This window comes from Nocardioides pyridinolyticus, from assembly GCF_054653575.1.
This window is the reverse complement of record NZ_BAAIFY010000008.1, coordinates 1-107,441: the sequence shown is the minus strand read 5'-3', so window position 1 is coordinate 107,441 and position 107,441 is coordinate 1. Positions and strand designations below refer to the sequence as shown.

The following is a 107,441-nucleotide window of genomic DNA, read 5'->3' as shown; positions in this document are numbered from 1 at the left end:
GCCGGTGACCGTCAGCGACGCCATGTCGAGGCGGTCGCTGGCCTCGGTCGCCGGGTCCGGGTCACCCGCGAAGATCACCGTGAAGCCGGTGTCGTCGGGCTCGGTCAACGGGGCCGGGAACGTCTCGAAGCTGTCGTTGGCGTCGTAGCCCCAGCCCGCGACCGTGACGTCCACGGCGGTCAGCTGCTCGACCGCGGCCTCGATGCCGGCCGCGTCGTAGTCCTCGCCGCGCGTGAGCGTCACAGGCGCCGCGTCGCCGTACCCCAGCGAGATCGACTCGCCGTCGGTGTCGAAGCCGGTCAGCGAGACCGTCTGCACCTCGACCACACCGCCCAGGTCGGCCGTGGCCTGCCGGGCGACCTCCGAGATGGTGCGCTGCGAGAAGTACGGGTCGGTGTGCGGCTGGAGGTCGTCCGCACCGCAGATGCCGGCGTAGGCCATCACCGACGAGCCCGAGCCGGGCTCGACCGACGCGATCTTCGCCCGGTTGCCGCCGGCGCAGGCGCCGCGCCGGCCGTTGAAGGTGTGGTTGCCGCCGAACTGGTGGCCCAGCTCGTGCGCGACGTAGTCGATGGCGAAGAAGTCACCCTGCGGCTCCGGGAGCCCGGTGCAGCCCATCGCCTTCGCCTCGCCGCCGACGACGCCGAGGCCGGCGATGCCGCCGCCGTTGTCGCCGAGCACGACGTGGCCGACGTCGTACGCCGACGCGCCGACCAGCTGGCCGAGCACGGTCGGCATCCGCACGAGCGTGCCGGGCCAGCAGACGTCCAGGTCGCCCGGGAAGCCGACCGCCCTGTCCTCGACGTCGAAGCACGGGTGGGCGCCGCAGGGGCCGTTGGCCCCGGTCGCCTCGGCCTCGGAGTCCAGGCTCAGCTCGTCGGTGCCGTCGATCAGCTGGAGGTTGATCGCCAGGTCGTCGTTGTAGACCTGGTTGACCCGGTTGATCAGCGTGACCTTCTCGGCGACCACGTTGGCGGCGCCGAAGTACGTGGAGTACTGCGGGTCCGAGAGCAGCGCGAGCCGATAGACGCGCTGCTCGACCGTCGCCTCGTCCCGGGCCGCGCCGGTGCGGGCGCGGCGGTCGATGGCCCGCTGGACGCCCTTGAGCTGCTGCTCGGCGAACTCCTCCTCGGGACGCGGCACGCTGGCGCCGCGGTAGCTCAGGTGCGTGGCGGTGCCGCGGGCGTCGTACGCCGGGTCGACGTACCAGGCGCCCTGGCCGCCCGCTCCGCGCACGGAGGCGTGGAAGCCCATCGGGGTCAGATCGAGGGCGATCGTGGTGCCCGGGTGGTCCAGCGAGCGGCCGGCCCACGTGCGGATCTCGGGGTGCCGCTTCGCCAGGCCCGGCGCCATCACCGCGGTCGGCTCGACCTCGAACCGCTCGAGCCCGCCATCCGGTGTCGGCACCGACACGACGTCGGAGCCGGCCAGCTGCGTGCGCAGCCGGTCCGTGTCGACCCGGACGGCGGTGTACTGCTCGGGGTCGACGCGGACCCGCGAGCCGTCCGGCGCGAAGCCCGGGACCGACCGGAAGACCGCGTCGTCGGCCTCCGCGGACTGCCCGGCGAGCGCCAGGGCGGTGGCGGCGAGCGCTGCGGCAGTGGCGACGGTCAGTGACCGGAACGGGCGCGGCATGGCGAGAGCCTAGGGGCTCAGGTGAGCCACCGGGCCAGAATCGTGCCGTCCTGCTCGAGCAGGGTGTGCAGGCGCAGCGGTACGTCGACGGGCGGGCCGTCCGTGATGCGCGGGTGGGTGCCGGCGATCAGCCGCGGCACCGTCGTCGTGCAGAGCTCGTCGACGACGCCGGCGGCGAGCAGGTCGCGCAGCAGGTGCGGTCCCCCCTCGGCCAGCAGCCGGGTCCAGCCGCGGTCCACCAGGGCCCGACGCAGGGCCTCGAGGTCGACGCGGTGGGCGCCCAGCACGAGCACGTGGTCGGGGCCGAGCGCCGCCCGCGCCTCCTCGAGCCGCTCGGCGTGCCCGCAGGTCGCCAGGAGCACCGAGCCGGCGGGCGCGCCCCGCAGCTGCTCCGGCACGTCGCCGCGACGGCTCACCACGACGAGCGGCACCGCCGCGACGCCGTACCCCTCGGCACGCGCGGTCCCGGCGCCCACGATGATCGCGTCGGCGGTCGCGCGCAGGTGCTCGAAGACGACGTGGTCGGGCTCGTTGTTGATCGAGCCGCTGCGACCGGACTCACCGGTCGCCGAGCCGTCGACCGTCGCGACCATGTTGACCCGCAGCCACGGGTCCGCGAGTGGTGCGTAGAGCGTGGCCAGGTCGGCGTCCGGCGTCCCGACGAGGACCCTCACCACTCCCACCTCGCGACCCAGTACCGCACGCCGAACGGGTCGGCCTCGAGGTCCACGGTCGCGGGCAGGCCCGGAGGCAGCACCTGCGCAAGCGACGCAATTGCGTCGGTGTCGGCCCACAGGTCCGGGGCCAGCGTGAGGTCGAGGCCGGCGAGCGTGCCGGACCGCAGCGCCGCACCGAGCGCGTCGTCGAACGCGACGGCGCGGTCGTCGACGTGGCCCGGCGCCTTCTCGGTGCGCTTGGCCGAGCCGTTGCCGACGGCGAGGTACGTCGGTGCGTCGCCCGACCGCGCCACCCGGTCCAGGAGGTGGGCGGCGACCCGTCGGCCCTGCGCCGAGGCCAGCACCGTCACGTCCCCGGAGAGCCGCCCGACGGCGCGCTCACAGGCGGCCCGCAGGTCCGCGACGGGGTCCTCGATGCCGGCGTACTCTGGGAGCAGCGCGAGCGCCCCCGGGACCAGCACCGCCCTCGACCCCCACGACATGGACTGGAGATTAGCGATCGTCCCCACATGACCGGCATTTCTGAGGTTCAATCAGCCATGTCCACGACACAGGACGAGACCCCGCGCAGGGGCCGCGGCCGTCCACGGACCCCGGGGGCGGAGAAGCGGATCATCGACGCCGCCCTCGAGGAGTACGGCGAGCACGGCTGGTCGGGATTCACGATGGATGGCGTCGCGCGCCGCGCGGGCGTCGGCAAGTCGACGGTCTACCTGCGGTGGCAGGACCGGGACAGCCTGCTGACCGACGCGGTCAGCGGCACGACCGATCCGCTGGGGACGGTCGACACGGGCTCCCTGCATGGCGATCTGCGCCAGCTGGCGATCAACGTGTTCGAGTCCTTCCTGCGGCCGGACGGCTGGGCGTCGTTGCGGATCCTCATCGACACCGCCGGGGCGCCGGCGCGACTGGGGCGATTCAGCGAGGCGGTCGCGCAGGTCCAGATCGGGAACGTCGGGCTGGTCCTCGAGCGCGCGGTGGGGCGCGAGGAGGTGCCCTCCGGCGTCTCCTCGGACCTGATCGCCCACAGCATCTGGGGCTCGGTAATCCTGCAGACCCTCACCCTGCGCCTCGAGGGCCGCAATCTCAGCGAAGAGGCGATCGCAGAGCGGGCCGATGCGCTGGCCAGCCTCCTGCTCGGCGGGATGCGGCGGTAGTCAGCCCAGGAACCGCCGGACCGCTCCGAGCAGCGCGTCGGCGTACCGCTGCCGCCCCTGCGGCGTGGTCATCCGGTGCGCGTCCCGCGCGTTGCGCATGTTGCCGAGCTCGACCATCACCGTCGGTACGTCGGACAGGTTGAGCGTGCCGAGGTCGGAGCGGAAGCCGAGCCCGTCGCCGCCGGCGGTGTTGCACGGCTTCTCGAAGCCACCGGCCGGCACCGGACGGCTGGTGCGGCGCGGGTGGTGCTGGTTGCCGAGCTGGTGGCCCGGGTCGAGCACCACGACCTTGCCCGCCAGCGGCTCCGCCTCGCCCCCGGTCGTCGAGGAAGGCGCGCCGGCGCCTGTCTCGAAACCACCGATCGGGTTCGCCGGCGCGAGCGCGAGGAGGAGCGCCGCGAGGCTCACTCGTACCCCAGGATCTCCTGGCGCTTCTCACCCCACGCCAGCGCGGACGCGATCGCGTCCTCCAGCGACAGCTCGGTGCGCCAGTCGAGCAGCTCGGCCGAGCGGTCGACGTTGGCGAACGCACCGACCGCGTCGCCCGGACGCGGCGGCGCCTCGCGCAGCGGCACCTCCTGGCCGAAGACGTTCTGGAACGCGGCGACGAGCTCCCGCACCGTCACGCCCTCGCCCGTGCCGACGTTGATGACGACGCTCGGCGCGCCGGCCGCCGCGATCACCGCGTCGAACTCCTCGATCGCGCGGACGTGGGCGCGCGCGAGGTCCCAGACGTGGATGTAGTCCCGGATGCCCGTGCCGTCGCGCGTCGGGTGGTCGACGCCGGTGATCGTGAACGCGTCCTTCTGGCCGCGCGCGGCCATCACCAGCTGGCCGAGCACGTGCGACGGCTCCTTGGCGTAGATGCCGGACTCGAGGTCGGGGTCGGAGCCGATCGGGTTGAAGTAGCGCAGGATGATCGCGCGCAGGTCGGTCGCGACCGCCATGTCCTGGAGGATCTGCTCCATCATCCGCTTGGTGCGCGCGTAGGGCGACGGCGGCTCGAGGGCGTCCTCCTCGGTGACCTCGAAGTCGTCCTTCATGGCGTAGAGCGACGCCGACGAGGAGAACAGCACCCGCGGCTTGCCGAGGCGGTTGAGCTCGTCGAAGAGCTCGAGGGACTTCGCGACGTTGTCGCGGTAGTACTCGTAGGGCTTCTCCACCGACTCCGGTACGACGATGCGCGCGGCCATGTGGATGGTCGCCTCGATGTCGGGGTGCTCGTCGATCACGCGGCGGACGAGCGCCCGGTCGGCGATGTCGCCCTCGTAGAAGATCCGGTCCTTGACGAAGGCCAGGGGACCCGTGAGCAGCGAGTCGAGGATGACGGGCGTGTGGCCGGCCTGCTCCAGCGCCTTGGCGGTGACCGACCCGATGTAGCCGGCGCCGCCGGTGACGAGAATCTTCATGCCGGCCACCCTACGGGGCGCGCCACCCCGGATCGCGGCCGATGAACCCGAGCAGCCGGGTCTGCACATCGGCGTCCGCCGGGACGTCCACCCGGGCGCCGTACTGACCGCTGGAGCGCATCACGTCCTCGATCGGCTCCATGCCCGCGAGCATGGCCGCGCAGGTCTCGGGGTCGAGGGTGTCGTCCTGGCCGGTGGCCCGTGCGAGGTCCCAGGTGTGCAGGAAGACGTCGCCGGTGTAGATGCGGTCGACCAGCTCGCCGAGCCGCTGCGGACCCATGAACGGGTCCTCGAACGCCCGGCCGGCGTCGGGGCCCTCGAGCAGCGCCTGGACGGCGTCGGCCTGGGCGCGCCAGGCCCCGACCGGGTCGGCCTCGACCGACGGCCCGCCCGGCAGCGGCGGCAGGCCGCGGGAGTGGAGGTAGCCGGGCAGCCAGGTGACGAGGTGGCGCACGACGTCGCGCGCCACCCAGCCGTCGACCGGTGCGGGCACGTCCCAGTCGGTGGCGCCCTCGACCTTCTCGGTGAAGAGCGCTGCCACCTCCCGGTGGTGGGCGGCGGGGGTCACGAGGTGCTCGCCAGGATCGCGTCGAGCTTCTCGTAGCCCTCGTTGACGCCGACCTCCATGCCGCTGGACAGGATCAGGTCGCGGAGCTCGAGGCTCTCGACGACGGAGGTGCCGACGATCCGGCAGCGACCATCGGGCAGGTCCTCGAACGTCATGGTCTCCAGGCTCACGCCGTCCGGCGCGCCCTCCCAGGTGAAGGTCTGCACGATCCGCTCGTTCGGGCGGACCTCGTGGAAGGACCCGAAGAAGCCGGTGTCCAGACCGTCCTCGGCGCGGGTGTTGCGGTAGGCCCAGCGGCCGCCGGTGGTGGCGTCCCACTCGGTGATCCGCGTGTGGATGCGGCGCGGACCGATCCACTGCGCGAACAGGTCGCGGTCGGTGTGCGCCCGGAAGACCCGCTCGGCCGGCGCATCGAACTCGCGGGTGATCCGGATGACCGGGAGGTCCTTCACGGCCTCGATCGTGGTCTCGCTCATGATGCTCCTCCTTCGCTCGTCTGCCTGGGGTCCTCGTCCATCGCGGCGAGGACACCGTCGAGGCGGCGGTAGCGCTCCTCGGCCTGGCGCCGGTAGCGCTCGATCCACTTCGTCATCAGGTCGAACACCTCGGCCTCGAGGTGGACCGGGCGCCGCTGGGCGTCCCGGCTGCGGCTCACCAGACCGGCGTCCTCGAGCACCTTGAGGTGCTTGGAGACGGCCTGCACGCTCACGTCGTACGGCGCCGCGAGCTCCCCGACCGTCGCGTCGCCGTCGGCCGCGAGCCGCGCGACCAGGTCGCGCCGGGTGGGGTCGGCCAGGGCCTGGAAGGCCCGGGAGAGCTGGTCCGCCATCGAATACTCCTCAACCAGGTGGTTGAAAACACGCTGCCGGCATCCCGACGGGTTGTCAACCATGTGGTTGCGAACGATCCGCTGGCACAATCCGTGCATGCCGACCGCGCTCATCACCGGGATCACCGGCCAGGACGGGCTCTACCTGGCCGAACTCCTGCTCGCCAAGGGGTACGACGTCCACGGCGTCATCCGGGGGCAGAACAACCCCAAGCTCGACCTGGTGCAGCGCCTGCTCCCCGACGTGCGGCTTCACCACGGCGACCTCACCGACATGTCCAGCCTGATCCGGGCGCTGCGGGACTCCGACCCGGACGAGGTCTACAACCTCGGCGCGGTCTCGTTCGTCGCCTACTCCTGGGAGAACGCCCAGCTCACCACCGACGTGACCGCCAAGGGCGTGCTCAACATGCTCGAGGCCGTGCGCCTGCACACCGGTGACAAGCCCGAAGGGATCCGGTTCTACCAGGCCTCCAGCTCGGAGATGTTCGGCAAGGTGCAGGAGGTCCCGCAGCACGAGCGCACCCTGCTCTGGCCCCGGTCGCCCTATGGCGTCAGCAAGGTCTTCGGCCACTACATGACGATCAACTACCGCGAGTCGTACGGCATGCACGCCTCCTCGGGGATCCTCTTCAACCACGAGTCGCCCCGGCGTGGACCGGAGTTCGTGACGCGCAAGATCAGCGAGGCGGTCGCGCGGATCAAGCTCGGCCTCCAGGACGAGCTGGTGCTGGGCAACCTCGACGCCGAGCGCGACTGGGGCTTCGCCGGCGACTACGTCGAGGCGATGTGGCTCATGCTCCAGCAGCCGCACGGCGACGACTACGTGGTCGCCACCGGCGAGGCGCACTCGATCCGGGACTTCCTCGACGAGGCGTTCCGCCACGTCGGCATCGAGGACTGGACGCCGTACGTCCGCCAGGACCCGCGCTTCATGCGCCCGGCCGAGGTCGACCACCTGATCGGCGATGCCAGTAAGGCGCACCAGGTGCTGGGCTGGAAGCCGAAGGTGTCGTTCCGCGAGCTGGTCGCGCTGATGGTCGACGCCGATCTCGCCGCGACCCGCGGCGGCTGGTGACATGACGCTCGCCTTCGTCACCGGCATCGGCGGACAGGACGGCAGCTACCTGGCCGAGCGGCTGCTCGCCGACGGCGTCGAGGTACACGCGCTCGCGCACGACGCCGAGCCGCCGCCGGATGTCCCGGGCGTCGAGCTGCACAGCGGCGACCTGACCGCGGTCCAGGACGTCCGTCGCCTGCTCGCCGACCTCGCTCCGGACGAGGTCTACAACCTCGCCGCGCTCAGCTCGGTGGCGCGCTCCTGGGACGAGCCCGACCTGACGGCGCGGGTCAACGCTCTGGCGGCGGCGTCCCTCATGGAGTCGGCGCTGCGGGTCCAGGACAAGCACGGCCGACCGGTGCGCTTCGTGCAGGCATCGAGCGCGGAGATCTTCGGCGAGCCCGACCGCTCGCCCCAGAACGAGGCGACTCCGGTGCGCCCGGTCAACCCCTACGGTGCCGCCAAGGCGTACGCCCACCTGATGGTCGACGTCTACCGCCGCCGCGAGCTCCACGCCGTGAGTGCGATCCTCTACAACCACGAGTCCCCGCGCCGGCCCGACCACTTCGTGACCCGCAAGATCACCTCGACCGTCGCCGCGATCGCCCAAGGCCGGGCGAGCCGCCTCGCGCTCGGCAACCTCGATGCCCGTCGCGACTGGGGCTGGGCCCCCGACTACGTGGACGCGATGGTCCGCGCAGCCCGGGCCGACGTGCCTCGCGACTACGTCGTCGCCACCGGGGTCGCCCACTCCGTGCGCGAGTTCGTCGCGGTGGCGTTCGCCCGGGCCGGGGTCGAGGACTGGGAGCGGTACGTCGTCATCGACCCGGAGTTCGTCCGCCCGGCCGACCCGACCGAGCTCGTGGGAGACGCGACGCGGGCACGTGAGGCGCTCGACTGGTCACCGACGGTCGAGTTCGGCGAGGTCGTCGGCCGCATGGTCGACGCCGACCTGGCCTCCTGACGCCGCCAGCGCCCGCCGTACCTCCTCCGTCGTGCCCGAGGTCGGCAGCGCCCGGACCTCCTCGTCACTGAGCGGCGGCACCGGCACGTGCGAGACGAGAGGGTGCCGGGGCCGGACGTCACGCGGCTCGTCGTCGCCGAAGAGCTCCTCGTGCAGCTTCTCGCCGTCGCGCAGGCCCGTGAACTCGATGTCGACCGGGGTCCCCGCCTGCTCCATGAGCTGACGGGCGACATCGACGATGCGCACCGGCTCACCCATGTCGAGCACGAGGGCTTCGCCGGGGTCGCCGATGGCGGCCGCCTGGATCACGAGCTGGCACGCCTCCTCGATCGTTATGAAGAAGCGGGTGACCTCGGGATGGGTCACCGTGAGTGGGCCCCCTCGGCGATCTGGCGGGCGAAGGACTCCAGCACCGAGCCGCGACTGCCCAGGACGTTGCCGAACCGGACGGAGAGGTAGACCCCGTCCGCGCCGTGGGCCTGCTCCGCGGTCATCCGTTCGGCACCCGCTTGGACCAGCCGAGGACGCTGCTGGGGTTCGCGGCCTTGTCGGTCGAGATGTTCACGAACCGGTCGACGCCGACGAGGTCCGCGGCGCGCAGGACGTTGCGGGTGCCCAGCAGTTGGTCTTCACGGCCTCGGCGGGGAACTGCTCGAGCATGGGGAGATGCTTCAGCGCGGCCGCGTGGAAGACCACATCCGGCTTGCGGGCGGCGAAGATCGTCCGGACCGCCGCCTCGTCGCGGATGTCGCACAGGAGGACGTCGTCGGAGTCGAGCAGGGCGCGCCCGTGGATCGACAGCTGGACGGCGTGCAACGCGGACTCGTCGCGGTCCAGCATCATCAGCTCCGCCGGTCCGTAGCGGTGGATCTGGCGACACAGTTCGGACCCGATCGACCCACCGGATCCGGTCACCAGGACCTTGCGACCGGCGAGGTAGCCGGCGATCGCCGCCACGTCGGTGTCGAGCTGGTTGCGGCCGAGTACGTCGGTGATGTTGACATCGCGCAGGTCGCGGATGCCGACGGTCTCGGTGAGCAGCTGGGTCGTCGCCGGCAGCACCTTCACCGGCACGTCGGCGGCGAGGTGCCGCGTCGATCAGAGGACGGGCACGTGCCGGATCCGGAGGTGGCGCTTGCGCGGGTCGTCGTCGAGCAGGCCGACGGGGATGTACCGGTTCAGCCGGTCGCGCTGCATCGAGGCGATCAGCTCGCGACCGGCCTCTCCCGCCCCCACCACCAGGGTCAGCGCCGTGCCGTCGTCGCGCCCTCCGCCCGACCTCCCGTCCCATTCGTGCAGCGACCGCCAGGCGGCCCGGGCCCAGGCGGCGAGCACGAGCGCGCCGAGAGTGGCCCCCGCCGGGATGCTGCGCGGGACCCACTGGGTGACGAGGTTGAGCAGGAAGACCGCCGCACCGGTGCCACCCATGAGCAGCCCGAGCAGCACCATCTCCTCGAGGCTCGCGGCTCGGGCGCGCTCCTGGTGCAGCCGGCAGGACGCAGCGACGACGACGTAGGCCAGGGCGGTGCCGCACGCGACCACCATCACCTCGCCCCAGGGCACGCTGGCCGACGCACCGTCCAGCCGCAGCCAGGCGAAGACGACGTAGCTCGTCAGCCAGGCGCCCACGTCCAACAGCACGGCCAGCGGCGCGCGGTGCCGCCTCATCAGCGCGACCAGATCGCTCACAGGTTCGTCCCCCCGGCCAAACGGGTGGTCCGGTGTCAGACCTGCAGCGCTTCGCAGCGACCGTAGTCGTCCTCGAGCCGAAGGATGTCGTCCTCGCCAGTGTAGGCACCTCGCTGGATCTCGATGATGACGAGGTCCTCGCCGTGCAGGTTGGCGATCCGGTGGGCGACGCCGATCGGCACCTCCACCGACTCGCCGGTTCGGGCGAGGAGAGTCTGACCCTCGACCACGCACGTGGCCGTCCCGGACACCACGGCCCAGAGCTCCGAGCGGTGCTCGTGCGTCTGGTACGACAGCCGCTGGCCGGCCCGCACCTCGATCCGCTTCACCTTGTAGCCGTCGCTCTCGTCGAGCACGTGCCAGCTGCCCCACGGGCGCACTTCGAAGTCGCCGATCATGCCGATCTCCCCCCAGAGAACCGGGATGGCCACCCGGTCGTAGGTCACGGTAGCGGGGCGGCTCGGCATATGAGGGCGAAACGGCGGATACTGTTCGCGGACGCCGCCACATGGGGACGCGGACAGGAATGAGGACCAGGTGGAGCTCAAGGACTACTGGCTGACCGTGCGCCGCCGATGGCGCGTCATCGTCGCCACTGTCGCGATTGCCCTGGCCGCCGCCGCTCTCACCTGGCAGGCGACCCCACAGTACGCCTCGACGGCGAGCATTTTCGTCTCGACCAGCCCGTCCGACGCCAGCGACGCCTAGACCGGCAACCTGTTCGCGACCCAGCGGGTCGCCTCCTACGCCGAGCTGGTGACGAAGACCAAGCTCGCCGAGCGGGTGTCCGCCGACCTCGGCGGTGATCTGACTCCCACCGAGCTCCGGGCGAGCGTCTCGACCAGCGTCAGCCCGGACACCGTGCTGCTCGACATCACCGCGACCCACCCGGACCCGGTGGTGGCCCGCGACATCGCCCAGGGTACGCCGAGGGTCTCAGCACGATGGTCGCCCAGCTGGAGTCGCAGGGCTCGAACAACCAGGCGCTGGTGCAGGCCTCGATCGTCGACAACGCCCAAGTCTCCGACACCCCGGTCAGTCCCCAGCCGGCCCGCAACCTCGGCCTCGCCCTGGTCCCGGGCCTCTTGCTCGGCGTCGGCCTGGCCGTCGTCCGCGAGTTGCTGGACACCTCCCTGAAGTCCACCGAGGATGTCGCCGCGGTGACCTCTGCCCCGATCCTGGGCGCATCAACTCCGACGGCTCGGCCGTCAAGCGGCCGCCTGCCGAGGTGCTCTCGTCCGCCACCCCGTGGTCGGAGTCGTTCCGCGTCCTGCGCACGAACATGCAGTACGTCGAGGTGGACCACGACCAGAAGGTCTTCGTGGTCAGCAGCTCGCTGCCGAGCGAGGGCAAGACGACCACGGCGGCGAACCTCGCCATCACGCTCGCCCTGGCCAACCAGCGCGTCGCCCTCGTGGAGTGCGACCTGCGCCGTCCGCTCATCGCCAACCGGCTCGGCCTCGACGACGGCGTCGGGACCACCAGCGTGCTCATCGGCAAGGTGCACCTGCGCGACGCGCTCCAGAAGTACACCGACACCGATCTCTGGGTGCTCTCCAGCGGCCCGATCCCGCCGAACCCGTCCGAGCTGTTGCAGTCGAACGCCATGGAGAAGCTGCTCGGCCAGCTGCGCGACGAGTTCGACATCGTCATCCTCGACGCGCCACCGCTCCTGCCGGTCACCGACGCCGCCCTGCTCGCCGCCCAGGCGGACGGCGCGCTCATCGTGATCCGGCACGGGAAGACGACCCGGGACCAGCTCGAGCACGCCATCGAGCGGGTCGAGTCGGTCGACGCCAAGGCCGTCGGCGTGGTGGTCAACCTCGCGCCGACTCGCAAGAAGGGCGGCGGGTACGGCTACGGGTACGGCTATGGCTACGGGTACGGCTATCTGCCGGCTAGCGACGGGTCAGCGAAGCCAGCGCGGGACGGACGTCGGCGAGGTAGACGAAAGCCGCGATCGTGAACGCCAGGTTCACGATCCCCAGCGGGCCGCCGAGCACCAGCTGAACCACGACGCCCAGCCCGAGGATGATCGTCCAGGCCGGCTTGGTGAGCTTGTTGGCTGCGTTGTAGGCCTCCGCGGAGTAGAGGAGGCTGTTGATGAACGCGAACAGCTTCACCACGAGGAGCACCAGCTCCACGATCAGCATCAGCTTCAGCTCGGCGTCGAACACATGCAGCACGCGCCTAGCCTACGGGCACCGGAGGCACGTTGGCCCCGGACACCGTCCGGGGCCAACGCCTTCAGAACAGCGTCAGCTGCTCCTGATCTCTTCAGTCGCCGACCTTCTGGACGGCGTCGGTGGCGGCCTGCGCGGTGCTGGACGCGGTCGTCTTGGCAGCGGTCGCGGTCGCCTTCGCGCTGCTCCTCGGCGCGGTCGACGACTTCTTGGCGGTGGTCGACGCCCTCTTGGCGGCCTTCTTGGCCGTGGTCGAACCGGCTTTCTTCGCCTGCGTCGTGGTGGTCTTCGCCTTCGCGGTCGTGGTCGCGGCGGAGGCCTTGGCGTCCTTGGTCGACTGCTGCTTGCGGATCCGCTCGACCAGGGTCTCGCCACGCTTGGCGAGCTCGGCGTAGGTGCCGGTCACGGTCGTCGGGAGCGTCTTCGCGTCGGCCTGGAGCTCGGCGACCCGCGCCTCGATCGCGGCACGACGGGCCTTGGCGTCCTTGGACAGCGCGTCCACGCGGGCGCTGACGACCGTCAGGGCCTGGTCGCGCAGCGTCTTGGGCTCGAACTCGAAGCCGGTGATCCGGGCCTGGACGTCCTTCTGGACACCACCGAACTTCTTCTGCACGTCGGCGACGTAGTCGCGGACGGCGGCCACGGCGAGGTCGGTGACCCCGACGCCGGCGTAGAGCGGGCGAGCCGCCTCGGTCTTGATGTCGAACTTGGCCTTGGCCATGTTCACTCCTTCGTGGGGGTTGGGTCACTGCCCTTGTTGAGGGCGAGGAAGGACGCATACACGTCCAGCAGGGACTGCTTCTGCCGCTCCGTGAGGGCGTTGTCCCCGAGAATCGCGAGCTCCACCGACCCGGCGGCCCCGTCCCCGGGGCTGACGATCCCGGCGCGGACGTAGAGCTGCTCCGCCGAGATCCGCAGCGCCTTGGCGATCTGCTGGAGAACCTCGGCGGAAGGACGTCGCAGCCCGCGTTCGATCTGGCTCAGGTACGGGTTCGACACGCCCGCGAGGTCGGCGAGCTGCCGAAGCGACAGGTGGGCAGCCACCCGCTGCTCCTTCAGGTACTCACCGAGTCCCTCGACGGTCCTGCCGACGCGCGTCCTGGCCATGCCCCCATCGTGCTAGCAAGAGCAAGCACTTTGCAAGCACCAGGTGAGTGAGACCCTGCACACCGCCCTAGGATTGGGGCCTCCGGGAAAGGTGGGACGACGATGCAGCGGCTCGACGGCGCCGTACGGCGCTACGCCTGGGGCTCGCGCACGCTCCTGCCGCGGTTCCTGGGCGGCGAGCCGGACGGCGAGCCCCACGCCGAGCTGTGGCTGGGGGCCCACCCCGGCGACCCCGCCCTCCTCCACGACGGGAGGACGCTCGCCGACCTGATCGCCCTCCGTCCCGAGGAGCTGCTCGGTCCGGAGGTCACCCGCCGCTTCGGCGGCCGTCTCCCGTTCCTCGTGAAGGCGCTCGCGGCGGCCGAACCCCTGTCGCTCCAGGTCCATCCCACCGCGGAGCGCGCCCGCGCGGGCTTCGCCCGCGAGGACACCGCGGGCATCCCGGTGGGCGCGCCCGACCGCAGCTACCAGGACGAGTCGCACAAGCCCGAGCTGATCGTCGCCCTCACCAGGTTCGAGGGGATGGCCGGCTTCCGTGACGTCGAGAAGTCCGCCGCGATCCTGCGGATGCTCGACCTGCCGTGGGCCGACGCGGTCGCCGACGAGCTCGCGGTCGGGGAGCCGGAGAAGGCCCTGCATGCGGTCGTCGCCCGGATGCTCGCCCTCCCCGCCGACGAGATCGCCCCGCTGTTGGCCGCGGTCAGCGCGGCTGCCCGGCGGGCCGAGGACGAGGGGCACCGCCGGCGCCCGCCGTCGCCTCGCATGCACCGCGACCGGGACGACGTCGACCGCGAGGCGACCCGGGTCTTCGCCCAGACGCCGCCCCTCGCCGCCAGGTACCCCCGGGATCCGGGCGTCCTGGTGACCCTGCTGCTCAACCACGTGATCCTCCGGCCCGGCGAGGCGATGTTCCTCGACGCCGGCATCGTGCACGCCTACACCTCGGGCTTCGGCGTGGAGATCATGGCGGCGTCCGACAACGTCGTCCGCGCCGGCCTCACCCCGAAGCACGTCGACGTGCCCGAGCTCCTCGACATCGCCGACTTCCGGCCGACGCCTCCCCCGCAGTGGGAACCGGACGAGGCGGGGCCCGGCATCCTGGCGTACACCCCGCCGGCCGCGGAGTTCAGCCTCCACGTCGCCGCGGCACCGGCGAGCGACCTCCCGGTCGCCGGCCCGTGCATCGTGCTCGTGCTGGAGGGCGAGGTGACGGTCGCCACCGACGCCGACAGCCAGACCCTGGCGCGGGGGGCCGCGGCCTTCGTCGGCCACGACGAGGGCGCCCTCGAGATCAGTGGCGCCGGTCGCGTCGCGATCGGCGGCGTCCCCGTGGGCTCAGGCTGACGGCCAGGGCCGGTCGATCCAGGGCCCGGAGTGCTCCAGCGCCGCGACGTCGGCGTCGACCATGATCCGCACCAGCTCGCCCGCCGTGACCGTCGGTCGCCAGCCCAGCCTGTCCTCGGCCTTCGACGGGTCGCCCATGAGCACCGCCGTCTCCGTGGGCCGCACGTAGCGCTCGTCGGTGCGCACGTGCTTCTCCCAGTCCAAGCCGGCCCGGTCGAACGCGGCTGCGACGAAGTCGCGGACGCTGTAGCTCGTCCCGGTGGCCAGGACGTAGTCGTCGGGCTCGTCGGCCTGCAGCATCCGCCACATGCCCTCGACGTACTCCGGCGCGTAGCCCCAGTCCCGGCACGGGTCGAGGTTGCCGAGGTAGAGGTAGTCGTCGAGCCCCGCACGGATCCGCGCGACCGCGCGGCTGACCTTCCTCGTCACGAAGGTCTCGCCGCGTCGTGGTGACTCGTGGTTGAAGAGGATCCCGCTGACCGCGAACATCCCGTAGCCCTCGCGGTAGGTCACCGTCGTCCAGTGCGCGTGCAGCTTCGCCGCGCCGTAGGGCGAGTTCGGCCGGAACACCGAGGTCTCGTCCTGACGGCCGGTCGCGGCGCCGAACATCGCCGAGCTCGACGCCTGGTAGAAGCGGCAGTCGATCCCGGCGGTGCGGATCGCCTCCAGCAGCGTCACCGGCCCGATGCCGGTGGTCATCGCGGTGTGCTCGGGCTCCTCGAAGCTGGCACCGACGTGGGACTGCCCGGCGAGGTTGTAGACCTCGTCCGGCTGGATGCGGTGGAGCAGCCGGATCAGCCGGGCGCCGTCGGAGAGGTCGGCGTAGTGCAGGAACAGCCGGGCGTCCGGGTCGTGCGGGTCCTGGTAGAGGTGCTCGATCCGGGAGCGGTTGAACGTGGACGAGCGACGGCGCAGCCCGTGGACCTCGTAGCCCTTCGCGAGCAGCAGCTCGGCGAGGTAGGACCCGTCCTGGCCGGTGATGCCGGTGATCAGTGCCCGTCGCGTCACGCGGGAGAGCCTGTCACAGGACCGCCCGGATCTCGCCCACCCGCTCGCCCCCACCGGTCAGCGGCGCCTCCCCGGTACGCCGGACGGCAGCGCCGTCCACACCCGGCTCGTCGACCACGCCCGACCGCCGCAGCGCCGCCGCCAGCACCACCGGCCTGGCCCGGTCAGCACCGTCGTCGACCTTGAGCGCGAACGCGCGACCGTCCGCGAGCGCCAGGACGTGACTGCCCTCCGCGCCCATCTTGCCGATCGCGCCGGGGATCGCGGTCAGCAGCGTGAGCTCGTCGCGTCGGGTGCCCGACACGTGAGCGGGGTGGGCCCGGATCGCCTCGGCGACCCGGTGCTCGGCACCGTCCGTCGCGAGCGCGAGCCGGCGGAACGCCCGAGCCAGCCCCACGAGCGACGTGGAGAGCAACGGCGCACCGCAACCGTCGACCGCGACCGCGGCGACCGGCTCGCCGGTCAGCTCCTCGAAGGTCGCGCGGATCCCGCGCTGGAGCGGGTGCTGCGGGTCGAGGTAGGAGTCGGTGTCCCAGCCGTTGGCCACACAGGTCGCGAGCATCGCGGCGTGCTTGCCCGAGCAGTTCATCAGCAGCGGCGTGGCCTCGCCGCCCGCCCGGAGGACCGCGTCCCGCTCGACGTCGTCGAGCGGCCAGCCGGCAGGGGTGCGCAACGCCGACTCGGGCAGCCCGGCCGAGGAGAGCACGCGGCGTACCCCCTCGACGTGGAAGGGCTCCCCGGAGTGCGAGGCGCAGGCGAGCGCGAGCAGGTCCGGCGACAGGTCGAGGCCGAGCCGCACCATCCCGACCGCCTGGAGCGGCTTGTTGCACGAGCGCGGCAGGACCGGCACGGTGACCGCTCCGACGCCCCACTCGACCTCCCCGTCGGCACCCAGCGCGACCACCGATCCGTAGTGGTGGCCCTCCACGAACCCCGAGCGGACCAGCTCTGCGACGACCACGGGTTCAGACATGGCGGCAGGCTAGCTCCCGGGGAATGGCACCATGGGGGCCGTGTCGATGCCCCCCGTGCCGCAGCACTGCCCGACCCCGCGCGAGCTCGACGACCTGGAGCTGCTGGTCACCGGGGCCTACGCGCCGACCGTCGCCTTCAACGAGCCCGGCAGCGCGGTCACGCTCGACCTGCCCGCCGAGGTGAGCGAGCGCGCCCGGGCCGCCGGCGCCGTCGAGCTCGTCGACCCCGAGGGCCTGCCGCTCGCGCAGGTCGACCTCCCCGGCGGCACCATCGAGCCGCTCACGCACGCGCAGTACGGGCCGTTCCGCCGCTACTACCTGACCCCGACCGAGACCCGGAGCCGGTACGCCGGGCGCACGTTCGTCCCGCTCGTCGACGCGCTCACCACGCCGCAGCTGACGGCGATCGCGACCGTCGGGCCCGCCGTCCTGCTCCCGCTGGTCGGCCACGGCACCCCCGAACTCTCACCCGTGGCGCTCATCCGCGCGACGCTCGCCGCCGCCGCGCAGCTGCCGGACGCCGAGGTCGTCGCGATCCCACTCGCCGCGCACGGCGACCCCGATGTCGATCACGACCTCGGCGTCCAGGTCGTCGCCAACTACGCGGGCGACGACCCGGTCGTCGGGGTCACCGACGACCCGACCGGCGCGTACCCGGCGGAGATCGCCGACATCGTGGCCCGTGACCGGCCCGCCCCGGCGGAGCAGGGGCTCGTGCTGTTCTTCTCCGGGCTCTCCGGCAGCGGCAAGTCCACCCTCGCCCGCGCGCTCATGGACCGGCTGCTCGAGCGCGGCACCCGGTCCCTCACGAGCCTCGACGGCGACGTCGTGCGCCGCAACCTCTCGGCCGGCCTCACCTTCTCCAAGGAGGACCGGGAGACCAACATCCGCCGGATCGGCTGGGTCGCGGCGGAGATCGCCCGTCACGGCGGGGTCGCGGTGTGCAGCCCGATCGCGCCGTTCGACGAGACCCGCCAGCAGGTCCGCGCGATGGTCGACGAGGCCGGCGGGGCGTTCTTCCTCGTCCATGTCGCCACCCCGCTGGAGGAGTGCGAGCGCCGGGACCGCAAGGGCCTCTACGCGAAGGCTCGCCGCGGCGAGATCCCCGAGTTCACCGGCATCTCCTCCCCCTACGAGGAGCCCCAGGACGCCGACGTCCGGGTCGACACCACCGGCCGCAGCATCGAGGACGCGCTCGACGACGTCCTCGTCGCGCTCCGGGACGCCGGCCACCTCGACCTGACCGACCCGGCGGTCGAGGCGGCTGCGCCCCCGACGGCCGAACCGGTGGTCGAGGTGCGAGGAGCGTCGGCCACGAGCCTCGACCCCATCACCGACCCCGCGGAGCCCCTGCGCGTGCTCTACGTCTGCACCGCCAACATCTGCCGCTCCCCGTTCATGGAGCTGCTCTCGCGCCACCTCGTCGGGCCCGACTCGCCGGTGACGTTCGCGAGCGTCGGCACGCACGGCTTCGACACCGCGCCGATGGACCCGACGATGGCGGCGACCCTCGCCGCCCGCGATGTCGATGAGGCCGGCTCGTTCCGCAGCCGGCCGTTGCGCACCGAGCACCTGCTGCACGCCGACCTGGTGCTCACCGCCGAGACCGCGCACCGGCAGTTCATCCTCGACGACCACGCCGGCGCCTTCCGCAAGGTCTTCACGCTCGGCCAGTTCGCCGAGTCGGCCAGGAACGTCGACACCGGGCTGAGCGGGCGCGCCCTCCTCGAGGCGGTGGGTCAGCAGCGAACGAGCACCAACAGGGCGCTCGATGTCCCGGACCCGTATCGTCGGGGCCCCGAAGCCGCTGAGGCGGCCGCCAGCGCCATCGAGGAGCTGCTGCGCGTCGTCCTGCCCGCCCTGACCGGATCGAGGAAGATCACCTCATGAACGACCTGATCACCACCACGTTCTTCGCGGTGCTCGCCGCCGGCTTCCTCGTCGGCATCGTGGTCGGGCTCACCGGCATGGGTGGTGGTGCGCTCATGACTCCGGCACTGATCTTCCTCGGGGTCGGCGAGGCCGCGACCGTGGTCACGGCGGACCTGACCGCGGCCGCGATCTACAAGACCGGCGGCGCGATCGTACACTCGCGGGAGGGATCGCCCGACTTCAAGCTCGCGAAGTGGTTGATCATCGGGTCGGTGCCCATGGCGCTGGTCGGTCCATGGCTGATCTTCCAGATGGCCGGTGGCGAGCCCGAGTCACTCGACCACCTGCTGCTGATCTGCATCGGCTTCGCGCTGCTGTTCGCCGCCTCCACCTATGCCCTGCGGCTCTACATCAACCTGCGCCGACGTACGTCGGGCGGCCGGGTCGCGAACGAGAACCCGCCGATCCGCCCCATCCCGACGCTTCTCGTCGGCGCGCTGGGCGGCCTGCTGGTCGGCATCACCAGCGTCGGCTCCGGCTCGGTCATCATGGTCTCCCTGTTGATGCTCTACCCCGGCCTCGCCGCTGTGAAGCTGGTCGGGACGGACCTGGTCCAGGCGGTACCGTTGGTACTGGCCGCGGCGATCTCGAACATCGCGCTGCACGGGATCGACTGGGAGATCTTGATCCCCCTGGTCCTGGGCTCCGTCCCGGGCACCATCTGGGGCAGCAAGCTCGCGCCGCGCGTGCCGCAGTCCATCATCAAGCGCGGCATCATCATCGTGTTGACGATGTCCGGTCTCGCCCTGCTCGACAAGGCGCAGTGGGCCCCGCTCGGCGCCGGCGAGGACGAGACCTACCCGCTGCTGATCGCCGGGGTCGGCATCGCGATGATCTTCCTGGTCCCCTTCGTGTGGGGCCTCCTACGCAAGGAGCGCGGCCTCCCGATGTTCGGCGCGCCGACCGTCGCCGAACTCGACGGGGAACCGCCACGGCGCCGCCGACGTACCCGAGTTGAGTGATCCGAACCACTAGGATTTGTCCGGTTTGAGGTGACCGACCCTTCGGCGGCTACGATGACGGCTGCTGTCCCGACGAGAGGTCCCCCGTCAGTCATGACCGAAACGCACGCCGACTACCGGCTGAGCCAGCTCGACCAGCTGGAGGCCGAGTCGATCCACATCTTCCGTGAGGTCGCCGCCGAGTTCGAGAAGCCCGTCCTGATGTTCTCGGGCGGCAAGGACTCCATCGTGATGATGCGCCTCGCCGAGAAGGCGTTCTACCCGGCGAAGATCCCCTTCCCCGTGCTTCAGGTCGACACCGGCTACGACTTCCCCGAGGTCCTCGCGTGCCGCGACAACTGGGTCAACCGGCTCGGTGCCCGCCTGATCGTGGCGAGCGTCGAGGAGGCGATCGCGAACGGCGTCGTCGTCGACGACGGCAAGACCAGCCGGAACCGCCTGCAGATCGGCACCCTGCTGAACGCCCTCGAGGAGGGCGGCTTCACCGCCGCGTTCGGTGGCGGCCGCCGCGACGAGGAGAAGGCCCGCGCCAAGGAGCGCGTCTACTCCCACCGCGACGAGTTCGGCCAGTGGGACCCGAAGAACCAGCGCCCCGAGCTCTGGAGCCTCTACAACGGCCGCCTCCACGAGGGCGAGCACATGCGGATCTTCCCGATCTCCAACTGGACCGAGCTGGACATCTGGCACTACATCGGCCGCGAGGGCATCGAGATCCCGTCCATCTACTTCTCGCACCAGCGCCGCGTGTTCGAGCGCGACGGCATGCTGCTGTCGGAGTCGGAGTACAACCCGACCCGTGGCAACGAGACCGTCTCCGAGCGCACCGTCCGCTTCCGCACCGTCGGCGACCTGACGCTGACCGGCTGCGTGGAGTCCGAGGCGGACACGATCGACAAGATCATCGACGAGATCGCCGTCGCCCGCGTCACCGAGCGCGGCGCGACCCGCGGCGACGACCGGTTCTCCGAGGCCGCCATGGAGGACCGGAAGAAGGAAGGCTACTTCTGATGAGCACCCCCACCAACGAGTCCGGCCTCACCCAGGCGCAGGTCGCCCAGGAGACCCGCGACATGGACCTGCTCCGGTTCGCGACCGCCGGCTCCGTGGACGACGGCAAGTCGACCCTGATCGGCCGCCTCCTCCTCGACTCCAAGTCGATCTTCGAGGACCAGCTCGAGGCGGTGGAGGCGACCAGCCAGTCCAAGGGCTACGACTACACCGACCTCGCGCTGCTGACCGACGGCCTCCGCTCCGAGCGCGAGCAGGGCATCACGATCGACGTGGCGTACCGCTACTTCGCGACGCCCAACCGCAAGTTCATCATCGCCGACACCCCGGGCCACGTGCAGTACACCCGGAACATGGTCACCGGCGCCTCCACCGCCGACCTCGGCCTCGTGCTCGTCGACGCCCGCCAGGGCCTGACCGAGCAGTCCCGCCGGCACGCGGTGATCCTGTCGCTGCTCCGCGTCCCCCACCTGGTGCTCGCGGTGAACAAGATGGACCTCGTCGACTTCTCCGAGGAGATCTACGAGAAGATCCACGCCGAGTTCACGCAGTTCGCGACCAAGCTGAACATCCCGGACCTCGAGGTCATCCCGATCTCGGCGCTCCAGGGCGACAACGTCGTGACGCGCTCCGAGAACATGCCGTGGTACTCCGGTCCCACGCTGATGCACCACCTCGAGCACGTCCACGTCGCCTCGGACCGCGACCTCGTCGACGTCCGCTTCCCGGTCCAGTACGTCGTGCGCCCGAAGTCCGACGAGCACCACGACTACCGGGGCTACGGCGGCCAGGTCGCCGGCGGCGTGCTGAAGCCGGGCGACGAGGTCGTCGTCCTGCCCTCGGGCATGACGTCGCGGATCGCCGGCATCGACCTGTTCGACCAGGAGGTCGGCGAGGCGTTCCCGCCGATGTCGGTGACGGTCCGCCTCGAGGACGACGTCGACGTCTCCCGCGGCGACATGATCGCCCGGCCCTCGAACGCCCCGACGCCGTCGCAGGACATCGACGCGATGATCTGCTGGATGACCAACGAGCCGCTGCGCCCGCGGCAGAAGCTCGCCATCAAGCACACGACCCGCACGGCGCGGGCGCTCGTCAAGGACATCCAGTACCGCCTGGACGTCAACACCCTTCACCGCGACCAGGAGACCAAGGAGCTCGGGCTCAACGAGATCGGCCGCGTCCAGCTGCGCACCACGGTGCCGCTGCTCTGCGACCCCTACTCCAAGAACCGCACCACGGGCTCGTTCATCCTGATCGACGAGGCGACCGGCGTCACCGTCGGCGCCGGCATGATCAACAGCGGTAGCTGAGATCTTCAGTTCTGAGGGCGCGTCCTGTTGGGCGCGCCTCAGCGCTTTCCAGGCCAATGCTCTGCGATTTCGCGCATTGCATAAGGTGCATCCTGCGAGGATCTGCCGGCGCGAGGAACGGGGGCACCCATGGCCACGAGAGTCGTGGACACCGCTGACGTCCACGAGAGCGCCGTCATCGGTGACCGGACATCGATCTGGCACCTCGCCCAGGTCCGGGAGAACGCCGTGCTCGGCGAGGGTTGCGTCATCGGCCGGGGGCCTACATCGGCTCCGGCGTACGCGTGGGTGAGAACTGCAAGAGCCAGAACTACGCTCTCGTCTACGAGCCGGCTGAGCTGGCCGACGGTGTCTTCGTCGGTCCCGCCGCGGTCCTCACCAACGACACGTACCCGAGGGCTGTGACCCCGGAGGGTGACTTGAAGTCGGCTGCTGACTGGCAGCCTGTAGGGGTGACCGTCGAGCGAGGGGCCTCGATCGGTGCGCGCGCCGTGTGCGTGGCGCCGGTGCGGATCGGCGCGTGGGCCACCGTCGCCGCCGGGGCCGTCGTCACCACGGACGTCGCACCGTATGCCCTGGTCGCCGGTGTACCCCGCTCGTCGCATCGGCTGGGTCGGACCCAGCGGTCACCGGCTTCTCCCCGATGGCGAAGGTCGCTGGTCGTGCCCCGCGACCGGCAGCCGGTTCGTCGAGAACAATGACCTCCTGACCCCCGACGAGAGTTGAGGCATGGACCCGTTCATCCCACCCGCCAAGCCGATCATCGGCGACGAGGAGCGCGAAGCGGTCGATCGCGTCCTCCGCAGCGGCATGATCGCCCAAGGCCCTGAGGTCGCGGCGTTCGAGGAGGAGTTCGCCGCCCACTTCGGCCTGGGGCGCGCCTGCGTCGCGGTGAACTCCGGCACCTCGGGGCTCCACCTCGGACTCTTGGCGACCGGGATCGGTCCCGGCGACGAGGTCATCGTCCCGTCCTTCACCTTCGCCGCCACGGTCAACTCCGTGGCACTCACCGGTGCTACGCCCGTCTTCGCCGACATCGAGCCCAGCAGCTTCTGTCTGGACCCCGCCAGCGTCGAAGCCGCGGTCACCGGCCGCACGGCAGCGATCATGCCGGTGCACCTGTACGGGCATCCGGCCGACATGACGGCGCTGCAGGCAGTCGCCGACCGGCACGACCTCCAGATCTTCAAGGACGCGGCTCAGGCCCACGGCGCGAGCCTGGCCGGTGCTCCCGTCGGCGCCTTCGGCAGCTTTGCGATGTTCTCGCTCTACCCCACCAAGAACATGACCTCGGGCGAGGGCGGAATGGTGTCCGTCGCCAACGACGACGTCGAACGTCTGGTGCGGTTGTACCGCAACCAAGGAATGCAGCGTCAGTAGGAGAACGAGGTGGTCGGCTTCAACAATCGGATGACCGACATCCACGCGGCCATCGGCCGGGTTCAGCACCCCGCCGATCGGCGACGGAGCTGTGCACGTCTACCACCAGTACACCGGCAGGGTTCCCCATGACCGCGACGGCTGGCGGCGGCGCTCCGTGAGGAGTACGCAGTGGGGTCGGGGATGTTCTACCCGACCCCCAGCCACCGCCTCGCGCCGTTCCGGTCCGATGTCGACCTCCCGGCGACCGAACAAGCCGGACTCGAGTGCCTCTCGCTTCCGGTGCATCCTTCCTTGTCCACGGATGACCTCGAGCGAATCGTCACGGCAGTCAACAAGCTCGCGGCGGCAGGGGCCTGACATGACTCAACTTCGCGCCGGCCTCGTCGGCATCGGGATGATAGGACGCAACCACGCCCGGCTCCTCAACTCCCTCGACGGAGTCACGCTCGTCGCCGTAGCCGATCCCGCCGGGGACAAGCACGGCACGGCTGGTGCAGCCAAGGTCGTTCCTACAGTCGCCGAGATGATCGACCACGGTCTCGACTTCGCCGTAGTGGCCACACCGACGATCTATCACCTCGAAGCCGGCTTGCAGCTCGCGGCGGCCGGTGTCCCGACCCTGATCGAGAAGCCGCTCGCCACGGACGTCGAGGAGTCGCGGCAACTGGTCGACGCGTTCGAGGGTGCCGGCCTCGTCAATGCCGTGGGACACATCGAGCGGTTCAACCCCGCCCTGCGCGCGCTGCGGGCCCGCCTGGAGGCCGGCGAGATCGGCGATCTCTATCAGGTCGCGACCCGGCGGCAAGGTCCGCCCGATGGGGCCGAAGCATGAGGATTCCGCCATTCCTCACTACCCACCCTAGGGGCTTCGCATGCCCCTTCACCGCCCGGACGGGCTGGGGGGGACTGTCCGTTCAGCCAAGCCGAGCAGGATGCGCGCCTCGTCCGGGGTCATCGGGGTGCGCTGCGCCAGCGCCCCCAGCGCCGCCGCCCGCTCGACGAGCTGGGCGTTGGACTCGACCGGCACGCCCTTGCTGATGGTCAGCACGTCCTCCATCCCGACCCGGAGGTGGCCGCCCTTGGACAGGCTGGCGAGCGCCACGGCCAGGGTCGACCTGCCGATCCCGGTGGCCGACCAGCTCGTGGTCTCGGCGGGAAGGGCGGCGACGGAGGCCACCAAGGCGTCGGCGGTGCCGTTCATGCCGCCCGGCACACCCATGACGAGGTCACAGTGGACCTTGCCGCCGTACGGCAGGCCGTACCTGTCGAGCAGCCGCTGGAGCGCGTGCACCTGGCCGAGGTCGAACAGCTCGAACTCGGGCACGATCTCGCGCTCCTGGCTGAGCTGGTAGAGCTCGCACACGAACGGCCAGGGGTTGGAGAAGACGTCGTCCCCGAAGTTGGTCGTGCCCATGGTCAGGCTGCACGAGTCCGGCTCGGCGTCGAGGACCCGGAGCCGCTGGTCGAGCGGGTCGTGGACCGAGCCACCGGTCGACAGTTGGACGACGAGGTCGCTCGCGTCGCGCACCGCCGCCACCCACTCCCGGAGCAGGCCGAGGTCGAGCGTCGGCTGGTGGTCGTGATCGCGCACGTGGAGATGGATCATGCCGGCCCCCGCCGCCTCGCACTCGCGGGCGGTCGCGGCGATCTCCTCCGGCGTCGTCGGCAGGTTCGGGACGTCGGACTTCGCCGACTCGGCCCCGGTCGGTGCGACGGTGATCAGCAGGCGGTCGGCGGGCAGGTCGGGCATGGCGTCATGCTGTCAGACGTGCGAGCGGTGGTGCAGCGGGTCCTGTCGGCGTCGGTGACGGTGGGCGACGAGGTCGTGGGCGCCCTCGACGCGCCCGGGCTGCTCGTCTACCTGGGCGTCACCCACGGCGACGGTCCGGACGAGATCGAGTGGATGGCGCGCAAGGTCTGGGACCTCCGGATCCTGCGCGAGGAGAGGTCGGCCTCCGACACAGGCGCCCCCGTGCTGGTGGTCAGCCAGTTCACGCTCTACGGCGACAGCCGGAAGGGGCGGCGCCCCACGTGGCAGGCCGCCGCACCTGGGCCGGTCAGCGAGCCGGCGTACGACGCCGTCTGCGCGGCGCTCGAAGGACTCGGCGCTCGCGTGGAGCGCGGCGTGTTCGGCGCGGACATGCGCGTGGCGTCGGTCAACGACGGACCGATCACGCTGATCCTGGAGCGGTAGCGCGAACTGCCCCGGACCGGTGTGGTCCGGGGCAGCCGTCACGCCACGTCAGGTCATGCCAGGTCAGATGGAGACGACGACCTCGGCGATGGTGCCGACCGACGCGTGCACCTTCTTGTCCACCGGGTCGGCCTTCGGGGCCAGGGTCCTGAGGGTCCATTCGCCGTCGCCGGCGAAGAACCGGAAGTGGCCGGTCGCCGAGGTGGGCACCTCGGCGGTGAACTCACCGGTCCGGTCGAGCAGCCGCACGTAGGCGTTGCCCACCGGCTCACCCGCGCGGACCACCTGGCCCTGGACGATGGCCTCCTTCTTGACGTCGATGCCGTCGAGGGAGAGACCGCCCTCGGTCGCGCCGCACATCAGGCCTCACCCGGCTCGTCGCCGAGGGCCACGGGGACGCCGACCAGGGAGCCGTACTCGGTCCAGGACCCGTCGTAGTTCTTCACGCTCTGGTGGCCGAGGAGCTCCTTGAGCACGAACCAGGTGAGCGACGAACGCTCGCCGATGCGGCACAGGGCGATCGTCTCCTTGGACTCGTCGAAGCCGACCTCGGCGTAGAGCGCCTTGAGCTCCTCGTCGGACTTGAAGGTGCCGTCGTCGTTGGCGTTCTTGCTCCACGGCACGTTGACCGAGGTCGGGACGTGGCCGGCGCGCTGGGCCTGCTCCTGCGGCAGGTGGGCCGGGGCGAGGAGGCGGCCGGCGAACTCGTCGGGGCTGCGCACGTCGACCAGGTTCTTCACGCCGATCGCCTCGACGACCTCGTCGCGGAAGGCCCGGATCGACGTGTCCTGGTCCTGTGCGGTGTACGACGTCTTCTCGCGGCTCGGCAGCTCGTCGGTCAGCTCGCGGGAGTCGAGCTCCCACTTCTTGCGGCCGCCGTCCATCAGCTTCACGTCCTGGTGGCCGTAGAGCTTGAAGTACCAGTAGGCGTACGCGGCGAACCAGTTGTTGTTGCCGCCGTAGAGCACCACGGTGTCGTCGTTCGCGACGCCGCGCTCGGACAGGAGGGCCTCGAACTGCGCCTTGTTGACGAAGTCGCGGCGGACCTGGTCCTGGAGGTCGGTCGTCCAGTCGAGCTTGATGGCGCCCTTGATGTGGCCCTTGTCGTAGGCCGTGGTGTCCTCGTCGACCTCGATCAGCACCACCTTCGGGTCGTCCAGGTGCTCCTCCACCCACTGGGCGGTGACGAGGGAGTTCTCGCGGCTCATGTTTCTACCTTTCTTGTGCGCCGAGGAAGGGGCGCGGGGCTGTGTGGGATTTCGTGGGGGTCAGTGCGCGAAGCGCTGGATGAGGAGGTACGTCTCGCAGCCGAGGCAGAACCGGAACACGGCGTTGAGCAGGGCCGCGACCAGCGCGAAGCCGGTCGCGACGAGGCCGAGCAGGTCCGCGCCGAGCACGAAGCCGGCGAGGCCCACGAGGGCGAAGCCGAGGCCGACGGCCTGGGCGAAGCGCGGCGGCGCGGGGTCCTCGAGCTCCGCGGGCGCCGACAGCCGGGGGCGCACGAGCGTGCGGAACAGCCAGGAGTACGGCGTGTGCTGCACGCCCCGGGCGGCACCGACTGCAAAGACGACCGCCTGGGCGGCGAGGAGGACGACGGCGGCCGGTCCGGGCGCCAGGAGCAGAACGGCGACGAGCACGGCCGAGGTCAGCGCGGCGGCGACCTGCGGACCTCGGGGGTCGATGCCGGCGCTGGTGCGCGCGGCGGCGATGGTGGCGGACATGTCTCTCCTGCGGGCCCTGGAACGACGGACGGACTGCAGGTCACGCGGACGCGTGGGAGCGGTGGGGCGTGACCAGCCTCAGCGCATTCGACACAGCGACGAGCGCACGCGGCAGTGGTCCACTGCGCGGCGCTTGGTCAGCATGGTCGAGGACATGACGTCCACAGTAGGGAACGCGTCCCGGTCGCCCACAATCGGCGTCTCACCATACGGATGGTGCGTCCACGATATGGACATTTCGGTGGTCATCAGGCCCACCCCAGGGCGGCGAGGACCTGCTCCTTGCGGGGCGCACCGCTCGCGCGGGTGACCTCCCGGCCGGCACTGTCGAGCACCAGCGTGGTCGGCGTGCGGAGGATGCCGAGCGTCCGCACCAGGTCGAGGTGGTGCTCGGCGTCGACCTCGACATGGGTGACGCCGGGCACCAGGCCCGCGACGTCGCCGAGCGTGCGGCGGGTGGCCCGGCAGGGCGCGCAGAACGCCGAGGAGAACTGGAGCAGCGTCGCTCGCTCCCCCAACGCAGCGTCCGGCAACGCGGCGGTGACCTGGGCCCAGGGCGTGGCGTCACGCCTCGGGGCCGGCTCTTCTCGACCCTCGCCCACCGACTTCGTGCCGCGGAAGCGACCGTCGGTGAGCAGCCGATAGCCCCCGAACGCCAGCGCTGCGAGCACGGCCACGACGACGATCCAGGCCCCGGTGCTCATGTCGGGCACAACGGTCGGCGATCGATGTTCATTCCGGTGGCACGGGTTCCGAGGCCTCAACCGCCGGCGAACGGCGGGAGGAACTCCACCGACGAGCCCGGCTCCACCATCACCGCCCCGGGGTCCTCGGTGTTGACCGGCCGGTCCCCGACGAGCGTCGAGCAGACCCGGAGGACGTCGGGGAGCCGGGTGCCCGGGTGCAGTGCCACAGCGCGGCGGACGACCTCGGCGAGCGTGATCGGGCCGTCCACCTCGAGCGCGTCCGAGGCGACCCCGGCCGCGGAGCGGGCGGAGGCCCAGTAGTGGACTTCGATCGGCGCAGCGGTCATGTTTCGGTATTCTTCCCGACCAGAGAGGCCGGCCGAAGCCCAGCGTTGCGTTTCGGTCCCCGCCCCGGTCCACGGGAGGAGACCATTTCATGAGCACGCTCCTGCTCCTCACCAGCGCGCTGCAGCCGTCCGCCGAGGTGCTTCCCGGGCTGGCCCTGCTGGGCCACCAGGTGAAGATCCTGCCCGCGGAGGGCAGCGCGCTCCTCGAGGCACCCGACTCCGACCTCCTCCTGGTGGACGGTCGCCAGGACCTCGCCCACGCCCGCGACCTGTGCCGCCTGATCCGCACGACCGGCACCGGGGTGCCGGTGCTCCTCGTGTGCACCGAGGGCGGCCTGGCCGTGGTCCAGCACGACTGGGGCATGGACGACGTCGTCCTGCACACCTGTGGTCCGGCCGAGCTCGAGGCGCGGATCAAGCTGGCCATCGGCCGGCTCACCGCCCAGCGCGAGGCGGACGACCCCGAGGCGCACGTCATCTCGTCCGGCGGGGTGCTCGTCGACGACGCGACGTACACCGCGAAGGTCAGCGGGCGTCCTCTGGACCTGACGTTCAAGGAGTTCGAGCTCCTCAAGTTCCTCGCCCAGCACCCCGGTCGGGTCTTCTCCCGCCAGCAGCTGCTCCAGGAGGTCTGGGGCTACGACTACTTCGGCGGCACGCGCACCGTCGACGTCCACGTGCGCCGGCTGCGCGCCAAGCTCGGCCCGGAGAACGAGACCCTGATCGGGACGGTCCGCAACGTGGGCTACCGGTTCGTGCTGCCGGCCAAGGAGCAGCTGAACGTCGCCGACGAGGTGACCACCTAGGGTCGTCTCCGTGGAGGAGATCAGCCGGATCGCGTCGGCCGCCGAGGCGACCGACGGCGCAGCCCCCCTGGACGAGGCCACGCTGCTGGCCCTGCGGCACCACCCGGAGCGGGTGCGCACCTGGGTCCGCGACGAGGGCTTCGCCCTGCTCGTCGGGGACGAGCTCACGCTGGTCGTGCACCCCGATGCCCGAGGTCGCGGTCTCGGGCGCTCGCTGCTGGAGGAGGCCCTCCCGCCCACGGGCGGTCTGCGTGCCTGGTCGCACGGCGATCATCCGGCGGCCGCGGCCTTGGCGCGCAGCCACGGCTTCGAGCGGTTCCGCGAGCTCTGGGTGATGCGGCGCGACATGAGCGAGCCGCTGGCGGCGTACGACGCGAGCCGGGTGCGCGACTACCGCGCCTCCGACGCCGACGAGGTGCTCCGGGTCAACGCGGCGGCCTTCGCGCACCACCCGGAGCAGGGCGCGATGGACGCCGCCAACCTGGCCGAGCGGATGGCCGAGCCGTGGTTCGACCCCGCCGGCTTGCTCGTCGCGCCCGACGGTGACCGGCTGCTCGGCTTCCACTGGACCAAGCAGCACTCGCCGTCGCTCGGCGAGGTGTACGTGGTCGGCATCGACCCGGCCGCGCAGGGGCAGGGCCTGGGCAAGCTCCTCACGCTGGCCGGGCTGCACCACCTGCGGGACCGCGGTGTCAGCGAGGTGCTGCTCTACGTCGAGTCCGACAACGCGCCGGCGGTCGCCGTCTACTCGGGGCTGGGTTTCCGCCACGAGCAGGCGGACACCCACGTGATGTACCGCCGGGAGGAGCGCAGCGGCCAGCCCGTCCGTCCGGTCTGAAGCTGGTGTCCCGGCCGAGTCCCCACCCGCTCCCGTGTACCTCCAGATAGCGGTCGGAGGGTGCTACGGCTCTGATGAGCCCGATCTCCCGTCACCTGCGGCCGGCCGGCCCGAGAACGACGACTCCATGTTCCACCATTCGGGACGCTCAGCTGCGCTTTCGGTGGAATGTCTAGCGCAGTGGACGCACGTGCAGCCCGACCTCGGGGTCGACGACGACCTCCTGGGCGGCGGGCATCCCCTCGACGGTCAGCGGCGCGTCGACCGGAACGTTGCGCTTGACCATCGCGAGGGCGATCGGGCCGAGCTCGTGGTGCCGGGCGGAGGTGCCGACGAAGCCGACGACCTTGTCGCCGGAGAGGAGCTCGGCGCCGACGGTGGGCAGCCGGTTCTCCGAGCCGTCGAGGTGCAGCAGCGTCAGCCGGCGCGGGGGGCGGCCGAGGGTGTGCACGCGCGCGACCGTCTCCTGGCCGCGGTAGCAGCCCTTGTCGAGGTGGACGGCCGGACCGACCCAGCCGGCCTCGTTCGGGATCGTGCGGTGGTCGGTGTCGAGGCCGAGCCGCGGCTCGCCGCGGGCGATGCGCAGCGCCTCGAACGCCCAGAGGCCGCAGGCCGGGGCGGCGGCCTCGGCGTACGCCGCCAGGCGGTCGCGCGGGACGAACTCGTAGCCCGCGTAGGGGCCCTCACCCGAGCTCGACGGACGCCAGGTCGTGGCGAGCTCGCCGGTCACGTCGGCGACCTCGACGCGCATCATGAACCGCATCCGGTCGAGGAACTCGACGAGCGCGGCGGCCGCCCCTGGCTCGGTGTGGGCGGTGAACGCCTCGCCGTCGTCGTACCCGAAGAACGCGTGCTCGACGTGACCCTGCGGGCTCAGGATGAGCACGCCGGTCCACACGTCCGGGGCGAGCGACTCGAGGTGCTGGGTGGTCAGCGAGTGCAGCCAGGTGAGCCGGTCGGGACCGGTGACGCGGACGACGTCACGGTGCGACAGGTCGACGAACCCGTCGCCGGCCTCGAGCGTCCGCTGCTCGGTGTTGAATGACCCGTAGTGCGCCGCGACGTCGCGGTCCACGCCGTCGGCGGCGACCGCCCCGGGCAGGGCCAGCAAGGGGCTGGGCTGGGGGCTAGGCATCCGTCTCACACTCCACGCAGGTTCCGAAGATGGCCAGGTGGCCGACGTCGATCACGAAGTCCTGCTCCGCGCGCAGCCGTTCGGCGAACGGCGCGACCACCTCTGGGTCAACCGACCGGACGCGGTGGCAATTCCGGCAGACCAGGTGGAAGTGCTCGTGGTCGGTGATCGAGTGGTACGTCGGAGCGCGGTCCGAGAGGTGCGTGTGGCGGACCAGCCCGAGCTCCTCGAGCACCTCCAGGGTGCGGTAGACCGTCGAGATGTTCACCGCGCTCGATCGCGCCTGCACCTCGGCCAGGATCTCGTCCGGCGTCGCGTGGCCGAGCTTCTCGACGGCCTGGAGCACGAACTGGCGCTGCGGGGTCAGCCGGTAGCCCAGGCTGTGCAGCTTGGCGGCGAGGTCCTCGTTCATGGCCCGACCGACGCTCCCTACTGGCGCTCGAGGGTGGCCCACAGGTGCGGCTGGAGCTCCTGACCGACCGCCGCCATGTCGAAGGCGTAGAGCAGCCGGCCCTCGACGTTGCCGTAGAGGCGCTTGCCGCCGGTGACCTCCTTGGCCGACTCCGTGAAGCTCACGCCGGCCGTGTGCAGCTCGATCTTCCCGTCGGCGGCCTTGCCGTACCAGATCTCCGAGACCCCGAAGGAGTGCGACAGCAGCAGCTCGACGTCGCCGCCGGGCCGGCAGCGGAGGAAGCCCGCCTCCTGGGCGGCGTCGCGCACCTTCTCGCCGTTCTCGTCGACGATCCAGGAGCGGGCGAAGTAGTGGAAGAACGGCCGGCCGTCATGGGTGAAGACGAGCTCCTGGCCGTACTCGAACTTGTCGATCGTCGGGTAGTCGCCGTGGCCGCGACCGCCCCAGCGGCCGAGGAGCCAGGCGACGGGTCCGCAGTCGGGATGGAGGTTCTGGGGGAGCTCGAACGGCATGGAACAACTCTAGGGTGGTGCCCATGCCACGCCCACTCGTCGTCAAGGTCACCTGCGGCGCGGACGACCCCGAGCGCTCGAACCAGGGCCTGACCGTCGCCGCGACCGCGCTCACCGCCGGTGCCGAGGTGAGCCTGTGGCTCACCGGGGAGGGCGCGTGGCTGGGGGTGACCGGCCGCGAGACGTTCGCGCTCGAGCACGCGGCCGCGCCGGCCGACCTCGTGGCGGCCGTGCTCGGGGCCGGGCAGGTGACCGTGTGCACCCAGTGCGCCGCGCGGCGCGGGATCACCGAGGCCGACGTGCTGCCCGGCGTACGCATCGCGGGCGCGGCGGCGTTCGCGGAAGAGGTGCTCGCGCCGGACGTGCAGGCGCTGGTGTACTGAGTTCGACCACACGCCCGCACCGCCAAGCCCTAGGCTGACCTGCTGATGGACTCGAACGACGCCAGCTCCACCCGATGGTGGCAGCGCAAGCAGGACCAGCCCGCGGAGACGCCCAAGCCGGCCGCGACCACGCCGCCGCCGGCCCCCCGCACGCCCGCCGACCTCCAGGCGGCGATCGAGCGCGCGGCCGAGCTGCGCCGCCGCGCCGAGCAGGCCGCGGCGGAGCAGGCCGCGGAGCGGCTGGTCGCCGAGGAGGCCGCCCAGGTCGCCGCGCGGGCCCGCATCGAGGCCGACCAGAAGGCCGCCGAGCAGGCGGCCGCGGCCGAGGAGGCGTACGCCGCCCGCCGGGCCGCCGAGGAGGAGGGCGCTGCGCACGCGGCCGAGCGGGCCCGGCTGGAGGAGGCCGCGACGGCCGCCGTCCGGGCGCGCGCCGAGGCCGAGGAGAGCGCCCAGAAGCTGGTCGACGCGGCCAAGGTCGCGACCGCGCTGCGCCTGGCCGCCGAGCAGGCCGCTGCCCAGCAGACCATCGACCGCGCCACGGCCGAGGACACCGCCCGCGCGGCCGAGGAGCGCGCCGAGGCGGCTGCCGCCGCCCGCGCCGAGGCCGAGGAGGCCGCCCGGGCCCAGGCCGAGCGCGCCACCGCCGACACCCGGGCCCGCGAGGAGGCCGACCGGGCCGCCCGCGCGGCGGCGGAGTCCGCCCGCCAGGCGCACGCCGAGCGCGAGGCCGCCGAGGCCCGCGCGCGGGAACTGACCGAGGAGCTCGCGGCCACCGCGCAGCGCCACGACGAGGCGATGGCGGCCGCGGTCCGGCAGCGCGAGGAGGCCGAGCAGGCGGCCGCCCAGCGCGCCGGCACCCAGGAGGCGGCGTACTCCGAACGGATCAGCGCGCTGGTCGCCCAGCACGAGGAGGCCCTCGCGGCGAGCGCCGCCGCACGCCAGGCCGCCGACGAGCGCGCCGCGCAGCAGGCCGAGGCCCGCGCCGCGGCCGAGAGCGCGGCGTCGGAGCAGGCCGGTGCGCGGACCGCCGCGGACGAGGCGGCCGCCGAGCAGGCGCGGCTGGCCCAGGAGGCCCAGGCCGCGCGCACCGCCGCCGAGGAGCGGGCGCGCGAGCAGGCCGAGCGCGCCACCGAGGCCGCGGCGGCCCGCGAGGCCGCCGACCGGGCCGCGCAGAGCGCCGCCGAGGTGGCGCACCAGGCGCACGCGGACCGCGAGGCCGCCGAGGCCCGGGCCGCGGACCTGGCCGAGCAGTTGAGCGCGGCCCGCCGCGACCACGAGGACTTCGTGCTGGTCTCCCGGGACGCCCGCGCTGCCGCCGAACAGGCGGCCGCCGACCAGGCCACCGCGCGCGAGCAGGCCGAGGCGAAGGCGGCCGAGCAGGCCGAGGCCCGCGCGGCCGCCGACGCGACCGCCGCCGAGCACGCCCGGCTGGCCGACGAAGCCCATTCCGCGCGGCTGGCCGCCGAGCGGTCCGCCCGGGAGCGGGCCCGCGAGGCCGAGGAGGCGCACGCCGCGCGGACCGTCGCCGAGGACGCCGCGCGCCATCAGGCGGCAGCCGCCGGCCAGGCCGCCGCGGCCGAGGAGGCCGCCCACCGCACGGCCGCCGAGCTCGCCGAGGCCCTGCGCACCGCGCACGAGGCGCGGATGGCCGCCGACGACAACGCGCGCACCCACGCCGCCCGCGCCCAGGAGGCCCACGAGGCCCGCACGGCGGCCGAGACCGCGGCCGCCGAGTCCGCGGCGGCCCGCGAGGCCGCCGACGCCCGGGCCCGGGAGCAGGCGGACGCCGCGACCGCCGCCCACACGGCACGCACCGAGGCCGAGGAGGCCGCCCGCGCCGCAGCCACCCGGGCCGACGAGGCGCAGACCGCGCGCGAGGTCGCCGAGATGCGCGCCCGCGACCAGGCCGAGGCCGCCGCGCAGGCCGCCACCGACCAGACCTCCGCCCACCAGCGCGCCGAGCAGCAGGCCGCGCTCGCCGCGGCGGCGCACGAGGCCCGGGCCGCGGCCGACGCCACGGCACGGGAGCACGCGGCCGCCCACGAGGCCGCGGAGCGCGCCGCCGAGCAGGCCGCCGTCGAGCGCCGCGCCGCCGAGGAGGACGCCCACCGCCACGCGCAGCTCGCGGACGAGGCCGCCCGCAAGCGGGAGGCGGCCGAGTCCCGGCTCGAGGAGGTGCTGGCCGAGCTGCGCACCGCCGTGGAGGCCCGCGCCGCCGCCGAGCAGGCGGCCGCCGAGCAGGCCCGCCTCCGCGCCGAGGCCGAGGAGGCCGCCGGCCAGCGGGCCGCCGACCGCAGCGCGGTCGAGGCCGCCGTACGCCGTCAGGCCGAGATCGCCGAGGACGCCATGCGCGAGCGCGCGGAGGCCGAGGAGAAGGCGCGCGAGCTGGCGGTGGAGCTGGAGCAGGCACGCGCCGAGCTGCTCGAGCAGACGCAGAGGAAGGGCTTCTTCAGGCGCTGAGCGCGACCTTGAGCTTGGCCGCGATCAGCGCGTTCGCGGCCCGGCTGGTGCGCCCCGCACCGACGACGTTGAAGAACCCGTGGATCTGCCCGGAGAAGCGCCGCAGCTCCACCGGCACCCCGGCCTCGGCCAGCCGGCGGGCGTAGGCCTCCCCCTCGTCGCGCAGCGGGTCGAACCCGGCCGTCACGACGTACGCCGGGGCGAGCCCCTCGGGCAGGTCGGCGTACTGCGGCGAGAACCTCGGGTCCTTCAGGTCCGCGTCGCTGGTCGCGTAGCTCGCGCTCGCGAGGTCCATGTAGGCCTGGGTCAGGTAGAAGCCCTCGGCGAAGAGCCGCACGCTCTCGGTGTCGCGGAGCCCGTCCATCGCCGGGTAGACCAGCAGCTGGAAGGCCAGCGGCAGCCCGGCCCGCGCCGCCTCGATCGCCACCCCGGCGGCGAGGTTGCCGCCCGCGGAGTCGCCGCCGACCGCGAGCCGGTCGACGTCGCCACCGACCTCGGCGGCGTGCTCGACCAGCCAGCGGTACGCCGCCACCGCGTCGTCGTACGCGGCCGGGAAGGGGTCCTCGGGCCCGAGCCGGTAGTCGACGGCCAGCACCCGCACCCCGGACCGCTCGGCGAGGAACCGGCAGCTCGGGTCGTGGGAGTCCAGGTCGCCGTGCATGAAGCCGCCGCCGTGGAGGAACAGCAGCACCGGGCCCTGCGCCGGCGCCCCGGTCGGCGTGTAGAGCCGAGCCGGGCGGCCGGCGACCGTCAGGTCCCGCACCGAGCCGACCCGCTGGTGCCCTCCGGTCAGCCGGGTCGCCCGCAGGATCGCGCGGCGGCCGGCGGCCATCGGCAGCGTCTCGGGGCCGGGCTCGCGCAGCAGCCGCTGGAGGGCGAGCATCAGCTGCACGTCGGGCGCGAGCGTCTGCCCGTCCCGGACGACCGGCTTGCCGGCCAGCCGTCGCTGCACGGCCTCCGGCAGGCCCATCGCCGCACGCAGTCCGATCCGGTCGAGTCGCTCACGGAGGCTCACGCCGGGCAACCTACCGTTCACCTCGCGGTGCCATGCTGGGAGGCATGTCCCTGGAGAGCGTGCCGTCGACCGTCCACGGGGAGGGCGTGCCCGAGGAGACCTTCGACGTCGAACCGCCGTACGTCCCCGACCACGACGCGCTCGCGGCCGTCGAGAAGTACGAGGACCGCTTCCTCGACCGGGAGCTCTCCTGGCTGCGGTTCAACCAGCGGGTGCTCGAGCTCGCCGAGGACCCGCAGCTGCCGCTGCTGGAGCGGGTGCGGTTCCTGGCGATCTTCACCAGCAACCTCGACGAGTTCTTCATGGTGCGCGTGGCCGGCCTCAAGCGCCGGATCGCCGCCGGCGTCGCGGTCCCGGCCGCCTCGGGGCTGATGCCCACCGAGGTGCTGGAGGTGATCTGGTCGACGACGCGGGAGCTCTCCGAGCGCCAGGCGCGGGTGTTCCGCGACGACATCGTCCCGGCGCTCACCGACGCGGGCATCGAGCTCGTGCGCTGGAACGACCTGAACCGCGAGGAGCAGAAGGCCTGCAAGCGGCTCTTCAAGGACCGGGTCTTCCCCGTGCTCACGCCGCTCGCCGTCGACCCGGCGCACCCGTTCCCCTACATCTCCGGGCTCTCCCTCAACCTCGCCGTGCTGCTCCGCAACCCGAAGACGCGCAAGGAGCACTTCGCCCGGGTGAAGGTGCCGCCGATCTTCGCGCGGTTCGTCCCGCTCGGGAACCAGCGCTTCGTGCCGCTCGAGGACGTCATCGGCGAGCACCTCAAGCGGCTGTTCCCCGGCATGGAGGTCCTGGAGGTCCACACCTTCCGCGTCACCCGCAACGAGGACCTCGAGGTCGAGGAGGACGACGCCGAGAACCTCCTCGCCGCGCTCGAGAAGGAGCTGCTCCGGCGCCGCTTCGGCCCGCCGGTCCGGCTCGAGGTGGAGGAGTCGATCGCCCCGCAGGTGCTCGAGCTGCTCGTCTCCGAGCTCGGCATCAGCGAGGAGGAGGTCTTCAAGCTCCGCGGCCCCCTCGACCTGCGCGGTCTCCACGACATCGCGGACCTCCCACGCCAGGACCTGAAGTACCCGGCGTACCTCCCGACGACCCACGCCCGGCTGTCCGAGGTCGAGTCGGCGGCGCCGGTCGACGTCTTCAAGGCGGCGCGGCGGCACGACGTGCTGCTGCACCACCCCTACGACTCGTTCGCGACCTCCGTGCAGCGCTTCCTCGAGCAGGCGGCGGCCGACCCGCACGTCCTGGCGATCAAGCAGACGCTCTACCGCACCTCCGGAGACTCGCCGATCATCGACGCCCTCATCGACGCCGCCGAGGCCGGCAAGCAGGTGCTGGTGATCGTCGAGATCAAGGCGCGCTTCGACGAGCAGGCCAACATCCGCTGGGCCCGCAAGCTGGAGCAGGCCGGGTGCCACGTCGTCTACGGCCTGGTCGGGCTCAAGACCCACTGCAAGCTCGCGATGGTGGTGCGCGACGAGCCGGACGGCATCCGCCGCTACACCCACATCGGCACCGGCAACTACAACCCGAAGACGTCCCGGCTCTACGAGGACCTGGGGCTGATCACGGTCAACGAGCGGATCGGCGAGGACGTCGCCCACCTGTTCAACAACCTGTCCGGCTTCTCCCGCAACGCGACGTACGACGAGCTGCTGGTCGCCCCCGACTCGGTCCGGACGGGCCTGGTGGAGCGGATCCACCGCGAGATCGCCCACCACCAGGCCGGCCGGCCGGGCCGGATCCGCCTCAAGGCGAACTCCGTGGTCGACGAGGCGATCATCGACGCCCTCTACCTCGCCTCGCAGGCGGGGGTGGAGGTCGAGCTGCTCGTGCGCGGCATCTGCGCGCTGCGCCCCGGCGTCCCCGGCCTGTCGGAGACGATCCGGGTGCGCTCGGTGCTGGGGCGGTTCCTCGAGCACAGCCGGATCTTCTGGTTCGACAACGGCGGCGAGCCCGAGGCGTGGATCGGCTCGGCCGACATGATGCACCGCAACCTCGACCGGCGCGTCGAGGTGCTGGTGCGGCTGCCGGGCGCCGAGGAGACCCGCGTGATCGGCGACCTCCTCGACCTGGCCTTCGACCCCGACACGAACGCCTGGGTGCTCGACAGCGAGGGCATCTGGACGCGCAACGACGGCGCCGTACACCTCCAGGAGCGGCTGATCGAGCAGCAGCGCCGGAGGCGGTGACCCTCGCTCACGTGGCGCCCACTTGCGTGATCCGGGCGAACTGCCTCTAGGCTGTTCGGCGTTCTCTTCCTCCTCCTCAGGAGTTATCCGTGGGTTTGCGATTCCGACCCGTCGACACGTCCTTCTACGACCTCTTCACCAAGGCCGCCGAGCACTTGGTGACCGGTGCCGCCCTGCTCGCGGAGATGCTGAGCGAGGACGCCGACCACGCCGATGTCGCTCGCCGGATGCGCGAGGCCGAGCACAGCGCCGACGAGACCACGCACGAGCTGATCCGCAAGGTGAACTCCACCTTCGTGACGCCGTTCGACCGCGAGGACATCTACGCCCTCGGCTCGGGCCTCGACGACGTCATGGACATGATGGACGAGGCCGTCGACCTGATCCTGCTCTACGAGGTCAAGGTGCTGCCGCCGGAGCTGTCGACCCAGGTCGAGGTCCTCCAGCGCTGCGCCGAGCTCACCGCGGCCGCGATGCCGAACCTGCAGTCGATGGAGTCGCTCGACGAGTACTGGATCGAGGTCAACCGCCTCGAGAACGCCGGCGACAAGAACCACCGCCGTACGCTCGCCAAGCTCTTCAGCGGCGAGTTCAAGACCATCGAGGTGCTCAAGCTCAAGGACATCGTCGAGTCTCTCGAGGAGGCGATCGACGCGTTCGAGAAGGTCGCCAACATCGTGGAGCAGATCGCGGTCAAGGAGTCCTGACCGGATGGACCTCGCGATCGTCATCGCGGTAGTCGTCGTCGCACTCGTCTTCGACTACACCAACGGCTTCCACGACGCGGCCAACGCCATCGCCACCTCGGTGTCGACCCGGGCCCTGACCCCGCGGGTCGCGCTCGGCATGGCCGCGATCATGAACTTCGTCGGCGCCTTCCTCGGCCAGGAGGTCGCCAAGACCGTCAGCAGCGTGATCACGATCCCCGACGACACCCATGGCCTGGTGATCGTCATGGGGGGCCTGCTGGGTGCGATCGCCTGGAACATGATCACCTGGTACTTCGGCCTGCCCTCGTCGTCCTCCCACGCCCTCATCGGCGGCCTCGTCGGCGCCGCCCTCGCCTCCGGCTCCCGGGTCGAGTGGACCGTCATCCTCGACAAGGTGGTGATCCCGATGATCGGGTCGCCGCTGTTCGGCTTCGGTGCGGCCTTCGTCGTGATGGTCGCGATCATGTGGATCTTCCGGAAGCGCAACCCGCACAAGGTCTACCGCGGGTTCCGGCTCGCCCAGACCGTGTCCGCGGCCGCCATGGCGCTGGGCCACGGTCTCCAGGACGCCCAGAAGACGATGGGCGTGATCTTCCTGGCCCTGCTCACCGGGGGCTACGTCTCCGCCGGCGACGACCTGCCGCTGTGGGTGATCTTCGCGGCCGCCGGTGCGATCTCGCTGGGCACCTGGTCCGGCGGCTGGCGGATCATGCGCACCCTCGGCCGGCGGATCATCCACCTCGACCCGGCGCGCGGGTTCGCCGCCGAGACGGTCGCCGCGGGTGTCCTCTACACGACGGCGTTCGCCTTCGAGGCCCCGATCTCGACCACCCACACCATCACCTCGGCGATCATGGGCGCGGGCGCCACCAAGCGCTTCTCGGCCGTCCGCTGGGGGGTCGCCCGCTCGATCATCGCCGCCTGGGTCCTCACCTTCCCCATGGCCGGCCTGGTCGCCGCCGGGTGCTACGCGGTGCTGCACGCGCTGGTCGGCAAGTAGGCCCTCCCTCGCCGTCCGGGGCGTGCCTTGGGCTGGTGGTCGTCGGCTGGGCGTGGTCGGCTGGGCGTGGTCGGCTGGTGGTCGGTCGGGCGCATAGCCACGGACGTTGCTGTCGCCCGGAGCGGCCGGCGACAGCAGGATCGTCCGTGGGTACGCCGACGGGCCGGGCGCATAGCCACGGACGTTCCTGTCGCCCGGAGCGGCCGGCGACAGCAGGATCGTCCGTGGGTACGCCGACGGGCCGGGCGCATAGCCACGGACGTTCCTGTCGCCCGGAGCCGGCGACAGCAGGATCGTCCGTGGGTACGCCGACGGGCCGGGCGCATAGCCGACGGCCGGGCCGATCCCCCTCACCCCGTCCGCCGGTATCCGAGATAGCGCTCCCGCTGAGCGGGGGTGAGCGCGCGGCGCAGCTCGACGGTGTGGGTAGGGACCCACCACCGGGGCGGAGTGATCGTCCAACGCCGGCGGTCGGCCGGGAAGCCGAGCGCGCGTTGGCGGACCTCGTGCATCCGGGTGACGGTCCGCGCCGTATGGGCGAGGTCCTCGGCCACGACCGTGAAGTACTCGAGGCCGACACGTCGGTAGTCGTCCTCGCGGCCGAGGTCGCGGGCCCGACGGTGCCCGGCCAGATGGAGCCGGCCGTCGTACTGACCCGCAACCCCCGCCACGGGGTCCAGCAGGTCCGGGGTTCCCACGTGCCGACCGTCGAGGTCGAACACGGGACGGTTGAGCAACGGTCGGGGCAATCGGGCGTCGAGCTGCCACACCAGCGCCAGGTCCATCTCCCGCGGCGACCAGGCGTTCTCCTCGCCCAGGTCGAGCCCCTCACGCCCCTGCGGGATCCCGATGAAGTGGTAGAGCAGCTCGTGGTAGGCGCGCATCTCGGTCGTCGAGACCAGGTCGGCCGCGGCTGCCATCGCGAAGGCGCGGGCCGCGGCCCGGACGTCGGGCGCGTAGCGCATGACGAACGAGAGTGCGCAGACCGGCACCGTCACCTGGAGCCCGTCCACGACGGTCCGGTCCCGTGGCGGCATGAACTCCGAGGTGACGGCGATGCCCGGTTGACTGCGATGGGCGCCGTGGACGACGGCGAGATCCACCGGGCACGTGGCTCCCCCGGGCTCCCATCCGTCGAACCACTCGGCGCCCATCCACCGCAGGGCCGCCCACCCGGTCACGGATTCCACGCCGGACAGGAAGTGTCCGGCCTCGACGATCCGCTGCTCGACGGCGCTCCCGTCCACGGTCCTCGGGACGTAGAACCCGTGGCTGGTCCGCCGCCACGCGGGTCCGCGAGCCTGGCCGGTCGTGGGCCCCGTGCTCCCGGCCTCGTCGATGCGCACCGGTCGCACGAGCTCCGGACGCGCGGGATCGAACGGCGGCGGCACCATGTGCGGCTTGGGTGGCATGCACGGCAGGCTGCCCGGCCTGGCTCCGGCGCGCAGGCGTCATCCACAGGTCTGGCGTCCGGCCACGTCCGGGGACCGGCTGGAACGGGGACCGTCGATCTTCCGGGGCCGTCGCGGCGGCGTACCCACGGACGTTCCTGCGGTCCCCGGCCGGGGCCGAACGACAGGATCGTCCGTGGGTACGCCCACGCGGCCGACCAGCCCGAAGACGATCAGCCGAAGCGGCCCGAGATGTACGCCTCGGTGGACTCCTCGTCCGGGTTGGTGAACATCTTGTTGGTCGGGTTGAACTCGACCAGGTGGCCCGGCTGGCCGGCGGCCTTGAGGTTGAAGAAGCCGGTGTCGTCGGAGACGCGGGCGGCCTGCTGCATGTTGTGGGTGACGATCACGATCGTGTACTCGGACTTGAGCTCGTGGATCAGGTCCTCGATCGCGGAGGTCGAGATCGGGTCGAGGGCCGAGCACGGCTCGTCCATGAGCAGCACCTGCGGCTCGACCGCGATGGCCCGGGCGATGCACAGGCGCTGCTGCTGGCCGCCGGAGAGGCCCATGCCGGGCTTGTTGAGTCGGTCCTTGACCTCGTTCCAGAGGTTGGCGCCCCGCAGCGACTTCTCGACGATCGCGTCGGCCTCGGACTTCTTCATCCGCTTGGCGTTCAGCTTGTTGCCCGCGAGGACGTTGTCGTAGATCGACATCGTCGGGAACGGGTTGGGGCGCTGGAAGACCATGCCGATCTGGCGGCGTACGGCGACCGGGTCGACGCCCGGGTCGTAGAGCGACTGCCCGTCGACGACGACCTTGCCCTTGACGTAGGCGCCGGGGATCACCTCGTGCATCCGGTTCAGCGACCGCAGCACGGTGGACTTGCCGCAGCCCGACGGGCCGATGAACGCGGTGACCGCGCGGGCCCGGATGGTCAGGTTGACCCCCTGGACCGCCAGGAAGTCCCCGTAGTAGATGTCGAGGTCGGAGACGTCGATGCTCTTGGCCATGGTGCGTGTTCCTCTCAGCGCCTGTCAGCGGCCGGTCTTGGGGGCGAAGACGCGGCCCAGCAACCGCGCGATCAGGTTCAGGATCATGACGATGGTGACCAGCACGAGCGCGGCGCCCCAGGCTCGCGCCTCGTTCTCGACGGCGTACTTGCCGCCGGTCGTCACGGACGAGTAGATGAACACCGGCAGCGTCATCATCCGGCCGTCGAACGGGTTCATGTTCAGCGACGTCGTGGAGCCGGCGATGATCAGCAGCGGCGCGGTCTCACCGGCGACGCGGGCGATCGCGAGCGTGATGCCGGTGACGATGCCGGCGAGCGCGGTGGGCAGCACGACCCGGACGATCGTGCGCCACTTCGGCACGCCGAGGGCGTACGACGCCTCGCGCAGCTCGTCGGGGACCAGCTTGAGCATCTCCTCGGTGGCGCGCACGACGATCGGGATCATCAGCACCGACAGGGCCACCGAGCCGCCGATGCCGAAGCGGATCGCCGGGCCGAAGAGCAGCGTGAACAGCGCGAACGCGAAGAGGCCGGCCACGATGGACGGGATGCCCGTCATCACGTCCACGAGGAAGGTGATGGCCCGGGCCAGGCGGTTGCCCTTGCCGTACTCCACCAGGTAGATCGCGGCCATCACGCCGATCGGGACCGAGATGAGCGTCGCGCAGCCGGTGATGATCAGCGTGCCCATGAGGGCGTGGTAGATGCCGCCGCCCTCGCCGAGGATGCCGCGCATCGAGGCGGTGAAGAACTCCGCCGACAGCGCCTGGGCGCCCTTGCTGACCACCTGCCACACCAGCGCGACCAGGGGGATCACCGCGAGCGTGAAGGTGCTCCACACCACGGTGGTGACCAGCCGGTCCTTGGCGCGGCGCCGGCCCTCGACGACGCCCGACCAGGTCGGGAGCAGGACGAAGAGCAGGGCCCAGCCGACGACCAGGCCGCCGACCCAGTGCCAGTCCAGGAGCAGGCCGGCCAGGGCGGCGAGGCCGAAGGAGATGACGGCCGCGAGGTACGGCGCGAACCCGGGCAGCTGCGGGTTCGTCAGCGGCATGCCGTCGCGGTCCCGCGAGGGGCGCGGCGTGGTGGCGAGGTCGGACATCGGGGTCACCCCTTGACCTGGCCGCGGGTGGCGATCCACCGGCCGAAGAAGTTGACGGCGAACGAGATCACGAACAGCACCAGGCCGCTGAAGATGAGGACGTTGATCTTCGTGCCGGAGGCGTTGCCGAAGTTCAGCGCGATGTTCGCGGCGATCGTCGACGGGTTCTCGGGCGAGACGAGGTTGAACGACACGACCCCGATGCCCACGGAGAGCACCATCGCGACCGCCATCGTCTCTCCGAGCGCGCGCCCGAGGCCCAGCATGACGGCCGAGATGACGCCCGAGCGGGAGTAGGGGAAGACCGTCATCCGGATCATCTCCCAGCGCGTGGCGCCCAGGGCGAGCGCGGCCTCCTCGTTCATCCGCGGCGTCTGCGCGAAGACCTCGCGGCAGATCGCGGTGACGATCGGGAGCACCATGATCGCGAGGACGATGGACGCGGTGAGGATGGTCCGGCCGGTCGTGGCGGGACCTTCGAAGAACGGGAGCCAGCCGAGGTGCTCGGCGAGCCACTGGTAGGCCGGCAGGATCGCCGGCGCGAGGACGAAGGCGCCCCAGAGGCCGTAGACGACGCTCGGGATCGCGGCCAGCAGGTCGATCACGTAGCCGATCGGCTTGGCGACCCGCCGCGGCGCGTAGTGCGAGATGACCAGGGCGACCCCGACGGCGAGCGGCACGGCGAGGACCAGCGCGATCACGGAGGCGAGCAGCGTGCCGAAGAGCAGCGGCCACACGAACAGGACGATGCTGTCGTTGCCGTACGCCGCCTCACCGGAGGCGGTGATCGCCGGCGCGCCCTCGACGAGGAGGAAGATGCCGACGCCCGCGAGCGCCACCATGATGAGGATGCCGGCGGACCTGGCCAGTCCCGCGAAGATGCTGTCGCCGAGCCGGCGGGGCGCCTCGGTGCCGACCGGAGCCGACGGCTCGGCGGTCGTGGTGCGTGTGCTCACTGTCTCCCTCTCGATGCTGCTGCCTGACACAGGCCGGTCCGGGTCCGACGACGTCGGACCCGGACCAGCCGTGATCAGGGTCGATCAGCCGGCTGAGATCTTGCCGACGATGTCCAGGGCCTCGGACTGGAGCGAGTCGGCCAGCGGCGCGACACCGGCCTCCTCCGCACCGAACTGCTGGCCCTCGTCACTGAGGATGTACTCCATGTAGCCCTTCACCAGGTCGGCCTGGGCCTGGTCCTCGTAGGCCTGGCAGGCGATGAGGTACGACGTCAGGACGATCGGGTAGACGCCCGACTCCGTGGTCTCGTGGTCGAGGTCGAAGACCAGTGCCGTGTCGGACGCCGTCTCGGCCTTGGGCGAGACCTCGAGCACCTTGGCGGCCGCCTCGGGCGACGGGGCGACGAACTCCTCGCCGACGCCGATGTCGGCCTTGCCCAGCTCGCCGGCCTGGCTCGCGTCGGCGTAGCCGATCGAGTTCGAGCCGCTGGTCACCGCGGCCACGACGCCCGAGGTGCCCTGGGCGCCCTCGCCGCCGAAGCCCTTCGGCCAGGTCTCGACGACGCCGCCACCCCAGGTGTCGGTCGCGACCGCGTCGAGGTAGTCGGTGAAGTTCTCGGTCGTGCCGGACTCGTCGGACCGGTGGACCGGGTTGATCGTCGCGGACGGGAGGTCGGCGTTCGGGTTGTCGTCGGTGATCGCCGGGTCGTCCCACTCGGTGATCTTGCCGGCGAAGATGCCCGCCAGGGTCCCGGGCGAGAGGTGGAGCTCGTCGACGCCCTCGACGTTGAAGATGATCGCGATCGGGCTGACGTAGTTCGGGACCTCGATCGGCTCGGTGTCCAGGCACCGCTCGGTGGCGGCCGTCAGCTCGCCCTCGTCGTCGGTCAGGTAGGCGTCGGAGCCGGCGAGCGGGTAGGCGCCTTCGATGAAGCTCTCGCGACCGCCACCGGAGCCGATGGGGTCGTAGGTGACCGTCACGTCCGGCGCGAGGTTCTGGAAGCCGACGATCCACGCGCCCTGGGCGGCCTCCTGGGAGGACGCGCCGCCGATGGCGAGCTCGCCGGACAGGCTCGAGACGTCCGAGCTGGTCGCGTCGCCCGAGCCGGTGCCGCCGTCGCCCTCGTTGCTGGCAGCGCACGAGCTGAGCGCCAGCGCCAGGGCGGCGATGCCGGGCACGAGCGCCCGGCGGAAGGAAGTGCGAATCACTTCTGACTCCTGAGTCTTCGTCGACTGTTCCGTCTGTCGTCAGCGACGGTAGGCAGCACAGGTGGACGGCTCCGGGGGCGACGGTGAACGAAGGGTGAACTCGAACCGCCCAGTCAGAAACTCGCAGCCGCTCTGGAGACGGACATCACGTGAACAAGCCCGGGGGGCCTTGACGCGCGGCCGAGAGGCGTCAAGGGACCCGGTGCTGCTCCGTGGCCACGAGCCGGCCCTTGCGCACGTGCGCCACGAGCAGTCCGCCGGGCTCGAGCCGGGGGTCCGGCAGGCCCAGCGCGTCGAAGACGGTCGGCAGCACCGGGCGGTGGCTGCACAGCACGACGCCCTCGTCGGCGTTCATCAGGTCGTCGACGACGCCGGTCACGGCCGGCGCGGTGGCGTCCTCCTCGCTCAGCTGGTCCTCGAGCTCGAGCTTCCACCCGGTGGTGTCCGCGTAGGGCGCGACGGTCTCCACGCAGCGGGTGCTGCTGGAGCTGACGACCCGGGTGACGTCGTACGCCGCGAGGACGGGGATCACCCGCTGCGCCTGCTGCCGGCCCGCCTGCAGGAGCGGGCGGAGGCGGTCGTCCTGCCGGCGCCACGCCTTGCGCGAGCGGGCCTCGCCGTGGCGCAGCACCACCACCGCGTGGGTACGTCGCCGGAGCGGGTGCGCCTCGCGCAGCGTGTCCCGGTCGTGGTCGTAGCTGAGCAGGTCCAGCGCCTCGTCGTACGGCACCCACCGGACCTCGTCGATCTCGGCGTTGGGCCGGTAGCCGCTGACGTCCTCGGAGCCGACCACGCGACCGGCCCAGTAGGCGACGGACTTCATCCGCCCGGCGCTGACCGGGTAGCGCTGTCCGGTCAGCGCCGGCCCGAGCCGCACCCGCAGGCCGGTCTCCTCGGCGACCTCGCGGACGGCTGCCGCGGTGACGTGCTCGCCGCGGTCGAGCTTGCCCTTGGGGAAGGACCAGTCGTCGTAGCGCGGGCGGTGCACGAGGAGCACCCGCTTGCCGGGGCCGAAGGCCACGACCCCGGCGGCGAGGACGTCCTTCCCGGGCATGCGGCTAGTCTCACACGGTGCGCAGACGCCTGACGACCGCGATCGCGGTCGCCCTCGTCGTCGCGCTGCTGGCCGCCGCGGCCCTCGTCGCCGTCCGCTGGTGGCGCGACCGCGACCGGACCGACCTCGAGCGCGCCACGGCCTTCGCGCCGTCCGAGGCCCAGCGGCTCTCCTGGACCGACTGGGCAGGTGTCCGCGACGAGCTGGGCAGCTCCGGGCTCGAGGAACTGCTCGACGAGGGGTACGACGCCGACCTCACCTCGACCTCCGCACTCGTGGGCTCCGGGCCCGAGCTCGCCGACCTGTTCGGCTTCTCCCCCGCGACCATCGAGTGGGAGCTGTTCTCGCAGTCCGAGGAGGGCGCGGTCGTGATCCTCCGGCTGCCCGAGGACACCGACTTCGCGGACGTCGCCGACCAGCTGGAGCGGATCGGCTACGACCGTCCCGGCCAGGACGCCACCGACGGCGAGGTCTGGGCGGGCGGCACCGAGCTGCTCGCCCAGATCGGCACGACGCTGACCCCCGAGCTCCAGCACGTCGCGCTCGACGCCGAGGACCACCTCGTCCTCACCAGCGACAACCAGGCCTACCTGGGGCATGCGGTCGCCGAGCTGTCCGACGGCGAGCTCTCCGACGGCATCCAGGACGCGGTGGCGGCCTCGGGCGACGCCCTCTCCGCCGCGGTGTACGACGGGCCGTACACCTGCTCCGCTCTGGCCATGAGCCACGCCGACCGGAGCGACGAGGCCGAGGGCGAGCGGCTCGTCGGCCAGGCCGGGGAGGTCAGCCCGGTGACCGGGTTCGCGATGTCCGCGCAGCCGGGCGGGCACGTCCGGGTGACGATGGCCTTCGAGGGCGAGGACCAGGCGCGGACGAACGCCGACACCCGCGCCGTTCTCGCCGCCGGCCCGGCCCCCGGCCAGGGCGGCGACTTCGCCGACCGGTTCTCGGTCGCCTCCACGACCGCCGACGGCCACGTCGTCACGCTCGACCTGGTGCCCACCGACGGCAGCTACGTGCTCTCGGACCTCTCGACCGGTCCGGTGCTGTTCGCGACCTGCTGAGCTGGGATAGTCCCGGACGGAATGGGGGTCGACACGCCGCGCTGACCCCCATTTGGTCAGGGACTACCCCACCCGATCAGGACTTCACGAGGCGGGAGATCGCCTCGACGACCTCGGCCACCTTGGCCCGGCCCTCGTCGTCGCCGGCCTTGGCGGCATCGACGACGCAGTGGTTCACGTGCTCCTCGAGCAGGCCGATGGAGACGGCCTGGAGGGCCTTGGTCATCGCGGAGACCTGGGTGAGGATGTCGATGCAGTACTTCTCGTCCTCGACCATCCGCTGGAGCCCGCGCGCCTGTCCCTCGATGCGCTTGAGGCGCTTGAGGTAGTCGTCCTTGCGGTGGATGTAGCCGTGCTGGTGCTCCGCCATGCCGCCAGCATACCCCGAGGGGGTATCAGATTCAGGCTTCCTGACGCGGCCCCGGAACCACACCGAGGATCTGGTCGATCTGCGCCTCGCTGAGGTGGTCGTCGGACTCGCTCGCGGCGATGATCAGGTTCGTGGTGAGCTCCACCTCGCCCAGGAGGTCGGAGTCCTCGAGGGTGACATCGAACTGGTCGTGCACCTCATCACTCCTCAATTGCATGACAGCTGACCTCCTCGCTAACGGAAACGGTGCCCGGGGGTCACGGGCACCAAACACGTACCGCTCGAAATTGACCCATCCGGACCATGCGGACCACCCACATGGAACTCGACCGGCCCGCGAGACGCACAGGAGGCCCCACCCGTACGGGTGGGGCCTCCTGTCGAAGTCTCAGGTCAGCAGGCCTGAGAATCCTTCGCGGTCAGACCGGGCGAACGTTCTCCGCCTGCGGGCCCTTCGGGCCCTGGGTGACGTCGAACTCGACCTTCTGGTTCTCGTCCAGGGACTTGTAGCCCTGGGTCTGGATCGCCGAGTAGTGAACGAAGACGTCGTCGCCGCCGTCCTCCTGTGCGATGAAGCCGAAGCCCTTCTCCGCGTTGAACCACTTCACAGTGCCCTGAGCCATGTGCTCGATACTCCTTAGTCGGGGCGAGGACCGTCCCTTCGACGGTCCGCATCAGATGCGGTGACACCGTCGCTCCGACTCACGTGAGTGGCAGGCCCACGAAAGAAGAAACGCCGTTGGATCACAAACTCCGCGGGCGTCAGACCTGCTGGAACTTGCACCTTCTGCGGGTCACACGTTACCAATCCCACGCCGGAGTAAAACGGTCTCGGCCCGGAAATCTCACCGGGCGGCGATGAAGGTTCCGCGACGGACTCGTGACAGGCGGGGAACGCGTACGGCCTCCCGACGCGGCCCTTCTCAGGCGCTGGCGGTGTCGGCCTGCCGCCTGGGACGCCGACCGGCGTTGGTCGCGAACTGGCGCAGGAGCTGGTCCTCGGCGCGGTCCAGGTAGTCCAGCAGCACGGCGACGGCCTCCTGGCTGCGCCCACCCTCCACCAGCGTGGCGATGCGCTCGTTGTCGCCCAGGTAAGGCTCGTAGAAGTCGCGGACCGTGGGCATCACGTGGAAGACCAGGCGGAGCTCAGCCAGCAACTGGCTCATGATCTCGTCGATCCGGGTGCTGTTGGCCAGCGCGGCGATCGAGCGGTGGAAGTGCATGTTGGCGGTGCCGACGCCGTCCCAGTCCCCCCGCTCGGCCGCGGCGATGCCCGTGGTCACGGCCGAGCGCACGTGCGAGACCCCCGGGCCCCGGCCGGAGTCGGCCGACTCGCCCCAGGACCGCAGGGCGGCTCCCTCGAGGATCCGGCGCATCCGGTAGATGTCGACGACGTCGGCCTCGGTCAGCTCGCGCACGAAGACGCCGCGATTGAGCTCGTGGACGACGAGTCGCTCGTGGTTGAGCAGGCGGAAGGCCTCGCGGAGGGTGTTGCGCGACACCTGGAGGGCATCGGCGATGGAGTCCTCGGCCAGCTTCGTGCCGGGCAGGACCCGGCCCTCCATCACCATGTCACGGAGGATGTCGGCGACCTTCTCGGCCGTCGAGGCGCGCGCCAGCGAGCGCCGCGCCGAGACCAGTTCCGCGGTCCACCCGGACGCGTCCGTCATGTCCTCCACCTCTCCGGGGTCGCCCCTGCGTGCCCGGGCCATCGTCGCAAAGACGCGGCCCCACCGCGGTCCGGGCGACCCGAGTTCACACAATTGTCACACAAGTGCATTGCCGGATCGTTCAACAAACCTTAGGCTCAGCCCGCCGCTGCGCCGAGGTAGCGCGCGAACGAGGAGGGCCCGTTGTCGGCTGCACAGCTTGAACTGAAGTCCGTCGAGAAGGTGTTCGGCGACGCCGTCGCCGTCCACCCGACGAACCTCGAGGTCCACGACGGGGAGTTCCTCTCGATCATCGGCCCCAGCGGCTGTGGCAAGACCACGACGCTGCGGATGATCGCCGGCCTGGAGTCGCCGAGCGCGGGCGGGATCATCTTCGACGGCAAGGACATCACCGCCGTACCGCCGCACCGCCGCGAGTTCGGGATGGTGTTCCAGAAGTTCGCGCTCTTCCCGCACATGGACGTCGCGGCGAACGTCGCCTACGGCCTCAAGCTCCGGAAGGTGCCCAAGCGGGAGATCGGCACGCGCGTCGACGAGATGCTCGAGCGCGTCGGACTCACCGCCTTCAAGCACCGCAACGTCACGACGCTGTCCGGCGGCCAGCAGCAGCGGGTGGGCATCGCGCGAGCGCTGATCACCAAGCCCCGCGTCGTCCTCCTCGACGAGCCGACCGGAGCACTGGACGCCAAGCTCCAGCTCGCGATGCAGTCGCAGCTCAAGCAGCTGCAGCGCGACCTCGGCCTGACGTTCATCCACGTCACCCACAACCAGAGCGAGGCGCTCGCCATCGCCGACCGCGTCGTGGTCATGAACGTCGGCTCCATCGAGCAGGTCGGACGGCCGCAGGAGGTCTTCGAGCGGCCCCAGACCCGGCACGTGGCGGAGTTCGTCGGTCGCAACAACATCCTCGACGGCACCGTCAGCGCCGACGGGAGCACCTTCTCCTGCGCCCTGGGCGAGCTGCCGCTGGCGACGCCCTGGCCGGCGGGACCGGCGACCGCCGTCCTGCGCGCGGACGCCATCTCGGTCCAGCCCGGTGAGGGCTACCCCCACCGCGCCGAGGTGGAGCTGAAGGCGCTCGAGTACACCGGCGCCCGCGTCTCGTGGTTCACCGGCGCCAACGGCGCCGACATCACGATCGACGTCTCCGCACACGCCACCCAGTCGGTGGCCCCTGAGCTCGGGAATCGCTATCCCATGTGGCTCCGCCCCGGCGAGCTGCACCTCATCGACGATCACCGGACGCGCTGACCCGCGCCACTGACAGGAGAAGAATTGCCATGGAAGCACAGCTCGGAAGGCGCTCGTTCCTCAAGGGGGGCGTCGGCGCCACGCTAGGAGCCGGTGTCCTGCTCGGAGGGGGAAGCGCCCTCCTCGCGGCCTGCGGGTCGGGCGGCTCGGGGTCGTCGTCGTCGGCCGCCGGCGCCGCGCGCAGCCTCGGCCTCAGCCTGACGACGGACCCGCGCATCCTCGCCGGCTTCAAGAAGAAGACCGGCAAGGTGATGCAGGGCCAGGCCGACACGGTCGGGAACATGCAGGTCCAGTGGGCTCAGGGCGCCTACCGTCAGCTGGACGTGCTCGAGCCCAACGCCCAGTGGGTCGGCCCGATCCAGGGCAACAAGCTCTTCAAGCCCGTCCCCGTGTCCGACGTCCCGCTGTGGACCGACGACGTCCTGCCGCTCTTCCGCGAGGCCGGTGCACCCGGGTACGTGAAGGAGTCGGGCTGGCCGCTCAAGACCATCTACACCGAGCAGGCCCTGGAGAGCAACGCGCTCGACGAGTTCACCATGGTGCCGACGTGGTTCGGCTTCGATGCCTTCGGCTACCTGGAGAACCGGGTCACCGAGGGCGAGGACATGGACTCCTACGGCCTGATCTTCGACAAGCGCTACGCCGGGAAGGCGGCGCTCTTCGACGACGCGATCCAGACGCCGCTGAAGGTGGCGACCTACCTGCAGGGTTCGGGCCAGTACTCCTTCGACGGCCCGCTGGGCAACCTCACCAAGGACGACCTCGCGATCGTCTTCGAGTTCCTCGACGAGATGAAGGCCCGCAAGCAGTTCCGCCTGCTGTGGAACGACTTCGGCCAGCTCGTGGACCTCCTGGTCTCGGAGGAGGTGTGGGTCTGCGACGCGTGGTCCAGCGCCGTGTACGCCGCCAACGCCGCCGGCGCCAAGGCCCGGTTCGTCGACAACCCGACCGAGGGCAACAACGCCTGGTGGTACGGCGTCCTCGTCTCCCCCGAGACGAAGAACTACGAGACGGTCGTCGAGTACATCGACTACTGGCTGGGTGGCGAGCCGCACAAGATCATGGCTCCGCAGGGCTACTACTCCCCGCGCCCGGACCTGGTGAAGCCGCTCATCGAGAACACCTTCACCACCGACCCCGACGTCTCCGACTGGGACTACTGGTACGCCGGCGCCACGGACAAGCGGCCCTCGCTGGAGTCCCGGATCCAGAACACCGCCGAGTGGCAGCAGTACCCGGACGAGTTCGCCGAGTACTCGCGCCTCTGGACCGAGTTCACCGCCAGCTGACCCGAGGGGCACTGAGAAGGACCACGATGACGACGACGACGACCGAGACCGGGACCAGGTCTCCCTCACTCCGCGGGCCCAGGGGACGCAAGGCTCTGCCCCCGCTCCTGGCATGGCCCGCGCTGATCTGGATCTCGGTCTCGGTCATCGTGCCCGTCGCCTTCGTGGTCACGGCCGGGTTCTGGCGCCTCGACGGCTTCGAGCTGGTTCACGACTGGGATCCCGCCACCTACTCCCAGCTCCTCACCGACTCCACCTTCTGGGGGATCGTCTGGTGGACGGTGCGCACCTGGCTGACGGTGCTCGCGCTGATCCTCGCCATCGGCGTCCCGGCGGCCTACTTCATCGCCCGGCACGTGCGCTCCCTGTCGATGCAGACCGCGATCCTGATGCTCACCGTGCTGCCCTTCTGGGTCAGCTACGTCATCCGGATCATCACGTGGATCCCGATGTTCGGCAACAAGGGCGTGTTGAACGGGGCGCTCGTCAAGGCGGGCATCCTGGACAGCCCGAGCTCGGCGTTCCTGTACAACTCGGTGGCGATGACCATCGCCCTGGTGTCGATGTACATCGTCTTCATCGTCGGCCCGGTCTACTTCGGGCTCTCCCGGATCGACGCCGACACCCTCGCGGCCTCGCGCATGTCCGGGGCCTCGCCGTGGGCGACGTTCTGGAAGGTCGAGCTCCCCCTCGCCAAGCCGGGCATCGTCGCCGGCTCGTTCTTCGCCACCGTGTTCCTGCTCGGCGACTTCGCGACCGAGCAGATCGTCGGCGGAGCCACCAACCCGATGCTGGCCGGGCTGTCCCTGCGGTACGCCGAGACCCTCCAGTGGCCCATGGCGGCAGCAGTCTCCGCCGCGCTGCTCGTCGTCGCCCTGGTGCTCATCTGGCTGCTCAGCCGGGTCCACGACCTGCGGAAGGAGGTCTGAGCCGTGGAGGTGCAGACCCGAGGACAGCGGATCTTCAAGGTCGTCAGCATGGGGTTCCTCGTGCTGGTGCTGATCGCGCTCTACGCACCGCTGCTGGTGATGACCAGCCTGTCCTTCACCGAGGACCAGACCTCGACGTTCCCACCCGAGAACCTCTCGCTGATCTCCTACGAGAAGCTCCTGCACCCCGACCGGATCGAGCTCTTCACGATCGCGGGCGAGCCGATCACCGACTACTGGGGCCCGCTCCAGCTGTCGGTGCTGCTCGGGGTGCTGACCGCCGTCGTGGCGACGGCGCTGGGACTCTCGGCCGCCATCGCGTTCCGGCAGCAGTTCCGCGGCCGCAACTCCCTGTTCTTCGTCCTGCTCCTGGGCATGATCGCGCCCGGCATCGTGGTGGGACTCGGCATCCGGCTCCTGGCCACCGCGATCGAGCTCGAGCCGCGCTGGTACACCACCGGGCTGCTGGTGCACGTGGGGTGGACGCTTCCGTTCTCCTTCGTGATCTTCATGATCTTCCTCAACCGCTTCGACCGGCAGATCGAGGAGGCGGCGTCCATGCTCGGCGCCACGGCGCTGCAGGTCTTCCGCCACGTCACGCTGCCGATCCTCCGCCCCGCGGTGCTCGCGTCGCTGCTGTTCGGCTTCACGCTCTCCTTCGACGAGCTCCAGCGCAGCGCCCTGGCGCTGGGCCAGGACATGTCCCTGCCCCGCGCCCTGGTCTCGGTGACGACGATCCGCGTGACGCCGGTCGTCTACTCCCTGGGCGCGATCATCGCGATCGCCTCCCTGGCGCTGGTCCTGGTCTACCTGATCATGTTCGAGCGGGACGCCAAGAAGCTGTACGTCCCCGCCGCGGCGAAGGACGACGAGTGATGGAGAGACCAGCGCCTGTCGAGTCCGCCGACCTGCCCGAGCTGTCGCCCGAGCTGAACGCGCTGCTGGCGCGCATGCGGGAGGTGCCCCTGGGCGAGGCGGCCGTCGCGATGTCGTTCGACCCGAGCCGGGGAGCAGAGAAGTGAACAGCGATCTCGACATCCTCACCGCCCGTGAGGCGATCCTGCGCGGCGAGCTCTCACCGGTGGAGCTGACCCGCGCCTGCCTCGCCCGCATCGACGAGGTCGACGCAGCCGTCAACGCCTACGTCGAGGTGTACGCCGACGACGCGCTCGCCGCGGCCCAGCAGGCCGAGGACGAGATCGGGCGCGGCGTCGACCGCGGCCCGCTGCACGGCATCCCGATCGCGGTCAAGGACCTCTTCGACGTCGCCGGCCGGGTGACCGGAGCGGGCTCGCGCTCGCTGGACGACGCCCCGCCGGCCGCCGTGGACGCCCACAGCGTCGGACTCCTCCGCGACGGCGGCGCGGTCATCCTCGGCAAGACCCACACCCACGAGTTCGCGTTCGGGTCCACCACGCCGCAGACGGGCAACCCCTGGGACCTCGACCGGGTCCCGGGCGGCTCCAGCGGCGGCTCCGCGGCCGCACTGGCCCTCGACACCTGCCTGATGGCGCTCGGCACGGACACCGCCGGCTCCATCCGGATGCCCGCCGCCCTGTGCGGCGTCGTCGGCATCAAGCCGACCTACGGCCGGGTGAGCAAGTCCGGCATCGCGCCGCTGAGCTGGTCCCTCGACCACGCCGGGCCGCTCACGCGCTACGTCGCCGACGCCGCGGCAGCGCTGCAGGTGATGGCCGGGCACGACCCCGCCGACGTGGGGTCGCACGACGTGCCGGTCCCGGACTACCTGGCTCACCTCGGCGACGGGGTCGACGGGCTCACGGTCGCCGTGCCGGTCAACCACTACGCGGAGAACCTCAGCCCCGGCATGCACGAGGCCTACCAGCAGGCCCTCGCGGTGCTCGAGCAGCTGGGCGCGACCGTCGTCCCGGTCGAGCTCCCCCTCGCGCCGGCGTACATGGGCGCCACGTTCGCGATCATGATGGCCGAGGCCAGCGCCTACCACCGGCACCGCCTCGGCCCGCTGGGCGACCGCTACACCGAGGACGTCCGCAGGCTGCTGGAGGCCGGCCTGAGCCTGCCCGCGGTGGACTACGTCGACGGCCAGCGCACCCGCGGCCTCGTCCAGGCCGAGTGGCAGCAGATCCTGTCGACCGCCGACGTCGTGGTCGTCCCCACCCTCCCGACCTCTGCGGTCCTGCGGGACGCCGCGGTCCTGAACATCACCGAGAACTACTCGGAGTCGATCATGAGCTGCTACGTGCGGCTCTCGTGCCCGGCGAACCTGACCGGGCTGCCCGCGCTGTCGGTGCCCTGCGGCGTGGACGCCCAGGGCCTGCCGCTCGGCCTGCAGATCATCGGTCGCGCGTTCGACGAGGCGACCGTCCTGCGGGTCGGCGCGGCCTACGAGGGGGCCACCACCTGGCACCAGCTGGGTCCGCCGTCCCCCGAGGTCCGCGCGGGGAGTGGACAGCGGTGACCGGTGCGCCTCTCGCCGTCGACCTGAACTGCGACCTCGGTGAGTCCTACGGCTCCTGGCGGCTCGGCGACGACGCCGCCATGTTGTCGCTGGTGAGCAGCGCGAACGTCGCGTGCGGGTTCCACGCCGGGGACCCGACGGTGATCCGGCAGACCACGGCGAACGCTGCCGCCGAGGGCGTGACGATCGGCGCCCACGTCGGCTACCCGGACCTGGCCGGCTTCGGCCGACGCTTCATGGACATGTCGCCGGAGTCGCTGGCCGACGCGGTGCTCTACCAGATCGCCGCGCTCGAGGGATTCGCCAGAGCCGCCGGCCAGCGGGTCGCCTACGTGAAGCCGCACGGCGCGCTCTACAACACCGTCGTCCACCACGTCGGACAGGCACGGGCGGTCGTCCGGGCGACCAAGACCTTCGACCCTTCGCTGAAGATCCTCGGGCTGCCCGGCTCGGCCGTGCTGGCCGCGGCCCGCGAGGAGGGACTCGGGGTGGTGACCGAGGCGTTCGCCGACCGGGCGTACACCCCCGAAGGGACGCTGGTGAGCCGGACCGAGCCCGGCTCCGTGCTCACCGACGTCGCCCACGTCGCCCGTCGGGCGACCCGCATGGTCACCCATCGTGAGGTCGAGGCGATCGACGGCAGCCTCATCCACATCGACGCCGACTCCCTCTGCATCCACGGCGACAGCCCGGGCGCGGTCGAGATGGCGCACGCGGTCCGCGCCGGGCTGACCGGGGCCGGCGTCGAGATCCGAGCATTTGCGCGGTGAGATTCATGCGCTGCGGTGACGTCGGCGTGCTCGTCGAGCTGGCCACTCTCGAGGACGTGCTGTCACTCCATGCAGATCTCGAGGCACGCCCGGTCCCCGGGATGGTGGACCTAGTGCCGGCGCTGGAGACCCTGCTGGTGAAGTTCGACCCCGCCGTCGCCACGCCGGAGCAGGTCTGCCAGGACATCAGGACCCGGTCCCCCGAGCGGGCACGGCGGCAGACCGGAGAGGTGCTGACGGTGCCCGTCCGGTACGACGGCGAGGACCTGGCGGCGGTCTCCGCGCTGCTCGGGATCTCGGTGGCCGAGACCGTCCGCCGCCACACCAGTCAGGTCTGGACGGTCGCGTTCGCCGGGTTCTCCCCCGGCTTCGGGTACCTCGTCGGCGACGCAGGAGGGCTGCAGGTGTCGCGTCGCGCCACCCCGCGCACCCGAGTGCCGGCGGGCGCCGTGGCGCTGGCCGGGGAGTTCACCGGCGTGTACCCGCGTGAGTCCCCCGGCGGATGGCAGATCGTCGGCCACACCGCCCTCGAGGCCTGGGACCTCGACCGCGATCCCCCGGCCCTGCTGACGCCTGGGACGCGGGTGAGCTTTGCGAGCGTGGACAGCGTTGCGTAGCGCGGAGCTGGTGGTGCTGCAGGCCGGGCCCATGGCGACCATCCAGGACCTCGGCCGCCCGGGACTGGCGAAGATCGGCGTCGGCACCTCCGGCGCCGCCGACCGAGCCTCGCTCAAGCTCGCCAACCGGCTGGTCGGCAACCCCGAGGATGCCGCCGCCATCGAGATCACGGTCGGAGGCTTCTCGGCCTCACCGACCAAGGACCTGCTGGTGGCGGTGACCGGAGCCCCGGTGCCGATCTGGGTCGACGACCGGCCGGAGGGGTGCAACGCCGTTCTGCGCGTGCGGGCGGGGCAGACGCTCCGGGTCGGCGTCGCGTCCTGCGGGGTCCGGAGCTATCTCGGAGTCCGGGGCGGGATCGCGGTCCCCGCGGTGCTGGGCTCGCGGTCGACCGACACGATGGCGCACCTCGGCCCGGCGGTGCTCGAGGACGGCGTCCGGCTGCCGGTCGGCGCACCGCCGACGACCTTCCCCATCGTCGACCAGGCCGTCACCCGGACCGCGGCCGGTGCCCCGCTGCGGGTCGTCATGGGTCCGCGCGACGACTGGTTCACTGCCGCCTCTCGCCGCGCGCTCGTCACCGAGCCCTGGACGGCGACCGCTGTCGGCGACCGGATCGGCATGCGGCTGGCCGGCCCGACGCTCGAACGGGTGGTGTCCCGCGAGCTCTCCAGCGAGGGTGTGGTCCGAGGAGCCCTCCAGGTCCCGCCGGGTGGGCACCCGACCCTGATGCTCGCCGACCACCCGGTCACCGGCGGCTACCCCGTCATCGCGGTGGTGGTGGACGCCGACATCGACCGCGCCGCGAACATCCGTCCCGGCGACACGTTGTTCTTCGAAGAGACAAGGAAGCAGGCCCTCACATGAGTGCACCAGTGGAATCGTTGACCCCCACCGAGGCCCGGGAGATGTTCCGCGGCGGGCTGTCGGTACCGACGAGTGGGTGGTGCACGGGGATGACCCAGGCGAACCTGATCGTCCTCCCGAAGCAGCACGCCTACGACTTCTTGCTGTTCGCCCAGCGCAACCCGCGGTCGTGCCCGGTCATCGACGTCTCGGACCCCGGCTCCCCCACCACCAGCCTCGCACCGGGGGCTGACCTGCGCACGGACCTCCCGGGCTACCGGATCATCGCCGACGGCGTGGTCGTCGAGGAGCGCTCGGAGGTCACCGAGCAGTGGACCGACGACATGGTCGCCTTCCTCATCGGGTGCAGCTTCACCTTCGAGCACGCGCTGGTCCAGGCCGGCGTCCCCGTCCGGCACCTGACCGCGGGCCGCAACGTGCCGATGTACCGGACGAACCTGGCCTCCCGGGCCGCGGGCGTCATGCACGGCCCGATCGTCGTGTCGATGCGCGCGATCCCCGCGAGCCAGGTGGCGACCGCCGTGCAGGTGACGAGCCGCTACCCGACCATGCACGGTGCTCCGCTGCACATCGGCGACCCCGCCTCCCTCGGCATCGCCGACTTGGGCTCTCCCGACTACGGCGACGCGCCCCTGATCGAGGACGGCGACGTGCCGGTGTTCTGGGGGTGCGGGGTGACGCCCCAGGCGATCGCCGTGGCCGCCGGCCTGCCGTTCGCGATCTCCCACGCTCCCGGCAAGATGATGATCACCGACGTGGCCGACACGGCCTGGGCCGTCTGACGCCGCTCCAGGTCCACGACCGACGCCTCGGTGGCAGGTCGACGCCGAGACGGCCGCCCGCCCGACTAGGCTGAGCCGGCGGATCGTTCCCAGGTTCTTCCCACCGAAGCTCCGTCGGGTTCCTTCCGTGTCCAGGGCCCCTAGCTCAATTGGCAGAGCAGTGGACTTTTAATCCATGGGTTGTGGGTTCGAGTCCCACGGGGCCTACCAACGGTCGGCGGAAACCGGTCTACTCCACCTCCGGAGTTTGCGCGAAGGTGATGCGCCGCGGCCGCGCGCGCCCCTAGTCTCACCGCTGATGAACCGTCGGTGACCCGAGACGCCGGCGGTTCTTCACTTTCCCGGGGCCGGCGCGGGCGGGTGTGGACCAGACCACACTGGGACCCAGTAACGCGCCCGATCCCGCGCCGTTGACCCAGCGACAGTCCCGGCAGCCGGATCCTGCCGAGCGCGGCTCGCCACCCCGGAGGGTGGGCTACGCACCGGACGCACGGGGTGGGTGGGCGCGGTTGGGGACCGCGCCCACCATCGCCCGACGGTGGGACCGCTCAGGTCGCGATCCAGTAGCGCCGCTTCCCGTTGCGGGAGTCCTCGTAGGCGCCGTCGCACCGCTCGATCGTCCGGAGCGAGCCGAGGTTGTCCTCGTCGCACGTGACCAGGACCCGCTCGATGCCCAGCCCGGCCGCGGCCGCCACCGCCAGCTCCAGGGCGGCGGAGGCGTGGCCCCGGTCGCGGCGCGACGGGCGCACGCTGTACCCGACGTGGCCGCCCTCGTCGAGCAGCCAGGCGTTGAGCCGGTGCCGCAGGGCGAGGAAGCCGACGACCTCCGGCTCGCCCTCGGGACCGTCGGTGATCCAGAAGTAGGTGCAGTGCACCCGGCCCTCCGGGACGTCCGTGGCCTCGTCGGCCTGCGCCAGCAGGTGCTCGACGACCCTCCGGCAGCCGTCCTCGGTGACGTCGACGGTGTCGAAGTCCCACAGCCCCGACCCGTGGATGTGCTGCTCACCGGCGGCGTGGAACTCACCCACCGCCTCCGCCCAGGAGGCGGCGAGGGCGACGTCGGGCCGGTGGAGAGTGGTCATGCCCCATTCCACCGCACGTCCACCGCACGCGTCCGCGCGTGCGTCGAGTGAGGGTCAGCCGACCCGCTGCTCGGCCGGGACGCCGCGCTCGCCGGCGTCGGTGAGCCGGGCCTCCTCCGCCGCCTGCGCCTCGAGCTCCGCGCGCCGGGTCGTCTCGAGGAGCGCCTGGGCGGCGTCGTACGCCCCCGGGTCGGAGACGAGGTCGGCGGCACCGCGCTCGAGCCGCTGGAGGGCGCTGCGGGCGAAGATCTGCTGCTCGGTCGTGGTGCGCTCGGAGCGGCCGCGGCCGATGAACGAGACGGCCCAGCGGATCAGCGCGGTGACCCGGCTCTTGAAGCCGGTGATGTAGATCAGGTGCAGGCCGAGCCACATCAGCCAGGCGAGGACGCCGGTGACCCGCAGCTTGCCGATCAGCGCGACCGCGCGGAAGCGGCTGATGATGGCCATCGAGCCCTTGTCGAAGTACTTGAACGGGCCCTGCGACGGCTTGGACTTCAGCCGGTTGTCGATCTCCTTGGCGGCGTACTTGGCGCCCTGGATCGCGACCTGCGCGACGCCCGGGAGGTTGTCGAGGGCGATCATGTCGCCGACCACGAACACCTCGGGGTGGCCCGGGAGGGTGAGGTCGGGGTTGACCGCGATCCGGCCGGCCCGGTCGAGCGGGGCTCCGGTCTGCTCCGACAGCGTGCGGCCCAGCGGGTTCGCGGCGACGCCGGCGGCCCAGATCTTGGTGACGCTGTCGATGCGCTCGACGCGGCCGTCCTTGAACTTCATCTCGATGCCGCGCTCGTCGACGTCGGTGACCATCGCGCCGAGGATGACCTCGACGCCGAGCTTCTCGAGCTCGCCCTTGGCCTTCTCGCCGAGCTTCTGGCCGAACGGCGGCAGCACCTGCGGCGCGGCGTCGACCAGGATCACGCGGGCCTGGCGCGAGTTGATCGCGCGGAAGTCCTTCTTCAGCGTGCGGTGGGCGAGCTCGGCGATCTGGCCGGCCATCTCGACACCGGTCGGGCCGGCGCCGACGACCACGAACGTCAGCAGGTGGTCGACGTTCTCGCCGCGCTTGGCGCCGATCTCCGCGAGCTCGAACGCCCCGAAGATCCGGCCGCGCAGCTCCAGTGCGTCGTCGATGCTCTTCATGCCGGGCGCGAACTCGGCGAAGCGGTCGTTGCCGAAGTAGGACTGACCGGCGCCCGCGGCGACGATGAGGGAGTCGTACGACGTCACCAGCTCGCGCCCGAGCACCTGCGAGGTGACGGTGCGGGCCTCGAGGTCGATGGCGGTGACCTCTCCGAGGAGAACCTGCGCGTTGGCCTGCTGAGCCAGGATCTCGCGGGTCGGCGGAGCGATCTCGCCCTGCGACAGGATGCCCGTCGCCACCTGGTAGAGCAGCGGCTGGAAGAGGTGGTGGGTCGTCTTCGCGACCATCGTGACGTCGACGTCGGACCTCCGCAGGGCCTTCGTGCCGAACAGTCCACCGAACCCGGAACCGACCACCACGACCTGGTGACGCTCTGCCATGTCGGACCTTCCCACCCTGAGTGCGTGTGCGCGCTGGAAGAACACGCTCCAGCGTGCCCATTGTTCCGCCGGTACCCCGTTCCGGCGAATCGGGGGCGTCTCATCCGTCACATCCCACTACCGCACGCGATCGCATCGAGCCACCCCGTCCAGACCGCCGAAATCCGCCGCGAGCAGCGATGTTTCACTACGAAAGTCCCGGGGTAGACGAGCCGCGATGGCCCTGCCATCGCCCCACCTCGCCACTTCCGGAGAACACTCTGCCGCTCAACAGGCCTGCCCTCTCGTTGGGCACCGGGCCCCGCGGCGTGCAGGACGCACGCCGATGGGTGGTCGACACCTGCCGTGACATCGGCCGGGACGACCTGTTCGAGTGCGCCGAGCTCGGGGTCTCCGAGCTGGTCACCAACGCCCTCCTGCACGCCGTCGCGCCGCTGACGGTGCGGGTCCGCGGCACCCGCGAGCACCCCCGCGTCGAGGTGCGCGACGGGTCCGTCGAGCTGCCGGTCATGCCGGGCTCGGGACCGGACCAGGACGACGAGCTGCTGCTGACCTTCGGGCGCGGGCTCTGCATCGTCGCGCGCTGCTCGACCGCCTGGGGCGTCGAGCTCGAGGACGACGGCAAGATCGTGTGGTTCGTCCCCGCGACGCACAGCCGGGACGAGATGACCGAGGGCGTGGTCACCGGCGAGGCTCCCGCCCCGTCCCGCGAGCCGAGCGACGACGAGCTGCGCATCGAGATCAGGGGCGTACCTCTGCGGTCGTTCGTGGAGTTCCAGCGCCACAACCGCGAGCTCCGTCGCGAGGTGCGGCTGCTCGCGCTGGCGCACCAGGCCGAGTACCCGCTGGCCCGCGACCTCTCCGAGCTCTTCGGCGCGCTGGAGCGGGAGCTGCGCGAGGGCATCGGCGCGGAGCAGATCGAGGACGCCCTCGCCTCCGGCGCGGCGACCGCGGACCTCCACCTGGCGATGGCCAGCGAGACGGCCGGCACCATCGGGCGGTTCATCGAGCTGCTCGACCTGGCCGACGCGTTCTGCCGGGAGGAGCGGCTGCTGTCGCTGGCGCGGACGCCCGACCAGCAGCGGTTCCAGCGGTGGTTCCTGAACGAGTTCGTGCGTCAGCAGACGGGCCAGCCGCCGCTCTCGTGGCAGGATGCGCCCGTGTCCAGGCGGCAGAGCAGCGTCTCGTGAGCTTGCGTCTGCTCGCCGCGGTCGCGGCGGGTGGCGCAGCCGGGGCCCTGGCGCGGTGGGGCCTGACCGAGGCGTTCCCCTCCGACGCCGACGCCTTCCCGTGGGCGACCTTCGCGATCAACGTCCTCGGGTCGCTCCTGCTCGCGCTGCTGCCCGCGGTCGCGGCCGTACGGCGGTCGCGAACCCTCGCCGCCGCCCTGGGCCCGGGCGTGCTCGGCGGGTTCACCACGCTGTCGGCGTACTCCGAGCAGGCGCGGGCGCTGGTCGACGCGGGCCGGGTCGGCGTGGCGGGGGCCTACGTGGTCGGGACGCTGGCCGCGTGCCTGGTCGCCGTCGCGGTGGTGTCGCACCACGTGCCGCCGGAGCCGCCGGGGGCGGTCGAGTGACCGCGCTGCTCGTCGCGCTCGGCGCCGCCGTCGGCGCGCCCCTGCGCTACGCGCTGGCCACGCGCTTCGACGGGCGGATGCCGTGGGGCACCTTCGGCGTGAACGTGGCCGGGTCTTTCCTGCTCGGCCTGCTCTCGGCGGTCGCGCTGTCCTCGGACGGGCTGGCGTCGGCCGGGCTGGCGCTGCTCGGCGTCGGCTTCTGCGGCGGCTTCACGACCTACTCGGCGTTCGCGGTCCAGACCCACGCGCTCGGCGTACGACGGGGTGCGGCGTACGCCGCCGGGACGATCCTGGTCTCGCTGGGCGCGTGCGCGCTCGGGTTCGCGGTCTACGCGTAGCCCAGGTCGTGCAGGCGGTCGTCGTCGATGCCGAAGTGGTGGGCGACCTCGTGCACCACGGTGATCCGCACCTCGTCCTCGAGCTCCTCGGGCGACCCGCACATGTCGAGGAGGTTGTTGCGGAAGATGAAGATCCGGTCCGGCAGTTCCATCACCGGCTCGCCGTACCGCTCGGTGAGCGCGATGCCGTCGTAGAGCCCGAGCAGGTCGGGGTCGTCCTCGGGGGCGTCGTCCTCGACCAGCACGACGACGTTGCGCACCAGCCGCGCGATCTCGTCGGGGATGTCGTCGAGGGCGCGGTCGACGAGGGCGTCGAACGCGGCGGGGTCCATCTCGACCGGCATGGCGCCATTCTGGCCGACACCCGGAAAGACCCGGGAAATGCAGAGCGCCCCGGACCTCTCGGTCCGGGGCGTCGTCCTGCGACCCCGACGGGACTCGAACCCGCGGCCTCCGCCGTGACAGGGCGGCGCGCTAACCAACTGCGCTACGGGGCCAGGCACTTCCTTGCGGAAGCGGTGGAACTCTAACCCACCCACCGCCGACCTTCACAATCGGCGGCGGTCTGGCACCCCCAACGGGATTCGAACCCGTGCTACCGCCGTGAAAGGGCGGGGTCCTGGGCCGCTAGACGATGGGGGCCGGACTGCACCGAGAAGCATAGGGTCCGCGCCCGGGGGGTTCCAAAGGGGCGGACACCGTTTTCGTACGGCCCGGTGGGCTCCTGTAGGGTGTGCGTCGCTCGGGCAGGTAGCTCAGTTGGTACGAGCGTCCGCCTGAAAAGTGGAAGGTCGGCGGTTCGACCCCGCCCCTGCCCACGAGCTCCGGAAGCCGCGGCCCTGCGCCGCGGCTTCCGGCATTTCCCCGGCCCGCGAGTGGGTACGGCGGTGTCGTGCCCGAGCTGCCCGAGGTCGAGAGAGCGCGCGCCGCGATCGAGCGGTCGGCGCTGGATCGGATCGTCGCCGAGGTCGACGACACCGACACCTGGGTGTGCCGCCCGCACCCGCCCGGCGAGATCCGGGCCGCGCTCCTGGGGCACCGCCTGACCGCGGCCCACCGCCGGGGCAAGTCGATGTGGTGCGAGACCGACGGCGGCCCGGTGCTCGGGCTGCACCTCGGCATGGCCGGCCGGATCGTCGTGGTGCCGCCGGGGGGCGAGGGCGACCCGGACGAGGGCGGCGACCCGTGGGGCGACGGCCCGTCGGCGCCCGGAGGCGAGCGGTGGTTCCGGTTCGCGCTCCGGTTCGAGGACGGCGGCGCGCTGCGGCTGCACGACAAGCGGCGACTCGGCCGGGTCCGGCTCGACCCCGACCTGGACGCGCTCGGGCCCGATGCGGGCGAGATCGGGCGGGCCGAGTTCCGCGAGCGCGTCGGGCACGGGCGCGCGCCGGTCAAGGCGCGGCTGCTCGACCAGGGCGCGCTCGCCGGGGTGGGCAACCTGCTGGCCGACGAGACGCTCTGGCGGGCGCGGCTCGATCCCCGGCGTACCGTCGACACGCTCGGGGCCGACGACCTCGACGAGCTGCGCCGCGAGCTGCGCGCCGCCATCCGCGGCGCCATCCGGCACGGCGGCGTGCACACCGGTCAGGTGATCGAGCACCGGCGGGCGGGCGGCCACTGCCCCCGCTGCGGCGCGGAGATGACGCGCGGCACCGTCGGCGGCCGGACGACGTGGTGGTGCCCGGCCGAGCAGGCGTGAGCCTCAGCTGTGGGTGAGCAGGCGGTTCGCGGCCCGCGTGAGCCACGCGGGCGAGAACCGCGACGCCGCCGCCATGACCCGGGCCTGCCGACCGACCGGCACGTGCACCTGCCGCAGCAGCCGCCGGTACGGCGAGGGGTCGACCGCCCCGAGCACCGCGGCGGCCACGTGGTCGGCGTCGAGGTGGACGCCGAGCGAGCGGGTCGACCCGGTGCGGACGCCGTCGATCATCCCGGTCTGCACGAACAGCGGCCACAGGTCGGTGACCCGGACGCCGTGACGGGCCCACTCGAGCTCGAGGGCCTCGGTGAGGCCGCGGACGTAGAACTTGGTGGCGCTGTAGTTGGCCAGCTCGGGCTGGCCGTAGATCGCCGAGGCGGAGGCGAGGTTCACCACGGTGGCCGAGCCGTGGGCGGCGGCGGTCGCCCGCAGGTGCGGGAACCCGGCGTGCATGCCGTGCAGCACGCCGGTCACGTTGACGGCGACCTCGCGCCGCAGGCTCCCCAGGTCCTGGTCCCCGAAGCGGCCCGCGTTGAGGATCCCGGCGTTGTTCACCAGGACGTCGAGGCGGCCGTGCTCGGCGACGAGGTCGGCCAGCGCCGTGGCGAACGCGTCGGGGTCGGTGACGTCGAGGCGTCCGGTCCGCACCTCGGCCGGCAGCGCGGCGAGTCCCGGCTCGTCGACGTCGAACGCGGTGACCGCCCAGCCGCGGCGGGCGAAGGCGAGGGCGGTGGCGCGGCCGATCCCGGCGGCCGCGCCGGTGATGGCGACGGTGCGTGACTCCATGGTCAGTTCGTACCACCCGACCCGAGCCGTGCGTGCGCGATGCACGAGGCCGCGGCCGGTTGCCCGGCCGCGGCCCGTGGTGATCGCCGTGCTGGTCGCCCGTCCTCAGTGAGGCCTGATCGCGTCCGCGAGCTGATCCCGCAGCCGGCCGAGGTTGTCGTCGGTCAGCGTGCTGTCCAGCCGCTCGGCCTTGGCCAGGACCGGCGTCGGGTCCGGCGGCGGGACCGGCTCACACCGCACGTCGGACCGGTGCCGCCCCGGCTTCCGCGGCGGCAGCTCGCCGGTGAGCAGGTAGTCGGCGATCCGGTCGTCCACGCACGCGACGCCCGAGAGCGAGCCGGAGTGCGTCGTACCGCCCACACCCTCGATCAGCCTCGAGCGGGGGAACCGCTTGCGCACCTCGAGAGCACCCTCGAACGGCGTCGCCGCGTCGTGGGTCTCGGCGATCAGGAGGATCGGCGGGACGTGCTTCCCCCTGACGTCCACCGGCCTGCCCGGAGGCGCCGTCCAGGTCCGGCAGGGCGCGTTGAACCAGGCGTTGTTCCAGGTCAGGAACGGCGCGAAGGCATGGATCCGGTCGTTCGTGCGCTGCCACACCTTCCACTTGCGCGGCCAGGGGGCGTCCGTGCACTCGACGGCCAGGTACATGGCGTAGGAGTTGTCCGCGCCGGGGCCGGTCGGGTCGCCGTAGTACGCCTTGGCCGGGCCGAGGTCACCGTCGGCGGCCGCGACCAGCACGTGGGCGATGTCGTCCCAGCCGTACACGTAGTACGCGGCACCGACGAAGACGTCGTTCCAGTCGGCCGCGCCGAAGTTCGGCTCCGGATGGGTGGTCAACTGGTCGAGCACGTCGTAGTAGATCGCGCGCACTGCGTCACCGTCGGTCCCGAGGTGGTAGGTGTCGTCGTTCTCGGCGACCCAGTCGAAGTACGTGTCGATGTTCTTGTCGAACTGCTTGTCCTGCTCGAGGTTGGCCTGCCACCAGACGTCCTCGGGGTTCACGACACCGTCGAAGACGAACCGCCGGACCCGGTGGGGGAAGAGGGTCGCGTAGACCTGGCCGAGGTAGGTGCCGTAGGAGAAGCCGTAGTAGTTGATCTTGCGGGCGTCGAGCGCCTTCCGGAGGCTCTCCATGTCCATCGCCCAGTCCACGGTGCGGGTGTGCTTCAGGAACGCGCCGCCGGCCGCTGTGCAGTCCCGCTGGTACTGCCGCGTCTTGGCGAACCAGAAGGTCTTGATCGCCTGCGTCTCCGGGACGTACGCCGGACGGCCGGGTGCGAAGTAGTCGCCGTCGCAGGTCAGCGACGGCACGCTACGGCCGACGCCGCGAGGGTCGAAGCCGATCCAGTCGTAGGGTGTGCCGCCGCCGTTCGGCACGAAGGCACCGAGCCGGGCGAACTCGAGCCCCGATCCGCCCGGGCCGCCCGGGTTGACGAGCATGACGCCCTGGGCGTCGGCGTCGGAGGTCGTGTGCTCGATCCGGGACACCGCGAGCTGGATCTTGGTGCCCTTCGGTCGCGAGTAGTCGAGCGGCACCACGAGCATCCCGCAGGTGGCGCCGGCATCCTGCAGGCTGGTGGTGGGGCACTCGCCCCACTGGATCGGCGGTGGGGTGTAGTGCGTCGAAGCATGGTGCGAGCCGGGATCCGAGCCGGCTCGGTGTGCTGCTGGCGCCGCGTCGGCACCGACGGTCGCGATGCCCGAGCCCACGAGGGCGGCGGCGGCGACCAGACTGGCGATTCTCATCATCGAGGGTCCCTCCCGAGAGGTCCGTGAACGAAGGCGACGGCGTCGCCCCCAGCAAACCAACCACTCGGCGGGGCCCGGAGTATCTACCCCAGGTTGGGTATTCGGCGGTCTCCCGGACCGTCAGGCCGAGCGCTCCCGCAGCACCTCGAGGCGCGGGACGCCGCCCAACCCGAGACGGTAGCGGACGTGGTCGGCGTACTGCTCGAGCGTGCGGTAGAGCGTCTGGTGCGCGCTCCACGGGAGCGGGTCGGCGCCGTCGTACCAGCTCTCGCCGAAGGAGATCCACACCGGCGTCCACTCGGCGGCCTCGTCCCAGGAGCCGCGCCTGGCCATCAGCATCCGGCGGCGCGTCTGGAAGGCCCGGCGCGGGCCGTCGGAGCAGATGGGCGCGGTCGCGATCGGCCAGAGCCGCAGGTCGAGGGACATCAGGTGCACCTCGAGCTGGGACAGCACGCCGGGGTCGACCAGGACGGTCGCGACGTTCTCGTGCGGCTCGCGCTCCATGGGCGCACGTTTCCCCGCCGCCCCGGGTCGCGTCAAGGGGCGGTCAGCCGCGCAGGCGCGCGTAGGCGTGCTGGAGGAAGTCCGAGACCGCGGTGACCGCGAACACCGCGGCCCAGGCGCGGGCGGCGCGCGGGGCGACCTGGAGCGCCCCGACGTACGCCGTCCCGACCCACACGTCCATGCAGAACGGGCAGGTCAGCAGCTCGCCGATGGTGTGCCGGACGCCGTGGTCGCCGCGGGCCGACTCGTGGTGCTCGGACGCACCGGCCGGGCCCTCGAACTCCGTGAACGGCGCCCGGAGCGGGCTGGTCACCGCGCCCCGTGAGATCAGCCGGCTGAACTTGTGCGCGGCGACGCCACCGATGAGCAGGTCGCGGGTGAGGTACGCCGCCGGGAGGGTGTGCCCGGAGAGCCGGGTGAGGCCGGCGAACGTCGCGGTGGTCACCGCGTAGACGGCGAGGCTGCCGGGAACCCGTGGAGGTCCACGTCGCCGTCGGGGTCGTAGCTGCGCATGCGGCGCCAGTTCCCGCTCAGAACGCGAGGATGCACCACCTCAGCAGTGGCAGGAACCACACCGGCTGCGCGGTTCCGAGCAACAACCCCCGACTCAACGGGGCACGACCCCCGACTCGACGGGGAACAGGGCCCAACTCAACGGCGCAGGGCCTCCTGGAAGGCCGGGCCGGTCAGTCCGCCCGCGGAGTGGGCGGGCACGGCGGGCAGGTTGCGGCCGCCGTACGCCGGACCGCCGGCCGAGGTGTCGTAGCGCAGCCACGTCTCGGCGGGGCCCTGGCCCCGACCGGGGGCCGACCAGTCGCAGACGCCGTCCGGGAAGACCGACTCGAGCGTCGCCCACTCCTCGTCGGTGAAGGGGACGGGCTGGGTGAAGTCGTCGCGGACGAGGGGCAACAGGTCGCAGGCGACGTTGTCGTTGGCGACCGGGCCGCCGGCCTCCTGGCGCGGCGTGGAGAGCCGGGTCTGGAGGACCTGGAGCTCCTCGACGTCGCAGGCGTCCTCGGCCTGGCCGACGACGCAGCGGTCGGTGACGTCGGCCGGCCGGTCGGCGACGATCTTGTCCGCGAGCGGGGCCGAGCTCGGGTCCGCCTCGACGGCGGCGAGCCAGCTGTCCATGGCGTCGAGCGCCTCGTTGGCCCAGTCCACGTCGCCGATGAGCGGGGTCGGCCCGAACCACATCACCCGGTTGTCGGCGTGGCCCTGGTCGGCCAGCAGCCGCTCGTGGGTCCAGAAGGCGTGGGCGTAGTCGTGGGCGATGCCCGGGTCGGGGCCGCCGTGGTTGATGATCGCGACCTCGTCGAGGTGGTTGGCCTCGTTGACGAGACCGGTGCGGTAGGCGTTCGCGATCGCGGTCGGGTCACCCGCGATCCGCTCGGGCGTCGGGCCGGAGTCGACGTCGAGGCCGCCGACCTTGACGTTGAGGTCGACGAACTGGGCCGGCGTGATCGCGCCGGACTCGAGCGCGGACAGGCCGTAGAGCACGCCCTCGTTCGAGAACGGGATGCCGCCGAAGCCCCGGCCCGCCGCCTTCTCCTGCGGCGTCCACACCGGCTCCGGCCGCGGGCCGAGCTGGTTGACCAGCAGGTCGAGCACCGAGCAGCGGACGCCGCCGGGGTTGATCTCGGAGTCGTAGCGGGTCGACGGGTCGCCGGCGACCGGGTCGACCGTGCCGGAGCAGTCGTTCTCCGGGTCGAGCGCGGCCTTGAACAGCCCCTCGTCGGCGGCGACGGCGTTGACGTGCGAGACGTGGCCCTCGACCTGCGCCATCTGCGTCGGCAGCCACGCGACGCCGGGCGCCCAGCGCGACGGGTCCTCGAAGTAGAGCCGCAGCAGGTGGTAGTCGGCGAACTGCGCGCCGGCGGTGAACGTGTCCGGGTAAGAGCAGCTGGTGATCAGGCCCTGGTAGATCCCCGGGTAGGCGTTCGCGACGGTGTGCTGGGCGATCGAGCCGCCGGAGCAGCCGGTGCCGATGGTGTAGCGCAGCTCGCCGTACCGCTCCACGAGGCGCTCCTTGGCCATCAGCACCGACTCGGCGTTCATCGCGACCGAGCAGTTGTGGCCGGTGTTGTCGAGCGCGGTGGACAGCACCGCGAAGCCCTGGCCGAGCGCCGTGACGTAGCTCGGCGTGACCGCCGGGGCGTCCTCGAGCGTGCCGGAGTAGTCGGCGAGCGGCGGGGTGCCCGGGGCGTACGACGCACCGCAGCCGCCGCCGTGGGTGACGAGCAGCTTGTGGTTCCACTGCTCCTGCGGCGACCACGCGCGCCACCGCTGACCGGGCTGGAAGAGCGTGAGGATCGTGTAGCGGTCGCGGTCCTGGAAGCCCTGCTCGCGCCGGACGACGAACGGCACCTCGACGCCCTCGTCGGTGGTGGTGGTCGCGACGTCCGACGGCGGGTTCCGCGGGTCGTAGGGCTGGAGGCCCGGCGACGTCGGGTTCGAGGACTTGTAGAGGAAGTCGTAGGACGCCGGCTCGTTGCACTGCTCGTCGACCGCGGTCGCCTGGCAGCGGTAGTACGCGTGCTGCGGCCCGGAGAAGACCGGACCGCCGTTCGGGTGGTTGACCACCACCGCGCGGCCGGCGGTGGCGCGGGGCGCGGTCGCCCTCAGCACCGTGCGGCCGAGGTCGAGGCCGGTGACCAGCCCGAGGAACCGCCCGTCCTCGCGTACGGCGAAGCGCCGGGTGACGTCGCGCCCGCCGGCGGTCACCGTCACCTGTCCCGCCTTGACGCCGCGCGGCAGGTCGACCGCGACGAGCACGTCGCCGCCGGAGACGAGGTCGGCGCGGTTCGAGAGCACCTCGACGACCAGGGCACCGCGCGGCTTGGCCTCAGCCGTCGACGGGCCGCCCGGGACGACGGCGAGGAGCGGCGCCAGGAGCGCCAGCAGGAGGAGGAGCCGGTTGCGCATGCCTCCTCAACGAGAGTGCTACGCGCTGGTCACTCGCGGACTCCCGTCCGGCCGTGGCGTTCCCGGCCCATCGCCCGAACCGCGCAATTGCGCCGGATGAGCGACGGAGACGTCGGGCGCACTGCCCATCCGGCGCAATTGCGCCGGCCGGACGCCCCGCCATCGTCGCTAGCCCTGGCCACCTCCGCCAACTCCGCCAACTCCGAGGATCTCCCGCACCCGCGGCACCACCTGGGTGCCGTAGAGCCGGATCGACTCGAGCCGCTCCTCGTGGGGCAGCGTGCCGACGGCGTACTTGAGCTGGAACCGCGACAGCCCGAGCGTCCGCATCGCCCAGGCGATCTTGGTCGCGACCGTCTCGGGCGAGCCGACGAACAGCGCGCCCTGGGGGCTCGCGCTCTGCTCGAACTGGATCCGCGAGTAGGGACCCCAGCCGCGCTCGCGGCCGATCCTCGTGAACGCGGCCGCCTGGTGCGGGTACATCTGCTCGCGCGCGAGCTCGTCGGTCGCCGCGACGTGGCCGGGGCTGTGCATCGAGATCGGCCGGGTCTCGTGACCGTAGTGCTTCAGGGCGCGGTGGTAGAGGTCGACCAGGGGCTCGAACTGCTCGGGCGACCCGCCGATCACGGCGATCACCAGCGGGAGGCCGTACGACGCCGCGCGGACCACCGACTCCGGGGTGCCGCCGACGCCCACCCACGCCGCGAGGCCGTGCTCGGTGTGCGGGTAGACCCGGATGTCCTCGAGCGGGGGCCGGACCGAGCCCTCCCAGGTGACCGGCTCCTCCTTCAGCAGCTGGGCGAACAGGTCGAGCTTCTCGGAGAACAGCCGCTCGTAGTCGTCGAGGGAGAGACCGAACAGCGGGAACGACTCCGTGAACGAGCCCCGGCCCAACGTCACCTCGGCCCGGCCCCGCGACACCGCGTCGAGGGTGGCGAAGCGCTGCATCACCCGGATCGGGTCGTCGGAGGACAGCACGGTCACCGACGTACCGAGGCGGATCCGGCGGGTGCGGCCGGCGATGGCGGCCAGCACCACGTCGGGCGCGCTGATCGAGAAGTCCGGGCGGTGGTGCTCGCCGACGCCGAAGAAGTCCAGCCCGACCGCGTCCGCGAGCTCGGCCTCGGCGACGACCTGCCGGACCGCCTCGGCCTGGGGCAGCGGCTCGCCGTCGGGGCCGAGCGCCACGTCGCCGAAGGTGTCGAGGCCGAAGGTCGGATCGAGGGGGGTGCCGAGCGCGGAGAAGTCCATTGCGCCATCATCGACGAATGGTCCGTCGCGTGCTCCTCCTGGTCCTCTCGGTCGCGCTGCTCCTCGGAGCCGCGCCCGGGTCGGCCAGCGCGCAGGAGACCATGCGGCTCCGGGCCGCCGTGCGCGCGCTGCCGCAGGCCGAGGAGACGCCGACCGGCTACGACCGCGACCTGTTCGAGCACTGGGTCGACGCCGACGGCGACTGCCAGGACACCCGCGAGGAGGTCCTGCTCGTCGAGTCCCGGGTGCGGATCAGCGGCTGCACGGTGACGACCGGCGAGTGGTTCTCCTGGTACGACGGGGAGACCTGGACCCAGGCCTCCGACGTCGACATCGACCACATGGTGCCGCTCAAGGAGGCCTGGGACTCCGGCGCCCGCGCGTGGGACGACGACACCCGCGAGCGCTACGCGAACGACCTCGGCGACCCGCGCAGCCTGGTGGCCGTCACCGACAACGTGAACCAGTCCAAGGGCGATCGCGACGTCGCCGCGTGGCTGCCGGAGCTCCGGGGGTGCCGGTACGTCCGGCACTGGACGGTCGTCAAGCTGCGGTGGGACCTCGCGGTCGACCCCGCCGAGCGGACCGCGCTCGTCGACCTCGCCCGTGACTGCCGCAACAAGCGCCTCACCTTCGAGCCCGTTCTGCCGATGAGAGGTGGGGGGACAGGGTAGGAAGGGTGGCATGAGCACGGACGACGGCGACCTCGCCCGTCTGCTGTTCGCCCTGGTCCCGGACGCGCTGTGGGTGTTCGACGACGAGGGCACGACCACTTGGGCCAACGCCCGGATGGCCGAGATCCTCGGGCGCACGCCCGAGGAGATGGTCGGCCTCTCCGTGTTCGACACCCTCGACGAGGAGGGCCGCGGCCAGTTCCGCCGGCACCTCCACGAGATGGTCGCCTCCGGCGAGGCACGCCACGACTTCGACTCGTTCTTCGTCCGCCCCGACGGTACGACGGTGTGGGGGCGGGTCAGCTACGTGCCGGTCATCGAGGACGGCCGGCGGACCGGCTGGCTCCACCGGATCACCCCGGACACCGAGCGCAAGGAGCTGCTCGACGCGCTGGCCCAGCGAGAGGGGCAGCTCGCGACCGCGCAGCGGATCGCCCACGTGGGCAGCTGGTCGTGGGAGGTCGCCGAGGACCGGATCACCTGGTCCGACGAGCTCTGCCGCATCTTCCGCGTCCCCCAGGGCCTCCCGGTGACCTACGCCGACTACCTCGAGCGCGTGCACCCCGAGGACCGGGACGTCGCCCGCCAGGTCATCGAGGAGGCCGCGGAGCTGGGCGTGGAGTACTCCTTCGACCACCGCGCCGTCCGGCCGGACGGCGAGGTGCGCTGGATCCGCAGCCGCGGGATCATCGAGCGGGGCCCCGACGGCTCCACCATCCGGATGAGCGGCACCGCCCAGGACATCACCGAGATGCGGAGCTCCGAGGAGCAGGCCCACGAGGCGACGCGACGGCTCTATCTGCTCCAGCAGATGGCGACGGCGGCCAACCAGGCCACCAGCCTCCGCGAGGCCCTGCTCGTGGCCGGGGCCGGCGTGCCGGAGCACACCCGATGGGTGGCGATCGCGGCCTTCCTCTACGACTGGGACGGCGGACCGGAGCTGCTCGACCTGCGGGGTGCGGCGACCACGGTCGCGCCCGACCCCCGGCTCGCGGAGCAGGCCCGCGCCTCGGGCGAGGTGACGGTCGGGACGCCGTCGGCGTGCGCCGAGACCCACAGCCTCGTGGCGATGCCGGTGCGCCTCGGGCGTCACGTCGTCTGCGTGGTCGAGCTGCTGGCCGACGAGGTCGCGCCCGACGAGCAGTCCCACCAGCTCCTGGCGCAGATCGCCCACGCCCTCGGCGTCGTCGCGGAGCGCGAGTGGACCGCGGCGCAGCTCGCCGAGGCCCGCGACGACGCGATGGAGGCATCCCGGCTGAAGTCGGAGTTCCTCGCCACGATGAGCCACGAGATCCGCACGCCGATGAACGGCGTCATCGGTCTCACCGACCTGCTGCTGCGCACGCCGCTCGACGACCACCAGCGCAAGCTCGCCGAGAACCTCCAGAGTGCCGGTCTGACGCTGCTGGCGATCATCAACGACATCCTCGACCTGTCCAAGATCGAGGCCGGCAAGCTCGAGCTCGAGGCCGCCGACTTCGACGTCCGCGAGGTGCTCGACCAGGTCGCGGGCGTGCTCAGCGGGCCGGCCCACGGCCAGGGGCTCGAGCTCGTGACCGGCTGCGCACCCGACGTACCGGGCGCGGTGCGCGGCGACTCGGTCCGCTTCGGCCAGGTGGTGACCAACCTCGGCTCGAACGCCGTGAGGTTCACCGACCGCGGCGAGGTCGCCATCCAGGTCCGCGTGGAGGAGCGTACGCCGGCCGACGTGGTGCTCCGGGTCGACGTCACCGGCACCGGCGTCGGGATCGCGTCCGACGCGCGCGAGCGGCTGTTCGACGCCTTCACCCAGGCCGACCGGTCCACGACCCGCCGGCACGGCGGGACCGGCCTGGGGCTCGCGATCTCGCGGCAGCTCGTGGAGGCCCTCGGCGGGGAGATCTGGGTGGAGAGCGAGCTCGGCCGGGGCAGCAGGTTCTCGTTCACCGCCCGCTTCGACCACGCCGCCAACCGGATGATCCTCGGCGAGCAGCTCGAGCACTGGGCGATGCAGCCGGTCGCGGTCCCCGACGCCGACGAGGGCCTGGCCACGCTGCGCGAGGCGGCGCGCTCGGGACAGCCGTTCGACGTCGCCGTCCTCGACCAGCTCCTGACGATCCGCGACGCGATGGACCGCGACGACGCGCACGGGCTGCTCAGCGCCGCGCACCTGGTCAAGGGCAGTGCCCTGAACCTGGGCCTGCCCCGCGTCGCGCGGGTGGCCCAGGAGCTGGAGTCGCTCGGCAACGCCGGCTCCACCGCGGGGTCCGAGCCGTTGATGGCGGAGCTCACCGCCGAGGTCGACGTCGCCGTCGAGGCACTGCAGCGTGCGACGTCCGACCGTCACTGATCTCCGCTTCGAGGTCGTGGCCCGCCGGCGGCCGGTCGACCTCGTCGTGCCCGGCTCCTCGCTGGCCGAGGTGGTGGCGCCGTACGTCGCGCTGACCGGCCCCGGCGACCTCGCGCTCACCTCGGGCGGCGACCGGCTGGTCGCGCGGTACGACGGGAGCAGGGCGTGGCTCGAGGTGACCGCTGGCCGCACGACCACCCGGCACCGGTCGCGGCGGATGGCGAAGCCGGACGGACCGGTGCGCGAGGTCGGGCTCACCCTGACCGGGACGCACCTGACCGTGCTCACCCGCGGGCCCGGGGCCTGGACGGCCCGCGCCCGGGTCGACCTGCGCGACCGCGTCGCCACCCACGACGAACACTGGCTCGCCGCACTCGCCGCCGACGCACCCGTGGCCGGCCGGTTCGGACAGCTCGGGCTGCGCGACCTGCGCCTGGTCGACGGCGCACCCGAGGGCCGGGTCGTGCTGTCCGCGACCAGCGCCGGGCCAGGGTTCTTCGACACCGCGCACACGTCCCTGTGGGAGGTCGAGCCGCGCACGCTGACGCTGACCCACCTGTCCGACGTGTTCTTCCGACGGCCCGACAAGCCGGGGGCGTACGGCGACCACGCGACCCACGTGCTGCGTGACCCGGGGAGCGACGGCGACCGCTGGCTGGTGGCGACCAGCACCTGGGGCGACTTCGACGCGCGGGAGCGGCCGGTGGCGGCCACGCTCGCCGCGACGGACGCGGACCTGCTGAGCGGGGTGCACCTGCTCGACACCGCGCCGCTCGCGCTGCCCACCGACGGCCTGCGGTCGGTCGGCGTCTGGGACCCGCACCTGGCCCGCACCGACGACGGCTGGCTGGTCGGCTACGTCAGCGCGACCCGCTACTTCACGTTCCACCCGGTCCTCGCGTCCGGGCCGGCGCTCGACGACCTGTCGCTGCGGGCGGCCGGGGCCGGCACCCAGACCGAGGGCACGACGCTCGTGCGTCTCGACGGGGCGTGGCGGGTGCTGGCCAGCGACGGCGTGGCCCGGCGTTGGCCCGTGCTCGACCTCGACCTCCGTGAGACCGGCGAGCTCGCCGCGCCGTACCCCTCCAACATCCCGTGGCCCACGCTCGTGCCGGACGGCGACTCGTGGCTGATCGTCGCCTTCAACGGCCGGCGCAGCGGGGGCCGGCTCCCGGGCTACGGCACGCACGGAGACGTGGTTTTCCTGCGCCCGGTCGGGCGTCCTACCCTGTGACGTAGAGCACGACGCCACCCCTGTCGCGCCCTCCCCGCCGCACACCCCGCGGCCGACCACGGAAAGCAGGACCATCCATGTCCACCGCCACGTCCACCGCCCCGGCCGACGTCTTCGAGCTGGGCTCCGAGCACGAGCAGGTCGTCTTCGCGAGCGACCCGGCCACCGGCCTCAGGGCCGTGATCGCGATCCACTCGACCGCCCTGGGCCCGGCCCTCGGCGGCACCCGCTTCCACCCCTACGCCTCCACCGCGGACGCGGTGCAGGACGTCCTCAACCTCTCGCGCGGCATGTCCTACAAGGCCGCGCTCGCGGGCCTCGACCTCGGTGGCGGCAAGGCGGTCATCATCGGCGACCCGGCGACCCAGAAGTCCGAGGCGCTGCTGCGCGCCTACGGCCGGCACGTGCAGTCGCTCGGCGGCCGCTACTACACCGCCTGCGACGTCGGCACGTTCTCGGTCGACATGGACGAGATCGCGCGCGAGTGCTCGTACGTCACCGGCCGCACCGTCGCCCACGGCGGCGCGGGCGACAGCTCGGTGCTCACGGCGTACGGCGTGTTCCAGGGCATGCGCGCGGCCGCGACCGTCGCCTGGGGCGGCCCGTCGCTCGAGGGCCGCACGGTCGGCGTCGCCGGCGTCGGCAAGGTCGGCCACCACCTGGTCCGCCACCTCGTCGAGGCCGGCGCCCAGGTCGTCGTCACCGACGTCGACGCGGCGGCGATCGAGCTGGTCCGCGACGAGCTCCCGGACGTGCAGGTCGTCCCGACGACCGCGGCCCTGGTCTCAGGGCGGCTCGACGTCTACGCGCCCTGCGCGCTCGGCAACGCGCTCACCGACGAGGTCGTCGAGACGCTGACCGCCACGGTCGTCTGCGGCGCCGCGAACAACCAGCTCGCGCACCCGGGCGTCGAGAAGATGCTCGAGGAGCGCGGCATCCTCTACGCGCCCGACTACTGCGTCAACGCCGGTGGCCTGATCCAGGTCGCCGACGAGCTCGCGGGCTTCTCCTTCGAGCGCGCGCAGCAGCGCGCGACCGGCATCTTCGAGACCACGCTCCGGGTCTTCGACCTCGCCGCGTCCGACGGCGTACCGCCGGCCATCGCCGCGGATCGCCTGGCCGAGCGTCGCATGCGCGAGGTCGGCCGGCTGCGCGGGATGTGGCTGCCGCGAGGGTGACGTGACACGCGCGCGGGTTTCGGCTGTCAGCAGCCGGAACCCGGGAACGCGCGTCAGCCGCGGGTCAGTCGCGCGAGGAGTCGGAGTAGTCCGACCACTTCTCGAGCTCTTCCGGCTCGAGCTGGTCGGTGTCGTCCTTCGGGCTCTGCCCGTGCAGCTCGTTGGCCAACGCCCCGAAGTCCGTCTCATGCGTGCGGTACTTCAGGTCGCGGGCGACCTTCGTCTGCTTGGCTTTTGCTCGGCCGCGCCCCATAGGGTCAGCCCCCTCGCACACTCGGCCGGGCGCACTGTGGCGGCCCGGGCTGTCTCAAAGAGTTCTCGTGGCCCCAACGCTACCTGTTGGGTGGCTGTTCCCGCACATCGGATCGCGGGAATCTCACCAGGGGCTCACCAGCCGGGGTGCTGATTGACCAGCTCGACCGCTCCGCCGCGGTCGCGGGCCGGGGTGACCTCGCCGGCGACCCAGGCCCGGACGCCGTGGCCGGCGAGCACGGCGACGGCCGCGTCGGCGTCCTCGGGGTCGGTCAGCGCGACCATCCCGACGCCGCAGTTCAGCGTCATCTCGAGGTCGGGCTGCGGGACGTCTCCGACCCGGCGGACCAGGTCGAAGATCGGCTGCGGGGTCCAGGTCGCGCGGTCGACGGTGGCGGCGAGCTCGACGGGCAGCACCCGCTCGAGGTTCGCGGCCAGGCCGCCGCCGGTGATGTGCGACATCGCGTGCGTGCGGGTGCGGTCGGCGAGCGCCAGGCACGCCTTGGCGTAGATCCGGGTCGGCTCGAGGAGCTCCTCGCCGAGCGTGCGGCCGAGCTCGTCGACGTGGCGGTCCAGCTCCCAGCCGGCGGTGCGGAGCAGGACGTGGCGAACGAGGGAGTAGCCGTTGGAGTGGAGGCCGGAGGACTCCATCGCGATCACCGCGTCGCCCGGGCGGACCCGGCCGGGCCCCAGGAGCCGGTCGGCCTCCACGACGCCGGTGGTGGAGCCGGCGACGTCGTACTCGTCCTCGCCGAGCAGGCCCGGGTGCTCCGCGGTCTCGCCGCCGAGCAGCGCGCAGCCGGCGACCACGCAGGCCTCGGCGATGCCCTTGACGATCGCGGCGATCCGCTCGGGGACGACCCGGCCGGTGGCGATGTAGTCGGTGAGGAACAGCGGCTCGGCGCCGCAGACGACCAGGTCGTCGACGAGCATGCCGACGAGGTCGAAGCCGATCGTGTCGTGCTTGTCCAGCGCCTGCGCCACCGCGACCTTGGTCCCGACGCCGTCCGCGGAGGTGGCCAGCAGCGGCCGGTCGTACGCCTTGAGCGCGGACGCGTCGAACAGTCCGGCGAAGCCGCCGATCCCGCCGATCATCTCCGGGCGCCGGGCCTTGTCGATCCAGACCTTCATCAGCTCGACGGCCTTGTCGCCGGCCTCGATCGAGACCCCGGCGGCGGCGTACGCGTTTCCAGAACCAGCCTCGGACACGGAACTCCTACGGGTTGTTGAGAACAGGCAGCGCCTTGCCGTACGTCGGCGCCTGGATCGAGGACTCGAGGAGGTGCTTGCCGAGCAGGCTCTCGTCGGGGAGGGCGATCGGGTACTCGCCGGTGAAGCATGCCTTGCACAGCCGCTCGTCGGGCTGGCCCGTGGCTTCGATCATGCCCTCGAGCGAGATGTAGCCCAGGCTGTCGGCGCCCACGCTGGCGGCGATCTCGTCGACGTCGAGGCCGTTGGCGATCAGCTCGGCCCGGGTGGCGAAGTCGATGCCGTAGAAGCAGGGCCACTTCACCGGCGGACTGGAGATCCGGACGTGCACCTCGAGGGCGCCCGCCTCGCGGAGCATCCGGACCTGGGCGCGCTGGGTGTTGCCGCGGACGATCGAGTCGTCGACGACCACGACCCGCTTGCCGCGGATCATGTGCTCGAGCGCGTTCAGCTTCAGCCGGATGCCGAGCTGGCGCAGGGTCTGGCTGGGCTGGATGAAGGTGCGGCCGACGTAGGCGTTCTTCACGAAGCCCTGGCCGAACGGGATGCCGCTCTCGGCGGCGTAGCCGGACGCCGCCGGGGTGCCGGACTCGGGCACCGGCATGACCAGGTCGGCCTCGACCGGGAACTCGCGGGCCAGCCGGCGTCCCATCTCGACCCGCGCCTCGTGCACGTTACGGCCGCTGATGGTGGCGTCGGGGCGGGCGAGGTAGACGTACTCGAACACGCAGCCCTTGGGCGCCGGCTCGGCGAACCGGTGGGACCGCAGGCCGTTCTCGTCGATGACGATCATCTCGCCGGGCTCGACCTCGCGGACCACGCTGGCGCCGACGGTGACGAGGGCCGCGTCCTCGCTCGCGACCACCCAGCCGCGCTCGAGCCGCCCCAGGACGAGCGGCCGGATGCCCTGGGGGTCGCGGGCGGCGTACAGGGTGTCCTCGTTCATCCACACGAAGCAGAAGGCGCCGCGCAGCTGCGGGAGCACCTCCATCGCCCGCTGCTCGAGCGAGGTGTCCGGGTGGTGGGCGAACAGGGCGGTGACCAGGCTGGTGTCGTTGGTCGACTCCTCGGCCGGGCGGGTGTGCAGCTCGAGCTCGTCGTCGGGACCCGGGAGGTCGACGACCATCTGCCGGAGCTCGGCGGTGTTGATCAGGTTGCCGTTGTGGCCGAGGGCGATCGAGCCGTCCGCGGTCGGGCGGAACGTCGGCTGGGCGTTCTGCCAGGTGCTCGCACCGGTCGTGGAGTAGCGGCTGTGGCCGATGGCGAGGTGCCCCTTGAGCGACTCCAGCGTCGACTCGTCGAAGACCTGCGAGACCAGGCCCATGTCCTTGTAGACCAGGATCTGGCGGCCGTTGCTGACCGCGATTCCGGCGGACTCCTGGCCGCGGTGCTGGAGGGCGTACAGACCGAAGTAGGTCAGCTTCGCCACGTCCTCCCCCGGGGCCCAGACGCCGAAGACGCCACAGGCGTCCTGGGGTCCCTGCTCGTGGGGATCGAGGGCCGCGGTCAACCGACCGTCGCCACCCTTGCGGGGGCTGCTCTGGAACGGCACGTCGCCAAGTCTACGGGGCCGTGTGGGACGCGTCCCAATCCCGTCCGCGGGGTGCAAAGGGAATCTCCCGTGGGTAGGAAGGGTTCAGATCGTGCTCGAAGTCGCCGACGTACGTTGGCGAGCCCCCACCCAGACGAGGATCGATGTCGCAGAGCGCCCCTGGCCCCGCGACGACCAGCGGTTCGGCCAGCTGGTCGGACGCGCCCTCCCGTGACGCCCTCCAGCTGATCGCGGAGGGCGTGACCCAGGTCGCCGGGTTCGGCATCGCCGCGATCAGCGTGGTCCGCGCCGACGGCAAGCTCGAGGTGGTGGCGGTCGCCGGGAACGAGGAGGCCCGCGACTCGCTCCGTGGCCGTCGTACCCCGGTCGACCAGCTGTTGCGCGAGATCGCCAAGGCCGACGACTGGGGGCTGTTCCGCTTCGTGCCGCACGACCGTCTCGGCCCCCGCGCCGGCGACCAGTGCGGCTGGGTCCCCGACATCGACCCGATCGACGCACCGGACGCGTGGCACCCGCTCGACCTGCTGATCGCCCCGCTCTACGACCACGAGGGCGCGCTGCGCGGGACCCTCGTGATCGACATCCCCGGCGACGGGCGCCGGCCGGGCGAGGGGCAGCGCGCGGTCCTCAACACGTACGCCGAGCAGGCCCGTCAGTCGGTGATCGTGGCGCTCGAGCGCGAACAGCTCGCGGACAAGGTACGGATGGCCGAGGCGGCCCGGGGGATCGTCCGCAAGGCGACCGCCCAGCTCAGCCTCGACCGGATCCTGGAGGACTGCACCGCGGCGCTGGTCGACGGCTTCAACGCCGCCGGCATGTGGCTGCAGACCTTCGACCACGACGGGCACGGCGCGGTCTACTCCGCCGCCGGGCACCAGGTCTCGCTCAGCCCGGCCATGGTCGAGATCGCCGACCGGGCCGCTCGCCTCGCCTGGGAGCAGCAGGCGGCGGTCGTGGTGGCGCCCGGGCTGCCCTTCGGCCCGACGATCACGCGTGAGGAGGGCGAGCTGATCCTCGCCTTCATCGACGACATCGGCGTCGGCTCGCTGCTGTTCACGCCGCTCGGCGCCGGACCCGAGTGCCTGGGCAACCTGGTGCTCACCCGGCTCGAGGGCGCCTCGGAGTGGACGGAGGCCGAGGCGACCACCGCGCTGGACATCGGCCACGACCTCGGGCACGCGATCCTCAACGCCCGCACGTTCGAGCGGGAGCACCAGCTGGTCGAGGAGCTCCAGGAGCTCGACACCTACAAGGGCCAGCTGATCGCGACCGTCGCCCACGAGCTGAAGAACCCGCTCACCTCGGTGCTGGGCTACCTCGAGATGCTGGAGTCGTCGCCGGACCTCTCCGTCACCACGATGAACTCCCTCCACGCGATGGACCGCGGCGCCCGCCGGATGGTGCGCGTGATCGACGACCTCCTGCTGCTCTCGAAGGTCGGCGACGTCGAGAACCCGCTCATCCCCCTGCCCGTCGACCTCCGCAAGATCGTCGACGAGGTGGTCGACCTCGTGTCGGTGACCGCGTCGCAGAAGGGCGTGACCGTGCGCGCCGCCGTACCCGACGAGGAGGTTCTCGCCCTCGGCGACACCTTCGAGCTCGACCGGGTGTGCGCGAACCTGGTCAGCAACGCTGTCAAGTACACCCCCAGCGACGGCGCGGTCGACATCGCCGTCGCGCGCGCGGACGGCGGCCAGGTGGTCCTCACCGTGGCCGACCAGGGCATCGGCATCTCCGACGCCGACCTCGCCAGGCTCGGGACCGAGTTCTTCCGCTCCTCCAACCCGGAGGCCGTCGCGGAGCCGGGGACGGGCCTGGGGCTGGCGATCGTGCGCCGGGTCGTGGCCCGCCACCACGGCCGGCTCGAGATCGAGTCCGAGCTCGGCGCGGGGAGCACCTTCCGCGTCTTCCTCCCGCAGGCCTGACGCGCCCGCGGCTCACTCACATGGCGCGCTCGCCCTGGGCGATCGCCTCCGGATGCGGGTGTAGGTGCGACGAGATCAGCCCGGAATCAGCCCAGGTTCCGCAGGAGCAGCGCCTCGGCGAGCACGACCCGCTCGAACTCGGCCAGGTGCAGGCCCTCGTTCGCCCCGTGCGCGCGGGTGTCCGGGTCCTCGACGCCGGTGACGAGCACGCTCGCCTCCGGGAACGCCCGGAGGAACTCGGCGATGAACGGGATCGACCCGCCCACGCCCATGTCGACCGGCTCGGTGCCGTCCCACGCCTCGGCGAACGCGGCGCGCGCGGCGTCGTACGCCGGCCCGGTGGCGTCGATCCGGGTGGCCTCGCCGGTGTCGACGACCGTGTGGGTGAGGGTCGCGCCCCACGGCACGTGGGCCTCGAGGTGCTCGATGAGGCGCTCGGTGGCGTTGGCGGTGGTGTCGCCGGGGGCGATGCGCATCGAGATGCGGGCGCGGGCGGCCGGGACGAGGGTGTTGCTGGCGCCGGCGACCTTCGGGGCGTCGAGGCCGGTGATGCTCAGCGCGGGCCTGGTCCAGAGGCGCTCGACCGTGGAGCCGTCGCCGATCCACTCGACACCGGGCTGGGCGCCGGACTCGGCGCGGAGCCGCTCCTCGGGGTACTCGACGTCGGCGGCCGGGCCGGCGTGCAGGCCGGCGACGGCGACGTTGCCGCGCTCGTCGTGGAGGGTGCTGAGGAGGCGGGCCAGCGTCATCACGGCGTCGGGCACGAGCCCGCCCCACATGCCGGAGTGGACCGCGTGGGTGAGCGTGCGGACCTCGATGTCGACGCGCACCAGCCCGCGCAGGCTCGTGGTCAGCGCGGGCACGCCGATGTCCCAGTTGCCGGAGTCGGCGATGACGATGACGTCCGCCGCGAGGCGCTGCTGGTACTGGCCGAGCAGCTCGACGAGGGTGTCGGAGCCGACCTCCTCCTCCCCCTCGATGAAGAAGCGCACCGTGACCGGCAGGTCGTCGCCGAACACGCGCAGCGCGCCGACGTGCGCCATGATCCCGGCCTTGTCGTCGGCGGCCCCGCGGCCGAAGAGCCGGCCGTCGCGCTCGGTCGGCTCCCACGGGGGCGAGTCCCAGTCCGCGTGGTCGTTCTCGGGCTGGACATCGTGGTGCGCGTAGAGCAGCACGGTCGGCGCGCCCTCCGGCCCGCGCTTCTCGCCGATCACGGCGGGCGGTGCGCCGTCGAACGCCCGGACGATCTCGACGTCGACGCCCTCGGCCGCGAGCAGCTCCGCGGTCTTCTCCGCGCTGCGCTCGACCTCACTGAGGCGCTCGGGGTCGGCGCTGACCGACTCGATCCGGACGAGGTCCTCGAGGTCCTTGCGGACACCGGGGAGGACGGCCTGGACGCGGTCGCGCATGTCGCTCATGGACTCCAACTTATGTCAGCGGGAGGTACGGCGAGAGGTCGGCCCGCTCGCCGCTCGCGCGCACCTGCGCGGACCGTTCGGCGTCGTGCCAGGCGAGCTCGCCGGTCGCGAGCGCGACCCACGTGGCGGCGTCCATCTCGACCACCGCCGGGGGCGTGCCGCGCGTGTGGCGGACGCCGGGGATGACCTGCACGGCGGCGTACGGCGGGACCCGGACCTCGACCGAGTGGCCGGGCGCGCGCTGCTCGAGCACGGCCATGAAGTGCTTGGTGAGCAGCTTCAGGTCGCCGCTGGCGTGCGCGGCCGCGACCTGGTCGGGCGAGGCGATGCGGAGGCGGGCGGGCATCAGTCCTCCTGCTCCCCCGGGCCGGGGAGCGGCTGGATCAGCTGGTAGACGGAGTAGGTGAGCCGGTCCCCGTCGGCGCCCTGGGTGCGCTTGCGCCACCGCTCGACGAGCTCGTCGATCTCGCGCATCAGCTCGTCGGACTCCTCGGGGGTGAGGCGGAGGGCGTACTCCGACACGCTCTTGTGCCGGTCGTTCTCGACGTCGAGCGCCCGCTCGACCAGGTGCTGGCCCCAGGCGACGGCGTTGCGCTGGAAGACGGCGTACGCCGCACGGCCCCCCGGCTGCTCGATCATGTCGCGGGTGCGGAAGCTCATCCCGTCGTCGTCGGCCAGCCGCCAGACCCGGTCGCGCCGGTCGCGGGCCTCGTCCGGTGCCTCCTCGACCAGGCCGTACTTGGCCAGCTGGCGCAGGTGGAAGCTCGCCTGGTTGGCGGGCACGTCGATGAGCCGCGCGATGTCGGCGGCGCGGAGCGTGCCGGCCGCGGACAGCTCGCCGAGGATCCGGTTGCGTGTGGGGTGGGCGATCGCGCGGAGCATCCGCGGGTCGTCGTACGTCGCCATGACGGCAGTCTAGCCAAGTTCCGCACGCATCATTGCGCAACATACATTGCGCACGTTATGTTGCGGATATGTCGTCGTACCGATCGCTCGCCCGCAACCACGACTTCACGGCGCTGTGGATCGGGCAGACGGTCTCCGAGATCGGCAGCCGGATGACGCTGTTCGTCTTCCCGTTGGTCGCCTACCTGCTCACCGGGTCCGCGCTGCTCGCGGCGGCGACCGAGGCGGTGCACCTGCTCGGCCTGGCCGGGGCGCTGCTCCCGGCGGGCGTGCTCGCCGACCGCTACGACCGCCGCCGGATCATGCGGGTCGCCAGCGGCACCGGCGTGCTGTCCTACGCCTCGCTCGCGGCCGCCGGCATCGCCGGGTCGCTCACCGTGCCGCACCTCCTCGTCGTGGCGCTGCTGACCGGCATCGGCGCGGGCGTGTTCATGCCCGCCGAGATCTCCGCGGTCCGCACGGTCGTCTCCGCCGAGGAGCTGCCGACCGCGCTCAGCCAGAACCAGGCCCGCCTCCATGTCGCGTCGCTGATCTCCGCACCGCTCGGCGGCGTGCTGTTCGCGATCACGAAATGGCTGCCGTTCGCCTTCGACGCGGTGACGTTCGCGGTGTCCTGGGTGCTGCTCGGGCGGCTGCGGACCGACCTGTCCCCCACGGCGGCCCCGGGAGCGGACGACGGAGCGCGGCGACGTCCGCTGCGCGAGCTCGCCGAGGGCGTGCGGTTCGTGTGGTCGCGGCCGTTCTTCCGAGTGCTGATGGTGTGGAGCGCGCTGTCGAACCTGGCCGTGAACGCGCTGTTCTTCGCGGCCGTGCTGCGGCTGATCGAGGGCGGCTTCGCCGCCTGGCACATCGGCCTCGTCGAGGCCGTGGCCGGCCTGGCCGGGATCATCGGCGCGGTGGTCGCGCCATGGCTGATCGAGCGGACCCCCACCGGGCGCCTGACGGTCGTGATCGCCTGGTCGTTCCTGCCGCTCGTGGTGCCGATGGCGATGTGGAACGAGCCGCTGGTCGTCGCCGCCGCGCTCGGCCTCGGCATGCTGCTCAACCCGGCCGGCAACGCCGGCATCGGCTCCTACCGGATCGCGATCACCCCACCCGCGCTCGTCGGCCGGGTGCAGTCGACCGCGCAGTTCGCCGCGATCTCCGCGATGCCGTTCGCGCCGCTGCTCGCCGGCCTGCTGCTAACCGCGGTCGGTGGGGCGGCGACGATCCTGGCGCTGGGCGCCCTCACCGCGCTCGTCGCCTGCGTCCCGACGTTCTCCCGGTCGGTGCGGGCGGTCCCGAGGCCGGCGGCGTGGGAGCGCTACGAGGCGCTCGTGCCGGCGGCCTGAGCGAACCTCGTGGCGGCACCGGCGAGCGCCGCGAGCAGCTCGGGCGGGCCGTCCACGGTGAACTCCGCCTCCGTCCGGGCCAGCACCATCAGCGGCCAGTCGAGGGAGTCGGTCGGCATCACCACACGGCAGCCGTCGCCGTCCGGCGTGACCGTGGCCCAACGGCCGATGTCGGCCTCGACGGCGGCGGCCGGCAGCGCGAGGCGGAAGCGCACCTCGTAGCGGTGCGCCATCCGCCTGATCCCCGCCTCGACGAAGGACGGCGCGTCGGGGGCCGGCAGCACGTGGGCCCGGAACCGCTGGCCGCTCTGCCGCACGGCCGAGATCCGGTCGACCCGGAACGAGCGCCAGTCCTGACGGTCGCGGTCGTAGGCGACGAGGTACCAGCGGCGGCCCATCGCCACCAGCCGGTGCGGCTCGACCCGGCGCTGCGTCGGGGCACCGTCGCGCGCGGTGTAGTCGAACGCCACCGGCTCGTCGTCGCGGCAGGCCTGCGCGAGCGCGGTCAGGACGCTCGGGTCGACCGCGGGCCCGCCGGCCCAGGGCACCCCGTCGGTCTGCGAGCGCAGCGCGTCCATGCGGCGCCGTAGCCGTGGCGGCATCAGCGCGATCACCTTGGTCAGCGCCTGGAGCGCGGTGTCCTCGCCGCTCGTCGTGGCCGTGCGCAGCGCCACCGCGATCGCCACCGCCTCGTCGTCCTCGAGCAGCAGCGGCGGCAGCTCGGTCCCGGCGCGCAGCTGGTAGCCCCCGGCCACCCCGCGCACCGCGTCGACGGTGTATCCGAGCTCGCGCAGCCGGTCGATGTCGCGCCGCAGCGTGCGCGGGCTGACCTCGAGCCGGTCCGACAGCTCGCCCCCCGGCCAGTACCGGTGGGTCTGGAGCAGCGACAGCAGCCGCAGCATCCGGGCGCTGGTGTTCACGCCTCGACGGTACGCCGGGTTGCGGTCAGGTTCTGGCCTCTTTGGGATAGTCCCTGACGATCCGGGGGTCCCGCCCGGCGTGTCGACCCCGATCCCGTCAGGGAGTATCCCGGCGGCGCGCCACCACCACCGCGTCGGTCACGACATGCTCCTGGCCGTCACGGGTCTCAGTGCGGCGGCGGGACTCGGCGCGGACGGCGAACTGGGCCGGGTCGAGGGCGGGGGCGAGCTCGTCGGCGGTGAAGAGCACCCCGGGCATCGACCACCGCAGGCCGGTGTGGGCGTCGTCGGGGTGGTGGCCCGCCACGAGCAGGGTGCCGCCCGGGGCGACCGCCGCCGCCATCTCGCCGGTCGCGCGGAGCATGCCGTCGCCGAGCAGGTGCAGGAAGCACGAGGTGACCAGGTCCCACTGCTCGCCCGCGGGCGCGGTCCAGGTGCGCAGGTCCGCGTGCCGCCACTCGACCCGGTCGGCGACCCCGCGCTCGGCCGCATGCTCGGCGGCGCGGGCCAGGCCGGCCTCGGAGAAGTCGATCGCCGTGACCTGCCACCCACGCTCGGCCAGCCAGATCGCGTCGCCACCCTCGCCGCAGCCCACGTCGAGCGCCCGCCCCGGCGCGAGGTCGGCGGCCTCCGTCACGAGCACGGCGTTCGGCCGGCCGCTCCAGACGCGGTCCGTGCCGCCGTACCGCTCGTCCCAGGACGGCTGCTCGAACATCTCGGGGGTGACCTCGTGGCTGTGGCTGTGGCTCATGCGCCCAGCGTGCGGGAGGCGTACGCCGACCGACAACATCGGTTGCCGAACTGGCAAACTGGCCCCGTGGCGGACGAGGTGATCCAGGTCGGCCCGAGGCTGCGGGCGCTGCGCCAGCAGCGCGGTGCGACGCTGCGCGACCTCGCCGAGGAGACCGGCATCTCGGTCAGCACGCTGTCGCGACTGGAGTCCGGGCAGCGCCGGCCGACGCTCGAGCAGCTGCTGCCGCTCGCCCGCGCTCACCGCGTCTCGCTCGACGAGCTCGTCGACGCGCCCGCGACCGGCGACCCGCGCATCGAGATGAGGCCGGTCCGCCGGCACGGCCGCGTGCACATCCCGCTGACCCGGCGCCCGGGCGGCCTCCAGGCGTACAAGATCGTGTTCCCGCCGAAGCCGACGGAGGAGTGCCGGCTCGCGACCCACGAGGGCTACGAGTGGATGTACGTCCTCTCCGGGCAGCTGCGGCTGGTCATCGGCGACCGCGAGATCGACCTGGGACCGGGTGAGGTCGTCGAGTTCGACACCCGCACGCCACACTGGGTCGGCAACCCGGGACCGCACCCCACGGAGGTGCTGGCCCTGTTCGGACCCCAAGGAGAGCGGATGCATGTCCGGTGACGGTGAGCGGCTCGCGACCTGGCTCGAGGAGCTGGGGCTGGCCGACCAGCTGGGCGAGGCGGGGCTGCCGACGTTCACCCGCGACGCCGACGGGCACGCGGAGTGGAGCGAGCCGGACCGCGTCGAGGAGCTGGACCGCGTGCTGCGCAGCCAGGGCGACGACCCGGCGCACGCCGTGCCGCTCGGCCTGGTCGTGCTCGCCCGCCAGGCCCGGGTGCGGACCGAGCTGCTGGCCACGCTCTGGCACACCTACGAGTCGCTCGGCGACCTGCGCGGGACGTCGCTCGACGCCACCCGGTTCGCGGTGCACAAGGCGGCCTCGGAGCACCGGCTGCTCGTCGTACCGCTGGAGGAGCGGGCGATCGTCCCGGCGTTCCAGCTCGGGGCGGACGGCGAGCTGCGGCCCGAGCTCGCCCCGGTGATCGAGCCGCTGCTCGCGGCCCGGATGGACCCGTGGCGCGCGTGGGCCTGGCTGACCCAGCCGGCGGCGCTCACCCTGGGGCAGGCCCCGGAGAAGGCCGACCCGGACCTCGCCCGCGTGGCCGCGGAGCGGCTGGCCGAGCGCCTTTAGATCCCCGCGAGGATCGCCAACGTCCGCGCCCATGCGGCGGAGTCCGGGTCGACCACCGTGAAGTGGTCGCCGTCGACCACGACCAGCTCGGCGTCGCCGGCGGCGACGTAGGCCCGCGACTGGCTGATCGGCACGACGTCGTCGTCGCGGCCGTGCACGCACCAGACGGGTACGTCGAGGGGCAGCATCCGGATCGGGTCGACGCCGGCGTCCGCCGGACCGGGCGGGTGGCCCAGGAAGCGCTCCACCGCACCGCCGCCCAGGTTGTCCTCGTGGGCCGCTCGCAGGTCGAGCACGCCGGCCTGGCTGACCACGTGCGTGAGCCCGCCGCCCTTCGCGGCCCAGGTCGCCAGGTGGCCGCCGGCGGAGTGGCCGATGCCGACGACCTTCCCGGCCGCCAGCGGCAGCGCGTCCACGGCGGCCCGGACGTCGGCGAGCGTGTCGCCCGCGCCGGTCCCGCGGCGATACTCGATCGCCCACGTCGCCCACCCGGCCTGCACCAGGCTGGGGACGAGCGGCTGCGCGTACTCGATGCCGTACTCGGGCCTCCAGAAGCCGCCGTGCACCAGCACCGCGACACCGACCGGGTCGCCGGAGGGCTGGGTCAGCTCGGCGTACTGGTCCGGGTGGTCGCCGTAGGCGTGCCGGTCGCTCCTCACGGGTGCCTCCTGCCGTCGAGTTGGGCCCAGGTCACCCTCGAGCTGGGCGTTGTTCGCGAACTCCGGCCCAACTCAACGGCGAGTGGGGCCCAACTCAACGGTCAGGCGAGCGCGGCCGGGAGCGTGCCGGTCCAGGCGTCCCGGAGCTCGGCGAGCGGGATCTCGAACTGACCCTCGACCGTGAGCACGTCGCCGCCGGTGACGCCGAGCGGGGTGAGCTCGACGCCGTGGCGCTGGGCGAGCTCGACCAGCCGGTCCGCGTCGCCGTCCGGGACGGTGACGAGCACGCGGGCGGTGGACTCGCTGAACAGCGCGAGGAACGGGTCGCCGGGCACCTCGACCGAGGCGCCGATGCCGTGCCGGAGCGTGGTCTCGACGAGCGCCTGCGCGAGGCCGCCGTCGGAGAGGTCGTGCGCGGAGGTCAGCAGGCCGACCGCCTCGCGGAGCAGCTCGGCGAGCGTGCGCTCGGCCTGGAGGTCGACCTCCGGCGGCAGCCCGCCGAGGTGGCCGTGGACGACGTGCGCCCACTCCGAGCCCGAGAGCTCCTCGCGGGTCTCGCCGAGGAGGAAGACGCGCTCGCCGGCCGACGCCCAGGCCGACGGCGTACGCCGCGTGACGTCCTCGATCACGCCCAGCACCGCGACCACCGGCGTCGGCAGGATCGCCGTCTCGCCGGTCTGGTTGTAGAGGCTGACGTTGCCGCCCGTGACCGGGATGCCGAGCTCGGCGCAGGCGTCCTTGAGCCCGCGACAGGCCTCGGCGAACTGCCACATCACCCCCGGGTCCTCGGGCGACCCGAAGTTCAGGCAGTCGGAGATCGCCAGCGGCGTCGCGCCGCCGGTGGCGACGTTGCGGTAGGACTCGGCGAGCGCGAGCTGCGCACCGGTGTAGGGGTCCAGCTTGGCGAAGCGGCCGTTGCAGTCGGTCGACACGGCGACGCCGAGGTTGGTCTCCTCGTCGACGCGGATCATGCCGCTGTCGCTGGGCTGCGCGAGCACGGTGTTGCCGCGGACGTAGCGGTCGTACTGGTCGGTGATCCACGACTTGTCGCAGAGGTTCGGGCTCGCCGCCATCCGCAGCACGGTGTCGCGGAGCTCGGACCCCGACGAGGGCCGGGCCAGCGACTCGGCCGCGTCGGCCTGGAGGTCGTCCTGCCAGTCCGGGCGGGCGAACGGGCGGTGGTAGGTCGGGCCGTCGTGCGCCACCGACCGCGGGGGTACGTCGACCACGCGCTCGCCGTGCCAGTCGATGTGCAGCCGGCCGGTGTCGGTGACCTCGCCGATCACGACCGCCTCGACGTCCCACTTCGCGCAGATCTCCAGGAACGCCTCGACGTCACCGGGCTCGACGACCGCCATCATCCTTTCCTGCGACTCGCTCATGAGGATCTCCTCGGGGGCGAGTGTGGAGTCGCGCAGCGGCACCCGGTCGAGCTCGACGTGCATGCCGCCGTCGCCCGCCGACGCGAGCTCGGAGGTCGCGCAGGACAGGCCGGCGCCGCCGAGGTCCTGGATGCCCGCGACCAGGCCGGCCGCGAAGATCTCGAGCGTGCACTCGATGAGGAGCTTCTCCATGAACGGGTCGCCGACCTGCACGCTGGGGCGCTTCGCCGGACCGTCCGCGTCGAAGGTCTCCGACGCCAGCACCGAGACACCGCCGATGCCGTCGCCGCCGGTGCGCGCGCCGTACAGGATCACCTGGTTGCCGACGCCCGACGCCTTGGCGAGGTGGAGGTCCTCGTGCCTGAGCACGCCGACGCAGAGGGCGTTGACGAGCGGGTTGCCGAGGTAGGTCTCGTCGAAGACGGCCTCGCCGCCGATGTTCGGCAGGCCCAGGCAGTTGCCGTAGCCGCCGACGCCCGCGACGATCCCGGGCAGCACGCGGTGGGTGTCGTCGGCGTCGAGCGGGCCGAACCGCAGCGGGTCCATGACGGCGACCGGCCGCGCGCCCATCGCGAGGATGTCGCGGACGATGCCGCCGACGCCGGTGGCGGCGCCCTGGTAGGGCTCGACGTACGACGGGTGGTTGTGGCTCTCGACCTTGAAGGTGACCGCGTAGCCCTGGCCGATGTCGATGACGCCGGCGTTCTCGCCGATGCCGGCCAGCATCTTGCCGACCGGCGTCTCCTGCGGGATCTCGGAGAACTGCTTCAGGTGGACCTTCGAGCTCTTGTAGGAGCAGTGCTCGCTCCACATGACCGAGTACATCGCCAGCTCGCTCGACGTGGGCCGGCGGCCGAGGATCTCGCGGATCCGCTGGTACTCGTCGGCCTTGAGGCCGAGATCGGCCCACGGCTGCTCGCGGTTCGGGTCAACGGCTGCGGTGGCGACGGTGTCGAGCACGGCATCAATCTACCGGCGCCGTTCGCGGGCTACGTCAGCAGTCCGTCCGCGACGACCTCGAGCAACGGGCGTACGGCGGCCGCCTCGAGGTCGCTCTGGTCCGCCACCGTCGCCACGCCGCCGATGAGCCGGCAGACCAGGATCGTCTCCACGTCGGCGCGCAGGGCGCCGCCCTCGCGGAGCCGGTCGAGCACCCGGCCGTTCGCCTCGGCGAGCACCTGGCACTTGGTGCGGATCGGCGAGTCGGGGTCGCCCAGGGCGGAGGTGAGCTTGGCCGGGCCGCCCTTGTGTTGGGAGATCAGCGCGACGTACTCCTCGAACCAGTGGACCAGCAGCTCGCGGTCCGAGCCCTCGCGGTCGAGCGCCTTGTCGGCGGTCTCGATCACCCGGTCGACCCACGACCGCATGATCGCGTCGAGGAGGTTCTCCCGCTTCGGGAAGTGGCGGTAGAGGGTGCCCGGCCCGACGCGGGCGCGCTTGGCGACCTCGTCGAGCGAGGCGCCGTACCCCTGCTCCCGGAACACCTCGCGGGCGACCTCGACGATGCGGTCGTAGTTGCGCTGCGCATCGGCACGCACGGGTTCTCCCTCGGGGAAGGCTCGCTGACGGGGAGGGCCGCCGTCGCGAACTGCCGGAAGCGGAGTCATCCTCCGGATCTACCGTACCGGCACCGGGCCGTACGGGACCACCGGCTAGACCGCGGCCGGCTCCGGCGCGGGCGTCCAGGCGTAGCCGTCCCACCACCAGTGGCCGTCGGCGCTCACCGACGGGACACCGGCGACCGGGTCGGCGTGGAAGTGGGGCACCGCGCCCAGGAGGGGCTGGGTGCTCCAGTCGTCGTGCTCACTCATGATCGTCTCCCTCCGCATGATCGCCGGTCCTGCCAGCGTGCGCCCGATCGGGCGATCCCGGGGCCTAGTTGAGGAAAACTTGCGGTAGCTAGCGGAGGAATTACAAGGATGTAGTTAGCAACATCGCCTGTGACTGCTGTGAATTCTGAGGTTACAGTGACTCGGCCCGGGCTTCCCTCCCCCGCCCCGACACCCTGGAGTCCTCATGCTTCGCCGCACCCTCGCCGCCCTCACCGGCGGCGTCGTCGCAGCCGCCCTCGCGGCCGGGTCCCTCGCCGGTGACGCCCCCACTGCGCCCTCGGCCGACGTCTCCCTCGTCGCCCAGGCCACCGGGAACGTGGTCACCCCCGGCGACTTCACCGGCTACGGCTTCGACCAGTGCCTCGCGCCGGACCAGCGGAAGATGGACGCCTGGCTCCAGAGCTCGCCGTTCCTGTCGGTCGGGATCTACATCTCCGGCAACTCGCGGGCCTGCCGCGACCAGCCGAACCTGACCCCCACCTGGATCCGCAAGCAGCTGGCCCGCGGCTGGAAGCTGCTGCCGATCACGCTCGGCCCCCAGGCCTCGTGCCAGCCCCGGTTCCCCCGGTACGACGACGACCCGACGATCATCCCCAAGCCCGGCGCGAACAAGCGCTACGCCAAGGCGCGCGCCCAGGGCAGCGCCGAGGCGGAAACGGCCGTCGAGGCGGCGTCCGCGCTCGGCATCGTCGCCGGCAGCACGCTCTGGTACGACCTCGAGGGCTTCGACCTGCGCAACACCCACTGCCGCGAGTCCGCGCTCGCCTTCCTCAGCGCCTGGACCACCCGGATCCGCGCGCTCGGCTACGTCTCCGGGGTCTACTCCAGCGCCGGCTCCGGCATCAAGATGCTCGACGACGCGCGCTACAACAAGCGCAAGGACGTCACGCTCCCCGACATGATCTGGATCGCCCGCTGGGACGGCCGCGCGAACGTCGAGACCGAGTCGACGTACCTGCGCTCCGACGGCTGGCGCGGCGCCCGGGTGAAGCAGTACCAGGGCGGCCACAACGAGACCTGGGGCGGCGTCACCATCAACATCGACCGCAACTACCTCGACGTGGGCCGCGGCTCGTTCGCCGACCCGGAGCTGCACTGCGGTGGCGTCAAGCTGGCGTTCGGCCGCTACCCGGTGCTCGCGCCGGCGACCCCGAACGCCGTGCCGCCCAAGGCGAAGATCAAGGCGCTCCAGTGCCTGCTGCAGGAGCTCGGCCTCTACTCCGGCGCGATCGACGGGGTCTACGGCAAGCGCACGATCGCGGCCGCCAACGCCTACCAGAAGTCCCGCGGCTTCGCGCCGTCGGAGAAGTGGACCCGGCGGCACTGGGTCTCGCTGCTCACCGCCGGCGAGCGGCCGGTGCTGAAGTACGGCTCCGCCGGCACCGAGGTACGCCGCGTGCAGCGTGCGCTGAACGCCGTCATGGACCGCACCACCCCCCTCAAGGCCACCGGCGTCTTCACCGGGCCCACCGGTGAAGCCCTGCGGGCGTGGCAGCGCCAGGTCGGGCTCGAGGCGAGCGGTGTCGTCGGCACCGACGACTGGCGCCTGCTGGCGGCCGGGAAGCTGCGGAAGTAGCGCGGTAGTCGGGAAGTAGCGCGGTAGTCCCTGCCATTCGAGGGGTCGCTACGGCGTGTCGACCCCTCGATCGTCAGGGACTACCGCAGTTGTCGCCCAGCCGTCAGCCCAGCCGTCAGCCCGCCGGCGGGCCCACCAGCAGCGCGACGCCGGTGAGCGCGAGGACCGCGAGGACACCGGCGGCGGCGCCGCGCAGCGGGTTGCGGATCAGCCAGGCGGCGCCCCGCTCGACCACGCCGGCCGGCTCGGTCGCGCGCAGGCGCCAGGAGGTGCCGAGGGCACCGTGCTTCTCGGCGTACCGGTCGAAGAGCACGGTGAGGAACGGCGGGACCGCCGCGAGCAGGCCGACCAGCAGCCGGCCCTTGCTCCAACGCTGGTCGACCGCCACGAGGAGCGTCGTCAGCACGTAGGCGATGAACACGACGCCGTGCGCCATGCCGAAGACGCGGACGCCGAGCTCGGTGGTCTCGGTGACGTACTTGAGGAACATGCCGGCGAGCAGCAGGGCCCAGGTGACCGCCTCGGCGATCGCGACGCGGCGGAACAGGTGCATCGGGGTCATGCGAACGCGTGCTCCACGAGGCTGGAGAAGAACCCGAGACCGTCGGTCCCGGTGCCGGTGAGGTCCTCGACCGAGTGCTCGGGATGCGGCATCAGGCCGACCACGTTGCCGCGCTCGTTGCAGATGCCGGCGATGTCGCGCAGCGAGCCGTTGGGGTTGGCGCCGCGGTAGCGCGCCACGACCTGGCCCTCGCCCTCGAGGCGGTCGAGGGTGGCCTCGTCGGCGACGAACGAGCCCTCGCCGTTCTTGAGCGCGATCACCACCTCGGCGCCCTCGTCGTACGCCGAGGTCCAGGGCGTGCGGTTGTTCTCGATGACCAGCGGCTGGTCGAGGCACAGGAACTTCTGGCGCTGGTTGCGGATCAGCGCGCCCGGCAGCAGGTGGGACTCGCAGAGGATCTGGAAGCCGTTGCAGATGCCGAGCACCGGCAGCCCGCGGTTCGCCGCCTCGATCACCTCGGTCATCACCGGGGAGAAGCGGGAGATCGCGCCGCAGCGGAGGTAGTCGCCGTAGGAGAAGCCGCCGGGCAGGACCACCGCGTCGACACCGCGCAGGTCATGGTCACCGTGCCAGAGCGGCACCGCCTCGTTGCCGCCGAGGACGACCGCGCGCTGCGCGTCGACGTCGTCGAGCGAGCCGGGGAAGGTGACGACCCCGACCTTCACACCGTCACCTCGTCGGACTGGGCCTCGACGCGCACCGAGTAGTTCTCGATGACCGGGTTCGAGAGCAGCGTCTCCGCCATCTTCTCGACCTCGGCGAGGACGGCGTCGGTCACCTCCCCCTCGAACTCGAGCTCGAACCGCTTGCCCTGGCGGACATCGGCGACGCCCGAGAACCCCAGCCGCGGCAGGGCTCCGTGCACCGCCTTGCCCTGGGGGTCGAGGATCTCCGGCTTGGGCATGACGTCGACGACTACGCGAGGCACGCCGCCAGTCTAGAAGGCTCGGGCAGACTGGAGTACATGAGCATGCCCACAGGCTTCCCGGGGGCCAACCCGCTGCGTCTGGAGTTCCCCCAGTCCCTGGCCGTCTACGACGACTACGCCGCCGCCCAGAGGACGGTCGACTTCCTCTCCGACAACAAGTTCCCGGTCGAGCACCTCATGATCGTCGGCACCGACCTCAAGCGGGTCGAGCGGATCACCGGCCGCCTCACCGCGGGCCGGGTCGCCCTCGGCGGCGTGCTCTCCGGCCTCTGGTTGGGGCTGTTCGTGGGACTGATCTTCTCGTTCTTCGTCGACGAGAACGTCCTCGCGATGATCCTCTCGACCGTGCTCCTCGGCGCGGTGTTCGGCGTGATCTGGGCGCTGCTCGGCTACGCGCTCACCCGCGGCCGGCGCGACTTCTCCTCGGTCACCCAGGTCGTGGCGACCCGCTACGAGGTGCTGGTCGAGCACAAGGTCGCCGCCCAGGCCCGCGAGGAGCTCGCCAAGCTGCCCGGCGCACTGCCCGACCCGTTCGCGTGAGCGGGTGATCGGGCGGCTCCGCGCCGGTTTACCGCCCCCGCGGGGTTGGGAAGGAGGACTCCGACCCGCCCAACGTCGACTCGGGGGCCGACGATGACTGAGATCGTTCCGCAGGAGATCCGCGCTGCCGCGGACCAGATGGAGGCCGCGGTGACGGCGGTCGACGCCAACATCCCGACCGGCGTCGCCGACGTCCGGTCCGCGATGCCCCGCAGCGCCAGCGCCGGCGCGGCCGACGCGCTCACCGACACGTGGCGCTCGGCGTACACCGCGTGGGTGAGCGACGCCCGCAGCCACGTGACCGCGCTCCGCCAGCACGCCGACGACTGGGTCCAGACCGACCTGGCCCAGGCGGCGCGCATGGAGCGGCTCGCGCGGGAAGGCATGTGATGGTCACCGTCAGCCAGGTCAAGGAGTGGAACGCCGACCAGCTCGGCCGGATCGCGGACGAGCTGCACACCCGGCGCGGTGCGCTGACCGACCTCGCCGACGAGGTCGCCGCGGGCCGCCCGCCCGCCTCCTGGGTCGGCGGCGCCTCGGTGTACGCCGAGCAGGACCACGACCAGCTCGTTCACCGGCTGACCGACCAGGTCGCCGAGCTCAACATGGTGATCTCCGCGCTCGACACCGCCAGCGGCGCGGTGCGCAGCGCGCGGACCCTGCTCGACGACGCCCTCGCCCGCGCGTCGACCAACGGCTGCACCGTCTCCGACGACGGCCGGGTCGAGAGCACCCGCACCTACGACGACGAGGACGAGCTCGCCGACGCCCAGCGGGTCGTCGACGAGATCGCCCAGGCGGTCTCCGACGCCCTCACCCAGGCGGTCGACGCCGACGTCGACCTGTCCGCGGCCCTGTGGGCGGCGAGCGGCAGCGACGTCGACGCCACCGGCGGCCTGGGCGACCAGACGCTGCCCGACGCGCTGCGCGGCCTGAGCACCGAGGAGCGGGTCGACTACCTGCTCGACCACCCGGACCTGGCCGGCGTGATGATGCCGAGCCTCCCCGGAGCGCTCAAGGACGAGCTCGGCCAGGGCCTCTCCGACCTGGTGGAGAGCAGCGTCAACGACGACGACGGGCTCGACGGCGACGCCGCCGACCGGCTCTCCACGCTGCTCGACGCCTACGCCGGCGACTCCGACGTCGCCTCGTCGATGTACGAGGACCTCGGGGCCGACGGCACCGTCGCCTCCCTCGCCTCGATCGACAGCAACCTGTACATCAGCCGTGACGAGCGCCTGAGCGAGCTCGCCGAGGACCTGCGCCGGAGCCTGCGCACGGCGTCGCAGGACCCGCAGTTCGACAGCCGCCAGTTCGGCGAGGACCTCGCCCGCTACGCCACGTGGTCCCTCGACGACGACCAGCGTCGGGCCTACGAGGACCGCTTCACCTACGTCTCGGGAGCCAACGGGGCGTCGATCCTCACCTACCTGCTGAGCGACCACCGGCTCGACGGCGACCTCGTCGAGGGCGCGGCGGTGAGGCTGCACGAGTTCGAGCAGAACCTGGGCGAGGACCAGACGCGGGCCTGGTACAGCCACACCGGCTACAGCGGTCTCACCGACACCGACACGGACTCCTACGACGACCCGATGGCGGCCGCGCTCGGCAACCTCGGCGACCACCCGGAGAACGCCTACCACTTCCTGACCGAGGACCCGGCCCGGCAGGAGTACTTCTTCGAGGACCGCAACCACGAGGCCGACGGCTTCGCCGGCGTGACGCAGCTGGCCGAGGGCCTGGGCACCGACCCCGAGATGCTGGCGGCGCACCCGCACGAGACGGCCGAGATCGTCTCGCGCTTCTTCCACGGCATCGCGGCCAACGACTCCTTCAGCGTCGACACCGCCCAACCCGGCTCGCCGTACCTGGCGGACCTGATGAAGCAGTACACCCCCGCGATGGACGCCGCCCTGCGCGCCCCGGGCGAGGGCGACCCGGGCTCGGTGCCCTTCGAGGACGCGTTCCTCGGGCGGGCCGACGACTACCCGCGGATGTTCTCGGGCGACCTGGACGAGCTGATGAAGGTCGCCGTCAGCACCGACGAGGGCGCGACCAGCATCGCGGAGGGCATCGGCGCCTTCCAGCAGCACGAGATCAACGGCGCGGCCGTGCAGATGGCCGCCGACCCCGACGACTACCGCCTCGGCAACCAACTGCGCGACGCGCTCGAGCGCGCCGCCAACCTCCAGGGCCTGGCCGAGCACTCGGTCGGCGCGGTCGAGATCGAGGACGCGCAGGAGCACGACCGCCGCGTGCAGGCCTTCTCCGACCTGGTCGGCGAGGCCGCCGGCCTGGTGCCGCTGCCCGGGGCGGACCTCGTCGGCGACCTCGGCAGCAGGGCGATCGACGCAGCCTGGAACCACGGCGTCGACCTCGGCGCCGACGCGATGGGCGAGGCGATGTCGCAGACCGAGCACGCCACGCAGGCGGCCGAGGAGCGCGCGTCGTACGGCGTCACCCAGGCCAAGCTCGGCACGTTCCACGCGCTCGCCGAGGCCGGCGTCATCCCCGCGTCGGACATCCCCCGCGACTGGCTCGACCACGGCCGGCTCAAGGACGTCGACGAGATCCCGGCGGCGGAGCGGTCCTCCTACGCCAACAGCGCGATGTCGGTGGCGTCCGGCTACGTCACCAACATGGACCTGGAGACGGCGTACAAGGATGCGTTCCTCCAGTACTACGACGTCGATGGCTGAGCGCCGGCGCGCGGCCGCGGGCGTCGTCGCCGGCCTGACCGCCCTGGCCGCTCTCGCGGCCTGCTCGGACGACGACCCGACGCTGCTGACCGATGACGACCTGCCCGGGGTGCAGTCGACGACCGACTTCGAGAACGGGCAGCCCACGGCGACGACGTGCTCGGAGCTGACCGTGCGGATCCCGTCGGTCGGCATCTCGCCGGCGGACGGACCGGAGCCCGTGACGACGTCCTACCGGCTGGAGTCCGGGGACATCGTCACGGCCTCGGTCTTCGTCCCGGGGACGCGCTACCGCGACGCCGACGGCGCGCTCGCGGCCGTGCAGGAGGCGATCGAGGCGTGCGTCGCGAAGGGCGAGGCGACGGCCGTCGACGACCTGGCCGGCCTGCCCGAGGGCACGATCGGCTTCCGGTCCAGCCCGACCGGGAACGACGGCGACCAGGGCGTCCAGCTGCTCGCGCCGACGGACGACGGGCGGATCGTGTCGGTCACCGTCGTGCACGACGGCAGCGGCGACCCGTCGGTCGACCCCGCCGGCGTGCTGGAGGCCGCGCTCGACAACGCGAGCGACGTCAGCTGAGCTCGCGCTTGAGGATCTTGCCGGTCGAGGTCATCGGCAGGGACTCCACGAACTCCACGATGCGCGGGTACTTGTAGCCGGCCATCTGCTCCTTGCCCCAGGCGACCAGCTCGTCCTCGGTGATGCTCGCGCCGCCGTTGAGGATGACGACGGCCTTGATCTCCTCGCCGTGGCTCTCGTGCGGGACCCCGATGACCGCGGCCAGCGAGACCGCCTCGTGCGTCATCAGGACCTCCTCGATCTCGCGCGGGTACACGTTGTAGCCGCCGCGGATGATCATGTCCTTGGACCGGTCGACGATGTAGTACCAGCCGTCCTCGTCGCGGCGGGCGAGGTCACCGGACCGGAACCAGCCGTCGCGGATGGCCTGCTCGGTGGCGTCCGGGCGGCCGTAGTAGCCCTTCATGACGTTGTGGCCCTTGATCGCGATCTCGCCGACCTCGTCGCCCTCGACGTCGCTCCAGGCGCCGTCACTGGCAGGGTCGATCAGCTTCATCTCCACGCCGGGGATGGGCGTGCCGATCGAGCCGACGCGCACCGGCTCCCCGAAGCGGGAGAACGACGCGACCGGGGAGGTCTCGCTGAGGCCGTAGCCCTCGAGGATGGTGACGCCGAACTTCTTCTCGAACTCCTTGTGCACCTCCACCGGGAGCGCCGAGCCGCCGGCCACGGCGACCCGGAGGTTCCGGGCGAGGGTGGCGACGTCGGTGTCGGGGTCGTCGGCGAGTGCGCCGAGCAGGCCCCAGTACATCGTCGGAACCCCGGCGAAGAACGTGATCTCCTCCTTCAGCATCAGCTTCAGCGCCTCGTGCGCCTCGAACCGCGGCTGGAGCACGACCGTGCCGCCGTAGGCGAAGGCGCCGTTCTGGCAGACGGTCTGCCCGAAGGAGTGGAACAGCGGGAGCACGCACAGGTAGGTGTCGGGGTTGTCGGCGCTCGCACCGAACAGCGCCTCGCCGGCCAGCGCGTTGTCGCGCATGTTGCGGTGGCGCAGCTCCGCGCCCTTGGGCTGGCCCGTGGTGCCGGAGGTGTAGAGGATGACCGCGGTGTCGTCCTCGTCGGTCGCGACGGTGTCGAACCTGGCGGGCTGCCCGCCCATCGCCTGGGCCATCGTCTCGGTGCCCTCGATCGGCGAGGCGTCCCCGAGGCCGGCGGTGATCACGAAGAAGTGCTCGCAGCCGTCGACCTCCGAGAAGCCGGCGTACCCGGCCTCGCCCATCGGCAGCTCCGGCGTCCCCTGGAAGCAGAAGTAGGCCTTCGCGTCGGAGTCGCCGAGGTGGTAGGCGACCTCGCGGCCCTTGAGCAGCACGTTGAGCGGGACGACGGTCGCGCCCGCCTTGAGGATGCCGTAGTAGACGACGGAGAAGTACGGCAGGTTGGGGCAGGTCAGCGCGACCTTGTCGCCCGGCTGGATGCCGCGCGAGACCAGCAGGTTGGCGACCATGTTCGCGAACGAGTCGACCTCGGCGTACGAGAGTCGGGTGTCCCCCAGGACGACCGCCGTGCGGTCCGGGTAGTTCGTCGCGCTGTTCTCGAGGAGCGAAGCCAGGTTGTACGTCGTCATGGCTGCAACTTACCCGCGGCGCGACGAAGGTCACCTCGAACCGCCCACAGGGCCGGCGCCCGCAGCGGGCGGGCGATCTGGAAGCTCGCGGTCACGTCGCACCCGGTCGCGGTCTCGGTGAGCTCGAGGACCAGCGTGGCCGTGATGCCGCGCCAGGTGCCGCGCTCGGCCCAGCGGCGCGGACGGTCGAGCTCGGTGGTCACCATCCGCGGGCGCAGGCCCGGCCGGGTCACGTCGGTCCAGGTCTGGCCGACGCGCGGCTCGCCGTCGACGTCCTCGACGCGGGCCAGGCTGGACTGCCACTCGGGGCGGCGCGTCGGGTCGGCGAGGTAGTCGAAGGCCACCTCGCGGGGGACCGGGAACGCGACGGTCACCACGACTGGCCGGTGAGCCTCTCGAACGCCTCGAGGTAGCGGGCGCGGGTCCGCTCGACGATCTCCGGCGGCAGCGGCGGCGGGGGCTCCCCGGACGCGCGGTCCCAGCCGGACTCCGGCGAGAGCGCCCAGTTGCGGACGATCTGCTTGTCGTAGGACGGCTGCGTGCGACCGGGCCGCCACGCGTCGGCCGGCCAGAAGCGCGAGGAGTCCGGGGTCAGCACCTCGTCGGCCAGCACGGTCGTGCCGTCGGGACGGGCGCCCATCTCGATCTTGGTGTCGGCCAGGATGATGCCGCGCTCGCGCGCGATCGACTCGGCCCGGCCGTAGACGGCGAGGGTGAGGTCGCGCAGCTCCGCGGCCCGCTCGGCGCCGACGGTGGCCACCACGGCGTCGTACGAGACGTTCTCGTCGTGCTCGCCCAGCTCGGCCTTCGTGGCCGGCGTGAAGATCGGCTCCGGCAGGCGGCTGCCGTCCTCGAGCCCGGGCGGAAGCGCGATGCCGCATACCTCGCCGGTCGCGCGGTAGTCGAGCAGACCGGAGCCGGTGAGGTAGCCGCGCGCCACGCACTCGACGGGGTACATCGCGAGCTTCTCGCAGCGCACCGCCCGGCCCTTCACCTCGTCCGGGACGTCGGTGGACAGGACGTGGTTGGGCACCAGGTCGGCCAGCTGCTCGAACCACCACAGCGACATCCGGGTCAGGATCGCGCCCTTGTCCGGGATCGTCGTGTCGAGCACGAAGTCGAAGATCGAGATCCGGTCGCTGGCCACCATGAGCAGGTCACCGTTCGGCAGCTCGTAGAGGTCGCGGACCTTGCCCGAGTGCAGGTGGGTGGCCCCTTCGATGGCGGGCGCGGTCGGGATGTTCAGGTCGGCCACGACGACCACTCTAGGGGTGGGCCGGGTCAGCAGCCGCAGGTGTAGTAGGTGACGTCCCAGTGGCTGCCCTCGTCAGCGTACACGTTGCCGGAGGCCGCCTGGTACTGGGCGGCGCCGTCGCCGCGCTGTCCGATGTAGGTGTAGGTGTTGTGGACCCAGCTGGTCAGGCAGGTGGTCCGGGAGAAGTCGAGCTTGTAGCCGTTCCAGTGGCTGTAGGTGCCCGACGCGTGGCCGGTCTCCGTGCCGCCGGTGATCATCAGGCTGCACCCGCTGGCGTTCTTCAGCGTGATGGCGCCGTCGATGGTGGCCTGGCGGATGCCGTCGAACGACGTGCAGGTCGGCGTGTTCCGATCGCTGCACCCGCCGGAGGAGGTCCACGAGATGCCGGCGGCCCGGAACTGGCTGGCCGCGCTCGCGTGCGTGACGGCGGAGGCGGGGGTCGTGGTCGCGACCGAGAGCACGAGCGTCGCGACGAGGGTGAGCAGGATTCCCGAGAGCTTCTTCATGTGCTCCACCTTGACCATCGCGGGGGGTGGAACCGCAAGCGGAAGGTTCCGAGGCTTTCGAGACGGGCGTGGCAGCGCGGGGGCGACAGCGCGGGGGCCTCGACGTCGCGGCTGCCGAAGGGGGTGCGGTTTGGTCACCAACCGCAGGAATCGGGCCCTGAAATCTGCGGTTGGTGACCAAACCCGGTGGTCTGCGACCGCCGGGAGCTCGCCCGCCTCGCTGGCTCGTGCCCCGATCCTTCGGGGGTCGCGGTACGCGTTCGAGTCGGCGTTTGGCACAGTGAGGTCATGCCGGAGTCTGCTGACGAGCTGTTCGCCCGCGTGACCGCTGCTGCCGGGGAGGACGGTCGTCTGCCGGCCGGCGCCATGGCCGGCTGGGACGTCTTCCCGTGGGAGGCGGCCGACGGCGCCGTCGTACCCAAGGTGCTCAGCGCACCCGGTCCCGAGGCACCGCGCATGGGCGAGGGGGGCGGCAAGCCCTGCGGGGCCTGCCAGGGCTTCGACCCGGACCGGATCGTCTGGGAGGACGAGCACTGGGTGCTCACCGCCGAGGCGGAGCCGACCGGGCTGCCGCTGGTGCTGGTGCTGTGGACGCGCGAGCACGTCGAGGTCGGCGGCTTGGACGACGAGCACGCCAGCGAGCTCGGCCGGATCGCCAACCGGCTGGTGCGCATCATCGAGGCGCTCCCCGGCATCGGCCGCTGCCACGTCGACCGCTGGGGCGACGGCTCCTCCCACTCGCACATCTGGTTCTTCGCGCGACCGGAGGGCTTCGCCCAGATCAAGGGGTCGTACGCCGTCGAGTGGGACGACATCCTCCCGCCGGTGCCCGACGAGATCCGTCGCGCCGACCTCCACACCGTCGCGACCAAGCTCGCCAACTGGGGCGGCCACGCCCGCGCGTGAGCACGCTGATCCGACCTACCGGCGACCGCTGACGAGCCTGGTCTAGAAGCGGACCTCGAACGAGGTCGCACCCGTGTCGGCGGCCGGCCGGACGTCGACCGAGGTGACCCGGGCGAGACCCGGCCCGTCGTGGCACCAGCGCACGAAGGCGTCGACGGCGGCGGCGTCGCCCTCGGCGTGGGCCGCGACCTCACCGCCCGGCTCGTTGCGCACCCACCCGCACACCCCCAGGCGAGCGGCCTGCTGCTCGGCGTACGCCCGGAACGAGACGCCCTGCACGCGGCCGGTCACGACGAGGTCGACGGCGGTGCGAGGCATGCCCCCATGATGCCGCGGGCCGTGGCCGTGGCGGTGCGGGCTTCCCACCACGCACACTGAGCCATGACCTTCCTCGAGGAGCCGCCCACGACGCCCCGGATCCAGGCGCTGTACGACGCCGACGTCGCCACCTACGGCTACGTCATGAACCTCAACCGCGCGTGGGCCCACCACCCCGACGCCCACGACGCGCTGTTCGACCTCATCGGGTCGGTCGCCCGCGCGGGCGACCTGTCCATGCGCGAGCGCGGGATCCTGGTCGCGGCCTGCGCCTCGACGATCGGCGACTCCTACTGCTCGCTGGCCTGGGGCGGGAAGCTCGCCTCGGAGTCCGACCCGGCCACCGCGGCGGCTGTCCTCTCCGGCACCGACGAGGGCCTCACCGACACCGAGCGGGCGATGGCGACCTGGGCGCGCACGGTGGCCCGCGACCCCAACGGCACCACGGCCGCCGACGTCCAGGCCCTCCGCGACGCCGGCCTCGACGACCGGCGGATCTTCGCGGTCACGGCGTTCGTCGCGCTCCGCCAGGCCTTCTCGACGGTCAACGACGCCCTCGGCGCGCAGCCCGACGAGCAGCTCCGCGCCGAGACGCCGCCGGAGGTGCGTGGCGCCGTGACCTGGGGTCGCTAGAGGATCGCGCCCGGCGCGTACGCCGCCGCCTCGGGGTGCCGCTCGGTCACCTCGGCCACGCGGCGGACGACGGTGCCGACCTGGGCGACCGCGGCGCCGGTGAACGTGATCGGCTCGGCGACCAGCGTGGCGAGCTGGTCGGCGCTGAGCCCGAGGCGCTCGTCGGCGGCGAGGCGGGCGAAGACGTCGTTCTCCGCCTGGCCCTTGCGCATGTCGAGGGCGGTGCCGACCGCGGCCTCCTTGATCGCCTCGTGCGCAGCCTCGCGGCCGACCCCGTTGCGCACCGCGGCCATGAGGACCTTGGTGGTGGCGAGGAACGGCAGGTAGCGGTCGAGCTCGCGCTGGATGACCGCCGGGAAGGCCCCGAACTCGTCGAGGATCGTCAGGAACGTCTCGAAGAGACCGTCGGCGGCGAAGAACGCGTCCGGCAGCGCGACCCGGCGGACGACCGAGTCGGAGACGTCGCCCTCGTTCCACTGGTCGCCGGCCAGCTCGCTCACCATCGACAGGTGGCCGCGCAGCACCACCGCGAGGCCGTTGACCCGCTCGGCCGAGCGGCTGTTCATCTTGTGCGGCATCGCCGAGGAGCCGACCTGGCCCTCCTGGAAGCCCTCGGTCACGAGCTCGTTGCCGGCCATCAGCCGGATCGTGGTGGCCAGGTTGGACGGCGCCGACACCAGCTGCACGAGGGCGGAGACGACGTCGAAGTCCAGCGACCGCGGGTAGACCTGGCCGACGCTGGTGAGCACCCGCTCGAAGCCGAGGTGGTGGGCGACCCGCTCCTCGAGCTGCTCCAGCTTCGCGGCGTCCCCGTCGAGGAGGTCGAGCATGTCCTGCGCCGTGCCCATCGGCCCCTTGATGCCGCGCAGCGGGTAGCGCGCGAGCAGGTCCTCGACCCGGTCGAGCGCGATCAGCATCTCGTCGGCGATCGTCGCGAACCGCTTGCCCAGCGTGGTCGCCTGCGCGGCGACGTTGTGGGAGCGGCCGGCCATCACGGTGGCCTCGTGCTCGGCGGCGAGACGGGCCAGGCGGGCGAGCGCGGCGACTGCGCGGTCACGGACCAGCGCCAGCGACTGCCGCACCTGGAGCTGCTCGACGTTCTCGGTGAGGTCGCGCGAGGTCATGCCCTTGTGGATGTGCTCGTGGCCGGCCAGCGCGGAGAACTCCTCGATCCGCGCCTTCACGTCGTGCCGGGTGACCCGCTCCCGCGCCGCGATCGACGCGAGGTCGACCTGCTCCACGACCTCGCGGTAGGCCTCGACGACGCCGTCGGGCACGTCGATGCCGAGGTCACGCTGGGCCTCGAGCACGGCGATCCAGAGCTGCCGCTCGAGCACGATCTTGTGCTCCGGCGACCAGATCCGGGCGAGCTCGGCGGAGGCGTAGCGGGCGGCGAGGACGTTGGGGACGGTCACGGGAGGTCATTCTCCCACGGAGGTCGAGTTGGGCCTCGTTCGCGGTTCAGTTGGGCTTGCGTCCCGTCGAGCCGGGAAGAGAGCCCAACTCGCTGGTGAATCTGGCCCAACTCAACGGAGGGAGGCGCCCTCGACCACGCCCAGCGGCTCGGCCGCGATGTCGGAGCGGCGCTGGAGGCCGGCGAAGGCGATCAGGTCTGCGGCGGCGTAGGCCCGCGCACGGGCATCGGCGACGTCGGACCCGACGGCGCGTACGGCGAGCACGCGACCGCCTGCCGTGACCAGGTCGTCACCGTCGAGCGCGGTGCCGGCGTGGACGACGTCGACGCCCTCCTCGGCGCCGGCCGCGGCCACGCCGGTGATGACGTCGCCCTTCGAGGAGGACTCGGGGTAGCCGGCGGACGCGAGCACGACCGTCACGGCCGCGCCGTCGCGGAACACCGGCGCCGGGACCTGGGCCAGCCGGCCGTGCGCGGCCGCCGCCAGCAGCTCGCCGAGCGGCGACTCGAGCACCGCGAGCACGGGCTGGATGTCGGGGTCGCCGAACCGCACGTTGAACTCGATGACCCGCGGGCCGGCCGCGGTGAGCGCCAGCCCGACGTAGAGGCACCCGACGAACGGCGTACCCCGCTCTGCCATCTCGGCCAGCGTCGGCCGCACGACCCGGTCGAGCACGACATCGGCGAGGTCGGGCTGCGCCCACGTCAGCGGCGTGTAGGAGCCCATGCCGCCCGTGTTCGGCCCCCGGCCGCCGTCGAAGATCCGCTTGAAGTCCTGCGCGGGCTGCAGCGCGTACGCCGTCGTGCCGTCGCAGATCGCGAACAGCGAGACCTCGGCCCCGTCGAGGAACTCCTCGACCACGACGCGGCCACACGACGCGGCGTGGGCCTCGGCCTCCGCCCGGTCGCGGGTCACCACGACGCCCTTGCCGGCGGCGAGCGCGTCGTCCTTGACGACGTACGGCGCCCCGAACGCGTCGAGCGCCGCGGCGACTTCCTCGGCCGAGTCGCAGGTGCGGGCACCCGCGGTCGGGACGCCGGCCGCGGCCATCACGTCCTTGGAGAACGCCTTCGAGCCCTCGAGCATCGCCGCCGCCCGGGACGGGCCGAAGACCGCGATGCCGCGCTCGCGGACCGCGTCGGCGACACCCGCGACCAGCGGCGCCTCGGGCCCGACGACGACGAGGTCGGCGCCGATCCGCTCGGCGAGATCGGCGACCGACTCCCCCGCCATCGGGTCGACGTCGTGGAGCGTGGCGACCGCGGCCATGCCCGGGTTGCCCGGCGCGGCGTGCACCTCGCTCACGCCGGGGTCGCGCGCGAGTGCGATCGCGAGCGCGTGCTCACGGCCGCCGGTGCCGACGACGAGCACTGATCTCGGGGAAGTCCTCACGTGCCCTGACC

116 protein-coding genes, 4 tRNA genes and 5 pseudogenes (1 of these 125 running past the window's edge) are annotated in these 107,441 nt (G+C 72.1%); 54 read left to right on the top strand and 71 right to left on the bottom strand.

The window, feature by feature from the left end:
* The 3 genes in view from ACYQ0U_RS09765 to ACYQ0U_RS09755 are tightly spaced (at most 17 nt apart) and all read right to left on the bottom strand, a layout consistent with a single transcriptional unit that may run on beyond the window.
* Positions 1 to 1,635: the 5' portion of a reprolysin-like metallopeptidase gene (locus ACYQ0U_RS09765; RefSeq protein ID WP_459972125.1), read on the bottom strand. It extends 930 nt beyond the left edge of the window; 1,635 of the gene's 2,565 nt are visible here — the first part of the coding sequence; the start codon lies at positions 1,633 to 1,635; the stop codon falls past the left edge of the window.
* Positions 1,636 to 1,652: 17 nt separating this feature from the next.
* Entirely contained in the window at positions 1,653 to 2,309 is a 657-nt protein-coding gene (locus tag ACYQ0U_RS09760) for a dihydrofolate reductase family protein (RefSeq protein ID WP_459972122.1), read from the bottom strand.
* Complete coding sequence (locus ACYQ0U_RS09755) at positions 2,306 to 2,794, bottom strand: class III extradiol ring-cleavage dioxygenase family protein (RefSeq protein ID WP_459972120.1); 489 nt, start codon at positions 2,792 to 2,794, stop codon at positions 2,306 to 2,308. Before ACYQ0U_RS09755 ends, ACYQ0U_RS09760 begins: the two co-directional genes overlap by 4 nt.
* A 57-nt stretch (positions 2,795 to 2,851) precedes the next feature.
* Between ACYQ0U_RS09755 and ACYQ0U_RS09750 the strand changes: the two genes are divergently transcribed.
* Entirely contained in the window at positions 2,852 to 3,469 is a 618-nt protein-coding gene (locus ACYQ0U_RS09750) for a TetR/AcrR family transcriptional regulator (RefSeq protein ID WP_459972119.1), read from the top strand.
* Here ACYQ0U_RS09750 and ACYQ0U_RS09745 read toward each other — a convergent pair whose 3' ends face one another.
* From ACYQ0U_RS09745 to ACYQ0U_RS09725, 5 genes are read right to left on the bottom strand one after another with little or no spacing between them, the layout of a single operon-like run.
* Entirely contained in the window at positions 3,470 to 3,877 is a 408-nt protein-coding gene (locus tag ACYQ0U_RS09745) for an N-acetylmuramoyl-L-alanine amidase (protein ID WP_459972117.1), read from the bottom strand.
* Entirely contained in the window at positions 3,874 to 4,878 is a 1,005-nt protein-coding gene (galE, locus tag ACYQ0U_RS09740) for a UDP-glucose 4-epimerase GalE (protein ID WP_459972115.1), read from the bottom strand. The genes ACYQ0U_RS09745 and galE overlap by 4 nt, the downstream gene beginning before the upstream one ends.
* Positions 4,879 to 4,888: 10 nt before the next feature.
* The gene (locus tag ACYQ0U_RS09735; protein ID WP_459972112.1) at positions 4,889 to 5,446 is read right to left on the bottom strand and encodes a maleylpyruvate isomerase family mycothiol-dependent enzyme; all 558 of its coding nucleotides are present in this window, start codon (positions 5,444 to 5,446) and stop codon (positions 4,889 to 4,891) included.
* On the bottom strand, positions 5,443 to 5,922 hold the full coding sequence (locus ACYQ0U_RS09730) for an SRPBCC family protein (protein ID WP_459972110.1): 480 nt from the start codon (positions 5,920 to 5,922) through the stop codon (positions 5,443 to 5,445). Before ACYQ0U_RS09730 ends, ACYQ0U_RS09735 begins: the two co-directional genes overlap by 4 nt.
* The gene (locus tag ACYQ0U_RS09725; RefSeq protein ID WP_459972108.1) at positions 5,919 to 6,275 is read right to left on the bottom strand and encodes an ArsR/SmtB family transcription factor; all 357 of its coding nucleotides are present in this window, start codon (positions 6,273 to 6,275) and stop codon (positions 5,919 to 5,921) included. Before ACYQ0U_RS09725 ends, ACYQ0U_RS09730 begins: the two co-directional genes overlap by 4 nt.
* Before the next feature lie 97 nt (positions 6,276 to 6,372).
* Here ACYQ0U_RS09725 and gmd (ACYQ0U_RS09720) point away from each other — a divergent pair, with 97 nt between their 5' ends.
* Both gmd (ACYQ0U_RS09720) and ACYQ0U_RS09715 read left to right on the top strand, forming a co-directional pair.
* Positions 6,373 to 7,353: a GDP-mannose 4,6-dehydratase gene (gene gmd, locus ACYQ0U_RS09720; RefSeq protein WP_459972106.1), complete on the top strand. Its 981-nt coding sequence runs from the start codon at positions 6,373 to 6,375 to the stop codon at positions 7,351 to 7,353.
* Between the two features lies 1 nt (position 7,354).
* Positions 7,355 to 8,299, top strand: a complete 945-nt coding sequence (locus tag ACYQ0U_RS09715; protein ID WP_459972104.1) for a GDP-mannose 4,6-dehydratase — start codon at positions 7,355 to 7,357, stop codon at positions 8,297 to 8,299.
* Here ACYQ0U_RS09715 and ACYQ0U_RS09710 read toward each other — a convergent pair.
* The 4 genes and pseudogenes from ACYQ0U_RS09710 to ACYQ0U_RS09695 all read right to left on the bottom strand — a co-directional run bounded on the left by ACYQ0U_RS09710 (position 8,237) and on the right by ACYQ0U_RS09695 (position 10,434).
* A pseudogene (locus ACYQ0U_RS09710) lies at positions 8,237 to 8,793 on the bottom strand (polysaccharide biosynthesis protein). The gene ACYQ0U_RS09715 and the pseudogene ACYQ0U_RS09710 sit on opposite strands and share 63 nt — an antisense overlap.
* 67 nt (positions 8,794 to 8,860) lie before the next feature.
* Positions 8,861 to 9,367: a polysaccharide biosynthesis protein gene (locus ACYQ0U_RS09705; RefSeq protein ID WP_459972102.1), complete on the bottom strand. Its 507-nt coding sequence runs from the start codon at positions 9,365 to 9,367 to the stop codon at positions 8,861 to 8,863.
* A 30-nt stretch (positions 9,368 to 9,397) separates the two neighbouring features.
* Positions 9,398 to 9,988 (bottom strand): nucleoside-diphosphate sugar epimerase/dehydratase, encoded by a 591-nt coding sequence (locus ACYQ0U_RS09700; RefSeq protein WP_459972100.1) that lies wholly within the window; start codon positions 9,986 to 9,988, stop codon positions 9,398 to 9,400.
* Between the two features lie 35 nt (positions 9,989 to 10,023).
* Entirely contained in the window at positions 10,024 to 10,434 is a 411-nt protein-coding gene (locus ACYQ0U_RS09695) for a phosphomannose isomerase type II C-terminal cupin domain (RefSeq protein ID WP_459972097.1), read from the bottom strand.
* Positions 10,435 to 10,525: 91 nt separating this feature from the next.
* On the opposite strand from ACYQ0U_RS09695, the gene ACYQ0U_RS09690 reads away from it, so the two are divergent.
* Positions 10,526 to 10,696: a Wzz/FepE/Etk N-terminal domain-containing protein gene (locus ACYQ0U_RS09690; RefSeq protein WP_459972095.1), complete on the top strand. Its 171-nt coding sequence runs from the start codon at positions 10,526 to 10,528 to the stop codon at positions 10,694 to 10,696.
* A 35-nt stretch (positions 10,697 to 10,731) separates the two neighbouring features.
* Here the strand turns inward: ACYQ0U_RS09690 and ACYQ0U_RS09685 are convergent, their stop codons facing one another.
* The gene (locus ACYQ0U_RS09685; protein ID WP_459972093.1) at positions 10,732 to 10,902 is read right to left on the bottom strand and encodes a hypothetical protein; all 171 of its coding nucleotides are present in this window, start codon (positions 10,900 to 10,902) and stop codon (positions 10,732 to 10,734) included.
* Between the two features lie 30 nt (positions 10,903 to 10,932).
* On the opposite strand from ACYQ0U_RS09685, the pseudogene ACYQ0U_RS09680 reads away from it, so the two are divergent.
* A pseudogene (locus ACYQ0U_RS09680) lies at positions 10,933 to 11,094 on the top strand (GNVR domain-containing protein); the annotation flags it as partial.
* Positions 11,095 to 11,216: 122 nt separating this feature from the next.
* On the top strand, positions 11,217 to 11,954 hold the full coding sequence (locus tag ACYQ0U_RS09675; RefSeq protein WP_459972091.1) for a CpsD/CapB family tyrosine-protein kinase: 738 nt from the start codon (positions 11,217 to 11,219) through the stop codon (positions 11,952 to 11,954).
* On the opposite strand, the gene ACYQ0U_RS09670 is transcribed toward ACYQ0U_RS09675, so the two are convergent.
* The 3 genes from ACYQ0U_RS09670 to ACYQ0U_RS09660 all read right to left on the bottom strand — a co-directional run bounded on the left by ACYQ0U_RS09670 (position 11,887) and on the right by ACYQ0U_RS09660 (position 13,278).
* On the bottom strand, positions 11,887 to 12,174 hold the full coding sequence (locus ACYQ0U_RS09670; protein ID WP_459972089.1) for a DUF2516 family protein: 288 nt from the start codon (positions 12,172 to 12,174) through the stop codon (positions 11,887 to 11,889). The two genes, ACYQ0U_RS09675 and ACYQ0U_RS09670, sit on opposite strands and share 68 nt — an antisense overlap.
* A 91-nt stretch (positions 12,175 to 12,265) precedes the next feature.
* Positions 12,266 to 12,892 (bottom strand): hypothetical protein, encoded by a 627-nt coding sequence (locus ACYQ0U_RS09665; protein WP_459972087.1) that lies wholly within the window; start codon positions 12,890 to 12,892, stop codon positions 12,266 to 12,268.
* A gap of 2 nt (positions 12,893 to 12,894) precedes the next feature.
* On the bottom strand, positions 12,895 to 13,278 hold the full coding sequence (locus tag ACYQ0U_RS09660; protein WP_459972084.1) for a helix-turn-helix domain-containing protein: 384 nt from the start codon (positions 13,276 to 13,278) through the stop codon (positions 12,895 to 12,897).
* 102 nt (positions 13,279 to 13,380) lie between these two features.
* On the opposite strand from ACYQ0U_RS09660, the gene manA reads away from it, so the two are divergent.
* Entirely contained in the window at positions 13,381 to 14,622 is a 1,242-nt protein-coding gene (gene manA / locus ACYQ0U_RS09655; RefSeq protein WP_459972082.1) for a mannose-6-phosphate isomerase, class I, read from the top strand.
* On the opposite strand, the gene gmd (ACYQ0U_RS09650) is transcribed toward manA, so the two are convergent.
* Together gmd (ACYQ0U_RS09650) and ACYQ0U_RS09645 are read right to left on the bottom strand one after the other, a co-directional pair.
* Entirely contained in the window at positions 14,614 to 15,630 is a 1,017-nt protein-coding gene (gmd, locus tag ACYQ0U_RS09650; protein ID WP_459972079.1) for a GDP-mannose 4,6-dehydratase, read from the bottom strand. The genes manA and gmd (ACYQ0U_RS09650) overlap by 9 nt on opposite strands.
* A 13-nt stretch (positions 15,631 to 15,643) precedes the next feature.
* Entirely contained in the window at positions 15,644 to 16,603 is a 960-nt protein-coding gene (locus ACYQ0U_RS09645) for an asparaginase (RefSeq protein ID WP_459972077.1), read from the bottom strand.
* A gap of 46 nt (positions 16,604 to 16,649) precedes the next feature.
* On the opposite strand from ACYQ0U_RS09645, the gene cysC reads away from it, so the two are divergent.
* The 7 genes and pseudogenes from cysC to ACYQ0U_RS09610 form a co-directional block, all read left to right on the top strand.
* Entirely contained in the window at positions 16,650 to 18,494 is a 1,845-nt protein-coding gene (cysC, locus tag ACYQ0U_RS09640) for an adenylyl-sulfate kinase (protein ID WP_459972242.1), read from the top strand.
* Entirely contained in the window at positions 18,491 to 19,498 is a 1,008-nt protein-coding gene (locus ACYQ0U_RS09635; protein ID WP_459972075.1) for a sulfite exporter TauE/SafE family protein, read from the top strand. Before cysC ends, ACYQ0U_RS09635 begins: the two co-directional genes overlap by 4 nt.
* 93 nt (positions 19,499 to 19,591) lie before the next feature.
* Positions 19,592 to 20,506 carry a sulfate adenylyltransferase subunit CysD gene (cysD, locus tag ACYQ0U_RS09630; RefSeq protein ID WP_459972073.1) on the top strand — a complete coding sequence of 305 codons (915 nt, stop codon included), beginning with the start codon at positions 19,592 to 19,594 and terminating at the stop codon, positions 20,504 to 20,506.
* Positions 20,506 to 21,819 carry a sulfate adenylyltransferase subunit CysN gene (cysN, locus tag ACYQ0U_RS09625; RefSeq protein WP_459972069.1) on the top strand — a complete coding sequence of 438 codons (1,314 nt, stop codon included), beginning with the start codon at positions 20,506 to 20,508 and terminating at the stop codon, positions 21,817 to 21,819. The genes cysD and cysN overlap by 1 nt, the downstream gene beginning before the upstream one ends.
* Positions 21,820 to 21,948: 129 nt before the next feature.
* A pseudogene (locus ACYQ0U_RS09620) lies at positions 21,949 to 22,545 on the top strand (acyltransferase).
* Positions 22,546 to 22,548: 3 nt separating this feature from the next.
* A pseudogene (locus tag ACYQ0U_RS09615) lies at positions 22,549 to 23,559 on the top strand (DegT/DnrJ/EryC1/StrS family aminotransferase).
* Position 23,560: 1 nt separating this feature from the next.
* Positions 23,561 to 24,013, top strand: a pseudogene (locus ACYQ0U_RS09610) (Gfo/Idh/MocA family protein); the annotation flags it as partial.
* 69 nt (positions 24,014 to 24,082) lie between these two features.
* Here ACYQ0U_RS09610 and ACYQ0U_RS09605 read toward each other — a convergent pair.
* Positions 24,083 to 24,952, bottom strand: coding sequence for a beta-keto acid cleavage family enzyme (locus tag ACYQ0U_RS09605; RefSeq protein ID WP_459972067.1), 870 nt, complete (start codon positions 24,950 to 24,952; stop codon positions 24,083 to 24,085).
* Positions 24,953 to 24,970: 18 nt separating this feature from the next.
* Between ACYQ0U_RS09605 and dtd the strand changes: the two genes are divergently transcribed.
* On the top strand, positions 24,971 to 25,396 hold the full coding sequence (gene dtd, locus ACYQ0U_RS09600) for a D-aminoacyl-tRNA deacylase (protein WP_459972240.1): 426 nt from the start codon (positions 24,971 to 24,973) through the stop codon (positions 25,394 to 25,396).
* A gap of 63 nt (positions 25,397 to 25,459) precedes the next feature.
* Here dtd and ACYQ0U_RS09595 read toward each other — a convergent pair whose 3' ends face one another.
* The 5 genes from ACYQ0U_RS09595 to ACYQ0U_RS09575 form a co-directional block, all read right to left on the bottom strand.
* Positions 25,460 to 25,756, bottom strand: coding sequence for a DUF1416 domain-containing protein (locus ACYQ0U_RS09595; protein ID WP_459972065.1), 297 nt, complete (start codon positions 25,754 to 25,756; stop codon positions 25,460 to 25,462).
* Positions 25,756 to 26,604, bottom strand: a complete 849-nt coding sequence (locus tag ACYQ0U_RS09590) for a sulfurtransferase (protein WP_459972063.1) — start codon at positions 26,602 to 26,604, stop codon at positions 25,756 to 25,758. The genes ACYQ0U_RS09595 and ACYQ0U_RS09590 overlap by 1 nt, the downstream gene beginning before the upstream one ends.
* Before the next feature lie 60 nt (positions 26,605 to 26,664).
* Positions 26,665 to 27,117 (bottom strand): DUF4395 domain-containing protein, encoded by a 453-nt coding sequence (locus ACYQ0U_RS09585; RefSeq protein WP_459972061.1) that lies wholly within the window; start codon positions 27,115 to 27,117, stop codon positions 26,665 to 26,667.
* Positions 27,118 to 27,365: 248 nt separating this feature from the next.
* A complete protein-coding gene (locus ACYQ0U_RS09580) occupies positions 27,366 to 27,821 on the bottom strand; it encodes a thioredoxin family protein (protein WP_459972059.1) in 456 nt (151 codons plus the stop codon).
* A 56-nt stretch (positions 27,822 to 27,877) separates the two neighbouring features.
* A complete protein-coding gene (locus tag ACYQ0U_RS09575; RefSeq protein WP_459972057.1) occupies positions 27,878 to 28,150 on the bottom strand; it encodes a MoaD/ThiS family protein in 273 nt (90 codons plus the stop codon).
* Positions 28,151 to 28,239: 89 nt separating this feature from the next.
* On the opposite strand from ACYQ0U_RS09575, the gene ACYQ0U_RS09570 reads away from it, so the two are divergent.
* Positions 28,240 to 28,956 carry a response regulator transcription factor gene (locus tag ACYQ0U_RS09570; RefSeq protein WP_459972053.1) on the top strand — a complete coding sequence of 239 codons (717 nt, stop codon included), beginning with the start codon at positions 28,240 to 28,242 and terminating at the stop codon, positions 28,954 to 28,956.
* Positions 28,957 to 28,966: 10 nt separating this feature from the next.
* The gene (mshD, locus tag ACYQ0U_RS09565; RefSeq protein ID WP_459972051.1) at positions 28,967 to 29,794 is read left to right on the top strand and encodes a mycothiol synthase; all 828 of its coding nucleotides are present in this window, start codon (positions 28,967 to 28,969) and stop codon (positions 29,792 to 29,794) included.
* 172 nt (positions 29,795 to 29,966) lie between these two features.
* On the opposite strand, the gene ygfZ is transcribed toward mshD, so the two are convergent.
* The 3 genes from ygfZ to ACYQ0U_RS09550 are packed head-to-tail and all read right to left on the bottom strand — an operon-like array spanning position 29,967 to position 31,853.
* Positions 29,967 to 30,929, bottom strand: coding sequence for a CAF17-like 4Fe-4S cluster assembly/insertion protein YgfZ (gene ygfZ, locus ACYQ0U_RS09560; RefSeq protein WP_459972049.1), 963 nt, complete (start codon positions 30,927 to 30,929; stop codon positions 29,967 to 29,969).
* Entirely contained in the window at positions 30,922 to 31,341 is a 420-nt protein-coding gene (locus tag ACYQ0U_RS09555; RefSeq protein WP_459972046.1) for a Fur family transcriptional regulator, read from the bottom strand. Before ACYQ0U_RS09555 ends, ygfZ begins: the two co-directional genes overlap by 8 nt.
* Positions 31,342 to 31,358: 17 nt before the next feature.
* Entirely contained in the window at positions 31,359 to 31,853 is a 495-nt protein-coding gene (locus tag ACYQ0U_RS09550) for a heme-binding beta-barrel domain-containing protein (protein ID WP_459972044.1), read from the bottom strand.
* Between the two features lie 23 nt (positions 31,854 to 31,876).
* On the opposite strand from ACYQ0U_RS09550, the gene ACYQ0U_RS09545 reads away from it, so the two are divergent.
* Both ACYQ0U_RS09545 and ACYQ0U_RS09540 read left to right on the top strand, forming a co-directional pair.
* Positions 31,877 to 32,236 (top strand): DsrE family protein, encoded by a 360-nt coding sequence (locus ACYQ0U_RS09545; protein ID WP_459972042.1) that lies wholly within the window; start codon positions 31,877 to 31,879, stop codon positions 32,234 to 32,236.
* Between the two features lie 45 nt (positions 32,237 to 32,281).
* Complete coding sequence (locus tag ACYQ0U_RS09540) at positions 32,282 to 34,696, top strand: hypothetical protein (protein ID WP_459972038.1); 2,415 nt, start codon at positions 32,282 to 32,284, stop codon at positions 34,694 to 34,696.
* Here ACYQ0U_RS09540 and ACYQ0U_RS09535 read toward each other — a convergent pair.
* A complete protein-coding gene (locus ACYQ0U_RS09535; RefSeq protein ID WP_459972036.1) occupies positions 34,686 to 35,711 on the bottom strand; it encodes an alpha/beta hydrolase in 1,026 nt (341 codons plus the stop codon). The two genes, ACYQ0U_RS09540 and ACYQ0U_RS09535, sit on opposite strands and share 11 nt — an antisense overlap.
* 44 nt (positions 35,712 to 35,755) lie before the next feature.
* Here ACYQ0U_RS09535 and ACYQ0U_RS09530 point away from each other — a divergent pair, with 44 nt between their 5' ends.
* From ACYQ0U_RS09530 to ACYQ0U_RS09520, 3 genes are all read left to right on the top strand, one after another.
* Positions 35,756 to 37,900: an RNA degradosome polyphosphate kinase gene (locus ACYQ0U_RS09530; RefSeq protein WP_459972034.1), complete on the top strand. Its 2,145-nt coding sequence runs from the start codon at positions 35,756 to 35,758 to the stop codon at positions 37,898 to 37,900.
* A gap of 89 nt (positions 37,901 to 37,989) precedes the next feature.
* A complete protein-coding gene (locus tag ACYQ0U_RS09525) occupies positions 37,990 to 38,607 on the top strand; it encodes a DUF47 domain-containing protein (protein WP_459972032.1) in 618 nt (205 codons plus the stop codon).
* A gap of 4 nt (positions 38,608 to 38,611) precedes the next feature.
* A complete protein-coding gene (locus ACYQ0U_RS09520; RefSeq protein ID WP_459972029.1) occupies positions 38,612 to 39,610 on the top strand; it encodes an inorganic phosphate transporter in 999 nt (332 codons plus the stop codon).
* 350 nt (positions 39,611 to 39,960) lie between these two features.
* Here ACYQ0U_RS09520 and ACYQ0U_RS09515 read toward each other — a convergent pair whose 3' ends face one another.
* The 6 genes from ACYQ0U_RS09515 to ACYQ0U_RS09490 form a co-directional block, all read right to left on the bottom strand.
* The gene (locus ACYQ0U_RS09515; protein WP_459972027.1) at positions 39,961 to 41,022 is read right to left on the bottom strand and encodes a hypothetical protein; all 1,062 of its coding nucleotides are present in this window, start codon (positions 41,020 to 41,022) and stop codon (positions 39,961 to 39,963) included.
* A 212-nt stretch (positions 41,023 to 41,234) separates the two neighbouring features.
* Positions 41,235 to 42,014 carry a phosphate ABC transporter ATP-binding protein PstB gene (gene pstB, locus ACYQ0U_RS09510; RefSeq protein WP_459972024.1) on the bottom strand — a complete coding sequence of 260 codons (780 nt, stop codon included), beginning with the start codon at positions 42,012 to 42,014 and terminating at the stop codon, positions 41,235 to 41,237.
* Between the two features lie 24 nt (positions 42,015 to 42,038).
* Positions 42,039 to 43,118: a phosphate ABC transporter permease PstA gene (pstA, locus tag ACYQ0U_RS09505; RefSeq protein ID WP_459972020.1), complete on the bottom strand. Its 1,080-nt coding sequence runs from the start codon at positions 43,116 to 43,118 to the stop codon at positions 42,039 to 42,041.
* Between the two features lie 5 nt (positions 43,119 to 43,123).
* On the bottom strand, positions 43,124 to 44,074 hold the full coding sequence (gene pstC, locus ACYQ0U_RS09500; protein WP_459972018.1) for a phosphate ABC transporter permease subunit PstC: 951 nt from the start codon (positions 44,072 to 44,074) through the stop codon (positions 43,124 to 43,126).
* 84 nt (positions 44,075 to 44,158) lie between these two features.
* Positions 44,159 to 45,283, bottom strand: coding sequence for a phosphate ABC transporter substrate-binding protein PstS (locus ACYQ0U_RS09495; RefSeq protein WP_459972016.1), 1,125 nt, complete (start codon positions 45,281 to 45,283; stop codon positions 44,159 to 44,161).
* A 190-nt stretch (positions 45,284 to 45,473) separates the two neighbouring features.
* Positions 45,474 to 46,337, bottom strand: a complete 864-nt coding sequence (locus ACYQ0U_RS09490; protein ID WP_459972013.1) for an NUDIX hydrolase — start codon at positions 46,335 to 46,337, stop codon at positions 45,474 to 45,476.
* Between the two features lie 17 nt (positions 46,338 to 46,354).
* Here ACYQ0U_RS09490 and ACYQ0U_RS09485 point away from each other — a divergent pair, with 17 nt between their 5' ends.
* Positions 46,355 to 47,401, top strand: a complete 1,047-nt coding sequence (locus ACYQ0U_RS09485) for a hypothetical protein (RefSeq protein WP_459972011.1) — start codon at positions 46,355 to 46,357, stop codon at positions 47,399 to 47,401.
* 76 nt (positions 47,402 to 47,477) lie between these two features.
* On the opposite strand, the gene ACYQ0U_RS09480 is transcribed toward ACYQ0U_RS09485, so the two are convergent.
* The 4 genes from ACYQ0U_RS09480 to ACYQ0U_RS09465 form a co-directional block, all read right to left on the bottom strand.
* Complete coding sequence (locus ACYQ0U_RS09480) at positions 47,478 to 47,771, bottom strand: metal-sensitive transcriptional regulator (RefSeq protein WP_459972009.1); 294 nt, start codon at positions 47,769 to 47,771, stop codon at positions 47,478 to 47,480.
* A gap of 31 nt (positions 47,772 to 47,802) precedes the next feature.
* A complete protein-coding gene (locus ACYQ0U_RS09475; RefSeq protein ID WP_459972007.1) occupies positions 47,803 to 47,967 on the bottom strand; it encodes a hypothetical protein in 165 nt (54 codons plus the stop codon).
* A gap of 223 nt (positions 47,968 to 48,190) precedes the next feature.
* Complete coding sequence (locus tag ACYQ0U_RS09470) at positions 48,191 to 48,394, bottom strand: cold-shock protein (RefSeq protein WP_056863399.1); 204 nt, start codon at positions 48,392 to 48,394, stop codon at positions 48,191 to 48,193.
* Positions 48,395 to 48,694: 300 nt separating this feature from the next.
* Positions 48,695 to 49,441: a GntR family transcriptional regulator gene (locus ACYQ0U_RS09465; RefSeq protein ID WP_459972004.1), complete on the bottom strand. Its 747-nt coding sequence runs from the start codon at positions 49,439 to 49,441 to the stop codon at positions 48,695 to 48,697.
* Positions 49,442 to 49,624: 183 nt separating this feature from the next.
* On the opposite strand from ACYQ0U_RS09465, the gene ACYQ0U_RS09460 reads away from it, so the two are divergent.
* From ACYQ0U_RS09460 to ACYQ0U_RS09410, 11 genes are all read left to right on the top strand, one after another.
* On the top strand, positions 49,625 to 50,692 hold the full coding sequence (locus tag ACYQ0U_RS09460) for an ABC transporter ATP-binding protein (protein ID WP_459972002.1): 1,068 nt from the start codon (positions 49,625 to 49,627) through the stop codon (positions 50,690 to 50,692).
* 29 nt (positions 50,693 to 50,721) lie between these two features.
* A complete protein-coding gene (locus ACYQ0U_RS09455) occupies positions 50,722 to 51,981 on the top strand; it encodes an ABC transporter substrate-binding protein (RefSeq protein ID WP_459972000.1) in 1,260 nt (419 codons plus the stop codon).
* A gap of 26 nt (positions 51,982 to 52,007) precedes the next feature.
* Complete coding sequence (locus ACYQ0U_RS09450; RefSeq protein ID WP_459971998.1) at positions 52,008 to 52,910, top strand: ABC transporter permease; 903 nt, start codon at positions 52,008 to 52,010, stop codon at positions 52,908 to 52,910.
* 3 nt (positions 52,911 to 52,913) lie between these two features.
* Positions 52,914 to 53,786 carry an ABC transporter permease gene (locus ACYQ0U_RS09445; protein WP_459971996.1) on the top strand — a complete coding sequence of 291 codons (873 nt, stop codon included), beginning with the start codon at positions 52,914 to 52,916 and terminating at the stop codon, positions 53,784 to 53,786.
* Positions 53,786 to 53,932, top strand: a complete 147-nt coding sequence (locus tag ACYQ0U_RS09440; RefSeq protein ID WP_459971993.1) for a hypothetical protein — start codon at positions 53,786 to 53,788, stop codon at positions 53,930 to 53,932. The genes ACYQ0U_RS09445 and ACYQ0U_RS09440 overlap by 1 nt, the downstream gene beginning before the upstream one ends.
* Positions 53,929 to 55,350 (top strand): amidase, encoded by a 1,422-nt coding sequence (locus ACYQ0U_RS09435; protein WP_459971991.1) that lies wholly within the window; start codon positions 53,929 to 53,931, stop codon positions 55,348 to 55,350. The genes ACYQ0U_RS09440 and ACYQ0U_RS09435 overlap by 4 nt, the downstream gene beginning before the upstream one ends.
* Positions 55,347 to 56,120 (top strand): LamB/YcsF family protein, encoded by a 774-nt coding sequence (locus tag ACYQ0U_RS09430; protein ID WP_459971987.1) that lies wholly within the window; start codon positions 55,347 to 55,349, stop codon positions 56,118 to 56,120. The genes ACYQ0U_RS09435 and ACYQ0U_RS09430 overlap by 4 nt, the downstream gene beginning before the upstream one ends.
* 5 nt (positions 56,121 to 56,125) lie before the next feature.
* Positions 56,126 to 56,737 carry a 5-oxoprolinase subunit B family protein gene (locus tag ACYQ0U_RS09425; protein WP_459972238.1) on the top strand — a complete coding sequence of 204 codons (612 nt, stop codon included), beginning with the start codon at positions 56,126 to 56,128 and terminating at the stop codon, positions 56,735 to 56,737.
* 10 nt (positions 56,738 to 56,747) lie between these two features.
* Positions 56,748 to 57,605 (top strand): 5-oxoprolinase subunit C family protein, encoded by an 858-nt coding sequence (locus ACYQ0U_RS09420; RefSeq protein WP_459972236.1) that lies wholly within the window; start codon positions 56,748 to 56,750, stop codon positions 57,603 to 57,605.
* Positions 57,602 to 58,387 (top strand): putative hydro-lyase, encoded by a 786-nt coding sequence (locus tag ACYQ0U_RS09415; protein WP_459971985.1) that lies wholly within the window; start codon positions 57,602 to 57,604, stop codon positions 58,385 to 58,387. Before ACYQ0U_RS09420 ends, ACYQ0U_RS09415 begins: the two co-directional genes overlap by 4 nt.
* Positions 58,388 to 58,521: 134 nt before the next feature.
* Positions 58,522 to 58,597, top strand: a tRNA-Lys gene (locus ACYQ0U_RS09410).
* 338 nt (positions 58,598 to 58,935) lie between these two features.
* Here ACYQ0U_RS09410 and ACYQ0U_RS09405 read toward each other — a convergent pair.
* Both ACYQ0U_RS09405 and ACYQ0U_RS09400 read right to left on the bottom strand, forming a co-directional pair.
* Positions 58,936 to 59,469, bottom strand: coding sequence for a GNAT family N-acetyltransferase (locus tag ACYQ0U_RS09405; protein WP_459971983.1), 534 nt, complete (start codon positions 59,467 to 59,469; stop codon positions 58,936 to 58,938).
* Positions 59,470 to 59,523: 54 nt separating this feature from the next.
* The gene (locus ACYQ0U_RS09400) at positions 59,524 to 60,990 is read right to left on the bottom strand and encodes an NAD(P)/FAD-dependent oxidoreductase (protein ID WP_459971981.1); all 1,467 of its coding nucleotides are present in this window, start codon (positions 60,988 to 60,990) and stop codon (positions 59,524 to 59,526) included.
* 308 nt (positions 60,991 to 61,298) lie between these two features.
* Between ACYQ0U_RS09400 and ACYQ0U_RS09395 the strand changes: the two genes are divergently transcribed.
* Genes ACYQ0U_RS09395 through ACYQ0U_RS09385 form a run of 3 tightly spaced genes read left to right on the top strand, consistent with a single transcriptional unit; the run spans position 61,299 to position 62,904 of the window.
* Positions 61,299 to 62,180, top strand: coding sequence for an ATP-binding protein (locus tag ACYQ0U_RS09395; protein ID WP_459971979.1), 882 nt, complete (start codon positions 61,299 to 61,301; stop codon positions 62,178 to 62,180).
* Positions 62,177 to 62,566, top strand: a complete 390-nt coding sequence (locus tag ACYQ0U_RS09390; RefSeq protein WP_459971977.1) for a fluoride efflux transporter FluC — start codon at positions 62,177 to 62,179, stop codon at positions 62,564 to 62,566. Before ACYQ0U_RS09395 ends, ACYQ0U_RS09390 begins: the two co-directional genes overlap by 4 nt.
* The gene (locus ACYQ0U_RS09385) at positions 62,563 to 62,904 is read left to right on the top strand and encodes a fluoride efflux transporter FluC (RefSeq protein ID WP_459971974.1); all 342 of its coding nucleotides are present in this window, start codon (positions 62,563 to 62,565) and stop codon (positions 62,902 to 62,904) included. The genes ACYQ0U_RS09390 and ACYQ0U_RS09385 overlap by 4 nt, the downstream gene beginning before the upstream one ends.
* Here the strand turns inward: ACYQ0U_RS09385 and ACYQ0U_RS09380 are convergent.
* The 3 genes from ACYQ0U_RS09380 to ACYQ0U_RS09370 all read right to left on the bottom strand — a co-directional run bounded on the left by ACYQ0U_RS09380 (position 62,895) and on the right by ACYQ0U_RS09370 (position 63,546).
* Positions 62,895 to 63,248: a metallopeptidase family protein gene (locus ACYQ0U_RS09380; protein ID WP_459971971.1), complete on the bottom strand. Its 354-nt coding sequence runs from the start codon at positions 63,246 to 63,248 to the stop codon at positions 62,895 to 62,897. The genes ACYQ0U_RS09385 and ACYQ0U_RS09380 overlap by 10 nt on opposite strands.
* A 79-nt stretch (positions 63,249 to 63,327) precedes the next feature.
* A tRNA-Asp gene (locus ACYQ0U_RS09375) sits at positions 63,328 to 63,401 on the bottom strand.
* A 69-nt stretch (positions 63,402 to 63,470) separates the two neighbouring features.
* Positions 63,471 to 63,546: transfer RNA gene (locus tag ACYQ0U_RS09370), tRNA-Glu, on the bottom strand.
* A gap of 102 nt (positions 63,547 to 63,648) precedes the next feature.
* Between ACYQ0U_RS09370 and ACYQ0U_RS09365 the strand changes: the two genes are divergently transcribed.
* A tRNA-Phe gene (locus ACYQ0U_RS09365) sits at positions 63,649 to 63,722 on the top strand.
* 74 nt (positions 63,723 to 63,796) lie between these two features.
* Positions 63,797 to 64,603 (top strand): Fpg/Nei family DNA glycosylase, encoded by an 807-nt coding sequence (locus ACYQ0U_RS09360; RefSeq protein WP_459971969.1) that lies wholly within the window; start codon positions 63,797 to 63,799, stop codon positions 64,601 to 64,603.
* A 3-nt stretch (positions 64,604 to 64,606) separates the two neighbouring features.
* Here ACYQ0U_RS09360 and ACYQ0U_RS09355 read toward each other — a convergent pair whose 3' ends face one another.
* From ACYQ0U_RS09355 to ACYQ0U_RS09330, 6 genes are all read right to left on the bottom strand, one after another.
* Complete coding sequence (locus ACYQ0U_RS09355; RefSeq protein ID WP_459971966.1) at positions 64,607 to 65,389, bottom strand: SDR family oxidoreductase; 783 nt, start codon at positions 65,387 to 65,389, stop codon at positions 64,607 to 64,609.
* Positions 65,390 to 65,494: 105 nt separating this feature from the next.
* Positions 65,495 to 67,138: an alpha/beta hydrolase gene (locus tag ACYQ0U_RS09350; RefSeq protein ID WP_459971964.1), complete on the bottom strand. Its 1,644-nt coding sequence runs from the start codon at positions 67,136 to 67,138 to the stop codon at positions 65,495 to 65,497.
* A 120-nt stretch (positions 67,139 to 67,258) separates the two neighbouring features.
* Positions 67,259 to 67,642 (bottom strand): hypothetical protein, encoded by a 384-nt coding sequence (locus ACYQ0U_RS09345; RefSeq protein ID WP_459971962.1) that lies wholly within the window; start codon positions 67,640 to 67,642, stop codon positions 67,259 to 67,261.
* A 43-nt stretch (positions 67,643 to 67,685) separates the two neighbouring features.
* Positions 67,686 to 68,087: a DUF1360 domain-containing protein gene (locus ACYQ0U_RS09340; protein ID WP_459971959.1), complete on the bottom strand. Its 402-nt coding sequence runs from the start codon at positions 68,085 to 68,087 to the stop codon at positions 67,686 to 67,688.
* 206 nt (positions 68,088 to 68,293) lie between these two features.
* The gene (locus ACYQ0U_RS09335; RefSeq protein ID WP_459971956.1) at positions 68,294 to 70,564 is read right to left on the bottom strand and encodes a DUF6351 family protein; all 2,271 of its coding nucleotides are present in this window, start codon (positions 70,562 to 70,564) and stop codon (positions 68,294 to 68,296) included.
* Positions 70,565 to 70,732: 168 nt separating this feature from the next.
* Complete coding sequence (locus ACYQ0U_RS09330; RefSeq protein ID WP_459971952.1) at positions 70,733 to 71,815, bottom strand: LLM class flavin-dependent oxidoreductase; 1,083 nt, start codon at positions 71,813 to 71,815, stop codon at positions 70,733 to 70,735.
* 17 nt (positions 71,816 to 71,832) lie between these two features.
* Here ACYQ0U_RS09330 and ACYQ0U_RS09325 point away from each other — a divergent pair, with 17 nt between their 5' ends.
* From ACYQ0U_RS09325 to ACYQ0U_RS09310, 4 genes are all read left to right on the top strand, one after another.
* A complete protein-coding gene (locus ACYQ0U_RS09325; RefSeq protein ID WP_459971949.1) occupies positions 71,833 to 72,489 on the top strand; it encodes an HNH endonuclease family protein in 657 nt (218 codons plus the stop codon).
* Between the two features lie 10 nt (positions 72,490 to 72,499).
* Positions 72,500 to 74,818 (top strand): ATP-binding protein, encoded by a 2,319-nt coding sequence (locus ACYQ0U_RS09320; protein WP_459971947.1) that lies wholly within the window; start codon positions 72,500 to 72,502, stop codon positions 74,816 to 74,818.
* Positions 74,796 to 76,052, top strand: coding sequence for a hypothetical protein (locus tag ACYQ0U_RS09315; protein ID WP_459971945.1), 1,257 nt, complete (start codon positions 74,796 to 74,798; stop codon positions 76,050 to 76,052). The genes ACYQ0U_RS09320 and ACYQ0U_RS09315 overlap by 23 nt, the downstream gene beginning before the upstream one ends.
* Before the next feature lie 77 nt (positions 76,053 to 76,129).
* Entirely contained in the window at positions 76,130 to 77,230 is a 1,101-nt protein-coding gene (locus ACYQ0U_RS09310) for a Glu/Leu/Phe/Val family dehydrogenase (RefSeq protein ID WP_459971943.1), read from the top strand.
* A 64-nt stretch (positions 77,231 to 77,294) separates the two neighbouring features.
* Here the strand turns inward: ACYQ0U_RS09310 and ACYQ0U_RS09305 are convergent, their stop codons facing one another.
* The 3 genes from ACYQ0U_RS09305 to purF form a co-directional block, all read right to left on the bottom strand.
* On the bottom strand, positions 77,295 to 77,483 hold the full coding sequence (locus ACYQ0U_RS09305) for a DUF3073 domain-containing protein (protein ID WP_459971941.1): 189 nt from the start codon (positions 77,481 to 77,483) through the stop codon (positions 77,295 to 77,297).
* A 134-nt stretch (positions 77,484 to 77,617) separates the two neighbouring features.
* Entirely contained in the window at positions 77,618 to 78,691 is a 1,074-nt protein-coding gene (purM, locus tag ACYQ0U_RS09300) for a phosphoribosylformylglycinamidine cyclo-ligase (RefSeq protein WP_459971939.1), read from the bottom strand.
* Positions 78,692 to 78,698: 7 nt separating this feature from the next.
* Positions 78,699 to 80,243: an amidophosphoribosyltransferase gene (gene purF / locus ACYQ0U_RS09295; RefSeq protein ID WP_459971937.1), complete on the bottom strand. Its 1,545-nt coding sequence runs from the start codon at positions 80,241 to 80,243 to the stop codon at positions 78,699 to 78,701.
* Positions 80,244 to 80,386: 143 nt separating this feature from the next.
* Here purF and ACYQ0U_RS09290 point away from each other — a divergent pair, with 143 nt between their 5' ends.
* Positions 80,387 to 82,168, top strand: coding sequence for a sensor histidine kinase (locus tag ACYQ0U_RS09290; RefSeq protein ID WP_459971933.1), 1,782 nt, complete (start codon positions 80,387 to 80,389; stop codon positions 82,166 to 82,168).
* Positions 82,169 to 82,254: 86 nt separating this feature from the next.
* Here ACYQ0U_RS09290 and ACYQ0U_RS09285 read toward each other — a convergent pair whose 3' ends face one another.
* From ACYQ0U_RS09285 to ACYQ0U_RS09275, 3 genes are read right to left on the bottom strand one after another with little or no spacing between them, the layout of a single operon-like run.
* Positions 82,255 to 83,586, bottom strand: a complete 1,332-nt coding sequence (locus tag ACYQ0U_RS09285; RefSeq protein WP_459971931.1) for a dipeptidase — start codon at positions 83,584 to 83,586, stop codon at positions 82,255 to 82,257.
* A 10-nt stretch (positions 83,587 to 83,596) separates the two neighbouring features.
* Complete coding sequence (locus ACYQ0U_RS09280; RefSeq protein ID WP_459971929.1) at positions 83,597 to 83,932, bottom strand: sterol carrier family protein; 336 nt, start codon at positions 83,930 to 83,932, stop codon at positions 83,597 to 83,599.
* Positions 83,932 to 84,492, bottom strand: coding sequence for a helix-turn-helix domain-containing protein (locus tag ACYQ0U_RS09275; RefSeq protein WP_459971927.1), 561 nt, complete (start codon positions 84,490 to 84,492; stop codon positions 83,932 to 83,934). The genes ACYQ0U_RS09280 and ACYQ0U_RS09275 overlap by 1 nt, the downstream gene beginning before the upstream one ends.
* A gap of 68 nt (positions 84,493 to 84,560) precedes the next feature.
* Between ACYQ0U_RS09275 and ACYQ0U_RS09270 the strand changes: the two genes are divergently transcribed.
* A complete protein-coding gene (locus ACYQ0U_RS09270; protein ID WP_459971924.1) occupies positions 84,561 to 85,823 on the top strand; it encodes an MFS transporter in 1,263 nt (420 codons plus the stop codon).
* On the opposite strand, the gene ACYQ0U_RS09265 is transcribed toward ACYQ0U_RS09270, so the two are convergent.
* Together ACYQ0U_RS09265 and ACYQ0U_RS09260 are read right to left on the bottom strand one after the other, a co-directional pair.
* Entirely contained in the window at positions 85,796 to 86,743 is a 948-nt protein-coding gene (locus ACYQ0U_RS09265; RefSeq protein ID WP_459971921.1) for a helix-turn-helix transcriptional regulator, read from the bottom strand. The two genes, ACYQ0U_RS09270 and ACYQ0U_RS09265, sit on opposite strands and share 28 nt — an antisense overlap.
* A 97-nt stretch (positions 86,744 to 86,840) precedes the next feature.
* Positions 86,841 to 87,494: an SAM-dependent methyltransferase gene (locus ACYQ0U_RS09260; protein WP_459971919.1), complete on the bottom strand. Its 654-nt coding sequence runs from the start codon at positions 87,492 to 87,494 to the stop codon at positions 86,841 to 86,843.
* A gap of 66 nt (positions 87,495 to 87,560) precedes the next feature.
* Here ACYQ0U_RS09260 and ACYQ0U_RS09255 point away from each other — a divergent pair, with 66 nt between their 5' ends.
* Both ACYQ0U_RS09255 and ACYQ0U_RS09250 read left to right on the top strand, forming a co-directional pair.
* On the top strand, positions 87,561 to 88,112 hold the full coding sequence (locus tag ACYQ0U_RS09255) for a helix-turn-helix domain-containing protein (RefSeq protein ID WP_459971917.1): 552 nt from the start codon (positions 87,561 to 87,563) through the stop codon (positions 88,110 to 88,112).
* On the top strand, positions 88,102 to 88,683 hold the full coding sequence (locus ACYQ0U_RS09250) for a hypothetical protein (RefSeq protein WP_459971915.1): 582 nt from the start codon (positions 88,102 to 88,104) through the stop codon (positions 88,681 to 88,683). The genes ACYQ0U_RS09255 and ACYQ0U_RS09250 overlap by 11 nt, the downstream gene beginning before the upstream one ends.
* Here the strand turns inward: ACYQ0U_RS09250 and ACYQ0U_RS09245 are convergent.
* The 4 genes from ACYQ0U_RS09245 to ACYQ0U_RS09230 all read right to left on the bottom strand — a co-directional run bounded on the left by ACYQ0U_RS09245 (position 88,680) and on the right by ACYQ0U_RS09230 (position 92,535).
* The gene (locus ACYQ0U_RS09245; protein WP_459971914.1) at positions 88,680 to 89,342 is read right to left on the bottom strand and encodes an alpha/beta hydrolase family protein; all 663 of its coding nucleotides are present in this window, start codon (positions 89,340 to 89,342) and stop codon (positions 88,680 to 88,682) included. The two genes, ACYQ0U_RS09250 and ACYQ0U_RS09245, sit on opposite strands and share 4 nt — an antisense overlap.
* A gap of 101 nt (positions 89,343 to 89,443) precedes the next feature.
* Positions 89,444 to 91,684 (bottom strand): phosphoribosylformylglycinamidine synthase subunit PurL, encoded by a 2,241-nt coding sequence (gene purL / locus ACYQ0U_RS09240; RefSeq protein WP_459971911.1) that lies wholly within the window; start codon positions 91,682 to 91,684, stop codon positions 89,444 to 89,446.
* 29 nt (positions 91,685 to 91,713) lie between these two features.
* The gene (locus tag ACYQ0U_RS09235) at positions 91,714 to 92,262 is read right to left on the bottom strand and encodes a TetR/AcrR family transcriptional regulator (protein WP_459971909.1); all 549 of its coding nucleotides are present in this window, start codon (positions 92,260 to 92,262) and stop codon (positions 91,714 to 91,716) included.
* Positions 92,263 to 92,376: 114 nt separating this feature from the next.
* On the bottom strand, positions 92,377 to 92,535 hold the full coding sequence (locus ACYQ0U_RS09230; protein ID WP_459971907.1) for a hypothetical protein: 159 nt from the start codon (positions 92,533 to 92,535) through the stop codon (positions 92,377 to 92,379).
* Between the two features lie 205 nt (positions 92,536 to 92,740).
* Between ACYQ0U_RS09230 and ACYQ0U_RS09225 the strand changes: the two genes are divergently transcribed.
* Positions 92,741 to 94,132, top strand: coding sequence for a glycoside hydrolase domain-containing protein (locus ACYQ0U_RS09225; protein ID WP_459971905.1), 1,392 nt, complete (start codon positions 92,741 to 92,743; stop codon positions 94,130 to 94,132).
* 115 nt (positions 94,133 to 94,247) lie between these two features.
* Here the strand turns inward: ACYQ0U_RS09225 and ACYQ0U_RS09220 are convergent, their stop codons facing one another.
* From ACYQ0U_RS09220 to purS, 3 genes are read right to left on the bottom strand one after another with little or no spacing between them, the layout of a single operon-like run.
* Positions 94,248 to 94,694, bottom strand: a complete 447-nt coding sequence (locus ACYQ0U_RS09220) for a DUF3817 domain-containing protein (RefSeq protein ID WP_459971904.1) — start codon at positions 94,692 to 94,694, stop codon at positions 94,248 to 94,250.
* Positions 94,691 to 95,359, bottom strand: a complete 669-nt coding sequence (gene purQ / locus ACYQ0U_RS09215; RefSeq protein WP_459971902.1) for a phosphoribosylformylglycinamidine synthase subunit PurQ — start codon at positions 95,357 to 95,359, stop codon at positions 94,691 to 94,693. Before purQ ends, ACYQ0U_RS09220 begins: the two co-directional genes overlap by 4 nt.
* Positions 95,356 to 95,622 carry a phosphoribosylformylglycinamidine synthase subunit PurS gene (purS, locus tag ACYQ0U_RS09210; RefSeq protein ID WP_459971900.1) on the bottom strand — a complete coding sequence of 89 codons (267 nt, stop codon included), beginning with the start codon at positions 95,620 to 95,622 and terminating at the stop codon, positions 95,356 to 95,358. Before purS ends, purQ begins: the two co-directional genes overlap by 4 nt.
* Before the next feature lie 36 nt (positions 95,623 to 95,658).
* Here purS and ACYQ0U_RS09205 point away from each other — a divergent pair, with 36 nt between their 5' ends.
* The 4 genes from ACYQ0U_RS09205 to ACYQ0U_RS09190 all read left to right on the top strand — a co-directional run bounded on the left by ACYQ0U_RS09205 (position 95,659) and on the right by ACYQ0U_RS09190 (position 99,441).
* Positions 95,659 to 96,162 (top strand): YflT domain-containing protein, encoded by a 504-nt coding sequence (locus tag ACYQ0U_RS09205; protein WP_459971898.1) that lies wholly within the window; start codon positions 95,659 to 95,661, stop codon positions 96,160 to 96,162.
* 93 nt (positions 96,163 to 96,255) lie between these two features.
* The gene (locus ACYQ0U_RS09200; RefSeq protein WP_459971897.1) at positions 96,256 to 96,552 is read left to right on the top strand and encodes a hypothetical protein; all 297 of its coding nucleotides are present in this window, start codon (positions 96,256 to 96,258) and stop codon (positions 96,550 to 96,552) included.
* Positions 96,552 to 98,861, top strand: coding sequence for a hypothetical protein (locus tag ACYQ0U_RS09195; protein ID WP_459971895.1), 2,310 nt, complete (start codon positions 96,552 to 96,554; stop codon positions 98,859 to 98,861). Before ACYQ0U_RS09200 ends, ACYQ0U_RS09195 begins: the two co-directional genes overlap by 1 nt.
* Positions 98,854 to 99,441 carry a hypothetical protein gene (locus ACYQ0U_RS09190; protein ID WP_459971893.1) on the top strand — a complete coding sequence of 196 codons (588 nt, stop codon included), beginning with the start codon at positions 98,854 to 98,856 and terminating at the stop codon, positions 99,439 to 99,441. Before ACYQ0U_RS09195 ends, ACYQ0U_RS09190 begins: the two co-directional genes overlap by 8 nt.
* Here ACYQ0U_RS09190 and ACYQ0U_RS09185 read toward each other — a convergent pair.
* The 4 genes from ACYQ0U_RS09185 to ACYQ0U_RS09170 are packed head-to-tail and all read right to left on the bottom strand — an operon-like array spanning position 99,434 to position 102,766.
* A complete protein-coding gene (locus tag ACYQ0U_RS09185; RefSeq protein WP_459971891.1) occupies positions 99,434 to 101,005 on the bottom strand; it encodes a long-chain-fatty-acid--CoA ligase in 1,572 nt (523 codons plus the stop codon). The genes ACYQ0U_RS09190 and ACYQ0U_RS09185 overlap by 8 nt on opposite strands.
* Complete coding sequence (locus tag ACYQ0U_RS09180) at positions 101,002 to 101,382, bottom strand: SRPBCC family protein (RefSeq protein ID WP_459971889.1); 381 nt, start codon at positions 101,380 to 101,382, stop codon at positions 101,002 to 101,004. The genes ACYQ0U_RS09185 and ACYQ0U_RS09180 overlap by 4 nt, the downstream gene beginning before the upstream one ends.
* Entirely contained in the window at positions 101,376 to 102,260 is an 885-nt protein-coding gene (locus ACYQ0U_RS09175) for a phosphoribosylaminoimidazolesuccinocarboxamide synthase (RefSeq protein ID WP_459971887.1), read from the bottom strand. The genes ACYQ0U_RS09180 and ACYQ0U_RS09175 overlap by 7 nt, the downstream gene beginning before the upstream one ends.
* A gap of 26 nt (positions 102,261 to 102,286) precedes the next feature.
* On the bottom strand, positions 102,287 to 102,766 hold the full coding sequence (locus ACYQ0U_RS09170; protein ID WP_459971885.1) for a hypothetical protein: 480 nt from the start codon (positions 102,764 to 102,766) through the stop codon (positions 102,287 to 102,289).
* A gap of 288 nt (positions 102,767 to 103,054) precedes the next feature.
* On the opposite strand from ACYQ0U_RS09170, the gene ACYQ0U_RS09165 reads away from it, so the two are divergent.
* Positions 103,055 to 103,672: an HIT family protein gene (locus ACYQ0U_RS09165; protein WP_459971883.1), complete on the top strand. Its 618-nt coding sequence runs from the start codon at positions 103,055 to 103,057 to the stop codon at positions 103,670 to 103,672.
* Between the two features lie 42 nt (positions 103,673 to 103,714).
* Here the strand turns inward: ACYQ0U_RS09165 and ACYQ0U_RS09160 are convergent, their stop codons facing one another.
* On the bottom strand, positions 103,715 to 103,990 hold the full coding sequence (locus tag ACYQ0U_RS09160) for an acylphosphatase (protein WP_459971881.1): 276 nt from the start codon (positions 103,988 to 103,990) through the stop codon (positions 103,715 to 103,717).
* A 63-nt stretch (positions 103,991 to 104,053) separates the two neighbouring features.
* Between ACYQ0U_RS09160 and ACYQ0U_RS09155 the strand changes: the two genes are divergently transcribed.
* Entirely contained in the window at positions 104,054 to 104,623 is a 570-nt protein-coding gene (locus tag ACYQ0U_RS09155; protein ID WP_459971879.1) for a carboxymuconolactone decarboxylase family protein, read from the top strand.
* Here ACYQ0U_RS09155 and purB read toward each other — a convergent pair.
* Together purB and purD are read right to left on the bottom strand one after the other, a co-directional pair.
* The gene (gene purB, locus ACYQ0U_RS09150; protein WP_459971877.1) at positions 104,620 to 106,038 is read right to left on the bottom strand and encodes an adenylosuccinate lyase; all 1,419 of its coding nucleotides are present in this window, start codon (positions 106,036 to 106,038) and stop codon (positions 104,620 to 104,622) included. The genes ACYQ0U_RS09155 and purB overlap by 4 nt on opposite strands.
* Positions 106,039 to 106,149: 111 nt before the next feature.
* Positions 106,150 to 107,430 (bottom strand): phosphoribosylamine--glycine ligase, encoded by a 1,281-nt coding sequence (gene purD / locus ACYQ0U_RS09145; protein ID WP_459972234.1) that lies wholly within the window; start codon positions 107,428 to 107,430, stop codon positions 106,150 to 106,152.
* Between the last annotated feature and the right edge of the window lie 11 nt (positions 107,431 to 107,441).

What these genes read in the sequence shown, in the direction of transcription:
- ACYQ0U_RS09595 (WP_459972065.1), bottom strand. Translation starts at nt 25,756, where the DNA reads ATGTGCGGCGCGACCGAGGGCGGTCTCTCCCTCGACGGCATCGACGTC.
- ACYQ0U_RS09550 (WP_459972044.1), bottom strand. Translation starts at nt 31,853, where the DNA reads ATGCCGTTCGAGCTCCCCCAGAACCTCCATCCCGACTGCGGACCCGTC.
- ACYQ0U_RS09330 (WP_459971952.1), bottom strand. Translation starts at nt 71,815, where the DNA reads ATGGACTTCTCCGCGCTCGGCACCCCCCTCGATCCGACCTTCGGCCTC.
- ACYQ0U_RS09200 (WP_459971897.1), top strand. Translation starts at nt 96,256, where the DNA reads ATGACTGAGATCGTTCCGCAGGAGATCCGCGCTGCCGCGGACCAGATG.
- ACYQ0U_RS09425 (WP_459972238.1), top strand. Translation starts at nt 56,126, where the DNA reads ATGCGCTGCGGTGACGTCGGCGTGCTCGTCGAGCTGGCCACTCTCGAG.
- ACYQ0U_RS09400 (WP_459971981.1), bottom strand. Translation starts at nt 60,990, where the DNA reads ATGGCAGAGCGTCACCAGGTCGTGGTGGTCGGTTCCGGGTTCGGTGGA.
- ACYQ0U_RS09515 (WP_459972027.1), bottom strand. Translation starts at nt 41,022, where the DNA reads ATGCCACCCAAGCCGCACATGGTGCCGCCGCCGTTCGATCCCGCGCGT.
- ACYQ0U_RS09335 (WP_459971956.1), bottom strand. Translation starts at nt 70,564, where the DNA reads ATGCGCAACCGGCTCCTCCTCCTGCTGGCGCTCCTGGCGCCGCTCCTC.
- ACYQ0U_RS09405 (WP_459971983.1), bottom strand. Translation starts at nt 59,469, where the DNA reads ATGACCACTCTCCACCGGCCCGACGTCGCCCTCGCCGCCTCCTGGGCG.
- ACYQ0U_RS09585 (WP_459972061.1), bottom strand. Translation starts at nt 27,117, where the DNA reads ATGTCCGCCACCATCGCCGCCGCGCGCACCAGCGCCGGCATCGACCCC.
- ACYQ0U_RS09580 (WP_459972059.1), bottom strand. Translation starts at nt 27,821, where the DNA reads ATGAGCACCGGGGCCTGGATCGTCGTCGTGGCCGTGCTCGCAGCGCTG.
- cysD (WP_459972073.1), top strand. Translation starts at nt 19,592, where the DNA reads ATGACCGAAACGCACGCCGACTACCGGCTGAGCCAGCTCGACCAGCTG.
- ACYQ0U_RS09635 (WP_459972075.1), top strand. Translation starts at nt 18,491, where the DNA reads ATGAACGACCTGATCACCACCACGTTCTTCGCGGTGCTCGCCGCCGGC.
- ygfZ (WP_459972049.1), bottom strand. Translation starts at nt 30,929, where the DNA reads ATGCCTAGCCCCCAGCCCAGCCCCTTGCTGGCCCTGCCCGGGGCGGTC.
- ACYQ0U_RS09350 (WP_459971964.1), bottom strand. Translation starts at nt 67,138, where the DNA reads ATGATGAGAATCGCCAGTCTGGTCGCCGCCGCCGCCCTCGTGGGCTCG.
- ACYQ0U_RS09320 (WP_459971947.1), top strand. Translation starts at nt 72,500, where the DNA reads ATGAGCACGGACGACGGCGACCTCGCCCGTCTGCTGTTCGCCCTGGTC.
- ACYQ0U_RS09455 (WP_459972000.1), top strand. Translation starts at nt 50,722, where the DNA reads ATGGAAGCACAGCTCGGAAGGCGCTCGTTCCTCAAGGGGGGCGTCGGC.
- ACYQ0U_RS09290 (WP_459971933.1), top strand. Translation starts at nt 80,387, where the DNA reads ATGTCGCAGAGCGCCCCTGGCCCCGCGACGACCAGCGGTTCGGCCAGC.
- ACYQ0U_RS09270 (WP_459971924.1), top strand. Translation starts at nt 84,561, where the DNA reads ATGTCGTCGTACCGATCGCTCGCCCGCAACCACGACTTCACGGCGCTG.
- ACYQ0U_RS09230 (WP_459971907.1), bottom strand. Translation starts at nt 92,535, where the DNA reads ATGAGTGAGCACGACGACTGGAGCACCCAGCCCCTCCTGGGCGCGGTG.
- ACYQ0U_RS09285 (WP_459971931.1), bottom strand. Translation starts at nt 83,586, where the DNA reads ATGAGCGACATGCGCGACCGCGTCCAGGCCGTCCTCCCCGGTGTCCGC.
- ACYQ0U_RS09730 (WP_459972110.1), bottom strand. Translation starts at nt 5,922, where the DNA reads ATGAGCGAGACCACGATCGAGGCCGTGAAGGACCTCCCGGTCATCCGG.
- ACYQ0U_RS09725 (WP_459972108.1), bottom strand. Translation starts at nt 6,275, where the DNA reads ATGGCGGACCAGCTCTCCCGGGCCTTCCAGGCCCTGGCCGACCCCACC.
- ACYQ0U_RS09645 (WP_459972077.1), bottom strand. Translation starts at nt 16,603, where the DNA reads ATGTCTGAACCCGTGGTCGTCGCAGAGCTGGTCCGCTCGGGGTTCGTG.
- galE (WP_459972115.1), bottom strand. Translation starts at nt 4,878, where the DNA reads ATGAAGATTCTCGTCACCGGCGGCGCCGGCTACATCGGGTCGGTCACC.
- cysN (WP_459972069.1), top strand. Translation starts at nt 20,506, where the DNA reads ATGAGCACCCCCACCAACGAGTCCGGCCTCACCCAGGCGCAGGTCGCC.
- ACYQ0U_RS09220 (WP_459971904.1), bottom strand. Translation starts at nt 94,694, where the DNA reads ATGACCCCGATGCACCTGTTCCGCCGCGTCGCGATCGCCGAGGCGGTC.
- ACYQ0U_RS09415 (WP_459971985.1), top strand. Translation starts at nt 57,602, where the DNA reads ATGAGTGCACCAGTGGAATCGTTGACCCCCACCGAGGCCCGGGAGATG.
- ACYQ0U_RS09665 (WP_459972087.1), bottom strand. Translation starts at nt 12,892, where the DNA reads ATGGCCAAGGCCAAGTTCGACATCAAGACCGAGGCGGCTCGCCCGCTC.
- ACYQ0U_RS09605 (WP_459972067.1), bottom strand. Translation starts at nt 24,952, where the DNA reads ATGCCCGACCTGCCCGCCGACCGCCTGCTGATCACCGTCGCACCGACC.
- ACYQ0U_RS09590 (WP_459972063.1), bottom strand. Translation starts at nt 26,604, where the DNA reads ATGAGCCGCGAGAACTCCCTCGTCACCGCCCAGTGGGTGGAGGAGCAC.
- ACYQ0U_RS09195 (WP_459971895.1), top strand. Translation starts at nt 96,552, where the DNA reads ATGGTCACCGTCAGCCAGGTCAAGGAGTGGAACGCCGACCAGCTCGGC.
- ACYQ0U_RS09205 (WP_459971898.1), top strand. Translation starts at nt 95,659, where the DNA reads ATGAGCATGCCCACAGGCTTCCCGGGGGCCAACCCGCTGCGTCTGGAG.
- ACYQ0U_RS09170 (WP_459971885.1), bottom strand. Translation starts at nt 102,766, where the DNA reads ATGAAGAAGCTCTCGGGAATCCTGCTCACCCTCGTCGCGACGCTCGTG.
- ACYQ0U_RS09465 (WP_459972004.1), bottom strand. Translation starts at nt 49,441, where the DNA reads ATGACGGACGCGTCCGGGTGGACCGCGGAACTGGTCTCGGCGCGGCGC.
- cysC (WP_459972242.1), top strand. Translation starts at nt 16,650, where the DNA reads ATGCCCCCCGTGCCGCAGCACTGCCCGACCCCGCGCGAGCTCGACGAC.
- manA (WP_459972082.1), top strand. Translation starts at nt 13,381, where the DNA reads ATGCAGCGGCTCGACGGCGCCGTACGGCGCTACGCCTGGGGCTCGCGC.
- ACYQ0U_RS09275 (WP_459971927.1), bottom strand. Translation starts at nt 84,492, where the DNA reads ATGGCGACGTACGACGACCCGCGGATGCTCCGCGCGATCGCCCACCCC.
- ACYQ0U_RS09165 (WP_459971883.1), top strand. Translation starts at nt 103,055, where the DNA reads ATGCCGGAGTCTGCTGACGAGCTGTTCGCCCGCGTGACCGCTGCTGCC.
- ACYQ0U_RS09310 (WP_459971943.1), top strand. Translation starts at nt 76,130, where the DNA reads ATGTCCACCGCCACGTCCACCGCCCCGGCCGACGTCTTCGAGCTGGGC.
- pstA (WP_459972020.1), bottom strand. Translation starts at nt 43,118, where the DNA reads ATGTCCGACCTCGCCACCACGCCGCGCCCCTCGCGGGACCGCGACGGC.
- ACYQ0U_RS09160 (WP_459971881.1), bottom strand. Translation starts at nt 103,990, where the DNA reads ATGCCTCGCACCGCCGTCGACCTCGTCGTGACCGGCCGCGTGCAGGGC.
- ACYQ0U_RS09520 (WP_459972029.1), top strand. Translation starts at nt 38,612, where the DNA reads ATGGACCTCGCGATCGTCATCGCGGTAGTCGTCGTCGCACTCGTCTTC.
- ACYQ0U_RS09225 (WP_459971905.1), top strand. Translation starts at nt 92,741, where the DNA reads ATGCTTCGCCGCACCCTCGCCGCCCTCACCGGCGGCGTCGTCGCAGCC.
- ACYQ0U_RS09480 (WP_459972009.1), bottom strand. Translation starts at nt 47,771, where the DNA reads ATGGCGGAGCACCAGCACGGCTACATCCACCGCAAGGACGACTACCTC.
- ACYQ0U_RS09490 (WP_459972013.1), bottom strand. Translation starts at nt 46,337, where the DNA reads ATGCCCGGGAAGGACGTCCTCGCCGCCGGGGTCGTGGCCTTCGGCCCC.
- ACYQ0U_RS09575 (WP_459972057.1), bottom strand. Translation starts at nt 28,150, where the DNA reads ATGACCGCTGCGCCGATCGAAGTCCACTACTGGGCCTCCGCCCGCTCC.
- ACYQ0U_RS09155 (WP_459971879.1), top strand. Translation starts at nt 104,054, where the DNA reads ATGACCTTCCTCGAGGAGCCGCCCACGACGCCCCGGATCCAGGCGCTG.
- ACYQ0U_RS09190 (WP_459971893.1), top strand. Translation starts at nt 98,854, where the DNA reads ATGGCTGAGCGCCGGCGCGCGGCCGCGGGCGTCGTCGCCGGCCTGACC.
- pstB (WP_459972024.1), bottom strand. Translation starts at nt 42,014, where the DNA reads ATGGCCAAGAGCATCGACGTCTCCGACCTCGACATCTACTACGGGGAC.
- ACYQ0U_RS09715 (WP_459972104.1), top strand. Translation starts at nt 7,355, where the DNA reads ATGACGCTCGCCTTCGTCACCGGCATCGGCGGACAGGACGGCAGCTAC.
- gmd (WP_459972106.1), top strand. Translation starts at nt 6,373, where the DNA reads ATGCCGACCGCGCTCATCACCGGGATCACCGGCCAGGACGGGCTCTAC.
- ACYQ0U_RS09325 (WP_459971949.1), top strand. Translation starts at nt 71,833, where the DNA reads ATGGTCCGTCGCGTGCTCCTCCTGGTCCTCTCGGTCGCGCTGCTCCTC.
- ACYQ0U_RS09345 (WP_459971962.1), bottom strand. Translation starts at nt 67,642, where the DNA reads ATGGAGCGCGAGCCGCACGAGAACGTCGCGACCGTCCTGGTCGACCCC.
- ACYQ0U_RS09570 (WP_459972053.1), top strand. Translation starts at nt 28,240, where the DNA reads ATGAGCACGCTCCTGCTCCTCACCAGCGCGCTGCAGCCGTCCGCCGAG.
- ACYQ0U_RS09355 (WP_459971966.1), bottom strand. Translation starts at nt 65,389, where the DNA reads ATGGAGTCACGCACCGTCGCCATCACCGGCGCGGCCGCCGGGATCGGC.
- ACYQ0U_RS09280 (WP_459971929.1), bottom strand. Translation starts at nt 83,932, where the DNA reads ATGCCCGCCCGCCTCCGCATCGCCTCGCCCGACCAGGTCGCGGCCGCG.
- ACYQ0U_RS09555 (WP_459972046.1), bottom strand. Translation starts at nt 31,341, where the DNA reads ATGAACGAGGACCTCGCCGCCAAGCTGCACAGCCTGGGCTACCGGCTG.
- ACYQ0U_RS09450 (WP_459971998.1), top strand. Translation starts at nt 52,008, where the DNA reads ATGACGACGACGACGACCGAGACCGGGACCAGGTCTCCCTCACTCCGC.
- ACYQ0U_RS09545 (WP_459972042.1), top strand. Translation starts at nt 31,877, where the DNA reads ATGCCACGCCCACTCGTCGTCAAGGTCACCTGCGGCGCGGACGACCCC.
- ACYQ0U_RS09305 (WP_459971941.1), bottom strand. Translation starts at nt 77,483, where the DNA reads ATGGGGCGCGGCCGAGCAAAAGCCAAGCAGACGAAGGTCGCCCGCGAC.
- ACYQ0U_RS09660 (WP_459972084.1), bottom strand. Translation starts at nt 13,278, where the DNA reads ATGGCCAGGACGCGCGTCGGCAGGACCGTCGAGGGACTCGGTGAGTAC.
- ACYQ0U_RS09260 (WP_459971919.1), bottom strand. Translation starts at nt 87,494, where the DNA reads ATGAGCCACAGCCACAGCCACGAGGTCACCCCCGAGATGTTCGAGCAG.
- ACYQ0U_RS09185 (WP_459971891.1), bottom strand. Translation starts at nt 101,005, where the DNA reads ATGACGACGTACAACCTGGCTTCGCTCCTCGAGAACAGCGCGACGAAC.
- ACYQ0U_RS09470 (WP_056863399.1), bottom strand. Translation starts at nt 48,394, where the DNA reads ATGGCTCAGGGCACTGTGAAGTGGTTCAACGCGGAGAAGGGCTTCGGC.
- ACYQ0U_RS09530 (WP_459972034.1), top strand. Translation starts at nt 35,756, where the DNA reads ATGTCCCTGGAGAGCGTGCCGTCGACCGTCCACGGGGAGGGCGTGCCC.
- ACYQ0U_RS09755 (WP_459972120.1), bottom strand. Translation starts at nt 2,794, where the DNA reads ATGTCGTGGGGGTCGAGGGCGGTGCTGGTCCCGGGGGCGCTCGCGCTG.
- ACYQ0U_RS09380 (WP_459971971.1), bottom strand. Translation starts at nt 63,248, where the DNA reads ATGCCGGTCGAGATGGACCCCGCCGCGTTCGACGCCCTCGTCGACCGC.
- ACYQ0U_RS09440 (WP_459971993.1), top strand. Translation starts at nt 53,786, where the DNA reads ATGGAGAGACCAGCGCCTGTCGAGTCCGCCGACCTGCCCGAGCTGTCG.
- ACYQ0U_RS09540 (WP_459972038.1), top strand. Translation starts at nt 32,282, where the DNA reads ATGGACTCGAACGACGCCAGCTCCACCCGATGGTGGCAGCGCAAGCAG.
- ACYQ0U_RS09250 (WP_459971915.1), top strand. Translation starts at nt 88,102, where the DNA reads ATGTCCGGTGACGGTGAGCGGCTCGCGACCTGGCTCGAGGAGCTGGGG.
- ACYQ0U_RS09685 (WP_459972093.1), bottom strand. Translation starts at nt 10,902, where the DNA reads ATGTCGCGGGCCACCACCGGGTCCGGGTGGGTCGCGGTGATGTCGAGC.
- ACYQ0U_RS09750 (WP_459972119.1), top strand. Translation starts at nt 2,852, where the DNA reads ATGTCCACGACACAGGACGAGACCCCGCGCAGGGGCCGCGGCCGTCCA.